130 protein-coding genes, 6 tRNA genes and 2 pseudogenes (1 of these 138 cut by a window edge) are annotated in these 106,690 nt (G+C 60.9%); 88 read left to right on the top strand and 50 right to left on the bottom strand.

Annotation, left to right across the window (positions count from 1 at the left end):
• Together YH62_RS26055 and exoR are read left to right on the top strand one after the other, a co-directional pair.
• Window positions 1–529, top strand: partial view of an OmpP1/FadL family transporter gene (locus YH62_RS26055; protein WP_046797220.1) — the final stretch only. It extends 713 nt beyond the left edge of the window; the window shows 529 of its 1,242 coding nt (coding positions 714–1,242); the start codon falls outside the window, past its left edge; it ends in the stop codon at window positions 527–529.
• Between the two features lie 492 nt (window positions 530–1,021).
• Window positions 1,022–1,816, top strand: coding sequence for an exopolysaccharide production regulator ExoR (exoR, locus tag YH62_RS26050; protein WP_046797219.1), 795 nt, complete (start codon window positions 1,022–1,024; stop codon window positions 1,814–1,816).
• A gap of 102 nt (window positions 1,817–1,918) precedes the next feature.
• On the opposite strand, the gene xth is transcribed toward exoR, so the two are convergent.
• Together xth and erpA are read right to left on the bottom strand one after the other, a co-directional pair.
• Complete coding sequence (xth, locus tag YH62_RS26045; RefSeq protein ID WP_046797218.1) at window positions 1,919–2,725, bottom strand: exodeoxyribonuclease III; 807 nt, start codon at window positions 2,723–2,725, stop codon at window positions 1,919–1,921.
• A gap of 71 nt (window positions 2,726–2,796) precedes the next feature.
• Window positions 2,797–3,126 carry an iron-sulfur cluster insertion protein ErpA gene (gene erpA, locus YH62_RS26040; protein ID WP_046797217.1) on the bottom strand — a complete coding sequence of 110 codons (330 nt, stop codon included), beginning with the start codon at window positions 3,124–3,126 and terminating at the stop codon, window positions 2,797–2,799.
• 130 nt (window positions 3,127–3,256) lie between these two features.
• On the opposite strand from erpA, the gene YH62_RS26035 reads away from it, so the two are divergent.
• The 14 genes from YH62_RS26035 to YH62_RS25970 all read left to right on the top strand — a co-directional run bounded on the left by YH62_RS26035 (window position 3,257) and on the right by YH62_RS25970 (window position 19,533).
• Entirely contained in the window at window positions 3,257–4,474 is a 1,218-nt protein-coding gene (locus tag YH62_RS26035) for a deoxyguanosinetriphosphate triphosphohydrolase (protein WP_046797216.1), read from the top strand.
• 52 nt (window positions 4,475–4,526) lie between these two features.
• Window positions 4,527–6,284, top strand: a complete 1,758-nt coding sequence (gene argS, locus YH62_RS26030; RefSeq protein ID WP_046797255.1) for an arginine--tRNA ligase — start codon at window positions 4,527–4,529, stop codon at window positions 6,282–6,284.
• Window positions 6,285–6,348: 64 nt separating this feature from the next.
• A complete protein-coding gene (locus tag YH62_RS26025; protein ID WP_046797215.1) occupies window positions 6,349–9,453 on the top strand; it encodes an SPOR domain-containing protein in 3,105 nt (1,034 codons plus the stop codon).
• A 106-nt stretch (window positions 9,454–9,559) separates the two neighbouring features.
• A complete protein-coding gene (gene nagZ / locus YH62_RS26020) occupies window positions 9,560–10,576 on the top strand; it encodes a beta-N-acetylhexosaminidase (protein ID WP_046797214.1) in 1,017 nt (338 codons plus the stop codon).
• A gap of 22 nt (window positions 10,577–10,598) precedes the next feature.
• Window positions 10,599–11,438, top strand: coding sequence for a ScpA family protein (locus YH62_RS26015; RefSeq protein ID WP_046797213.1), 840 nt, complete (start codon window positions 10,599–10,601; stop codon window positions 11,436–11,438).
• A 13-nt stretch (window positions 11,439–11,451) separates the two neighbouring features.
• Window positions 11,452–12,144 carry an SMC-Scp complex subunit ScpB gene (gene scpB / locus YH62_RS26010; protein ID WP_046797254.1) on the top strand — a complete coding sequence of 231 codons (693 nt, stop codon included), beginning with the start codon at window positions 11,452–11,454 and terminating at the stop codon, window positions 12,142–12,144.
• 51 nt (window positions 12,145–12,195) lie between these two features.
• Window positions 12,196–13,299 carry an ABC transporter ATP-binding protein gene (locus YH62_RS26005; RefSeq protein ID WP_046797212.1) on the top strand — a complete coding sequence of 368 codons (1,104 nt, stop codon included), beginning with the start codon at window positions 12,196–12,198 and terminating at the stop codon, window positions 13,297–13,299.
• 43 nt (window positions 13,300–13,342) lie between these two features.
• Entirely contained in the window at window positions 13,343–13,549 is a 207-nt protein-coding gene (locus YH62_RS26000) for a twin-arginine translocase TatA/TatE family subunit (RefSeq protein WP_046797211.1), read from the top strand.
• 29 nt (window positions 13,550–13,578) lie between these two features.
• Complete coding sequence (tatB, locus tag YH62_RS25995) at window positions 13,579–14,226, top strand: Sec-independent protein translocase protein TatB (protein WP_046797210.1); 648 nt, start codon at window positions 13,579–13,581, stop codon at window positions 14,224–14,226.
• Window positions 14,223–15,047, top strand: coding sequence for a twin-arginine translocase subunit TatC (gene tatC, locus YH62_RS25990; RefSeq protein ID WP_046797209.1), 825 nt, complete (start codon window positions 14,223–14,225; stop codon window positions 15,045–15,047). The genes tatB and tatC overlap by 4 nt, the downstream gene beginning before the upstream one ends.
• 52 nt (window positions 15,048–15,099) lie before the next feature.
• Entirely contained in the window at window positions 15,100–16,383 is a 1,284-nt protein-coding gene (gene serS, locus YH62_RS25985; protein ID WP_046797208.1) for a serine--tRNA ligase, read from the top strand.
• Entirely contained in the window at window positions 16,383–17,153 is a 771-nt protein-coding gene (gene surE / locus YH62_RS25980) for a 5'/3'-nucleotidase SurE (RefSeq protein ID WP_046797207.1), read from the top strand. Before serS ends, surE begins: the two co-directional genes overlap by 1 nt.
• Window positions 17,150–17,803 carry a protein-L-isoaspartate(D-aspartate) O-methyltransferase gene (locus tag YH62_RS25975; RefSeq protein ID WP_046797206.1) on the top strand — a complete coding sequence of 218 codons (654 nt, stop codon included), beginning with the start codon at window positions 17,150–17,152 and terminating at the stop codon, window positions 17,801–17,803. Before surE ends, YH62_RS25975 begins: the two co-directional genes overlap by 4 nt.
• Window positions 17,804–17,925: 122 nt before the next feature.
• Window positions 17,926–19,533, top strand: a complete 1,608-nt coding sequence (locus tag YH62_RS25970) for a LysM peptidoglycan-binding domain-containing M23 family metallopeptidase (protein WP_082118521.1) — start codon at window positions 17,926–17,928, stop codon at window positions 19,531–19,533.
• Between the two features lie 62 nt (window positions 19,534–19,595).
• Here the strand turns inward: YH62_RS25970 and YH62_RS25965 are convergent, their stop codons facing one another.
• The gene (locus tag YH62_RS25965; protein ID WP_046797204.1) at window positions 19,596–20,468 is read right to left on the bottom strand and encodes an ATP-binding protein; all 873 of its coding nucleotides are present in this window, start codon (window positions 20,466–20,468) and stop codon (window positions 19,596–19,598) included.
• 200 nt (window positions 20,469–20,668) lie between these two features.
• On the opposite strand from YH62_RS25965, the gene yajC reads away from it, so the two are divergent.
• The 4 genes from yajC (at window position 20,669) to YH62_RS25945 (ending at window position 22,915) form a co-directional block, all read left to right on the top strand.
• The gene (yajC, locus tag YH62_RS25960; RefSeq protein ID WP_046797203.1) at window positions 20,669–21,025 is read left to right on the top strand and encodes a preprotein translocase subunit YajC; all 357 of its coding nucleotides are present in this window, start codon (window positions 20,669–20,671) and stop codon (window positions 21,023–21,025) included.
• 93 nt (window positions 21,026–21,118) lie between these two features.
• Window positions 21,119–21,505, top strand: coding sequence for an Mth938-like domain-containing protein (locus YH62_RS25955; protein WP_046797202.1), 387 nt, complete (start codon window positions 21,119–21,121; stop codon window positions 21,503–21,505).
• Window positions 21,506–21,515: 10 nt separating this feature from the next.
• Window positions 21,516–22,370: a phytoene/squalene synthase family protein gene (locus YH62_RS25950; RefSeq protein WP_046797201.1), complete on the top strand. Its 855-nt coding sequence runs from the start codon at window positions 21,516–21,518 to the stop codon at window positions 22,368–22,370.
• Window positions 22,371–22,447: 77 nt separating this feature from the next.
• A complete protein-coding gene (locus YH62_RS25945; protein WP_046797200.1) occupies window positions 22,448–22,915 on the top strand; it encodes a hypothetical protein in 468 nt (155 codons plus the stop codon).
• A gap of 2 nt (window positions 22,916–22,917) precedes the next feature.
• Here the strand turns inward: YH62_RS25945 and trmFO are convergent, their stop codons facing one another.
• From trmFO to YH62_RS29775, 3 genes are all read right to left on the bottom strand, one after another.
• The gene (gene trmFO / locus YH62_RS25940) at window positions 22,918–24,342 is read right to left on the bottom strand and encodes a methylenetetrahydrofolate--tRNA-(uracil(54)-C(5))-methyltransferase (FADH(2)-oxidizing) TrmFO (RefSeq protein ID WP_046797199.1); all 1,425 of its coding nucleotides are present in this window, start codon (window positions 24,340–24,342) and stop codon (window positions 22,918–22,920) included.
• A 148-nt stretch (window positions 24,343–24,490) separates the two neighbouring features.
• On the bottom strand, window positions 24,491–24,634 hold the full coding sequence (locus tag YH62_RS29780; protein ID WP_082118520.1) for a DUF1127 domain-containing protein: 144 nt from the start codon (window positions 24,632–24,634) through the stop codon (window positions 24,491–24,493).
• Between the two features lie 279 nt (window positions 24,635–24,913).
• On the bottom strand, window positions 24,914–25,060 hold the full coding sequence (locus YH62_RS29775) for a DUF1127 domain-containing protein (protein ID WP_082118527.1): 147 nt from the start codon (window positions 25,058–25,060) through the stop codon (window positions 24,914–24,916).
• A 720-nt stretch (window positions 25,061–25,780) separates the two neighbouring features.
• Between YH62_RS29775 and YH62_RS25930 the strand changes: the two genes are divergently transcribed.
• From YH62_RS25930 to cobU, 3 genes are all read left to right on the top strand, one after another.
• Window positions 25,781–25,865, top strand: a tRNA-Leu gene (locus YH62_RS25930).
• A gap of 141 nt (window positions 25,866–26,006) precedes the next feature.
• Entirely contained in the window at window positions 26,007–27,485 is a 1,479-nt protein-coding gene (tig, locus tag YH62_RS25925) for a trigger factor (protein ID WP_046797197.1), read from the top strand.
• Between the two features lie 698 nt (window positions 27,486–28,183).
• Window positions 28,184–28,705 carry a bifunctional adenosylcobinamide kinase/adenosylcobinamide-phosphate guanylyltransferase gene (cobU, locus tag YH62_RS25920; protein ID WP_046797196.1) on the top strand — a complete coding sequence of 174 codons (522 nt, stop codon included), beginning with the start codon at window positions 28,184–28,186 and terminating at the stop codon, window positions 28,703–28,705.
• A gap of 37 nt (window positions 28,706–28,742) precedes the next feature.
• Here the strand turns inward: cobU and YH62_RS25915 are convergent, their stop codons facing one another.
• Complete coding sequence (locus YH62_RS25915) at window positions 28,743–29,528, bottom strand: TSUP family transporter (protein WP_046797253.1); 786 nt, start codon at window positions 29,526–29,528, stop codon at window positions 28,743–28,745.
• Window positions 29,529–29,735: 207 nt separating this feature from the next.
• Here YH62_RS25915 and YH62_RS25910 point away from each other — a divergent pair, with 207 nt between their 5' ends.
• The 8 genes from YH62_RS25910 to YH62_RS25875 all read left to right on the top strand — a co-directional run bounded on the left by YH62_RS25910 (window position 29,736) and on the right by YH62_RS25875 (window position 37,146).
• Window positions 29,736–30,695, top strand: a complete 960-nt coding sequence (locus YH62_RS25910) for a nucleoside hydrolase (RefSeq protein WP_046797195.1) — start codon at window positions 29,736–29,738, stop codon at window positions 30,693–30,695.
• 127 nt (window positions 30,696–30,822) lie between these two features.
• Window positions 30,823–31,107 carry an acyl carrier protein gene (locus YH62_RS25905; RefSeq protein ID WP_105373468.1) on the top strand — a complete coding sequence of 95 codons (285 nt, stop codon included), beginning with the start codon at window positions 30,823–30,825 and terminating at the stop codon, window positions 31,105–31,107.
• Window positions 31,108–31,128: 21 nt separating this feature from the next.
• The gene (locus YH62_RS25900) at window positions 31,129–31,602 is read left to right on the top strand and encodes a 3-hydroxyacyl-ACP dehydratase FabZ family protein (protein ID WP_046797194.1); all 474 of its coding nucleotides are present in this window, start codon (window positions 31,129–31,131) and stop codon (window positions 31,600–31,602) included.
• Between the two features lie 23 nt (window positions 31,603–31,625).
• Complete coding sequence (locus YH62_RS25895; RefSeq protein WP_046797193.1) at window positions 31,626–32,846, top strand: beta-ketoacyl-ACP synthase; 1,221 nt, start codon at window positions 31,626–31,628, stop codon at window positions 32,844–32,846.
• The gene (locus YH62_RS25890) at window positions 32,843–34,129 is read left to right on the top strand and encodes a beta-ketoacyl-ACP synthase (protein ID WP_046797192.1); all 1,287 of its coding nucleotides are present in this window, start codon (window positions 32,843–32,845) and stop codon (window positions 34,127–34,129) included. The genes YH62_RS25895 and YH62_RS25890 overlap by 4 nt, the downstream gene beginning before the upstream one ends.
• Window positions 34,130–34,292: 163 nt before the next feature.
• Window positions 34,293–35,321, top strand: coding sequence for a zinc-binding dehydrogenase (locus YH62_RS25885; RefSeq protein WP_046797191.1), 1,029 nt, complete (start codon window positions 34,293–34,295; stop codon window positions 35,319–35,321).
• A gap of 6 nt (window positions 35,322–35,327) precedes the next feature.
• Window positions 35,328–36,257, top strand: a complete 930-nt coding sequence (locus YH62_RS25880) for a lipid A biosynthesis lauroyl acyltransferase (RefSeq protein ID WP_046797251.1) — start codon at window positions 35,328–35,330, stop codon at window positions 36,255–36,257.
• 172 nt (window positions 36,258–36,429) lie between these two features.
• Entirely contained in the window at window positions 36,430–37,146 is a 717-nt protein-coding gene (locus YH62_RS25875; RefSeq protein WP_046797250.1) for a PAS domain-containing protein, read from the top strand.
• A gap of 41 nt (window positions 37,147–37,187) precedes the next feature.
• Here YH62_RS25875 and YH62_RS25870 read toward each other — a convergent pair whose 3' ends face one another.
• The 4 genes from YH62_RS25870 to YH62_RS25855 all read right to left on the bottom strand — a co-directional run bounded on the left by YH62_RS25870 (window position 37,188) and on the right by YH62_RS25855 (window position 38,709).
• The gene (locus tag YH62_RS25870; RefSeq protein WP_046797190.1) at window positions 37,188–37,601 is read right to left on the bottom strand and encodes a type II toxin-antitoxin system VapC family toxin; all 414 of its coding nucleotides are present in this window, start codon (window positions 37,599–37,601) and stop codon (window positions 37,188–37,190) included.
• The gene (locus YH62_RS25865; RefSeq protein WP_046797189.1) at window positions 37,594–37,872 is read right to left on the bottom strand and encodes a hypothetical protein; all 279 of its coding nucleotides are present in this window, start codon (window positions 37,870–37,872) and stop codon (window positions 37,594–37,596) included. Before YH62_RS25865 ends, YH62_RS25870 begins: the two co-directional genes overlap by 8 nt.
• 62 nt (window positions 37,873–37,934) lie before the next feature.
• Window positions 37,935–38,291: a VOC family protein gene (locus YH62_RS25860; protein ID WP_046797188.1), complete on the bottom strand. Its 357-nt coding sequence runs from the start codon at window positions 38,289–38,291 to the stop codon at window positions 37,935–37,937.
• A 13-nt stretch (window positions 38,292–38,304) separates the two neighbouring features.
• Window positions 38,305–38,709: a polyketide cyclase gene (locus YH62_RS25855; RefSeq protein ID WP_046797187.1), complete on the bottom strand. Its 405-nt coding sequence runs from the start codon at window positions 38,707–38,709 to the stop codon at window positions 38,305–38,307.
• Window positions 38,710–38,946: 237 nt separating this feature from the next.
• Here YH62_RS25855 and gndA point away from each other — a divergent pair, with 237 nt between their 5' ends.
• On the top strand, window positions 38,947–40,380 hold the full coding sequence (gndA, locus tag YH62_RS25850) for an NADP-dependent phosphogluconate dehydrogenase (protein ID WP_046797186.1): 1,434 nt from the start codon (window positions 38,947–38,949) through the stop codon (window positions 40,378–40,380).
• A gap of 64 nt (window positions 40,381–40,444) precedes the next feature.
• Here gndA and sthA read toward each other — a convergent pair whose 3' ends face one another.
• On the bottom strand, window positions 40,445–41,914 hold the full coding sequence (gene sthA / locus YH62_RS25845; protein ID WP_046797185.1) for a Si-specific NAD(P)(+) transhydrogenase: 1,470 nt from the start codon (window positions 41,912–41,914) through the stop codon (window positions 40,445–40,447).
• A gap of 217 nt (window positions 41,915–42,131) precedes the next feature.
• On the opposite strand from sthA, the gene YH62_RS25840 reads away from it, so the two are divergent.
• The 7 genes from YH62_RS25840 (at window position 42,132) to YH62_RS25810 (ending at window position 50,752) form a co-directional block, all read left to right on the top strand.
• Window positions 42,132–42,872, top strand: coding sequence for a FadR/GntR family transcriptional regulator (locus YH62_RS25840; protein WP_137326797.1), 741 nt, complete (start codon window positions 42,132–42,134; stop codon window positions 42,870–42,872).
• Between the two features lie 74 nt (window positions 42,873–42,946).
• Window positions 42,947–44,458 (top strand): ABC transporter substrate-binding protein, encoded by a 1,512-nt coding sequence (locus tag YH62_RS25835; RefSeq protein ID WP_046797183.1) that lies wholly within the window; start codon window positions 42,947–42,949, stop codon window positions 44,456–44,458.
• 65 nt (window positions 44,459–44,523) lie between these two features.
• Window positions 44,524–45,471 (top strand): ABC transporter permease, encoded by a 948-nt coding sequence (locus tag YH62_RS25830; protein WP_046797182.1) that lies wholly within the window; start codon window positions 44,524–44,526, stop codon window positions 45,469–45,471.
• Window positions 45,468–46,337 carry an ABC transporter permease gene (locus YH62_RS25825; protein ID WP_046797181.1) on the top strand — a complete coding sequence of 290 codons (870 nt, stop codon included), beginning with the start codon at window positions 45,468–45,470 and terminating at the stop codon, window positions 46,335–46,337. Before YH62_RS25830 ends, YH62_RS25825 begins: the two co-directional genes overlap by 4 nt.
• A 39-nt stretch (window positions 46,338–46,376) precedes the next feature.
• The gene (locus YH62_RS25820; protein WP_046797180.1) at window positions 46,377–48,161 is read left to right on the top strand and encodes a gamma-glutamyltransferase family protein; all 1,785 of its coding nucleotides are present in this window, start codon (window positions 46,377–46,379) and stop codon (window positions 48,159–48,161) included.
• Between the two features lie 3 nt (window positions 48,162–48,164).
• A complete protein-coding gene (locus YH62_RS25815) occupies window positions 48,165–48,929 on the top strand; it encodes a DUF1028 domain-containing protein (protein WP_046797179.1) in 765 nt (254 codons plus the stop codon).
• 11 nt (window positions 48,930–48,940) lie between these two features.
• Window positions 48,941–50,752, top strand: coding sequence for an ABC transporter ATP-binding protein (locus YH62_RS25810; protein WP_046797249.1), 1,812 nt, complete (start codon window positions 48,941–48,943; stop codon window positions 50,750–50,752).
• Between the two features lie 12 nt (window positions 50,753–50,764).
• On the opposite strand, the gene YH62_RS25805 is transcribed toward YH62_RS25810, so the two are convergent.
• Entirely contained in the window at window positions 50,765–51,604 is an 840-nt protein-coding gene (locus tag YH62_RS25805; protein ID WP_046797178.1) for a helix-turn-helix transcriptional regulator, read from the bottom strand.
• A gap of 103 nt (window positions 51,605–51,707) precedes the next feature.
• Between YH62_RS25805 and YH62_RS25800 the strand changes: the two genes are divergently transcribed.
• A complete protein-coding gene (locus YH62_RS25800; RefSeq protein WP_046797177.1) occupies window positions 51,708–52,625 on the top strand; it encodes an SDR family oxidoreductase in 918 nt (305 codons plus the stop codon).
• Here YH62_RS25800 and radC read toward each other — a convergent pair.
• Genes radC through phaC form a run of 4 tightly spaced genes read right to left on the bottom strand, consistent with a single transcriptional unit; the run spans window position 52,612 to window position 56,872 of the window.
• The gene (gene radC, locus YH62_RS25795; protein ID WP_046797176.1) at window positions 52,612–53,430 is read right to left on the bottom strand and encodes a DNA repair protein RadC; all 819 of its coding nucleotides are present in this window, start codon (window positions 53,428–53,430) and stop codon (window positions 52,612–52,614) included. The genes YH62_RS25800 and radC overlap by 14 nt on opposite strands.
• A 2-nt stretch (window positions 53,431–53,432) precedes the next feature.
• Window positions 53,433–54,269 carry a type I methionyl aminopeptidase gene (gene map / locus YH62_RS25790; protein ID WP_046797175.1) on the bottom strand — a complete coding sequence of 279 codons (837 nt, stop codon included), beginning with the start codon at window positions 54,267–54,269 and terminating at the stop codon, window positions 53,433–53,435.
• A 24-nt stretch (window positions 54,270–54,293) separates the two neighbouring features.
• On the bottom strand, window positions 54,294–55,013 hold the full coding sequence (sfsA, locus tag YH62_RS25785) for a DNA/RNA nuclease SfsA (RefSeq protein WP_046797174.1): 720 nt from the start codon (window positions 55,011–55,013) through the stop codon (window positions 54,294–54,296).
• Window positions 55,014–55,024: 11 nt separating this feature from the next.
• Entirely contained in the window at window positions 55,025–56,872 is a 1,848-nt protein-coding gene (phaC, locus tag YH62_RS25780) for a class I poly(R)-hydroxyalkanoic acid synthase (protein ID WP_046797173.1), read from the bottom strand.
• Between the two features lie 136 nt (window positions 56,873–57,008).
• On the opposite strand from phaC, the gene YH62_RS25775 reads away from it, so the two are divergent.
• From YH62_RS25775 to recJ, 4 genes are all read left to right on the top strand, one after another.
• Window positions 57,009–57,416 carry a hypothetical protein gene (locus YH62_RS25775; protein WP_046797172.1) on the top strand — a complete coding sequence of 136 codons (408 nt, stop codon included), beginning with the start codon at window positions 57,009–57,011 and terminating at the stop codon, window positions 57,414–57,416.
• A gap of 99 nt (window positions 57,417–57,515) precedes the next feature.
• Complete coding sequence (locus YH62_RS25770; RefSeq protein ID WP_046797171.1) at window positions 57,516–58,733, top strand: LL-diaminopimelate aminotransferase; 1,218 nt, start codon at window positions 57,516–57,518, stop codon at window positions 58,731–58,733.
• Between the two features lie 59 nt (window positions 58,734–58,792).
• Complete coding sequence (locus YH62_RS25765) at window positions 58,793–60,115, top strand: homoserine dehydrogenase (RefSeq protein ID WP_046797170.1); 1,323 nt, start codon at window positions 58,793–58,795, stop codon at window positions 60,113–60,115.
• Window positions 60,116–60,218: 103 nt separating this feature from the next.
• Window positions 60,219–62,042 carry a single-stranded-DNA-specific exonuclease RecJ gene (recJ, locus tag YH62_RS25760; RefSeq protein ID WP_046797248.1) on the top strand — a complete coding sequence of 608 codons (1,824 nt, stop codon included), beginning with the start codon at window positions 60,219–60,221 and terminating at the stop codon, window positions 62,040–62,042.
• Window positions 62,043–62,079: 37 nt separating this feature from the next.
• Here the strand turns inward: recJ and YH62_RS25755 are convergent.
• The 6 genes from YH62_RS25755 to gloA all read right to left on the bottom strand — a co-directional run bounded on the left by YH62_RS25755 (window position 62,080) and on the right by gloA (window position 64,379).
• A tRNA-Glu gene (locus YH62_RS25755) sits at window positions 62,080–62,154 on the bottom strand.
• A 187-nt stretch (window positions 62,155–62,341) separates the two neighbouring features.
• Complete coding sequence (locus YH62_RS25750) at window positions 62,342–62,767, bottom strand: PACE efflux transporter (protein ID WP_046797169.1); 426 nt, start codon at window positions 62,765–62,767, stop codon at window positions 62,342–62,344.
• A gap of 165 nt (window positions 62,768–62,932) precedes the next feature.
• A tRNA-Glu gene (locus YH62_RS25745) sits at window positions 62,933–63,007 on the bottom strand.
• A 58-nt stretch (window positions 63,008–63,065) separates the two neighbouring features.
• A tRNA-Glu gene (locus YH62_RS25740) sits at window positions 63,066–63,140 on the bottom strand.
• 124 nt (window positions 63,141–63,264) lie between these two features.
• Window positions 63,265–63,942 carry a hypothetical protein gene (locus YH62_RS25735; RefSeq protein WP_156177006.1) on the bottom strand — a complete coding sequence of 226 codons (678 nt, stop codon included), beginning with the start codon at window positions 63,940–63,942 and terminating at the stop codon, window positions 63,265–63,267.
• Entirely contained in the window at window positions 63,939–64,379 is a 441-nt protein-coding gene (gloA, locus tag YH62_RS25730) for a lactoylglutathione lyase (RefSeq protein ID WP_046797167.1), read from the bottom strand. The genes YH62_RS25735 and gloA overlap by 4 nt, the downstream gene beginning before the upstream one ends.
• A 195-nt stretch (window positions 64,380–64,574) precedes the next feature.
• Here gloA and YH62_RS25725 point away from each other — a divergent pair, with 195 nt between their 5' ends.
• The 5 genes from YH62_RS25725 (at window position 64,575) to YH62_RS25705 (ending at window position 66,257) form a co-directional block, all read left to right on the top strand.
• On the top strand, window positions 64,575–65,153 hold the full coding sequence (locus tag YH62_RS25725) for a cold-shock protein (protein WP_046797166.1): 579 nt from the start codon (window positions 64,575–64,577) through the stop codon (window positions 65,151–65,153).
• Window positions 65,153–65,623, top strand: coding sequence for a DUF192 domain-containing protein (locus YH62_RS25720; RefSeq protein ID WP_046797165.1), 471 nt, complete (start codon window positions 65,153–65,155; stop codon window positions 65,621–65,623). The genes YH62_RS25725 and YH62_RS25720 overlap by 1 nt, the downstream gene beginning before the upstream one ends.
• A gap of 81 nt (window positions 65,624–65,704) precedes the next feature.
• Window positions 65,705–65,781 (top strand) — tRNA-Pro (locus YH62_RS25715).
• Window positions 65,782–65,832: 51 nt separating this feature from the next.
• Window positions 65,833–66,138, top strand: coding sequence for an ETC complex I subunit (locus YH62_RS25710; protein WP_046797164.1), 306 nt, complete (start codon window positions 65,833–65,835; stop codon window positions 66,136–66,138).
• Window positions 66,139–66,180: 42 nt separating this feature from the next.
• Window positions 66,181–66,257 (top strand) — tRNA-Arg (locus YH62_RS25705).
• Window positions 66,258–66,293: 36 nt separating this feature from the next.
• Here the strand turns inward: YH62_RS25705 and YH62_RS25700 are convergent.
• Together YH62_RS25700 and YH62_RS25695 are read right to left on the bottom strand one after the other, a co-directional pair.
• On the bottom strand, window positions 66,294–67,367 hold the full coding sequence (locus tag YH62_RS25700; protein WP_052760517.1) for a tyrosine-type recombinase/integrase: 1,074 nt from the start codon (window positions 67,365–67,367) through the stop codon (window positions 66,294–66,296).
• Window positions 67,367–67,549 (bottom strand): hypothetical protein, encoded by a 183-nt coding sequence (locus tag YH62_RS25695; RefSeq protein WP_046797163.1) that lies wholly within the window; start codon window positions 67,547–67,549, stop codon window positions 67,367–67,369. The genes YH62_RS25700 and YH62_RS25695 overlap by 1 nt, the downstream gene beginning before the upstream one ends.
• 116 nt (window positions 67,550–67,665) lie before the next feature.
• Here YH62_RS25695 and YH62_RS25690 point away from each other — a divergent pair, with 116 nt between their 5' ends.
• Window positions 67,666–67,902, top strand: a complete 237-nt coding sequence (locus YH62_RS25690; RefSeq protein WP_046797162.1) for a hypothetical protein — start codon at window positions 67,666–67,668, stop codon at window positions 67,900–67,902.
• Window positions 67,903–67,913: 11 nt separating this feature from the next.
• Here YH62_RS25690 and YH62_RS29770 read toward each other — a convergent pair whose 3' ends face one another.
• From YH62_RS29770 to YH62_RS25630, 12 genes are read right to left on the bottom strand one after another with little or no spacing between them, the layout of a single operon-like run.
• Window positions 67,914–68,636, bottom strand: a complete 723-nt coding sequence (locus tag YH62_RS29770) for a dATP/dGTP pyrophosphohydrolase domain-containing protein (protein WP_082118518.1) — start codon at window positions 68,634–68,636, stop codon at window positions 67,914–67,916.
• The gene (locus YH62_RS25680; protein ID WP_046797161.1) at window positions 68,633–69,034 is read right to left on the bottom strand and encodes an HNH endonuclease signature motif containing protein; all 402 of its coding nucleotides are present in this window, start codon (window positions 69,032–69,034) and stop codon (window positions 68,633–68,635) included. Before YH62_RS25680 ends, YH62_RS29770 begins: the two co-directional genes overlap by 4 nt.
• Window positions 69,031–69,627, bottom strand: a complete 597-nt coding sequence (locus tag YH62_RS25675; RefSeq protein ID WP_046797160.1) for a hypothetical protein — start codon at window positions 69,625–69,627, stop codon at window positions 69,031–69,033. The genes YH62_RS25680 and YH62_RS25675 overlap by 4 nt, the downstream gene beginning before the upstream one ends.
• Window positions 69,624–69,857, bottom strand: coding sequence for a hypothetical protein (locus YH62_RS25670; protein WP_046797159.1), 234 nt, complete (start codon window positions 69,855–69,857; stop codon window positions 69,624–69,626). Before YH62_RS25670 ends, YH62_RS25675 begins: the two co-directional genes overlap by 4 nt.
• The gene (locus YH62_RS25665) at window positions 69,854–70,072 is read right to left on the bottom strand and encodes a hypothetical protein (RefSeq protein WP_046797158.1); all 219 of its coding nucleotides are present in this window, start codon (window positions 70,070–70,072) and stop codon (window positions 69,854–69,856) included. The genes YH62_RS25670 and YH62_RS25665 overlap by 4 nt, the downstream gene beginning before the upstream one ends.
• The gene (locus YH62_RS29765; protein ID WP_082118517.1) at window positions 70,065–70,862 is read right to left on the bottom strand and encodes a recombination protein NinB; all 798 of its coding nucleotides are present in this window, start codon (window positions 70,860–70,862) and stop codon (window positions 70,065–70,067) included. Before YH62_RS29765 ends, YH62_RS25665 begins: the two co-directional genes overlap by 8 nt.
• The gene (locus YH62_RS25655) at window positions 70,862–71,497 is read right to left on the bottom strand and encodes a lambda exonuclease family protein (RefSeq protein ID WP_046797157.1); all 636 of its coding nucleotides are present in this window, start codon (window positions 71,495–71,497) and stop codon (window positions 70,862–70,864) included. Before YH62_RS25655 ends, YH62_RS29765 begins: the two co-directional genes overlap by 1 nt.
• Window positions 71,490–72,347: an ERF family protein gene (locus YH62_RS25650; RefSeq protein ID WP_082118516.1), complete on the bottom strand. Its 858-nt coding sequence runs from the start codon at window positions 72,345–72,347 to the stop codon at window positions 71,490–71,492. The genes YH62_RS25655 and YH62_RS25650 overlap by 8 nt, the downstream gene beginning before the upstream one ends.
• Window positions 72,335–72,547 (bottom strand): hypothetical protein, encoded by a 213-nt coding sequence (locus YH62_RS25645; protein ID WP_046797156.1) that lies wholly within the window; start codon window positions 72,545–72,547, stop codon window positions 72,335–72,337. Before YH62_RS25645 ends, YH62_RS25650 begins: the two co-directional genes overlap by 13 nt.
• Window positions 72,540–73,055, bottom strand: a complete 516-nt coding sequence (locus tag YH62_RS25640) for a hypothetical protein (RefSeq protein ID WP_046797155.1) — start codon at window positions 73,053–73,055, stop codon at window positions 72,540–72,542. Before YH62_RS25640 ends, YH62_RS25645 begins: the two co-directional genes overlap by 8 nt.
• Window positions 73,048–73,428, bottom strand: coding sequence for a hypothetical protein (locus YH62_RS25635; protein ID WP_046797154.1), 381 nt, complete (start codon window positions 73,426–73,428; stop codon window positions 73,048–73,050). Before YH62_RS25635 ends, YH62_RS25640 begins: the two co-directional genes overlap by 8 nt.
• Window positions 73,425–73,856 carry a hypothetical protein gene (locus YH62_RS25630; protein WP_046797153.1) on the bottom strand — a complete coding sequence of 144 codons (432 nt, stop codon included), beginning with the start codon at window positions 73,854–73,856 and terminating at the stop codon, window positions 73,425–73,427. The genes YH62_RS25635 and YH62_RS25630 overlap by 4 nt, the downstream gene beginning before the upstream one ends.
• Before the next feature lie 1,216 nt (window positions 73,857–75,072).
• Here YH62_RS25630 and YH62_RS25625 point away from each other — a divergent pair.
• Window positions 75,073–75,834, top strand: coding sequence for a DUF5131 family protein (locus tag YH62_RS25625; protein ID WP_046797152.1), 762 nt, complete (start codon window positions 75,073–75,075; stop codon window positions 75,832–75,834).
• Here YH62_RS25625 and tcmP read toward each other — a convergent pair.
• The 3 genes from tcmP to YH62_RS25610 form a co-directional block, all read right to left on the bottom strand.
• Window positions 75,782–76,711: a three-Cys-motif partner protein TcmP gene (gene tcmP, locus YH62_RS25620; RefSeq protein WP_046797151.1), complete on the bottom strand. Its 930-nt coding sequence runs from the start codon at window positions 76,709–76,711 to the stop codon at window positions 75,782–75,784. The genes YH62_RS25625 and tcmP overlap by 53 nt on opposite strands.
• A complete protein-coding gene (locus YH62_RS25615) occupies window positions 76,708–77,034 on the bottom strand; it encodes a hypothetical protein (RefSeq protein ID WP_046797150.1) in 327 nt (108 codons plus the stop codon). Before YH62_RS25615 ends, tcmP begins: the two co-directional genes overlap by 4 nt.
• 354 nt (window positions 77,035–77,388) lie before the next feature.
• The gene (locus tag YH62_RS25610) at window positions 77,389–78,087 is read right to left on the bottom strand and encodes a S24 family peptidase (RefSeq protein ID WP_245282194.1); all 699 of its coding nucleotides are present in this window, start codon (window positions 78,085–78,087) and stop codon (window positions 77,389–77,391) included.
• An 86-nt stretch (window positions 78,088–78,173) separates the two neighbouring features.
• On the opposite strand from YH62_RS25610, the gene YH62_RS30670 reads away from it, so the two are divergent.
• From YH62_RS30670 to YH62_RS25560, 9 genes and pseudogenes are all read left to right on the top strand, one after another.
• A complete protein-coding gene (locus tag YH62_RS30670) occupies window positions 78,174–78,425 on the top strand; it encodes a hypothetical protein (RefSeq protein ID WP_046797149.1) in 252 nt (83 codons plus the stop codon).
• Window positions 78,422–78,736, top strand: coding sequence for a hypothetical protein (locus tag YH62_RS25600; protein ID WP_046797148.1), 315 nt, complete (start codon window positions 78,422–78,424; stop codon window positions 78,734–78,736). Before YH62_RS30670 ends, YH62_RS25600 begins: the two co-directional genes overlap by 4 nt.
• A 53-nt stretch (window positions 78,737–78,789) precedes the next feature.
• A pseudogene (locus YH62_RS25595) lies at window positions 78,790–78,990 on the top strand (repressor LexA); the annotation flags it as partial.
• A gap of 11 nt (window positions 78,991–79,001) precedes the next feature.
• Window positions 79,002–79,328 carry a hypothetical protein gene (locus YH62_RS25590; protein ID WP_046797146.1) on the top strand — a complete coding sequence of 109 codons (327 nt, stop codon included), beginning with the start codon at window positions 79,002–79,004 and terminating at the stop codon, window positions 79,326–79,328.
• Window positions 79,329–79,684: 356 nt separating this feature from the next.
• Window positions 79,685–80,032: a hypothetical protein gene (locus YH62_RS25580; protein WP_137326866.1), complete on the top strand. Its 348-nt coding sequence runs from the start codon at window positions 79,685–79,687 to the stop codon at window positions 80,030–80,032.
• Entirely contained in the window at window positions 80,032–80,613 is a 582-nt protein-coding gene (locus tag YH62_RS25575; RefSeq protein WP_046797143.1) for a hypothetical protein, read from the top strand. Before YH62_RS25580 ends, YH62_RS25575 begins: the two co-directional genes overlap by 1 nt.
• An 85-nt stretch (window positions 80,614–80,698) precedes the next feature.
• On the top strand, window positions 80,699–80,911 hold the full coding sequence (locus YH62_RS25570; protein WP_046797142.1) for a hypothetical protein: 213 nt from the start codon (window positions 80,699–80,701) through the stop codon (window positions 80,909–80,911).
• Window positions 80,908–81,528 (top strand): hypothetical protein, encoded by a 621-nt coding sequence (locus YH62_RS25565; RefSeq protein ID WP_046797141.1) that lies wholly within the window; start codon window positions 80,908–80,910, stop codon window positions 81,526–81,528. Before YH62_RS25570 ends, YH62_RS25565 begins: the two co-directional genes overlap by 4 nt.
• On the top strand, window positions 81,525–81,782 hold the full coding sequence (locus YH62_RS25560; RefSeq protein WP_046797140.1) for a hypothetical protein: 258 nt from the start codon (window positions 81,525–81,527) through the stop codon (window positions 81,780–81,782). Before YH62_RS25565 ends, YH62_RS25560 begins: the two co-directional genes overlap by 4 nt.
• Window positions 81,783–81,841: 59 nt before the next feature.
• Here the strand turns inward: YH62_RS25560 and YH62_RS25555 are convergent, their stop codons facing one another.
• Both YH62_RS25555 and YH62_RS25550 read right to left on the bottom strand, forming a co-directional pair.
• Window positions 81,842–82,144: a DUF982 domain-containing protein gene (locus tag YH62_RS25555; RefSeq protein ID WP_046797139.1), complete on the bottom strand. Its 303-nt coding sequence runs from the start codon at window positions 82,142–82,144 to the stop codon at window positions 81,842–81,844.
• A gap of 135 nt (window positions 82,145–82,279) precedes the next feature.
• Window positions 82,280–82,588, bottom strand: coding sequence for a DUF982 domain-containing protein (locus YH62_RS25550; protein WP_082118514.1), 309 nt, complete (start codon window positions 82,586–82,588; stop codon window positions 82,280–82,282).
• Between the two features lie 65 nt (window positions 82,589–82,653).
• Here YH62_RS25550 and YH62_RS25545 point away from each other — a divergent pair, with 65 nt between their 5' ends.
• Entirely contained in the window at window positions 82,654–84,099 is a 1,446-nt protein-coding gene (locus YH62_RS25545) for a DnaB-like helicase C-terminal domain-containing protein (protein WP_046797138.1), read from the top strand.
• A 5-nt stretch (window positions 84,100–84,104) separates the two neighbouring features.
• Here YH62_RS25545 and YH62_RS25540 read toward each other — a convergent pair whose 3' ends face one another.
• A complete protein-coding gene (locus YH62_RS25540) occupies window positions 84,105–85,346 on the bottom strand; it encodes a hypothetical protein (protein ID WP_137326865.1) in 1,242 nt (413 codons plus the stop codon).
• 125 nt (window positions 85,347–85,471) lie between these two features.
• Here YH62_RS25540 and YH62_RS25535 point away from each other — a divergent pair, with 125 nt between their 5' ends.
• Window positions 85,472–85,726 carry a hypothetical protein gene (locus tag YH62_RS25535; RefSeq protein ID WP_046797136.1) on the top strand — a complete coding sequence of 85 codons (255 nt, stop codon included), beginning with the start codon at window positions 85,472–85,474 and terminating at the stop codon, window positions 85,724–85,726.
• A gap of 2 nt (window positions 85,727–85,728) precedes the next feature.
• Here YH62_RS25535 and YH62_RS25530 read toward each other — a convergent pair whose 3' ends face one another.
• The gene (locus YH62_RS25530; RefSeq protein WP_046797135.1) at window positions 85,729–85,983 is read right to left on the bottom strand and encodes a DUF982 domain-containing protein; all 255 of its coding nucleotides are present in this window, start codon (window positions 85,981–85,983) and stop codon (window positions 85,729–85,731) included.
• Window positions 85,984–86,048: 65 nt separating this feature from the next.
• Between YH62_RS25530 and YH62_RS25525 the strand changes: the two genes are divergently transcribed.
• From YH62_RS25525 to YH62_RS25515, 3 genes are read left to right on the top strand one after another with little or no spacing between them, the layout of a single operon-like run.
• Window positions 86,049–86,621, top strand: coding sequence for a hypothetical protein (locus YH62_RS25525; protein WP_046797134.1), 573 nt, complete (start codon window positions 86,049–86,051; stop codon window positions 86,619–86,621).
• Window positions 86,618–87,070: a hypothetical protein gene (locus tag YH62_RS25520; RefSeq protein WP_052760516.1), complete on the top strand. Its 453-nt coding sequence runs from the start codon at window positions 86,618–86,620 to the stop codon at window positions 87,068–87,070. Before YH62_RS25525 ends, YH62_RS25520 begins: the two co-directional genes overlap by 4 nt.
• Window positions 87,067–87,687: a hypothetical protein gene (locus YH62_RS25515; RefSeq protein WP_046797132.1), complete on the top strand. Its 621-nt coding sequence runs from the start codon at window positions 87,067–87,069 to the stop codon at window positions 87,685–87,687. Before YH62_RS25520 ends, YH62_RS25515 begins: the two co-directional genes overlap by 4 nt.
• A gap of 344 nt (window positions 87,688–88,031) precedes the next feature.
• Here YH62_RS25515 and YH62_RS25510 read toward each other — a convergent pair whose 3' ends face one another.
• From YH62_RS25510 to YH62_RS30920, 3 genes and pseudogenes are all read right to left on the bottom strand, one after another.
• Window positions 88,032–88,517, bottom strand: coding sequence for a hypothetical protein (locus YH62_RS25510; RefSeq protein ID WP_137326864.1), 486 nt, complete (start codon window positions 88,515–88,517; stop codon window positions 88,032–88,034).
• A 139-nt stretch (window positions 88,518–88,656) separates the two neighbouring features.
• Window positions 88,657–88,839 (bottom strand): hypothetical protein, encoded by a 183-nt coding sequence (locus YH62_RS25505; protein WP_046797130.1) that lies wholly within the window; start codon window positions 88,837–88,839, stop codon window positions 88,657–88,659.
• 32 nt (window positions 88,840–88,871) lie between these two features.
• Window positions 88,872–89,024: pseudogene (locus YH62_RS30920) on the bottom strand (BrnA antitoxin family protein); the annotation flags it as partial.
• A gap of 152 nt (window positions 89,025–89,176) precedes the next feature.
• Here YH62_RS30920 and YH62_RS29185 point away from each other — a divergent pair.
• The 10 genes from YH62_RS29185 to YH62_RS29180 all read left to right on the top strand — a co-directional run bounded on the left by YH62_RS29185 (window position 89,177) and on the right by YH62_RS29180 (window position 97,029).
• Window positions 89,177–89,671 (top strand): hypothetical protein, encoded by a 495-nt coding sequence (locus YH62_RS29185; RefSeq protein ID WP_052760515.1) that lies wholly within the window; start codon window positions 89,177–89,179, stop codon window positions 89,669–89,671.
• A 58-nt stretch (window positions 89,672–89,729) separates the two neighbouring features.
• The gene (gene terL, locus YH62_RS30915; protein WP_245282192.1) at window positions 89,730–91,223 is read left to right on the top strand and encodes a phage terminase large subunit; all 1,494 of its coding nucleotides are present in this window, start codon (window positions 89,730–89,732) and stop codon (window positions 91,221–91,223) included.
• Window positions 91,223–92,656: a DUF4055 domain-containing protein gene (locus tag YH62_RS25490; protein WP_046797129.1), complete on the top strand. Its 1,434-nt coding sequence runs from the start codon at window positions 91,223–91,225 to the stop codon at window positions 92,654–92,656. The genes terL and YH62_RS25490 overlap by 1 nt, the downstream gene beginning before the upstream one ends.
• A gap of 40 nt (window positions 92,657–92,696) precedes the next feature.
• Complete coding sequence (locus YH62_RS25485; protein ID WP_046797128.1) at window positions 92,697–93,452, top strand: hypothetical protein; 756 nt, start codon at window positions 92,697–92,699, stop codon at window positions 93,450–93,452.
• Window positions 93,453–93,556: 104 nt separating this feature from the next.
• Window positions 93,557–94,540 carry a major capsid protein gene (locus tag YH62_RS25480; RefSeq protein ID WP_046797127.1) on the top strand — a complete coding sequence of 328 codons (984 nt, stop codon included), beginning with the start codon at window positions 93,557–93,559 and terminating at the stop codon, window positions 94,538–94,540.
• 78 nt (window positions 94,541–94,618) lie between these two features.
• On the top strand, window positions 94,619–95,146 hold the full coding sequence (locus YH62_RS25475) for an HNH endonuclease (RefSeq protein WP_046797126.1): 528 nt from the start codon (window positions 94,619–94,621) through the stop codon (window positions 95,144–95,146).
• An 81-nt stretch (window positions 95,147–95,227) separates the two neighbouring features.
• Window positions 95,228–95,956, top strand: a complete 729-nt coding sequence (locus tag YH62_RS25470) for a hypothetical protein (RefSeq protein WP_046797125.1) — start codon at window positions 95,228–95,230, stop codon at window positions 95,954–95,956.
• Window positions 95,957–95,966: 10 nt separating this feature from the next.
• Window positions 95,967–96,383, top strand: coding sequence for a hypothetical protein (locus tag YH62_RS25465; RefSeq protein WP_046797124.1), 417 nt, complete (start codon window positions 95,967–95,969; stop codon window positions 96,381–96,383).
• Window positions 96,383–96,589, top strand: a complete 207-nt coding sequence (locus YH62_RS25460) for a hypothetical protein (protein WP_046797123.1) — start codon at window positions 96,383–96,385, stop codon at window positions 96,587–96,589. Before YH62_RS25465 ends, YH62_RS25460 begins: the two co-directional genes overlap by 1 nt.
• Entirely contained in the window at window positions 96,589–97,029 is a 441-nt protein-coding gene (locus tag YH62_RS29180; protein WP_052760514.1) for a DnaT-like ssDNA-binding protein, read from the top strand. Before YH62_RS25460 ends, YH62_RS29180 begins: the two co-directional genes overlap by 1 nt.
• A gap of 5 nt (window positions 97,030–97,034) precedes the next feature.
• On the opposite strand, the gene YH62_RS30335 is transcribed toward YH62_RS29180, so the two are convergent.
• Complete coding sequence (locus YH62_RS30335; protein WP_137326869.1) at window positions 97,035–97,196, bottom strand: Thivi_2564 family membrane protein; 162 nt, start codon at window positions 97,194–97,196, stop codon at window positions 97,035–97,037.
• Window positions 97,197–97,284: 88 nt separating this feature from the next.
• On the opposite strand from YH62_RS30335, the gene YH62_RS25450 reads away from it, so the two are divergent.
• A complete protein-coding gene (locus tag YH62_RS25450) occupies window positions 97,285–97,650 on the top strand; it encodes a hypothetical protein (RefSeq protein WP_046797122.1) in 366 nt (121 codons plus the stop codon).
• A gap of 3 nt (window positions 97,651–97,653) precedes the next feature.
• Here YH62_RS25450 and YH62_RS25445 read toward each other — a convergent pair whose 3' ends face one another.
• Window positions 97,654–98,163, bottom strand: a complete 510-nt coding sequence (locus tag YH62_RS25445) for a lipocalin family protein (RefSeq protein ID WP_046797121.1) — start codon at window positions 98,161–98,163, stop codon at window positions 97,654–97,656.
• An 80-nt stretch (window positions 98,164–98,243) separates the two neighbouring features.
• Here YH62_RS25445 and YH62_RS25440 point away from each other — a divergent pair, with 80 nt between their 5' ends.
• From YH62_RS25440 to YH62_RS25405, 8 genes are all read left to right on the top strand, one after another.
• Window positions 98,244–99,278: a phage minor head protein gene (locus YH62_RS25440; protein WP_046797120.1), complete on the top strand. Its 1,035-nt coding sequence runs from the start codon at window positions 98,244–98,246 to the stop codon at window positions 99,276–99,278.
• Window positions 99,278–99,724: a hypothetical protein gene (locus YH62_RS25435; protein WP_046797119.1), complete on the top strand. Its 447-nt coding sequence runs from the start codon at window positions 99,278–99,280 to the stop codon at window positions 99,722–99,724. The genes YH62_RS25440 and YH62_RS25435 overlap by 1 nt, the downstream gene beginning before the upstream one ends.
• A 185-nt stretch (window positions 99,725–99,909) precedes the next feature.
• Window positions 99,910–100,335, top strand: coding sequence for a phage tail terminator-like protein (locus tag YH62_RS25430; protein WP_046797118.1), 426 nt, complete (start codon window positions 99,910–99,912; stop codon window positions 100,333–100,335).
• A gap of 3 nt (window positions 100,336–100,338) precedes the next feature.
• Window positions 100,339–100,830 (top strand): hypothetical protein, encoded by a 492-nt coding sequence (locus YH62_RS25425; protein WP_046797117.1) that lies wholly within the window; start codon window positions 100,339–100,341, stop codon window positions 100,828–100,830.
• Window positions 100,831–100,841: 11 nt separating this feature from the next.
• Window positions 100,842–101,243 carry a hypothetical protein gene (locus tag YH62_RS25420; RefSeq protein WP_046797116.1) on the top strand — a complete coding sequence of 134 codons (402 nt, stop codon included), beginning with the start codon at window positions 100,842–100,844 and terminating at the stop codon, window positions 101,241–101,243.
• 74 nt (window positions 101,244–101,317) lie between these two features.
• Window positions 101,318–101,575 carry a hypothetical protein gene (locus YH62_RS25415; RefSeq protein ID WP_137326863.1) on the top strand — a complete coding sequence of 86 codons (258 nt, stop codon included), beginning with the start codon at window positions 101,318–101,320 and terminating at the stop codon, window positions 101,573–101,575.
• Between the two features lie 53 nt (window positions 101,576–101,628).
• The gene (locus YH62_RS25410) at window positions 101,629–102,165 is read left to right on the top strand and encodes a hypothetical protein (protein ID WP_046797114.1); all 537 of its coding nucleotides are present in this window, start codon (window positions 101,629–101,631) and stop codon (window positions 102,163–102,165) included.
• A gap of 8 nt (window positions 102,166–102,173) precedes the next feature.
• Window positions 102,174–102,446 (top strand): hypothetical protein, encoded by a 273-nt coding sequence (locus tag YH62_RS25405; RefSeq protein WP_046797113.1) that lies wholly within the window; start codon window positions 102,174–102,176, stop codon window positions 102,444–102,446.
• Window positions 102,447–102,469: 23 nt separating this feature from the next.
• Here YH62_RS25405 and YH62_RS25400 read toward each other — a convergent pair whose 3' ends face one another.
• Window positions 102,470–102,784 carry a hypothetical protein gene (locus YH62_RS25400; RefSeq protein WP_046797112.1) on the bottom strand — a complete coding sequence of 105 codons (315 nt, stop codon included), beginning with the start codon at window positions 102,782–102,784 and terminating at the stop codon, window positions 102,470–102,472.
• Window positions 102,785–102,841: 57 nt separating this feature from the next.
• Between YH62_RS25400 and YH62_RS25395 the strand changes: the two genes are divergently transcribed.
• The 4 genes from YH62_RS25395 to YH62_RS25380 are packed head-to-tail and all read left to right on the top strand — an operon-like array spanning window position 102,842 to window position 106,643.
• A complete protein-coding gene (locus YH62_RS25395) occupies window positions 102,842–104,956 on the top strand; it encodes a hypothetical protein (RefSeq protein ID WP_052760513.1) in 2,115 nt (704 codons plus the stop codon).
• Window positions 104,956–105,594: a hypothetical protein gene (locus YH62_RS25390; protein WP_046797111.1), complete on the top strand. Its 639-nt coding sequence runs from the start codon at window positions 104,956–104,958 to the stop codon at window positions 105,592–105,594. The genes YH62_RS25395 and YH62_RS25390 overlap by 1 nt, the downstream gene beginning before the upstream one ends.
• Window positions 105,591–106,226 (top strand): hypothetical protein, encoded by a 636-nt coding sequence (locus YH62_RS25385; RefSeq protein WP_046797110.1) that lies wholly within the window; start codon window positions 105,591–105,593, stop codon window positions 106,224–106,226. Before YH62_RS25390 ends, YH62_RS25385 begins: the two co-directional genes overlap by 4 nt.
• A gap of 12 nt (window positions 106,227–106,238) precedes the next feature.
• Window positions 106,239–106,643 (top strand): hypothetical protein, encoded by a 405-nt coding sequence (locus YH62_RS25380; protein ID WP_046797109.1) that lies wholly within the window; start codon window positions 106,239–106,241, stop codon window positions 106,641–106,643.
• Window positions 106,644–106,690: the final 47 nt, after the last annotated feature.

Raw genomic sequence — 106,690 nt, 5'->3', positions numbered from 1 at the left:
GGTGCCGTCGGCCTTGCATCCGCTCGGTGGCCGGATCATTCCGGTCGAGGGTTCCGCCGCGATGCCGGATGCGCTCGAGTTGAGGGTGCAGTCGGGCATCGCGCCGGATTGGCTCGCCTTCGGTTCGGTGAAGTGGACCGACTGGAGCCAATTGCAGCGCGTGGTTTTCTACAGGGGAGCAACCGAAATCACCTCGCTCGATCTCGGCTATCGTGATGGCTGGACGATCACGGGCGGTATCGGCCACAAGTTCAACGATCAGTGGAGCGGTGCTGTCAGCGTCACCTGGGATCGCGGTACCTCCCAGGAGTTCGGCACGCTGAGCGATACCTGGCTGTTCACCGCGGGCGTGGCCTATTCGCCCAACCAGAATGTCGAAATCCGGCTTGCCGGCGTTCTCGGCATTCTTACCGGCGGCGAGTCCCGTCCGACGACCATCGATGGCGTTGGCGTCGGTCGCGAAGCGACCTACGAATACGACAGCGATCTGGTGGCTGCCCTGTCCACCTCGCTCAAGGTCAAGTTCTGATCCGCTGATGGAATATCTCGAATGATGAAAAGGCCCGGTTCGTCCGGGCCTTTTTCCAGTGAGCGCCGGTCGGGCGTCGAAGGTGGCTAGGGGTCGCTGGATCTGTGTCGATTTGGCAACAGTTTTTTATGACAATTTGTCCATAGTGTGTGCCGCGTCGATCTGTCCATTTCCCGCCACAAACGAGGAGCAGCGATAGACCGGCAAAAGTCGCGGATCGCGGGGGGCGACCGCGGTATTTGGAGTATCATGGGCGGGTTTCTTGAGAAAAAGCCGGGTGTTCGAGAGATTGGAAGGCGATCGTCTTTCAGATCTTCGAGAGTTGCGGCTGCGGGTCGTAGTCTTGCCGAAAACGGCAGCTACAGTTTCCTTCATCTGTCAGTGACGACGGCTGCCGACTCTTTTCGGACGGCCGAGCTGCTGGGAGAAACCGAGACTGGACAGCTGGTCCAATTCCGCTTGGGTCTCGAGTAGAGTGGAAGAAACTGTATCATGCCGAAATCTAACGTCGGATCCATGAAAGTATTGCTTCTGGGCATGTCGCTGGCCTCGGTGCTGGCGAGTTCGGCTGCGGCCTTCGATATCAATGCGGGGGTCTCAAAGGAATCGGGTCCCTTCGACCTCTTCAAGTTCGGTTTCAAAGCCTACAAGAACGGCCAGAAGGAAGATGCCGTCGAAGCCTATCGCTACGCCGCCGAAAAGGGGCATACCGGTTCGCGCTGGGCGCTTGCCAACATGTATGCCTACGGCGATGGCGTCGCCAAGGACGATTTCGAGGCCTTCAAGATCTACAACGAGATCGCGGCACAGGGCGTCGAGCCGGGTTCGGAAGACACCGGCTTCTTCATCAACGCGCTTTTGTCGCTTGCCAACTATTACCGCCGCGGCATTCCCGGCAGCCCGGTCAGGTCCGATCTGGCCCAGGCGCGCCAGCTCTATTTCCAGGCAGCCTCGACTTTCGGCGTGGCGGAAGCGCAGTTCCAGCTCGCCAGGATGATCCTTGCCGGCGAGGGCGGCACCGCGAACATCCAGCAGGCCAAGAAATGGCTGAACCAGGCGCGCAAGAACGGTCATGCAGGCGCCATGGCCGTGTTTGGAAACGTGCTTTTCCAGGAAGGGCAATCCGTGCGCGGGCTTGCCTTCCTTACGGCAGCCCTCGATCACTGCAAGAAGAATGATTGTCCCTGGATGCAGCAGATGCAGGAGCAGGCCTTCTCGCTGGCTTCCGAAGAGGACCGGCGCGTTGCAGTCGTGCTGGCGCAGGAATTCGCCAAGGGCGCCGACTAAATCCACCTATCAGCGGGGATGCTCGCGGATATCGCTCCGCGTGCATGAGTCATTTCGGATAACCCGCTCACAAGGCGCGAGAATTTCTTTTCATGCGGCTGATCAGGCTGCGAAATCGAAGTGCCCGACAACCGGTACATGGTCGGAGGGCTTCTCCCAGGCACGCACATGCTTTTCGATGACGGTCGATTTCAGCCGGTCGGCCGCTTCCGCCGAAAGGAGCAGGTGATCGATGCGGATGCCGTTGTTCTTCTGCCAGGCCCCCGCCTGGTAATCCCAGAAAGAGTAGAGTTTCGTGGCGTCCGTGGTGGCGCGGACGGCGTCCACCAGGCCGAGATTTTCGAGCCGCCGGAATGCCGCGCGGGTTTCGGGCAGGAAGAGCGCATCGCTCGCCCATACGGCAGGATCGAAACAGTCGTGCGGTTCGGGAATGACATTGTAGTCTCCCGCGAGAATCAGCGGTTCTTCAAGCAGGAGCAGGTTTGCGGCATGGGCGCGCAGCCGTTCCATCCAGGAAAGCTTGTAGGGATATTTGACGGGATCATCGGCAGGATTGCCGTTCGGTAGGTAGATCGACGCGACGCGCAATGCGCGGCCCGGAAGCGAGAAGACGGCCTCGATATAGCGGGATTGCTCGTCCACTTGTCCATCCGGGCCATTGCCGCCCGGAAGTCCGCGCATGACCTCATCCGGCTTGATCTTGGAAAGCAGCGCCACGCCGTTGAAGCCTTTCTGGCCATGGGTCTCGACGTGGTAGCCGAGCGCTTCGATCTCCAGGCGAGGAAAGGTCTCGTCGACCGACTTGATCTCCTGTAGGCAGACGATATCCGGCGCCGAATCCGCCAGCCACTGACGCAGGTTATCGATCCTGGCCTTTACGCCATTGATGTTCCAGGTGGCGATCTTCATGAAACCCGCTCTCCTTCGTAGGCCTCCTTTTTAACGAAAGAGAAGGCCTTGGGAAGGTGCGAAGATCGATATCAGATGGAAAAGCTGGTGCCGCAGCCGCAGCTTGCAACCGCGTTGGGATTCTTGATCTGGAAGGACTGGCCGAGCAGGTTGTCGACGAAATCGATTTCGGAGCCTTCCATATAGACGAGGGACAGGCTGTCGATCAGCACCTTGGCATCGCCGTTCGCGATCACCACGTCATCGTCCTGTGGGGATTCGGCGAGGTCGAATTTGTAGGAAAAGCCGGAACAGCCGCCGCCTTCCACCGAAACACGCAGGGCCTGTTTGCCGGCTTCGTTGCCGACGATCTCGGCGATCCGCTTTGCGGCGGCATCCGAGAGGGTTACATTCGCTTCCATTTTTCCGCCTCCTGCCGGGGTCAAGGCCCGGAGAGATTTGATGTCAACTGCTTTGCGCAAGTTTGCTCTATAGGTATGAAGGCGTGAACGGCACGTCAATGGGCATGCAGGCAGGAACCAGGAAAGCAGCATGACGATCGATACCAGAGCACTAGGCTTCGGAAGCGGCGAGAGAGCGGTCTATGCGACCGACCCCTGGTCTTCGCGCGGCCGACTCTTCCCCGAAACAAGCAGCCTGACCCGCTCCGAGTTCCAGCGGGATCGCGATCGCATCGTTCACACCACCGCCTTTCGCCGCCTGAAGCACAAAACGCAGGTCTTCATCAGCCCCGATGGCGATCATTACCGCACCCGGCTCACCCATACCGTCGAAGTGGCGCAGATCGCCCGCGCTCTGGCCCGCGCCCTGAAGCTCGACGAGGATCTCGCCGAAGGGGTGGCCCTGGTGCACGACTTCGGCCACACGCCGTTTGGCCATACGGGCGAGGATGCGCTCGATGAACTGCTGAAACCCTATGGTGGTTTCGATCATAACGCCCAGTCGCTTCGCATCGTCACCAAGCTGGAGCGGCGCTATGCGGATTTCGATGGGCTCAACCTGACCTGGGAAAGCCTTGAGGGGCTGGTGAAGCACAACGGCCCGCTTCTGACGAAGACGGGCGAGGGCACGCGCGGTCCGGTGCCGCAGCCGATCCGGGATTACTGCGAACTTCACGATCTGGAACTCGCAAGCTTCGCGAGCCTGGAAGCGCAGGTGGCGGCGATCGCCGACGATATCGCCTACAACACGCACGACATCGATGACGGATTGCGCGCAGGCCTGCTCACCTTCGAGATGCTGGAGGAGGTTCCGTTTCTGTCGGAACTGATGGCAGAAGTGCGCAGCCGCTATCCGCATCTCGAAGCTAGCCGCTTCACGCACGAGATGATGCGCCGGCAGATCACCCGTATGGTCGAGGATGTGATCGGCGTGGCGCAGGATAGGCTGAAGGAACTCAAACCGAAGAGCGCGCAGGATATCCGTGACGCGGACCGGGTTACCGCCACCTTTTCCGGGCAGATGGCGGAGACCGACCGGCAGATCAAGAAACTGCTCTTCTCGCACATCTACCGCCATCCGGAGATCATGCGCATTCGCGCGGGCGCGGCCCAAATCCTCTCCGACCTCTTCAACGCCTACATGGCCGATCCGACCCTGATGCGAAGCCACTATTGGGTGAACCACATTGCCGGGCTCGGCGAGGCCGCAAGGGCCCGCCATGTGGGCGATTATCTCGCCGGCATGACCGATACCTATGCGGTCAAGGCGCATGGCGAGTTGTTTGACCATACACCCGATTTGCGATAGGCACCGCGACCGATACGGGTGCCTCGCCGCAATCTGAGGCTGGATGGATGAGATGAACCTTTTTGCCGATTTCGAAGTCAGAATTAAGAGCGCGCTGGAAACCCTTGATATCATCAAGGAAAAGCGAAGCGACGTCGATTTCGGCCGTGTCACCGTCGAGCCGCCCCGCGACCAGAGCCATGGCGATGTGGCGACCAATGCCGCCATGGTGCTGGCGAAACCGCTGGGCACAAATCCCCGGGCGCTCGCCGATCTCATCGCCGAGCGGCTGCGGGACGATGCGGATGTCCGCGAGGTTTCGGTCGCCGGCCCCGGCTTCATCAATATCCGGCTGGCGACCGGCTATTGGCAGCGGCTGCTCGCTTCGGTGATCGAGGCAGGCACCGATTACGGCCGCTCGAAGATCGGCGCCGGCAAGAAGGCGAATGTGGAATATGTGTCGGCCAATCCGACCGGCCCCATGCATGTCGGACATTGCCGTGGTGCGGTGGTGGGCGATGCGCTGGCCAATCTCCTGGCCTTCGCCGGCTACGACGTCGCCAAGGAATATTACATCAACGACGCGGGCAGCCAGATCGACGTGCTCGCGCGTTCCGTCTTCCTGCGCTACCGCGAGGCGCTTGGCGAGAACATCGGGGAAATCCCGTCCGGTTTCTATCCGGGTGATTATCTGGTCCCGGTCGGTCAGGCACTGGCGGACGAGTTCGGTCCACGGCTTCACAACATGCCGGAAGAGGAGTGGATGCCGCTCGTCAAGGACAGGGCGATCGACGCGATGATGAAGATGATCCGCGAGGATCTGGATGCCCTCAACGTCCATCACGATATCTTCTTCTCCGAACGGATGCTGCATGCCGACGGCGCTCAGCGCATCCGCACCGCGATCAACGATCTGACCTTCAAGGGCCATGTCTATCGCGGCACGCTGCCGCCGCCGAAGGGGCAGTTGCCGGAGGATTGGGAAGACCGCGAACAGACGCTCTTCCGCTCGACGGAGGTGGGAGACGATATCGACCGGCCGCTCATCAAGTCGGACGGAAGCTATACCTATTTCGCGGCCGACGTCGCCTACTTCAAGGACAAGTACGATCGCGGCTACGACGAGATGATCTATATTCTCGGGGCCGACCACGGCGGCTATGTGAAGCGGCTCGAGGCTTTGGCGCGGGCGGTTTCGGGCGGCAAGGCGAAGCTCACCGTTCTGCTTTGCCAGCTCGTGAAGCTCTACCGCAATGGCGAGCCGGTGAAGATGTCGAAGCGCTCCGGCGATTTCGTCACGCTGCGCGACGTGGTGGACGAAGTCGGCCGCGACCCGGTCCGCTTCATGATGCTCTATCGCAAGAATTCGGAACCGTTGGACTTCGACTTTGCAAAGGTTACAGAGCAGTCGAAGGACAATCCCGTCTTCTACGTGCAGTATGCCCATGCGCGCTGCATGTCGGTTTTCCGGCAGGCGAGGGAGGCTTTTCCGGGCCTTGATACCGATTCGCTCGACCTTGCGGCCGCCGCGAAGGATATTGCCGACGAGAACGAGTTGCAGCTCGTCGCCAAGCTCGCCGAGTATCCACGGCTAATAGAGGCGGCAGCACTGTCCCAGGAGCCGCACAGGCTTGCATTTTACCTCTATGATCTGGCAAGTTTCTTCCACGCTCACTGGAATAAAGGCAAGGATCAGCCTGAATTACGGTTTGTTAACGATAAAAACCGAGAATTGAGTATTGCCAGACTTGGGCTGGTGCGTGCTGTCGCTTCTGTTTTGAAGTCCGGGCTTGCCATAACGGGCACTGCTGCACCGGACGAGATGCGATAGTATTGTCACCGTTTCCCCACAATGCACTGGCAAAGCTTGTTGGTGTAGGTGAGTGGACGGGACAATGGCAGACAACAATCTTGCACGTAACCGGAATGACGTTCCGGATTTTCTTGCCGATGACGATCCGCTGGCGGAACTCGCGCGCATCGTAGGGTATGAGGATCGCCCGGTGGCGCGGACCGCGCCTCCGGTTGATGCTCCGCGTCAGGAGCCGACCTTCAATCTCGAAGACGAGCTTTTACGAGAGTTCGAACGGTACGATACGCCCCGCCTTGATCCCGCTCACGACATCGCGCTTGACGATGCTCCCGGCCTTGTCGAGGAAGAGGCGGTGACGCCTTCGCTCAATTCCTTCGACGCACAGGTCGAGCCCGAAGCCCGCGAGATGAATTCTCCCGAGGTCGAGCCGAGCCTATCCGAGCCTGTGTTTTCTCCGGCCGGTCCGGAGGTCCCCGAGGCGGAAGAGCCGGAGGCCGAGGCGGTTGAAGCGCAGGCCTATGTCGATATTGCCGGGCATGATCGCTACGACAGCGAGCCGGTCACCTTTGATGCGGTCGAGGTGGATGCCGAGCCGGTTTCCGCTTTTTCCGATCCGGAGCCGTTCGAGGTACCAGCCGAAACGCCGCACGCTCCCGATATCGAGGAGCCGTCCTTCGTTCCATCTCGGAATGAACAGGTCATGCCTCGCGAAGAGGCCGTGATCGCCGCCCCCGACTTGGATGCGTTCGATCTCGCCTCCGAACTGGAAACGTCCATCGGGGTCGCGCCGGCGGTCCAGGGCGCGCCCGTCGTCGGGCGTGCGCCGGAGCCGGTTCGCAAGGCGGCCTACGAGCCCGGCTTCCGCATGCCGCTCGCCAATTTCAGCGCCGCCCGTTCTTCCGGTCCGACGGCATCGGTGATGCCGGATACCGCCGTGGCGAGCGCCGCAATCGCGCCCGCCGCGCCCACCGCAGTTTCCGAGCCGCCGGTAGTTCCTTCGGAAGCGCCGGTTGCCGCAGCGCCTGTTGCGCAGGAGATGCCCAAGGCCGAAGCGAAGATTACGGCTTCTTCCGTCGAAACTGTCTCGGTTGCGGCATCCACGGCCACTTTCGGGTCGGTCTCTCCCGCTTCGGCTTCGTCCGAGGATGACTTCTCCGCTCTCGACGCGCTGATCTCGGATGTTGAGCGCTATACGCCGCCCGCCGCCGCCGCCGACGCTGCTGCGCCGGCGCAAGCAATCTCTTCGCCCACACGGGCTCCGGCGGTGGAGCCCGTGGCTCCGGCCGCCGTCAAGGCCCCTGCAGCGGTAACGCCGCCGCTCGTCGCGAACATGGACGACGATCTCTTCGGGGACGATGATTTCGAGCTCGCGCTGGATGAGCTCGATCTCGATCTGGATCTCAGCGAAATCAACCTCGATGAGGAAGACAAGCGCCCGATGAAGCCGGAGGCCGTTCAGGTTCCGCCGGCAAAACCGGTAGCGCCGCTCAAGATGGAGGTGGCTTCGCCGGCGGCGCGCTTCGAGCCCGTCGTCCACTCGCGCGTGTCCTCCGCACCGGCTTCCTTCTCTTCACCACCGATCTCTTCGGCACCCGTTGCGGTCGCGGTCCGGCCCCAACCGGCGCCTGTTGTCGTGCCTCCGCCGGTTGTCGCAAGAGAAACGATACCAGCGGATTCTCCGTCGGCCTTCGATCCTGCGCTGATCGCGGATGCCGACGAGCACCCGGAGGCCATCGCCGACTTCGACGTCCCGGCGCTGCCGGTCGAAGAGCCGGAACAGGCACCGGTTTATCGTCCTGATTACGATCTCGATCTCGATGCGGAACTGGCCTCGCTGCTACGGGAACCGGCGCCCGCAAAGGCTGCTCCTGCCCCCAAGGAAGCGGAACCGGAATTCGTCGATTTCGGCGAGCCTGCGCAGGCGGCAAAGCCCGCCGCGCAGAACGACCTCGACGAATTCGAGCGCGCGCTTGAGGAAGATTTCCGCCGCAGTCTCGCAACGCCCTTACCGGCCGGACGAGATGTGGAGCGTGAAGCCGTCATTCCGGGTGCGGAAGTGGTTTCCAGCCGCTTCTCCCCAAGGATGGTTGTCATGCCGCTCGCCTTCCTGGGTGTGCTGGTGATTGGCGGTGGCGCGATCTATGCCTGGATGGGCAACGGTTCTGCTGGTCTCGGTTCCGGCGAGCCGGTGGTGATCGCCGCCGATAGCGACCCCATTAAGGTGCTGCCGGAAAATCCGGGCGGCAAGACCGTTCCGAACCAGGACAAGGCCGTTTACGATCGTGTCGCCGGTGCGGGACAGGAGGATCCGAAGCAGGAGGCTCTGATTTCCTCGAACGAGGAGCCGGTCGACGTCGTCCAAAAAACCTTGCTGCCGGAAACGCTTCCGCTCGAAGGCGAAAATGAAGGAGAAATCGGATCTACGCCGGTTGGGGAAACGGAAGACCCGCGCCTTCTACCGCAGGACGGAGAGCAGGCCGCGGCCGGTGCTTCCGCCGATCAGCCGATCGCGGTGATGCCGCGCAGGGTCAAGACGATGGTCGTACGGCCCGATGGCACCCTGGTCGAGCAGGAGGTCACTCAGCCGGCTCCTGCAGCCCAGCCCGCCGCACCCGCGCTCGCCGAAGCGACGGATGTGGGCGGCGTGCCGGCCGTTCCGGCAAACGCCACTGAAGTTGCCAGCGCCGCGCCGATTTCCACCTCGGCGCTTCCCGATCCCGCCCTTGCGGAACCGCCGCCTGCCGAAGCCGTCGTCGGCGCCGCTCCGGCGGAAGCTGCACCTGCAGTCCAGGCGCCCGCGATCGCCGCGCCCATTCCGACCGCGCGGCCTGCCGAGCAGCCCGTCAACGTCGTGGCAGCCGTCTCCGATCGCGGCAATGTTCGCGAGCAGGCTGCGACGCAGCCCGCTGCGGCTCCCGCCCAGCAGCAGACCGCGGCAATTCCGGGTGGCTACGTGATCCAGATCGCCTCGCTTCCCTCGGAAGCCGAAGCGCAGCGTTCCTACCAGAGCCTGTCCTCGCGCTTTTCCAGTGTCATCGGTGGCCGCGGCGTGGACATCAAGGCGGCGGCGATCCCCGGCAAGGGAACTTTCTACCGTGTCCGTATCCCGGCCGGCAGCAAGGCCGACGCTGTATCGCTCTGCGAGCGCTATCGCGGGGCCGGCGGAAGTTGCCTCGTCGCACAGTAGGGAACGTCAAGCTTGCTTGATAGACGGGGCGGTTTTCCGCCCCGTTTTCCGTTGGGCAATACTGTGCCCGTTCGTGTTTCCCTGCTGAAATGCGTATGATCCAGGCATGAGCGAATCAAAAGCAATGATCCTGGGGGCCAGCGGCCCCACCCTGACGGCCGACGAGATTGCTCTCTACAAGGCCGAGCGCCCATGGGGTTTCATCCTGTTTGCCCGCAATTGCGTGGAGCCCGCGCAGATCACCGATCTCGCTGCCGCCATGCGCGATGCGGTGGGGCGACCGAACGCCCCGGTGCTGATCGATCAGGAGGGAGGGCGCGTGCAGCGCATTCGCCCGCCGATGATCGAGCGCTATCCGTCAGGCGCCGCTCTCGGTGAGCTTTACCGCCACGATCGGAAGAAGGGGCAGCGCGCGGCCTGGCTGATGTCGCGGCTGCACGCCTTCGATCTGATGAAGCTCGGCATTACAGTCGATTGCCTGCCGGTGCTGGACGTGCCGATCGAAGGCGCGAGCAATGTCATCGGTGACCGCGCCTATGGGTTCGATCCCAAGGCGGTGGCGGAAATGGGCAGGGCCGCGGCCGAGGGCCTGAAGGCCGGCGGCATGCTGCCGGTGATGAAGCATATTCCCGGCCATGGACGGGGCATGGCGGATTCCCATCATGAGCTGCCGGTGGTCACCGCCTCGCGCGCGGAGCTTGAGGCGCATGATTTCCTGCCCTTCGTCGCATTGAAGGACGAATTGATGGCTATGAGCGCGCATATCGTCTTCACGGCCATCGATCCGGACGAGCCGGCGACCACCTCGCGGAAGGTGATCGAGGAGATCATCCGTGGGCACATCGGTTTCAAGGGGCTGCTGATGTCCGACGATACTTCCATGAATGCGCTCAAGGGCACGATCGGCCAGCGCGCGGCGAGAATCATTGGGGGCGGCTGCGATATTGTCTTGCATTGCAATGGCGTAATGGACGAAATGAAAGCGGTGGTGAAAGAGGTGCCGCCGCTCGCCGGCGAGGCCTTGGGACGCGCCGAAGCGGTGGAGGCAGGCTTCGGTGCCGGTGACGGCGCGGATGAAGAGGCGATCCGCGCGGAATTCAGGGGACTTACCGCAGTCGCCTGACGTTCTACGGACAGAGGTGGGAATGGCCATGAACATAGCGCAAGGCGCCATCCCGATGGACAAGCTCTGGCAAGACGCGCCTGAACGGGCGACGGACGAGCCGGGTCTGATGATCGATGTCGGCGGCTTCGAAGGACCGCTCGATCTGCTCCTGCATCTTGCACGTTCCCAGAAGGTGGATCTCGCCCGCATTTCCGTACTGGCGCTTGCCGAGCAATATCTGCAGTTCATCGATAGTGCGCGGAGGGTGCGCATCGAACTGGCCGCCGATTACCTCGTGATGGCCGCCTGGCTTGCCTATCTCAAATCAAAACTCCTGATCCCGCAGCAGGTGAAGGGCGATGACGGCCCGAGCGGCGAGGAGTTGGCCGCCACGCTGGCCTTCCGGCTGAAGCGTCTGGAGGCCATGCGCGAGGCTGCCACGCGGCTCGTCAACCGTAACCGGCTCGGCCGCGATATCTTTGCCCGTGGCGCGCCGGAGCATATTCCGCACCGCGTCGAGTCGGCCTATGACGCCAGCCTCTACGATCTTCTTTCGGCTTACGCCAATCTGAGGCAGCGCCAGGCGGTCACACAGGTGACGATCGAAAAGCGCAAGGTCTGGTCGCTTGCGGATGCGCGCGATCTGCTCAACCGGATGCTCGGCGAGATCACCGACTGGACCATGCTGCAGCACTATCTTCTGACCTATCTGCCGCCGGAGGATCGGATCACCGCAACGGCGAGCGCTTTCGCCGCCTCGCTCGAACTCGTGCGCGAGGGCAAGCTCGAGATTCGCCAGGAAGGCGCCTTTCAGCCGATCTATATGCGCAAGGGGCAGAAAAAGCCGATGGAAGGGGAGGCGTTGATTGACGCCGTCTGAAGACGATTTCGCCATGGAACAGGAGAAGGGGGATACCCTTTCGGAGTTTCCCTCATTGGCGGAGGCCGAGCGCATCGCCGAGGCGCTGGTCTTTGCGTCCGCCGAGCCGGTTTCGGAAAATTTCCTTGCCGAACGCCTGCCGGAAGGTGCCGATGTGCGCGCCATCATGCTGCGGCTTGCGGACATATACGCGCCGCGCGGGGTCAATCTCATCCGCAGCGGCGATCGCTGGGCCTTCAGAACCGCAGCCGATCTTTCCTTCGTCATCCGCAAGGACGATTCCGAGGCGAAGAAGCTTTCCCGTGCAGCACTGGAGGTGCTGGCCATTATCGCCTATCACCAGCCGGTGACGCGTGCCGAGATCGAGGAAATCCGAGGGGTTCAGACATCGAAAGGCACGCTCGACGTGCTGATGGAGGCCGGATGGGTGCGCTTCCGGGGCCGCAGGCGGACCCCCGGCAGGCCTGTGACGCTCGGCACCACGCCCGATTTCCTCGATCATTTCGGGCTGGAAGAGCTGCGCGATCTGCCCGGCCTCGAGGAGCTTAGGGGCGCCGGACTGCTTTCGGGACGCATCCCGCCCGGTTTTCATATTCCCGTCCCATCCGCCGGCGCCGACGATCTGACGGAGGACGAGGACCCGATTACTCAGCTCGATCTGGAAGAGCTCGGCCTCTTGACACCGAGTGGTGAAGCGGAGGAATAGCGTCATGTTTGGCAGGTCTGCTTCTGGGCCTCCGCGCGTGTGAGCGAGGGTATGGGTTTTCAACCGGCACAGTCGGCAGCGGAAAAGACGAGGCGCACGACCGGTGTTACCTTCGCGTCCAGGCTGACATTCGAAGATATCCATCACAGCTATCACGGCAAGGAGACGATCCGCGGCATTTCGCTGACGGCCGAGCCGGGAGAAGTCCTTTGCCTGCTGGGGCCCTCCGGTTCCGGCAAGACGACGCTGCTCAGGATCGCGGCCGGCATAGAGATCCAAAGCCGAGGCAGGATCGTCATCGATGGACAGGAAACGGCAGGGCCGGATAAGTTCCTGCCGCCGGAAAAGCGCGGCATCGGCCTGATGTTCCAGGATTTCGCCCTGTTTCCACATATGACGGTGCTGGAGAATGTCCGCTTCGGCCTGACGGCGCTTCCGGCCAGGGAAGCTGCGGCGGAGGCCGGTGCCGCTCTGGAGCGGGTGGGGCTTGCCCATTATGCGCAAAAATATCCGCACGCGCTTTCGGGTGGAGAGCAGCAACGCGTGGCACTCGCGCGGGCGCTTGCGCCGCGTCCGGGCGTGCTTCTCATGGACGAGCCCTTTTCCGGCCTCGATTCCCGCCTGAAAGATGCCATACGCGCTGATACGCTGGCGATTCTGAGGGAAAGTCGCGCGACGGCGATCGTCGTTACCCATGATGCCGAGGAGGCCATGCGGATGGCCGATCGGATCGCGCTTTTGAAGGACGGCCGCTTGGTGCAGGTCGGCACTTCCGACGATCTCTATCGCCGGCCGTCCGATCTCTTCACCGCCGCGTTCTTCTCCGAGATCAACGAGTTTGACGGCGTGGTTCATAACGGCCTCGTCGTCACGCCGATCGGGCCCGTGCCGGCCAAGGGGATCGGCGAGGGCAGGGAGGTCTCGGTTGCCGTCCGTCTTTCGGGCATCGACGTCCAGCCTCACGGCGGCGCCGTGCCGGCGCGCATCCTTTCCCGGCGCTTTCTCGGCGTGGTCGAACTGCTGAGCCTTGCCGTACCCGGAAGCGAGGAAACGGTGCGCGCCCGCATCCGCGCGGATCAGCTTCCGCCCGGCGTCACTGACGTCGCGATCACAGTCGCGCCAAAGGACATTTTGGTGTTTGAAAAAGCCCGATAAAGGGCTTACATCGGGGAAATGTGAAATCAGGGAGTTTGGCGTTATGGGTTCCTTCAGTGTGTGGCACTGGCTGATCGTTCTGGTCATCGTGCTCGTCCTCTTCGGACGCGGCAAGATTCCGGAACTGATGGGCGACGTTGCCAAGGGCATCAAGAGCTTCAAGAAGGGCATGACCGATGAGGATGCCCCGGAGACGGCGAAAACCGTCGACCACAAGTCGGATGAGGTCAAGGAAAGCACCCGGTCCTGATCGGGATCGGCTTGCGGGAGCCTCATTGAATGCTTGATATCGGCTGGACCGAGCTTCTCGTCATTGCCATCGTGCTCATCGTCGTGGTCGGTCCGAAGGACCTGCCTCCGATGCTGCGCGCATTCGGCAAGATGACTGCCAACCTTCGCAAGATGGCGGGCGAATTCCGTACGCAATTCGACGAAGCGCTGCGGGAGTCGGAACTCGACGAGGTGCGTCAGACCATCTCGGATGCGCAGAAGCTCAATCCGTCGAACGCGCTGCGCGACGCCATCAATCCGCTGAGGCAGATGGGTCAGGAGATCCGCAGCGATCTTCAGAAGGCGACGCAGGTTCCGGCGAAGACCGATGCCGAGCTGCAAGCCCCTGTAGAAGGCGAGGCGGCCAAGCCCGAGCCGGCTCTTGCGGTGCCGGCCTCCGCCATGACGCTGCCTTCAAGCCCGCCGGAGACGCTCGCGCCTGCCGCTGCGGAGAAGCCGAAGCGCGTCAGCAAGGCTCCAGCCAAGGCGAAACCTGCCGAAACCGCTCCGCAGGCCGCCACTGCCGACAAGCCGAAGCGCAGCCGCGTTGCCGCCAAGCCGGCGCCTGTCGCCAAGGCTGTGGAAAAGGATTCCGCGAAGGCTCCGGCGCGGAAACGCGCCTCGAAGAAGACCGATACCCCGAAGGATGATGCATGAGCGGTAATTACGAAGACAAGCCGCAGCCGCTCATCGAACACCTGATGGAGCTGCGCACCCGCCTTATCTGGTCGCTGGCTGCCTTTTTCGTGGCCTTCGTCGGGTGCTTCTTCTTTGCCAAACAGCTCTTCAATCTTCTGGTCGTGCCGTATCGGTGGGCCGTCGTCTGGGCCGGGCTCGATCTTTCGAAATCGGAGCTCATATACACCGCTCCGCAGGAGTTCTTCTTCACCCAGGTGAAGGTCGCGATGTTCGGCGCTCTGGTGATCTCCTTCCCGATCATCGCATCGCAGCTCTACAAGTTCGTGGCGCCGGGCCTTTACAAGAACGAGCGGTCGGCCTTCCTGCCCTTCCTGATCGCTTCGCCGATCCTCTTCTTGCTGGGCGGCGCGCTGGTCTATTTCTTCTTCACGCCCATGGTGATGTGGTTCTTCCTCGCCATGCAGCAGGCGCCGACCGAAGGCGAAGTGGCGATTTCGCTCCTGCCGCGGGTGTCGGAATATCTCAGCCTCATCATGACGCTGGTGCTTTCGTTCGGCCTGGTCTTCCAGTTGCCGGTGGTGACGACGCTGCTTGCCCGCGTCGGTCTGCTCACCAGCGATTGGCTGAGAGAAAAGCGGAAGTTCGCGATCGTCATCGCCTTCGTAGTGGCCGCGGTGCTCACTCCGCCCGATCCCCTGTCCCAGATCGGTCTTGCGCTGCCGACCATCCTTCTCTACGAGATTTCCATCTACGCCGCGCGACTCGTCGAGCGCAAACGCGCCGAGGAAGCCCTCGAACGCGAAGCCTCTTCGGAGATTGCCACGACGGACAAGGCTTGAGTTCTTTAAGCCGCGTCGCGAGTTGGCGGCGTCACGCTTAAAGGCTTGGACAATGCTCGATATCAAATGGATTCGTGAAAATGAGGCGGCTCTGGACGAAGCGCTAAGGAAGCGCGGCGCGGAGCCCATGGCGGCTGTCCTCGTGGCGCTGGACGACAAGCGCCGCTCCGTCATCCAGACGCTCCAGGACATGCAATCCCGCCGCAATGCCGCCTCCAAGGAGATCGGCGCGGCCATGGCGAGCAAGAACGCCGAGCTTGCCGAAAAGCTGAAGGCCGAGGTCGCTCAGATCAAGGGCAGCATGCCTGCCGCCGAGCAGGAGGAGCGCGAGGCGATCGCCGCCCTCGACGATGCGCTCTCACGCATCCCGAACGTTCCGCTGGACGACGTGCCCGTCGGCAAGGACGAAAACGACAACGTGGTGAAGCATGTCGTCGGTGAAAAGCCGCGCTGGAACCATGCGGCACGAGAGCATTACGAGATCGGTGAAGCCCTCGGCTACATGGATTTCGAGCGTGCCGCGAAGCTCTCGGGCGCGCGGTTTACGGTGCTCACCGGCCAGCTCGCGCGTCTCGAACGCGCGCTCGGCCAGTTCATGCTCGATCTGCATACGACCGAGCATGGCTATACGGAGGTTTCCTCGCCGCTGATGGTGCGCGACGAGGCCATGTACGGCACGGGCCAGCTTCCGAAGTTCGCTGAAGACCTGTTCAAGACCACCGACGGCCGCTGGCTGATCCCGACTGCCGAAGTCACGCTCACCAATCTGGTCTCCGGCGAGACGCTGGAACAGGAGAAGCTGCCGCTGCGGTTTACGGCGCTCACGCCTTCCTTCCGTTCGGAAGCCGGCTCTGCCGGCCGCGACACGCGCGGCATGCTGCGCCAGCACCAGTTCTGGAAGTGCGAGCTCGTCTCTATCACCGATCAGGAAAGCTCGATCGCCGAGCACGAGCGCATGACCGAATGCGCCGAAACCGTTTTGAAGCGGCTCGGGCTGCATTTCCGCACCATGACGCTCTGCACCGGTGACATGGGGTTCGGCGCGCGCAAGACCTACGATATCGAGGTCTGGCTGCCGGGTCAGAACACCTATCGTGAAATCTCGTCCTGCTCGGTCTGCGGTGATTTCCAGGGCCGGCGCATGAACGCGCGCTATCGCGGCAAGGACGACAGGGCGCTGAAATTCGTCCATACGCTGAACGGCTCGGGCGTCGCCGTCGGCCGCTGCCTGATCGCCGTCATGGAGAATTACCTCAACGAGGACGGCTCGATCACTGTCCCGGACGCGCTTCTGCCTTATATGGGCGGGATCACGAGGATCGAGAGAGCGTCCTGATGCGTATTCTTCTGACCAATGATGATGGCATTCATGCCGAAGGGTTGGCGGTTCTCGAACGCATCGCCCGCAAACTCTCCGATGACGTCTGGATCGTCGCGCCGGAGACCGACCAGAGCGGGCTTGCCCACTCCTTGACGCTTTCCGAACCGCTCCGGCTGCGCAAGGTGGGCGAGAAGCATTTCGCGCTGCGCGGCACGCCGACCGATTGCGTCATCATGGGCATCCGCGAGATCCTGCCGGAAAAGCCGGACCTCGTGCTTTCGGGCGTCAATGACGGCGCGAACATGGCCGACGACGTCACCTATTCCGGCACGATCGCAGGCGCCATAGAAGGTACGCTCCAGGGAGTGCGCTCCTTTGCGCTGAGCCAGGCCGTGCGCCGCGAGAACGGCCGCGTTGCGCCCTGGGAGGTTGCCGAATCATACGCGCCGGACCTCATCCGCAAGCTGAGCGAACTGGACCTGCCGGACGGCACCTTCCTGAACCTCAATTTCCCGAACTGCGAACCGAAGGACGTTCAGGGCGTTCAGGTCACCTCGCAGGGCAAGCTGGATTTCGGCCTCACCATAGATGCCCGCAACGATGGACGGGGGCTGCCCTATTACTGGCTGCGATTCGGCGAGCGGCAGGGGCATTTCCGCGAAGGCACCGATATCCATGCGCTGAAAGAGGGGAAAATCTCGGTGACGCCGCTTAAGCTGGACCTTACGGACCATTCCGTGCAGGATCGGGTGGCTCAGGCACTTGGATTCGGAGTTGCCGGTTGAAATCGGGAATGGTCGAGAAAGAGGGTTTTGCAGCGCTGGTGCTGCGGCTCCGGGCGGAAGGTATCTCCGACCTCGATCTTCTGACGGCCGTCGAACAGACGCCGCGCTCGCAGTTCGTTCCTCCCACGCTCGCCGAGGAAGCCTATTCCAGCCGCTCCATTCCGATCGATTGCGGAGCCTTCATGGAAGGCGCCGATCTCGCCGTCAGACTGCTCTATCATCTGCAGGTCAAGCCCGGCCATCGCGTACTCGAAATCGGCACCGGCAGCGGCTTCACGGCTGCGGTCATGGGCAGGCGCGCCGAGCGAGTGCTGACGGTCGATCGTTACCGCACGCTCGTCACCGGCGCACAGGCCCGCATGGATGCGCTGGGCTTGCGCAATGTGGTTATTCGCCAGGCGGACGGGGTGAACGGCATGCCGGGCGAGGGGACATTCGACCGCATTCTCGTGACGGGCGCATTTACCGCGATGCCGCGATTCTATGCCGACCAGCTCACGCATGGCGGTTCGATGATCGCGCCGCTGATGGTCGATGAGGAAAACTGCCTCATGGTGCGCCTGACCAAGATGGGCAGCCGCTTCGAGCGGGAAGACCTTTTCCCCGTGCCCTATCTTCCGCTCGTGCCCCACATAGCCGCTGCCATGTAGGGCTTTCGTGCCATGACGGTACGGCTCGTCCGGTGTCATGGTTATCAATTTGCCAAAAATTTCTCTGCAATCCCTTCGCTTTAACCGGCCGGTAAGACTAACGCGCTTTAATCGCCCACAAGATGGTAGCGTCATGTGTAGGTCGAGTCATGCGTATGAAGGGTTCCCAAAGAATCGGAAAATCTACAGCGAAGCTTGCGGTGGCTGCGCTGTTGGCCAGCACGGCGGCCGGATGCAGTTCGGATGCGTCGCGCTTTGCCGGGGTCTTTTCCAATTCGGACCAGATCACCACCGCGTCGATCCAGCGCAACGGCGCAGGAGCCCATGGCGAGGTGCCGGTCCCGCGCGGTGACGTCAACACCGGTGGCGCGATGGCGTCAGCTGCTCCGCAGGGCGGTTATGGTTCGCCTTCTCCGGGTTATGGTCAGGCTTATCCGAACTCCGGCGGCTACAACGCTTCGCCGGCACGTGTGGCATCCGCTCCGGTTGCCGTACAGCGCACGGAACTCGCCGCTCCTTCGCCTGTAGCCTCCGCCCGCGATGCTGCGCCGGCTGAGCGGCGTGAAGCGCTCGGTCAGCCGTTCCCCGGCGGACAGGAGGGTGTCTCCAATGCTGCCGCGCCTCGCCAGCCGCCGGATGCGATCGCCACCGGCGCGACCAGGCCAATGTCCGGCTGGTCGACGGTCAACGCTCCGCAGGTAACCCTGCGTCCCGGCGAAACTTCGGCGACACTCGCCTCGCGCTATGGTGTCCCGGAAAAGGAAATTCTGAAAGCCAACGGCGGCAAGCTGGCGCCCGGCCAGATCGTCACCATTCCGACTTTCGGTCCCGCCCGCAATTCGGCGAAGACGGCTGCCGCCGATATCGACCTGCAGAACAAGGCGCCTGCGCCGGCCCAGCAGCAGGAGCAGAAGGTTGCCGTGCTGCCGAGTGGGGCCGCTCGCGACAAGCTTCAGGGTGAGGCCGCCAAGCTGACGCCGCCTTCCGGCGGCAAGCCGGTTCCGCCGACGGGCGGCTATGTGGTGAAGCCCGGAGATTCGCTCAACAAGATTGCCCGCGAGACCGGCGTGTCGGTTGCCGATCTCAAGGCTGCCAACGGCCTCAGCGCGGAAAGCATCCGCGTGGGTCAGACGCTGCGGATGCCGGGTGCGGGTTCCGCCTCCAATGAACCCGTCAGGACGGCCTCCATTCCGCAGAACGCCGCGGAGAAGCCGGCGGCGATGCCGAAGGCCGCCGAGGCTCCTGTTCAGGCAGCCCAGACCCCCGCCGAGGCAAAAGCGCCGGTCGAGACCGCCTCGATTTCGGACGTCACGACGAAGTCCGACATAACCGCCGCCGCACCGTCATCCACGGGCATCGGCAAGTATCGCTGGCCGGTCAGCGGCGCGGTCGTCGCGGGCTTCGGCCAAAACGTCAACGGCAGCCGCAACGACGGTATCGATATCTCGGTTCCGGAAGGTACGCCGATCAAGGCCGCCGAAAACGGCGTCGTCATCTATGCCGGCAATGGCTTGAAACAGCTCGGCAACACGGTTCTGGTGCGCCATGACGACGGCAAGGTCACGGTTTATGGCCATGCCGGCAATCTCAACGTGAGCCGCGGCCAGAAGGTGACCCGCGGCCAGACGATCGCAGCATCCGGCATGAGCGGCGACGCCAAGCGCCCGCAGGTTCACTTCGAAGTCCGCAAGGACGCGACCCCGGTCAACCCGATCAGCTTCCTTGAATAATGTAGTGCGTTTCAAGGGGACGGAGGAAAAGCCCGGCATTGCCGGGCTTTTTCGCGTTAGGTTCAATCTTTTGGCAGAGGCTTTCTGAGCCGGCCCGCCAGATCCTGGATATATTGCCAAGCGACGCGTCCGGATCGCCCGCCGCGGGTCGTTGCCCATTCGAGCGCTTGCGCGTGCAGCGTTTCGCGGTCGAGACCGAGTTCGAAATGGTCGGCGTAGCCGTCGATCATCGTCAGATAATCATCCTGGCTGCATTTATGGAAACCGAGCCAGAGGCCGAAGCGGTCCGATAGCGATACCTTTTCCTCCACGGCTTCGGAGGGATTGATGGCCGTCGATTGTTCGTTCTCGATCATGTTGCGCGGCAGCAGATGCCGGCGGTTCGAAGTCGCGTAGAAGAGTACATTGTCCGGCCGGCCTTCGATGCCGCCGTCGAGCGCCGCCTTCAGCGACTTATAGGCCGTGTCGTCATGATCGAAGGAAAGGTCGTCGCAAAAGACGATGACCCGGTGGCCGGAGGCTTTCAGGATGTCCAGAAGTTCCGGCAGCGAGGAGATGTCCTCGCGATGCACCTCGACAAGCTTCAGCGACACGCGGGTCGCAGCGCGGACATCCTCATGCACGGCCTTTACCAGGGACGACTTGCCCATGCCGCGGGCGCCCCAGAGGAGCACGTTGTTTGCGGCAAAGCCTTCCGCAAAGCGTAGCGTGTTTTCGTGCAGGATATCGCGCACGTGGTCCACGCCGCGGATGAGCTTCAAGGCCACGCGGTTCGGCCGGGGCACCGGCTGCAGGCGCAGGTTGGCAGGCACCCAGACGAAACAGTCGGCGGCGTTCCAGTCGTTGACGGCGGGAGGAGGGCCGGCGAGACGTTCGAGCGCATCCGCCAGCCGGCGGACTTCGGCAAGCAGCAGCGTATTCATCTCGTCGTTCATCGTCGTATCTCCTGGCATACGGGACCTGTGGCGTGTGGCTGCTGCGGTAACATGCACGTTTTCAACCGGAAAGTCTGAGAGAGGTGGATTTGGTACTGCGGACTACCTGTTTTTGTTGCATTCCGGGCCATGGCAACTATATTCCGGCGGCTTGAAGCGGGGGCTCGAGGAGAGGACCCGGCAACCATATGGAGTTCTCTATGTTCATTACTGAAGCATTCGCCCAGGCCGAAGGCGCAGCCCCGGGTGGCTCGGCGTTTGGCTCCGGCCTCGAAATGCTTTTCCTGTTCGCGCCGCTGATGGTGGTCTGGTACTTCTTCCTGATCCGTCCGCAGCGCGCTCAGATGAAGAAGCGCCAGGAAACGCTCTCCGCCATCCGTCGTGGTGACCAGGTCGTACTCGGCGGCGGTATTTCCGGCAAGGTGACCAAGGTCGTCGACGACAATGAGCTGGAAGTTGAAATCGCCGAAGGCGTCAAGGTCCGCGCCGTGCGCGCCTATATCGCGGAAGTCCGTGTGAAGGGCGAGCCGGTCAAGACCGAAGCGGCTGCTTCCTGATGATGGCGGCGGGCGTGTCGCGGAAGACATGCCCCGCCTTTCCAAGAGCCGCCGCGGCGGCTCTGAGCTGATTTTTCGAGAAGGCTTAAGGGCATGGCGAGAGGCATCGAAATCCGGGACGCCCATTTTCCCGGACGCGCTCCGATCGACGCCTATGGCAATGGCGGGTTTCGCTTCGCCGATATGTCCCATAAGGGCTCGTTGCTCTGCCTGCCTTCCGGCGTTCATGGCTGGGATATCAAGGAGGGCGAGCCGCTGACGGTCGACGCCTTCGGCAAGGTGTTGGCGGATGCCGGCGAGATCGAAGTGCTTCTGGTCGGCACCGGACAGAACCTGAAGCCGCTTCCGGCGGCGCTCAAGGCGGCCCTGAAGGCACGTGGAATAGCATCGGACCCCATGAGCACGGGGGCTGCGGTCAGGACCTACAACATCATGCTGTCGGAATCGCGCGCCGTTGCCGCTGCCCTGATTGCCGTCTGACGAGGTGCCGGTGACCGACACGGCCACGGACAACGCCGATATCTGCCTTGCGACGCTTCGCGAGACCGATCGCGACCGCTATCTTGCCTGCCTTCTGTCTCCAACGGAAAAGCGTGGAGCTCTCGCCGCGCTCTATGCCTTCAATGCGGAGATCGCCCGGGTGCGGGACGTGGCGCGCGAACCCTTGCCGGGGGAAATCCGGCTGCAATGGTGGCGCGATCTTCTCGAAGGCACGTCTCATGGCGAAAGTTCGGCAAATCCAGTAGCCGCAGGGCTGCTTTCGGCGATCGAGACCCACCGCCTGCCGCGCCAGACGCTTATCGACATGATCGACGGTCGGATCTTCGATCTCTACGACGACCCGCTGACAGATCGGAACGCGCTGGAAGGCTATGCCGGCGAGACCGCTTCTGCGTTGATCCAGCTTGCAAGTCTGATCCTGTCACCGGCCGATGCGGCGCGTTCGGCCGAAGCGGCGGGACATGCCGGTGTGGCGCAGGCGATCGCGGGGCTGCTGCTGCTCATGCCGATCCATCGCCGCCGCGGGCAGCTCTACCTGCCGCTCGATATACTCGCTGCGACCGGGCTCGACCGGGACGCCTTTCTTCTTGGCGAGGAGAAGGCGAAGATTTCCGCTGCGATAGAAGCTTTTGCCGGTCTGGGGTTGGAGCATCTTGCCAAGGCTCGGCGCGCCGGCCCGGTTCCTGCCTCCGTCTTCGCCGCCTTCCTGCCGGTCGCGCTGGCGGAGCCGGCGCTTCGGCGGGCCGCCCGAGAGGGTGCCAAGGTGCTCGAAACGAACCTCCAGCAGCCGCAATGGCGGCGCCAGCTTCGTCTCCTGAAGGCGATTGTTGCGAAAAAACTCTGACAGACACCACATTCGCGCAAGCCTCGTGCGATAAATGATGGCGGACGCTAAAGTGCCGTTCTCTAAGGGAGGAGCCCGTGAGTCCCGTCGTCGTATGGTCGATCGTATTCGGATTGGTCGTGCTTTTGGCGCTCTATGCTTCGCGCATGGCACGGCTGGAGAGAACGGAAAGCAGCCAGGACACCGGCCTTGCGATACTGGAATTCGGCCGGGCCTTTCCCAATGAGGCGATACGTGCCCTGCATGTGACGGCTGATGGCGGCGCGGTTTTCGTGCGGCTCTATGACGGCAAGACCGGGATCATGCGTAACCATCGCAAGCACTACGCCTGCCATGTTATCCAGCCCGGCCGCGTGCGGGTGACGCCCTCCGGCAATCCCAAGGGTTTTTCCGTGGATTTCCTGGATGTTCGCAGCCAGAACGGCGAGTACGTCTTCGCCACCGAGCAGGAAGCAGCCGAAGTCTCGCTCTGGCTGCTCGATAATTACGTGAGCCCTGAAGACCGGGAGGCCGAAAAACAGGAACCGGCCGCCGACCGCGCCTGATCTCAGCCCGCCGCGCGGACCTCGTGTCCCAGCCAGGCGGCGCAGTCCCGCAGCGCGCGGGCCGCGAGGAGCTGGCGCTTCATGATCGACTTGTCCTTGCCGCGGAAGCGCTTCACGCCTTCCGGCTTGACGATCGATCCCGGCTGCAGTTCCGGGAAAAGCCCGAAATTGATGTTCATCGGCTGGAAGGACCTCTTGCCCGGCTCGTCGTCGGAAACCAGGTGTCCTCCGGTGATGTGACCCAGCAGGGAACCGAAGGCGGTCGTGACCGGCGGAGAAGCAAGTGTTTCGCCCTTGCGTTCGCTGGCTGCGAAACGCCCGGCCAAAAGGCCGATCGCCGCACTCTCCACATAGCCTTCGCAGCCGGTGATCTGACCGGCAAAGCGCAAGCCGGGCCTGCTCTTCAGCGTCAGTGTCTTGTCGAGCAGGATGGGGGAATGGATGTAGGTGTTGCGGTGCAGGCCGCCGAGCCTTGCAAATTCGGCATTCTGCAGGCCCGGAATCATGCGGAAGATTTCCGCCTGGGTGCCGTATTTCAGCTTCGTCTGAAAGCCGACCATGTTGTAGAGCGTGCCGAGCGCATTGTCCTGGCGGAGCTGCACGACGGCATAGGGCTTGACGGAAGGGTTATGGGCATTCGTCAGACCCATGGGCTTCATCGGGCCGTGCCGCAGCGTCTCGCGTCCGCGCTCGGCCATCACCTCGATCGGCAGGCAGCCGTCGAAATAGGGGGTACCTTCCCATTCCTTGAAGCCGACGGTATCGCCGGCGATCAGCGCGTCGATGAAGGCGTTGTACTGCGCTTCGTCCAGCGGGCAGTTGATGTAATCCTTGCCCGTGCCGCCGGGCCCGACCTTGTCATAGCGCGACTGGTACCAGCAGATGTCCATATCGATGGAATCGCGGTGGACGATCGGCGCGATCGCATCGAAAAAGGCGAGCTGGTCCTCCCCGGTCTCGGCCTGGATCGCCGCCGCCAGGGCAGGCGAGGTGAGCGGGCCGGTGGCGATGACCGCAAGATCCCATTCCTTCGGCGGCAACCCCACGATCTCCTCGCGGACCACGGTGATCAGCGGATGCTTCTCGATCGCCTCCGTCACCGCATCGGAAAAGCCGTCGCGGTCCACGGCCAGCGCGCCGCCGGCCGGCACCTGGTTCCGGTCGGCCGACGCCATGATCAGCGAGCCGGCCAGCCGCATTTCTGCATGGATGACGCCGACGGCGTTCGCGGTCGCATCGTCGGAGCGGAAGGAGTTGGAGCAGACAAGCTCGGCAAGCCCGTCGGTCTTGTGGGCATCGGTGCCGCGCACGCCGCGCATTTCGTGCAGGACGACCGGGACTCCGGCCTCGGCCACCTGCCAGGCAGCTTCCGAGCCGGCAAGGCCTCCGCCGATGATATGGATGGGAGAATAGCTGTTCTTCGTCATGGCGGCTCAATACCATGGGTGCCGCGAGGCGTCCAACCGGAATCAAAACGGCACCCGAAGGTGCCGTCTTACATCATTCATCTGCTGTCTTTGCCAACCACGGCACCTTCCGGTCGCGGTCTTGCTCCGCGCCGTCCGTCAAAACGGATTAGCGGAAGGAGCGGGCTGCGATGTGGCGGATGTCGTAACGGGTCAGACCGATGTCGCTGAGAGCCTGATTGGACAGGTTGCTCAGTTCGTTCACAGTCCGCCTGTAGCTGATCCAGGCCTTTGCCATGCGAAGCGGGTTCATCTTTGTTTCCTCAAGAACTCCAACCGATGCTCGTTATCGACATCGGCGATGGCGTCCTTATACAACCGAATAATAAGAGAGTGCAGTGCAAAAAATATGCGACTGCCATGCAAATGTGCATGGGATTGGTGAAATTTGCGCCTTTGAATAAATTATCGGCAGCGCCTGCCGAAGTATGTCGCACAATGGTTTGCGGTGTTTTTTGCGACAACAGCCGAGCGCGCAAATAAAAAAGCGCCCCGAGAGGAGCGCTTTCTTCAAGCCTGATGGCTGTATCGATCAGAAACCGACGGCGGTGCGAGCAACGCGGCGGATGTCGGCGCGGCCGATGCCGAGATCGTTGAGTTCGCGGTCCGTCATGCGACCGAGTTCGGATACGGTCTCGCGATACTTGCGCCAGTTGTTGAAAGAGCGTGCGATGTTCATGGTCTGCCTCTTCTTTTCCAAGTGGTCGGCAGCCTTTCTGGCGCCGGCTTCAATCTCATGGCGGCTATATATGTTGCGCCGCGAAGGAGTAACAGCGCCCATTCGGTATGCCACCTATGCACGGAATGCATTCCACAGGTCGCAGTTATGACCAATTGGTTAAAGTCTGGGCAGGGGCCAAGCGGAAATGGGAGGATGATGAGAAAAGATAACGCCCACCGGGGGAGGAGGATCCGGTGGGCGTTACGCGTAACGACTGGCGATTTGGGAGGAGGAGGATCGCCAGTCTTGATCGGAATGCGCTGGGAGGAGGAGGGCGCAATCCGAATTCCGAATACTCGGAAAATCCGAGGGCAGTTTCAATGCGGCGGACTGCCACCCCGCCGTTCGGTTTGCCGATGTTTCGGCCCGCCTCATGCAAAAATCAGGGAAGTAGTCGGTGGTTGTGCAGAGCAAGATCCTCCCGGATGACATGCAGCCGCCGCATGGCAATTCCGTGAGCTTGATGTTAAACTTTAGAAATAAATAAAAAGTTAACGCGAGCATTGCGGGCGGCTATGCAAAACAGGGTTGAAATGCGGTTCTCGCAGGTGCTTCTTTCCTGCCTTTCCGCCGGTGCCAAAAAACCGTCATTTTCCCTTTGCGCTCGCCGAAACGGGTGATATAGAGACGCGCGCTCCGGAAGGCCTCGATGCGAGGGTTTTCGATGCGGTTTGGAGCGCGGGTATGGTGAAATTGGTAGACACGCCAGATTTAGGTTCTGGTGCCGCAAGGCGTGGGAGTTCAAGTCTCTCTACCCGCACCAGAGCCGCCGGGAGCGCAGTTGCGAACGATTTTCGGTTGCGACCGGCGTTCCAGAAGACCGCGACCGGTCACTAGTTCCGGCGTCGTGCTCGATGAAACAACGGCTGTCTGAGCACCGCCGCCACGATATGAAGGTATAGACATGCAGGTTACCGAAACGCTCGCTGAAGGGCTGAAGCGCGAAATCAAGGTCGTTATCCCGAAAAAGGATATGGAAGCGGAGCTCAACGTTCGCCTGGCCGACGCCAAGGACAAGGTCCGCATCAACGGCTTCCGTCCGGGCAAGGTGCCGGTCGCGCATCTGAAGAAGATGTACGGCAAGTCGATCATGGCCGACCTCGTCAACGAGATCGTCCGCGAGCGCCCGACCAAGATCCTCTCGGAGCGCGGCGAGAAGTCCGCCACCCAGCCTTCGATCTCCATGACCGAGGACGAGGCCGAAGCCGAAAAGATCCTGAACGCCCAGGCCGATTTCGAATTCACGCTTTCCTATGAAGTCATCCCGCCGATCGAGCTCAAGTCGACCGACGGCCTCAAGGTCGTACGCGAAGTCGTCGAGATCGGCGATGACGAAGTCAACGAGCAGATCGAGAAGATCGCCGAAAGCGCTCGTACCTTTGAGACCAAGAAGGGCAAGGCCGCCGACGGCGACCGCGTCACCATGAACTATCTCGGCAAGGTCGATGGCGTCGCCTTCGACGGTGGTACCGCCGAAGATGCCGAACTGGTTCTCGGCTCGGGCCGCTTCATCCCCGGCTTCGAAGACCAGCTCGTCGGCGTCAAGGCCGGTGACGAGAAGACCATCACGGTCACCTTCCCGGCAGATTATCCGGCCGCCAACCTGGCCGGCAAGGAGGCTACCTTCGACGTCACCGTCAAGGACGTTGCCGCTCCGGGCGCGATCGAGATCAACGACGAACTCGCCTCCAAGCTCGGCATCGAATCGGTCGATCGTCTGAAGGAGATCGTCCGCGGCCAGATCGAAGGCCAGTACGGCAACATCACCCGCCAGAAGGTCAAGCGTCAGATCCTCGACCAGCTCGACGAGATGTACAAGTTCGACACCCCGCAGGGCCTGGTCGACGCCGAGTTCGAGAACATCTGGCGTCAGATCAACACGGATCTCCAGCAGTCCGGCAAGACCTTCGAGGACGAGGAGACGACCGAGGAAGAGGCGCGCGCGGAATACCGCAAGCTCGCCGAGCGCCGCGTCCGTCTCGGCCTGGTTCTTTCCGAGATCGGCGAAAAGGCCGGCGTGGAAGTGACCGAAGAGGAAATGCAGCGCGCGCTTTATGCGCAGCTCCAGCAGTTCCCGGGCCAGCAGAAGGAAATCCTCGATTTCTTCCGCAACACGCCCGGTGCTTCCGCTTCGCTGCGCGCTCCGATCTTCGAAGAGAAGGTCGTCGATAAGCTGCTTTCCGAAATCAACGTGACCGACAAGACGGTAACGAAGGAAGAGCTGCTCGCCGACGAAGAGGGCGAAGAAGGCGACAAGCCGGCCAAGAAGGCCGCGCCGAAGAAGAAGGCTGCCGCCAAGGCCGAAACCGCCGAAGGCGAGGAAGCTGCTCCGAAGAAGAAGGCCGCGCCGAAGAAGAAGGCCGCTGAGGACAGCGCCGAATAACCTTCGGGTCATTCACCGAACAGGAAAGCCGGGCCGGAAACGTCCCGGCTTTTTTCATGGCCGAAGTTCTCGCGGGGCAGGGTCATATTCTCCCGGATTGTGCATCCGGAAGCGTGGCAGGATTCATATCCGCACGGCGGGCGCCGGCCTCCGCCTGCCCGCGAACGTCTCGCGAAACACTCCGGCGACGGAAGCGGGGCGATTGTAGGCATGGTTGGAGAGGGCGGGGATGAGAAAAGTGACAAGGTATTGATGCGATTGAAGTGGGGTGGTGATTTCGTCCCCGTTTGGTGGCGGATTGACCAGGCGCGCGCAAACGCTGGACGCCTCCGCCGATCCACAACCAAAAATCCTTCCGCAAAAATGTTCCCGGTAAACGTTCCGGTAAGAATGTGGCGCTAATGATTTCAACGCGGCCGGTTGGTCGCATGGCGCCGGGTTGGGTAGTGCGTACCGGTCGCCTTTTTTATCGGAAGCGGTGTTTCCCTTCCGCCACCCGGCCGGGTTTCAACCCCGTGCGGCTTTTTTCAAAATCCTCCGGATTGACTTGGCCCGCGCCAGGCCCCACATTTTGGGCATACCGCTGTGAGTCAGCGAAGTTCATCATCCAACAGGGCCGGACGCCTCTTGATCTACGAATCGTCCGGTCCTTTTCTTTCTCCCGGCGGCATGTTTTCCGAATCGGCCGAAAAGCTCCCATGACAGATAAAGGCCATGCGATCCTCGTTCTCGGTGGCGCGCGTTCCGGCAAGTCCGCGTTTTCCGAGAGACTTGCGCGAGACAGTGGCCTCGAACGGCACTATCTCGCCACCGGCCGCGCCTTCGACGACGAGATGCGCGAGCGCATCGCCCGCCACCGGACGGATCGCGGGGAGGGTTGGGCGACGCATGAAGTGCCTCTCGACCTCGTTTCCCATCTCGCTGCGATCGACCGGCCGGGCCGTGTCATCCTCGTCGATTGCCTGACGCTCTGGGTCACCAATCTGATGATGGAAGGGCGCGGTATCGATGCGGCCGGCGCCGAACTGACGGAACTCATCGGACGTCTTTCCTCAAGACTGATCCTGGTGTCCAACGAGGTCGGGCTCGGCATCGTGCCGGAAAACAGGATGGCGCGGGAGTTCCGCGACCATGCCGGGCTTCTGCATCAGCGGATCGCGGCGGTCGCCGACGAGGTGTTCTTCGTGGCGGCCGGACTGCCGCTCAAGATGAAGGGATAGAAGCCATCGGCCTCCAGGGCTTGGCGCGCTGCGCCCTTTAGAAACCCAACCAGTTCCATACGGGATGGGCCGGATCGGCGATCAGCTTGGTCGCGAGCGCCAGGCAGGAAACGACGAGAAGCGGCTTGATGATGCCGGCGCCGTTCTTCATCGCCAGTCTCGATCCCGCTTGAGCGCCGAGGAACTGGCCAAGCCCCATCAGAAGCCCGATCTTCCAAAGGACCGCGCCATTGAGGGCGAAGACGAGAAAGGCCCCGCAATTGGAGCCGAGATTGAGCAGCTTCGTGTGTGCGGTCGCCTTGAGCATTCCGAAGCCGGCGAGCAGGACGAAGCCCAGCATGTAGAAGGAACCCGCGCCGGGTCCGAATACTCCGTCATAGATGCCGATCAGCGGCACGAAGGTGAGCCCGAAGATGAACGGTGTCACCCGGTGGTGACGATCGGCATCGTGGAGATTGGGCTTCAGGGCGAAGAAGAGGGCGATCGCAATCAGCAGGAAGGGAATGGCCGCGGCGAAGAAGTTCGCGGGCAGCATGTTGGCGAGAAAGGCCCCCACCACGCCGCCGGCCAATGCCATGGAGGCCATCGGAAGCTGGCTTTTCAGGTTCACATGGCCGCGCCGGGAATAGGCGATCGTGGAGGAGGCGACGCCGAAGATCGCCTGCAGTTTGTTGGTCGCCACCGCTTCGAGCGGCGGTATGCCCGCGATCAGCATGGTGGGAATGGTGATGAGTCCACCGCCGCCCGCAATGGAATCGACGAAACCGGCCAGGAAGGCGGCAAGGAAGAGAATGAGCGCGAGATAGAGGGCGAGGTCGTCCAAGGCCGGAAACTCGAATGAGAGCGATGAGGAGGGCGCGGCGCTTGTCGCACCGAACGGGCGCGACGGCAAGCCCGATCCTCGGTTCATGTAAGCCTGTTCATGACCTTCGGGCAGCGTAACGTGCGGGATTGCGGTGCGCGCGTTTGGCGCTATGTTGCCGCGGCGCCGTGAAGGTGCGGCCACCCCACGATCAGGACACGGACAATCATGCACAAGGTCATATTCGACACCGATCCCGGCATCGACGACGCAATGGCGTTGCTTTTCCTGCACCGGCACCCGCAGATCGACCTTATCGGCATCACCACGGTTTTCGGCAATGCGCCGATCGGCTTCACGACCCGCAACGCCCAGTTCCTGGCCCAGGAATGGGGAATTTCGGCTCCGGTCGCGAAAGGCGCGGGCGTCACGTTCGACCCCTCGCGTCCCGAAGGCCATTGGCCGACTTTCATCCACGGCGAAAACGGGCTCGGTGATATCGACATTCCCGAGACCGTCGACCGTCCGCTCGATCCGCGGCCTGCATATCAATTCATCATCGACACGGTGCGCGCGCAGCCGGGTGAGGTGACGCTTGTCGCCGTCGGGCGCATGACCAATCTGGCCCTGGCGCTCAAGGCGGACCCGGATTTCGCCGCGCTGGTGAAGGAGGTGATCGTCATGGGCGGCGCCTTCGACGTCAACGGCAATACGAGCCCGGCGGCAGAGGCGAACATCCACGGCGATCCGGAAGCGGCCGACCTCGTCTTCACCGCACCATGGAGGGTGACGGTGGTGGGGCTGGACGTGACGCTGAAAACGGTAATGACGAGCGGGTATCTTGCCGAAATGGCGGTGACCGGCGGCAAGGCGGTGCAGCTGCTTTCCGATATCTCGCAGTTCTATATCGATTTCTACAAGCATCGCGTCGGCGACGGCATGGTGGTGCACGACAGTTGCGCCTGCGTCTATCTGGTGGCGCCGGAGCTCTTCAAGACGCGTAGCGGGCCGATCCGCGTGGTCTGCGGCGGGATAGCCGATGGGCAGACGATCCAGAAGCCGGACGGCAGGCGATTCCCGCCGGGTGACTGGGACGGGCACCCGAGCCAGCTCGTCTGCACCGATATTCAGGCCGACAGCGTGCTCGAGGTCATCCGAGCCGCGATCGTGGAGGGCCGAGCGGCCTGAGGAGCGGCGCATTCGATTGCTGTTTGGGCAACATTGCGCGGCAAATTTTCACCAGATCGCGGGAAGCCATTGGCATTTGGAATTGATTTCCCTATGTGGAACCTGATTTTTCTATCATTCAGAGGACATGGGCGTGACTGCTACATTTGACAAAGTTGCCGACATTATCGCTGAAACCAGCGAAATCGACCGGGAGACGATCACGCCGGAGAGCCACACGATCGACGATCTCGGCATCGACAGCCTGGACTTTCTGGACATCGTCTTCGCGATCGACAAGGAATTCGGGATCAAGATTCCGCTCGAACAATGGACGCAGGAAGTGAACGAAGGCAAGGTTTCCACCGAGGAATATTTCGTTCTCAAGAACCTTTGCGCCAAGATCGACGAGCTGAGGGCGGCCAAGGCCTGACCGGGGCCCGCCGATAACTTCATGCTGCTCGAATATTTCCAGATGATCGACCGTGTGGAAACGGTCGATCTTGGGGCGCGGACCTTGAAGGCGCGATCCGTCGTGCCTTCCAAGAGCCCGGTGTTTGAAGGTCACTTCCCCGGAATGCCGTTGGTGCCGGGCGTGCTTCTGATCGAAACCATGGCCCAGGCCTCCGGTTTCCTCGTGCTCGCCGCCACCGATTTTTCCGCCATGCCCTTCCTGATGTCGGTCGACGGGGCCAAGATGCGCTCCTTCGTGGAACCGGATGCGGTGCTCGACATCGAGGCGTTTCTGGAGCATGAGGGGTCCGGCTATGCCGTCACCAAGGCGAAGATAACCTCGGCCGGCAAGAAGATCTGCGATGCGCAGTTGAAGCTGCGCACCATGCCGTTCAGCGAAGTGCCGCTTGCGGATATCGTGCGCAAGCGTGCCGAAGAAGTCGGGCTCATGAATGCGCTCCGTGCGGGAGCCTGACGCGGTCCGTTCAAGAGGACAAGATGAGCAAGTCAGACAATGATGTCGTGATCACCGGGATCGGGATCGTCACCTGCCAGGGCGTGGGCAAGGAAGCGCATGCAGCGCTTCTTTCCGCTCCGCAGGCCGGCGCACCGAACGTGGATACCGAGCGTTTCGCGCCCTATCCCGTCCATCCGATGCCGGAAATCGACTGGTCGCTGCAGATCGCCAAGCGTGGCGACCAGCGCCAGATGGAGAACTGGCAGCGTCTCGGCGTGTTTTCCGCCGGCCTGGCGCTCGACGATGCCGGCCTGAAGACGGATGCGGACGCCTGCGCCTCCATGGACATGATCGTGGCGGCCGGTGGCGGCGAACGCGACATCAACGTGGATTCGCTGATCGTCGATGAGGCGCTGAAGCGCAACGACCGTGAAATCCTCCTCAACGAGAAGCTGACGACCGAACTTAGGCCGACGCTCTTCCTCGCCCAGCTTTCGAACCTGCTTGCGGGCAATATCTCCATCGTCCACAAGGTGACCGGTTCTTCCCGCACCTTCATGGGCGAGGAGGCGGCCGGCATTTCGGCGGTGGAGACGGCGTTCCACCGGATCAAGGCCGGCCAATCCACCCACAATCTCGTGGGCGGCGCCTTCGTTGCCGAGCGCGCCGATATCATCCTGCTGGTCGAGGGCATCCGCGCACATGCGACCGGCGAATGGCACCCGCTCTGGTCGCGGTCCGACGACAATGGCGGCGGCATGATCATGGGTTCCGTGGGCGCCTTCCTGGTGCTGGAATCGCGTGCGCATGCAAAGGCCCGCGGCGCTCATATCTATGCGGTGATCGATGCGATCGAGGGTGATCGCGGCAATCGCGACGAGGGCAGGCTGGAAAAGCGGCTGGTCCGGCTTGCCGGTCTGGCATCGGACGCTGCGGCATCGGAGACGGTCGTGTTCTCCGGGGCGAGCGGCGTCGTGGACCTGGTCGCCCGCGAGAAGGCGGTTCTCGAAAAGGAATTTCCAGGTGCCACGATCCGCGGCTATGGCGGCGTGATGGGGCATGGCATGGAAGCGCAGTTTCCGCTGGGTCTCGCGCTTGCGGCTCTCAGCCTCAAAGGCGGCGCAAAGGTTCCGGCATTCGACCCGGCAAACGAGCGGCCGATGCCGGCACCGGCGAAACATGCGGTGGTGACGACCGTCGGTTATACGCGCGGCGAAGGCGTTGCAGTGCTTTCGGCCGACGCGCGAAGGAGAGCGTTATGAGCGACAATCGCTTCAAGGATCACCTGGGCCGGCCGATCGTGGCGGTCACCGGCATGGGCGTCATCACCTCGCTCGGCCAGGGGCTTGCGGACAACTGGGCGGCGCTGACTTCCGGCACGTCCGGCATCCACAAGATCAGCCGCTTCCCGACCGACAAGCTTTCCACCCGCATCAGCGGCACGGTGGATTTCATCTCGGTTCCGGCGGAAAACGCTGTCGAGCGCTCCTATGCGTTTGCGCGTGAGACGACGACGGAGGCGCTAGCCCAGGCCGGTCTCTCCGGCGATTTCGAAGGGCCGCTCTTCCTTGCCGCGCCGCCTGTCGAGCCGGAATGGTCCGACCGTTTCGCGCTCGCCGACCGCGCGCCTGCCTCGAAGCAGCCGGGGGATGTCTATGACCGCTTCCTCGCGGCCATGCGCGAGCGGCCGGATCCCGTCTTCCTCGAGGCTGTCCAGTTCGGCTCCATATCGGAGCGTCTTGCAGACAAGTTCGGGACGCGCGGGTTGCCGGTTACGCTTTCCACGGCCTGCGCTTCCGGCGCGACGGCAATCCAGCTCGGCGTCGAGGCGATCCGGCAGGGCCGCACCGAACGCTCGCTGGTGGTCGCGACGGACGGTTCGGTGAGCGCCGAGGCCCTGATCCGCTTCTCGCTTCTTTCGGCCCTTTCCACGCAGAACGACCCGCCGGAAAAGGCATCCAAACCGTTCAGCAAGGATCGCGACGGCTTCGTCATCGCCGAGGGTGCCGCGACGCTGGTGCTGGAATCGCTTGAAGCCGCGATCGCGCGTGGCGCCAAGGTGCTCGGCATCCTCAAAGGCTGCGGCGAGAAGGCCGACCACTTCCACCGCACGCGCTCCTCGCCCGACGGCGGGCCGGCCATCGCCACGATCCATGCAGCGCTCAGCGATGCGGGCATGGATGAGAGCGGCATCGGCTACATCAATGCGCACGGCACTTCGACACCGGAAAACGACAAGATGGAATACAGCTCCATGCTCGCCGTCTTCGGTGACAAGCTGAAGGGCATTCCGGTCTCTTCCAATAAGTCTATGATCGGTCACACGCTCACCGCGGCTGGCGCCGTCGAGGCCGTGTTCTCGATCCAGACCATGCGGACGGGCACGCTGCCGCCTACCATCAACTACACCAATCCCGATCCGACGATCGAGCTCGACGTGGTGCCGGGCAAGAAGCGGGATGCGCAGGTCAATGCCGTGCTTTCCAATTCCTTCGGGTTCGGCGGGCAGAACGCCAGCCTTGTCATGACGCTGGAACCAGTCTAAGGCCACCGCCACGAATAGGACGTCATCCTCGGCCCCGTGCCGAGGATACACGAACGTCGATAAAAGAATGAAGGTCGGTAGATGCTCCGGACATTCCGAGCATGACGTTTGGCGTATGACAGGACCACGCCGACCTGATGAATCCGGAAGGAAACGTGAAACCATGCGCGCTTTGCAATTGATCGACGACCGCAGGCTCGAGGCCGTGGATATTCCGGAACCGGAGGCACCGGGTCCGGGCGAAGTGACCTTGCGCGTCAAGGCCGTTGCGCTCAACCACATCGACGTGTGGGGCTGGCGCGGCATGGCATTCGCCAAGCGGAAGATGCCGCTGACGATCGGGGCGGAAGCTTCCGGCGTCGTCGAGGCGATCGGCCCCGGCGTTTCGAACGTGCTGCCCGGCCAGCTCGTGTCTATCTACGGCGCGCGCACCTGCGGCCTCTGCAAGCCTTGCCGGGAGAAGCGGGACAATCTCTGTGAGAACGTCTCCGGCGTGCATGGCTTCCATCTCGACGGCTTTGCCCAGGAGAAGGCCAACCTGCCGGCGCGTTTGCTGGTGCCGGCACCTCCGGGTGTGGATGCCGTCGGCGCCGCGCTGGCGCCGGTGACCTTCGGTACCGTCGAGCACATGCTGTTCGACAATGCGAGGCTGCAATCGGGCGAAACGATCCTCGTGCATGCCGGCGGTTCCGGCATCGGCTCGGCGGCGATCCAGCTCGCCAAGAAGATCGGCTGCACGGTCATCACCACTGTCGGTTCCGACGACAAGATCGAGCGCGCCAAGGCGCTCGGCGCCGATCACGTCATCAACTATCGCACAGATCGCTTCGAAGGCGTGGTGCGCAAGCTCACCAAGAAGAAGGGCGTCGACGTCGTCTTCGAACATGTCGGCAAGGATACCTGGGCGGGTTCGATGTTTTCGCTCAAGCGGGGAGGGCGGCTCGTTACCTGCGGATCGACCTCCGGCATTTCGACCGAGGTGAACCTCATGATGCTCTTCCAGCAGCAGCTGAAGCTGCTGGGCTCCTTCGGCTGCCGGATGGAGAACATGGCGGATGCGATGCAGAAGATGGCGCGCGGAATCGTCCATCCCGTCATCGATACGGAAGTCACCTTTGGCGAGATCGACAAGGCGCTGGCGCGCATGGAGACCCGCCAGGTCTTCGGCAAGATCATATTGCGGATGGACTGATTGCCCGTGAAGATGTTCGCAATCCGGATCGTTCTGGCGCTTCGCAACTTCCAGCAATGGGCGGTGGCGCAGGCGGCGTTCGGGTTTCTGAACCTGCTGAAAGTGTTTCCGGCCGATCCCGCGATCCGCTTCGCCGATCGGCTCGCGCGCAAGGTCGGCCCGCATCTGCCCCGCCACAAGCTGATGCTCACCAATCTGCGTAACGCCTTTCCCGAGAAGAGCGACAGCGAGCTCGAGGAGATCGCAGTGGCGAGCTGGGGCCATATGGGGCGCTTGGCAACCGAATATGTCTTCCTCGACCGGCTTTTCGATTTCGATCCGGAGCAGGAGAAGCCGGGCAGGGTGGAAGTCTCCGGCATTCCGATCTTCCAGGACTTGCGCGACAATCCGCGGCCCTTCATCGTCTTCACCGCCCATACCGGGAATTTCGAACTGCTGCCGGTCGCGGGCAAGGCCTTCGGGCTGGAAGTAATGGTGCTCTTCCGGCCGCCGAACAATCCCTATATCGCGGAAAAGGTATTTTCCTTCCGCAGCGCCCGCATGGGGCAGCTGGTGCCCTCCCATGCCGGCTCTTCCTTTGCATTGGCGCGGCGACTGGAAGCCGGTGGCGGCGTCGGCGTTCTGGTCGACCAGAAATTCAAGAAGGGCCTCACGACCACTTTCTTCGGCAGGCCGGTACGCACCAATCCGCTGCTCGCCAAGCTTTCCCGCCAGTTCAATTGCGAAGTCTATCCGGCTCGGTGCATCCGGCTTCCGGATAATCGCTACCGGCTGGAGATCGAGCCGCGGATCGAGCTTCCCCGCGACGAACGCGGCAATCTCGACGTCGAGGCCACGGCGCAGATGCTGAACGACAAGGTGGAAAGCTGGGTGCGGGAATATCCCGAACAATGGCTCTGGTATCACGACCGCTGGGCGATCAAGAAAACCCTCTGACAAGCCGACTTGTTTTTCGCGCATGCGATCGGTGGCGGTTGCGTTGCAAGAGCCCCGTCTCCGCCACTGTTTTCAAACAGTTTGCAGGAGGTTAAAGTAAGGAAACTGGCGATTCCTCTGGAGAGTTTTGCCGCAGGGCGACATCTCCTACTGTTTCTTGGAGGATGGTGGCGTGCAAGCGTTGATCGACCTTTTCTGGTCCAAACATGCCGAGCTGCTCAATGCGATCGATCGCGGCGACACGGCATCCATGGCACGGCTGGATCGCGAACTCGATCCCTTGCTGAAGGCGATCTTCGAAAGTCAGGCGAGCGATCCGGCCAGTATCCAGGCACAGTTCCAGTTCGCGCTGGATCTCCTGAACGAGGAAGCGGATGACGGCGGCTGCGTTCGCCGCAACGGCTATCTGCTGCAGACACTAGTCGAGCGCTACGTTTCTCCCGAGATACAGCAGTCCGGTAGGCGTCGCGAACAATCGGAAGCGGATACCGGCTTGGCGATCAGCGATGTGACGGTCGACGGGGTTCTGGACGACGCCCTTCTCAACCGCATTTCCGACCGTGTCATGGTCATCGCCCCCGGCTATCGGGTTTTCTATTCCAACGAGACAAATGCCAGCCGCCACGATCTCCCGCGCGAGGCGCTGATCGGCCGGCATATCGCCGAGCTCGTCGGCATTCACCGGTTCCGTCAGGAATTCAAGGAAAATCTCGACCGCTGTTTTGCCGGCGAAAGCGCGGCGTTTACCTATGCGGATCAGGTCAACGGTCAGACGGTCGTCATTCACTGCCGCATGTCGCCGTGCTTTTCCGGTTCTTCGCAGCTCATCGGTGCACTCGTCGTGATGCAGGAAACCGCCGATCGCAGACGCCGCTCCAGCGCAGCCTGAGTGCCTGGTGTCGATCCGCACCAAATATCGATGCGGTCAGGCTAGCCGGAGTGGGAAAGGTGGTAGATCTCGATCCTATCCGGAACGCGAATGCCCCGGTCATTCGCCAGGAAAACACCGCAATTCAAGGCTTCCGCCGTGGCGACATGCAGAGCATCGACGAGCTTCATGTTCAGCTCGGCGCCGATTTCGGCGGCGCGCCCTATGATCGCCCTGTTCAATCCTGTCAAAGAAATGAAGGCGTCGTCTTCCAGGATGGTCAGAAAGGTTGCCGCAACATCTTTGTCTCGCCACGCGCCTCGAAGACACTCGCCCAGAGTGAGTTCGCTGGAGAAAAGTCTGCGCCCTTTGTCCACATGACTTTTCAAACTCCGCTGTGCCGCTGCCTTCAGGTCTGTCGTTCCATCAACATAGTAGATAAGAATGTTGCTATCGACATAGACCTTGTCAGTCATATTTTCGATCTTCGCGGAACTCTCTTATCTGCTTGTCGATTTCTGCCTGCGAGCGCCCAGGTTCCAGTTTCGACACCAATTTCCAAGCCCTCTGAAGGGCTTCGAGTCGCTCTTCCTTGGTAATCTGTTTGGAACCAACCTCTTCAGGCAGGTGATCCTTGAGGGTCTCGATCACCACTTCCGTTCGCGTGTGGTTGGTCTGCGTCGAGACGCGGTCGATCCTCGACAGAAGCTCATCCGTGAGCTCGATTTCCAGCTTGTGCAGGCCCATGACACGCTCCGTTCAAGCACCCAAGGTAGTATATTTCCCGCCTCGGCGCCAGAATGGCGTGGTCATCTATCCGACCATACTCCCAGTTCGTATCCTTCCGGATCGACGAAATGGAAGCGGCGTCCGCCGGGGAAGGAGAAGACCGGGCGGCTGATGCTGCCACCGGCCTTTTCCACACGCGCGACAGCGTCTTCCAGATCGTCGGCAAAGAGGATGACGAGCGCTCCGCCCTTCGGCGATACCGTATGTGCCTTGGCGAAACCGCCGGTCAGCCGGCCGTCCTGGAACTCGCAATAGTCAGGTCCGTAGTCAGTGAACGTCCAGCCGAAGGCGGAGCCGTAGAAGTCCTTCATCGGCTGGATATCCCTTACGTGGAATTCGACATAATCGATCTTGCGATCGGCACCTTTGCTGGCCATCGGTTCTCTCCCATCATTGCTGTTCCATAAGCCGCTTCAGCGTTTCGAGGTCCTTCCGCACATGAGCGGCGTCGGCTTCGAAACCGGCTTCATCCATATCCGGCCGTTTCAGGAGCGCGAACATGACCTCCGCTCCGTCGCCATTCGGAATGACACGCAAGGCGTTTTCCACCACCAGCCCGTTTTCCATGGTCACGGTATGGTCCATGACGCCGAAATCGTTGGCCGGGGCAAAGCGCACCCTTACCTTGCCGATCGGCCCGCCGTCGCCGATCCAGTCATCACCTTCGCGATCCAATCCCGAAGCGAGGCCCGATGCCCATGCGGGCATGTTTTCCGGCCTGGAGGCAAAGGCATAGATCTCCTTCCAGTTCCGATTGATGCCGATATGGACAATGCGGGCGGACATGGGTGTCATGACGCGTCTCCGTTTTTCCTGTTCCTCGCCGTCAGGACGCATCATGCAACATAGGCGAAGGGGATGAAACGTCCATGGCGCAAGAAGCCGAAAGGGGCAGGATCGTTCCCGGATCTCGGGCGTATATCCCGCACCGGTTTCGCATTGCGTAAATTTAATCGTTTAATCTCCGGCGTGCCTTGCCGTTTGCGGTTTAGAGTGCCAAAAAGCCCCCAATCTCTAACAGGAGGCACATCCGTGGAACAGGCAGAAATCGGCCTTATCGGTCTTGGCGTCATGGGCTCGAACCTTGCGCTCAACATCGCTGAAAAGGGCAACAAAATCGCCGTTTTCAACCGAACTCCCGAAGCGACGCGCAATTTCTACGCCGAGGCCGGGGATCTGCAGGGCAAGATCATTCCCTGCGAGACGCTGGAAGATTTCGTCGCCGCCATCCGCCCGCCGCGTCCGATCATCATCATGATCAAGGCCGGCGATCCGGTCGACCAGCAGATGGAGCTCCTGAAGCCGCATCTTTCGGCCGGCGATATCATGATCGATGCCGGCAACGCGAATTTCCGCGACACGATGCGCCGTTTCGACAATCTCAAGGATTCAGGCCTGACCTTCATCGGCATGGGCGTTTCCGGCGGCGAGGAAGGGGCCCGCCACGGCCCGTCGATCATGGTCGGCGGCACGGAAGAGAGCTGGAAGCGTGTCGAGAGCGTGCTGACCTCGATTTCCGCCAAGTTCAACAACGAGCCTTGCGTCGCCTGGCTCGGCGAAAACGGCGCCGGCCACTTCGTCAAGACCATCCACAACGGCATCGAATATGCCGACATGCAGATGATCGCCGAAATCTACGGCATCCTGCGCGACGGGCTCGGCATGAGCGCGGCCGAGATCGGTGATGTCTTCGGCAAGTGGAATACGGGCAGGCTCAATTCCTACCTGATCGAGATCACTGAGAAGGTCTTGAAGGCTACCGATCCGATTTCAGGCAAGCCGATGGTGGACGTGATCGTCGATGCCGCGGGGCAGAAGGGCACCGGCAAGTGGTCGGTCATCGAGGCTCAGAACATGGGTGTCGCTGCCACCGCCATCGAAGCCGCCGTCACCGGACGCATCCTCTCCTCGCAGAGGACCGAGCGCCTGGCTGCGGAAAAGCTCTTCGGCCTGCCGAAGCCGGTCGAGAGGCCGAAGGATGGAATGGTGTTCCTGGCCGATCTCGAAAATGCGCTGCTCGCCGCCAAGATCGGCGCCTATGCGCAAGGGTTCGCGGTGATGGCCGCGGCATCTGAGGAATATAACTGGAACCTGCCGATGCCGACGATCGCCAAGATCTGGCGCGCCGGCTGCATCATCCGTTCGCAGTTCCTGGACGAGATCACCTCGGCCTTCACCAGGGACCCGGATGTGCCGAACCTCATCGTCACGCCGGCCTTCTCCAAGATGGTCAAGGAGACGGATGGGGCGCTCCGCCGCGTGGTCTCCTATGCAGCGCTCTCCGGCCTGCCGGTGCCGGCGCTTTCCTCGGCGCTTTCCTATTTCGATGCCTATCGCCGGGGCCGGGGTACTGCGAACCTCATCCAGGCGCAGCGCGACTTCTTCGGCGCCCACGGCTTCGACCGCCTCGACGGCGTCGACAAGCATCACGGCCCCTGGGGCAGCGGCCTTAGCACGCTGAGCTGAGCGCGAGCCGCCAGCAAAAAGCCCGCCGAAAGGCGGGCTCATAGGCAATCCGTTGAAAGCCGCTTCACTTCGAGGCGGCTTTTTTCGTATCCGATGTGGCGGGATCGAGCGATTGAGCGGTTGCGACCGGGGCTTCCTTCGGCCGTTCGCCCATGCGGTTCCAGGCATCCAGGCCGGCGATCTTGTAAGCCTCAGCGAGCGTGGGATAGTTGAAGGTATTCTCGACGAAGTATTCGACCGTGCCTTTGAGATTCAGCACGGCCTGGCCGATATGCACCAGTTCGGTCGCGCCTTCGCCGACGATGTGGACGCCGAGCAGGCGGCGCGTCTTCATGGAGAAGATCAGCTTCAGGAGACCGGTATCGAGGCCCATGATGTGGCCGCGCGAGGTTTCGCGGAATCGGGCGATGCCGATTTCGTAGCGGATGCCGCGCTCCTTCACCTCCTCCTCAGTCAGGCCGCAGGTGGAGATTTCAGGTACGGCGTAGATGCCGTAGGGGAAGTATTTCTGCGGCTCCATGGCGATCGTGCCCACGGCGACCCGGGCGGCGATACGGCCCTGTTCCATGGAGGTGGAGGCAAGGCTTGGGAAGCCGACGACGTCGCCGGCCGCGAAGATATGTGGGACGGACGTCTGGAAGGTCTCGGGGTTGACCTTCAGCCGCCCACGGCTGTCTGCCTCGAGGCCCGCAGCCGAGAGATTGAGCGTGTCGGTCGCGCCCATGCGTCCGGCGGCGAAAAGCACCATGTCGGTTACGACCTGACGGCCGTTATCGAGCGTTACCGAGACCTTGCCGCTATCGAGCCGCTCGACCTTGTCGGCCTTCTGGCCGAGCAGCAGCTTCATGTTGCGGTCGCGGAGCTGATAGATGAAATCCTCGACGATTTCCTTGTCGATGAAATCGAGGATCGTCGGTTTCGGATCGATCACCGTCACGGCAATGTCGAGCGCACTGAATATGGTGGCATATTCGATGCCGATGACGCCGGCGCCGATCACCACGATCGAGCGGGGCAGGTTCTCCAGGTCGAGAAGCTCGTCGCTGTCGACCACGGTCTTGCCATCGAAGGGAATGGTGTCGGGCCGGTAGGGCTTGGTGCCCACCGCAAGCAGGATGGATGTGCCCTGCACGTGCAGTTCCTCGCCGTCATCCTTGACGATCAACATGGTATCCGGCGTCACGAAGCTCGCATGGCCGCGGATGCTCTGCACGCGGTTGCGGGCAAACTGGTGTTCCAGAACTTCCACTTCGTGGTCGAGGGTAATCAGCAGACGGCGGCGCAGGTCGTCGGCGCTGATCTCCTGCTTCACCCGATAGGAGCGGCCGTAAAAGCCCCGTTCCCGCCAGCCGGACAGATTGAGTGCCGTCTCGCGAATCGTCTTGGAGGGGATGGTGCCGGTGTGGACGGAAACGCCGCCGACGCGCTTGCCCTGCTCGATGACGAGCACCTTCTTTTCGAGTTTAGCCGCCTGGATGGCGGCACGGCGTCCGGCCGGTCCGCTGCCGACGACGATAAGATCGTAATGGATCATGGAAAGCTCCGCCTTCGAATACGAACGTCTACTGCACTGCAATAGGCGTTTCGCGTCAATCCATAGCAGGTCATCCTAACCAATTGATTGCATGTTTTGCGATCTCTGCGAAAGGAAGTTGCTGCAATTATAGGCATTGCGAAATTTGCTTAAAAATCGGCTTGACGTCGGCGTTGAAATACCATCCAACTGAACCAATCTGAAATTGGTTCAAATGATGGTGCAGGTGGCAGAGGGGAGCGCTTCCAACAACTCGGTTTACGCCCTGGACAAGCTGAGAGAGCTTCTCCAGGCGGGCGAACTCACCAGCGATGGCCGCCTGCCGACCGAGCGAGCCTTGGCCGAAATGCTCGGCATCGGTCGCCGCGCGGTCCGGCGGGCGCTGGAAGTGTTGGAGGCGGAGGGATCGGTCTGGCGCCGGCAGGGGGCCGGCACCTTCGTCGGAGAGCGTCCCAGCGATTGGGACGGCCAGCTCGGCCGGATCGTTGCGGGTACCGATTTCCTGGAGATCATGGAGGTGCGCCTGCGCGTCGAGCCCCAACTCGCGCAGCTCGCCGCACTGCGGGCCAAACCTCGCGATGTGGAGAAAATGCGGGAGATTTGCCGCAAGATCACCGAAAGCGACGATGCGGACGCCAAGGAGCTGTGGGACGGCGCCTTTCACCGGCAGATCGCCCAGAGCGCCGGCAACCAGCTTTTCCTGACGGTCTTCGATGTCATCAACCGTGTCCGCGAGGACGACGCATGGCAGGTGATCCGCGAGCGCGCCCGCAGCAGCCGGCGGGACCAGAACGTTATCCATGTGCAGCACGAGCGCATCGTCGAGGCGATTGCCGCGCGCGATCCGGCGCGGGCTGGCGAGGCCATGCGCGAGCACCTTCTCGGCCTGCAGGAAGTGCTCATCCGCGTCACGTCGATGGAGCATGAGGAACTGAATCCCCTCAGCGAAACCGGCTGAGGGCAGGGGCCAGAGCCCTGCAGCGCCGGAGAGACGGCAAAGAACAAAAACGGGAACAGAACAGAGGATAATCGATGAAACCCATTTTCAAGCTCACAGCCGCGCTGCTGGCCGGCGCTTTCCTGGCCTTTCCGGCCGCTTCCGCCGAACTACGCATCGGCCTCCAGGACGATCCGGACGTCCTCGATCCCGCCCAGTCCCGAACCTTTGTCGGCCGCATCGTCTACACGGCGATGTGCGACAAGCTGGTCGATGTCTCGCCGGACCTGAAGATCGTGCCGCAGCTCGCGACGGAGTGGAACTGGTCCAGCGACGCCAAGGAGCTGACCATGAAGCTCCGCGAAGGCGTGAAGTTCCACGACGGCACGGATTTCGATGCCAAGGCCGTGGTCGCGACCATCGAGCGGAATATGAAGCTGCCGGAATCGCGCCGCAAGAGCGAGCTGGCTTCGGTCGAGAAGGTCGAGGCGGTCGGCGGCTATGAAGTCAAGTTCACGCTGAAGGCGCCCGACGTGACGCTGCTGGCCCAGCTTTCCGACCGTGCCGGCATGATCGTCTCGCCGAAGGCGGCGGAGGAACTCGGCGCCAATTTCGGCAATCATCCGGTCTGCGCCGGACCGTTCAAATTCGTCGAGCGCATCCAGCAGGACCGCATCGTGCTGGAGAAGTTCCAGGACTACTGGAACAAGGACAATGTCTTCATCGACAAGGTGACCTATCTGCCTATCCCGGACACGACCGTGCGTCTTGCCAATCTGCGCGCCGGCGATCTGGACATGATCGAGCGGCTGGCGGCAACCGATGCCGCTTCGGTGAAGGAAGATGCGAAGCTGAACTATCAGGCCGTCGTCAACATCGGCTACATGGCGCTTTACACGAATATCGCCAACGGCGCGCGGGCCGATAACCCGTTCGGCAAGGACAAGCGCCTGCGCCAGGCATTTTCGCTGGCGATCGACCGCGATGCGCTGAACCAGATCGTCTATGAAGGCACGGCGGTTGCCGGCAACCAGCCCTATCCTCCGACAAGCCCATGGTACAACAAGGACCTTCCGGTGCCGGCGCGTGATGTCGAAAAGGCCAAGGCCCTCATCCAGGAAGCCGGTTTCGAGCGGGTGCCGGTCGAGCTGCAGGTTCCGAACAATCCGGTCGCGGCCCAGATGATGCAGATCGTCCAGTCGATGGTGGCCGAAGCCGGCTTCGACGTGAGCCTGAAATCGACGGAATTCGCGACGCTGCTCGACGAGCAGACGCGCGGCAATTATCAGCTCAGCCGCTCGGACTGGTCGGGACGCATCGATCCCGATGGCAACATCCACCAGTTCATTTCCTGCGGTGGCGGCATCAACGACACGAAGTATTGCAACGCGGAAGTCGACAAGCTCCTCAACGAGGCGCGCGCCTCGACCGATGATGCGGTTCGCAAGGAAAAATACGATGCGGCCGGCGTCATCCTCAATGAGGACCTGCCGATCATCTATCTCGGCCACCAGTCCTGGATATGGGCGTCGAAGAAGGGTGTCACGGGCTTCGTTCCCTCGCCGGACGGCATGATCCGCCTCCAGGGTGTGAAGTTCGACGGGTAATCCCTTGTCCGCCGCGTGGACGGTATCGTCCGCGCGGCGCTCCTCTCGAGAAATGAGGGCGCGCCATGCCTGTCTATATCGGAAAGCGATTGCTGGTCGCGATCCCGACCCTGCTGATCATTTCCATCTTCGTCTTCTCGCTGCAGAAGCTTCTGCCCGGCGATCCCATTCTCGCAATGGCGGGAGAGGAGCGCGACCCGGCGACGATCGAGTTCCTGCGTGAGAAATACCACCTGAACGATCCCGTGCCGGTGCAATACGTCCATTGGCTCGGCGGTATCGTGACCGGCGATTTCGGCATATCGCTGCGCACCAACCAGCCCGTGCTGGAACTGGTGATGCAGAAGCTGCCGGTGACCATCCAGCTCGCCGTGATGGCGATGATCATCTCGCTCATGATCGGCATTCCGATGGGCATCCTGGCAGCGGTAAAGAAGAACACCGTGCTGGATTACATCGCCAATATCGTCGCGCTTTCGGGGCTTTCTGTGCCGAATTTCTGGCTCGGCATCATGCTCATCCTGCTGGTCTCGGTGAACCTCGGCTGGCTGCCGGCATCCGGTTACGAATCTATCTTCGTGGATCCGGTGCGCTCCATCCAGACGATGATCATGCCGGCTTTCGTGCTGGCGACCGCGCTTGCCGCGCAGGTGATGCGCCATACCCGCTCCGCCATGCTGGGCGTGCTGAGCGCCGACTATATCCGCACGGCGCGCGCCAAGGGCCTTTCGCCGCGCGAGGTGATCCTCAGCCACAGTTTCCGCAATGCGTTGCTGCCGGTGGTGACGCTCACGGCGCTGCTCTTCGGCGAGCTTCTGGCCGGCGCGGTGCTGACCGAGCAGATCTTCACCATTCCCGGCTTCGGCAAGCTGACGGTCGATGCCGTCTTCAACCGTGATTATGCCGTGGTGCAGGGCGTCGTGCTCTGCACGGCCGTCGGCTTCATCCTCATGAATCTCTTGGCGGACGTGCTTTACGTGCTGCTCAACCCGCGCCTGAGAGCGACCCTATGACTGCGATCCAAGAAACCGCGCCTGTGGCAGCCCGCGAGCCGAGCCGTGCATGGCGCAAGATGAAGGCCAACAGAAGCGCTCTCGTTGGCCTCGTCATCATCTTCTTCTTTACCGCACTCGCCGTGCTTGCTCCCGTCCTGCCGATCCCCGATCCGCTGGCGACGAGCTGGTCCGCCATCCGCAAGGCGCCGTCGGCAACCCACTGGCTGGGCACGGACGATATCGGCCGCGACATCCTCTCGCGGATGATCTGGGGCGCGCAGGCCTCGCTTCTCGCCGGCGTCGTGTCCGTCGTGATCGCGGTCGTGATCGGCGTGCCCTTCGGGCTCGTCTCCGGCTATTTCGGCGGTTGGGTGGACATGGTGATCTCGCGCGTCACCGAGGCGCTGCTTGCCATGCCCTTTCTCATCACCGCAATCGCGCTTGCGGCTTTCCTCGGCCCAAGCCTGATGAACGCGATGATCGCGATCGGCCTCTCGGCCATGCCGATCTTCGTGCGGCTGACGCGTGGCCAGGTGCTGGCAGTCAAGACGGAGGATTATGTGGAAGGTGCCCGCGCCATCGGGCTTGGCCATTTCGATATCATGACCCGCTACATCCTTCCGAACGTCTTTGCACCGATCATCGTTCAGGCGACGCTGACGGTCGCGACCGCCATCATCGCCGAGGCAAGCCTCTCCTTCCTCGGGCTTGGCCAACAGCCGCCCGCGCCGAGCTGGGGCTCAATGCTCAATGTCGCCAAGAATTTCCTGACCCAGGCGCCCTGGATGGCCATGTGGCCGGGTGCTGCGATCTTCCTTGTCGTCATCGGCTTCAACCTGCTCGGCGACGGCCTTCGCGACGCGCTGGATCCCCGCGAAGCATGATGGCCGCGCGAGGCATGAGTTTCATAAAGGACGAATAGAATGACTGAATTCACCACGAGACCCGAAATCCTCGGCACCTTCGGCGTCGTCACCTCCACCCACTGGATCGCCTCGGCTGTCGGCATGGCGATCCTCGAAAAGGGCGGCAATGCCTTCGATGCGGCGGTTGCGACCGGCCTCGTGCTGCAGATCGTCGAGCCGCACCTCGTGGGGCCGGGCGGCGGTATGCCGGCAGTGATCTATTCGAAGAAAAAGGACAAGGTGGAGGTCATCTGTGCGCAGGGACCGGCGCCTGCCGGCGCGACCATCGAGCACTACACCGCCGAGGGGCTGAAGCTCATTCCAGGCGACGGGCTGCTCGCCACGGTGATTCCCGGCGCCTTCGACGGCTGGATGCTGATGCTGCGCGACTACGGCACGATGAGCGTGCGCGAGGTTCTTGAGCCGGCTATCTATTATGCCGAGCACGGGCATCCGATGCTGCCGCGCGTCTCGGCCACCATCAAGGGACTGGCGGAATTCTTCGAGAAGGAGTGGCCGACCTCCTACGAGACCTGGGTGCCGGGTGGCGTGGTGCCGGAGCCGCATTCCAATTTCAGGAACCCGGTGCTCGCCGAAACCTGGAAGCGCATCATCGCGGAAGCCGAAGCCAAGAGCGGCCGCGAAAATCAGGTCGAGGCGGCGCGGGATGCCTTCTATCGCGGCTTCGTGGCCGAGGCGGTCGACACCTATCTGCGCGACGCCGAGGTGATGGATGCGAGCGGCGCCCGCCACAAGGGTGTCCTGACAGCCGAAGACATGGCGAACTGGCGCGCGACGATCGAAGCGCCGCAGACCTTTGATTATCACGACTGGACGATCGCCAAGACGCCGGCTTGGGGGCAGGGGCCTGTACTCCTGCAGTCTCTGGCGCTGCTCAAGGGCTTCGATATCGCCGCCATGGACCCGGCCGGACCGGATTTCGTGCATACCGTCGTGGAAGCGATGAAGCTCGCCTTTGCAGACCGCGAGGTCTATTACGGCGATCCGGAATTCGCGCAGGTGCCGACCGAATACCTGCTCTCCGACGGCTATAACGACGAGCGCCGCAAGCTGATCGGCAAGGAGGCATCGCTCGAACTGCGGCCGGGCAGGGTGCCGGGCTATGACAATCAGTTCGATCTCACCATGTCGATGCTCGCCGAGATGAGCGGCAAGGGCACGGTCTACGAGCCGACCATGGCGCATCTTTCCGAAAAGAAGGGCGACACGGTCCATATTGATGTGATCGACCGCTGGGGCAATATGGTTTCCACCACGCCATCGGGCGGTTGGCTGCAATCCTCGCCCATCGTTCCCGGCCTCGGCTTCGCGCTGAATTCCCGCGCGCAGATGTTCTGGCTGAAGCCGGGCCTGCCCACTTCGCTTGCGCCCGGCAAGCGTCCGCGCACGACGCTGACGCCGTCGCTGGCGCTGCATCAGGGACGCCCGACGCTCGCCTTCGGGACGCCCGGCGGCGATCAGCAGGACCAGTGGCAATTGCCGTTCTTCCTGCGTTACGCGCATCATGGCAAGAACCTGCAGGCGGCGATCGACATGCCGCTCTTCCATACCTCGCATTTCCCCGGTTCCTTCTATCCGCGCACCAGCTCGCCGGGCGAGATCATGGTCGAAAGCAATATCGGCGCCGCGGCACTCGATGAACTGCGGCGGCGCGGTCACAAGGTCACCGTCGCCGATCCCTGGAGCGTCGGCCGCCTGACGGCCGCGCGCCGCGATGCCGATGGCCTCCTGCGCGCCGCGGCCACGCCGCGCCTCATGCAGGCCTATGCGGTGGGGAGGTAGGCCATGACCTGGTCGATCGTCGCGCGCGATCCCGAGAGCGGCCATTTCGGCGTTGCCGTCGCAAGCCGGTTCTTCGCGGTCGGCTGTGCGGTGCCGCACATCAAGGGCAGGGTGGGCGCCATCGCCACGCAGGCCTTCGTGAGCCCGCTCTACGGCACCGACGGCTTGAAGCTTCTGGAAGAGGGCAAATCGCCGGACGAGGTGATCGAGACGCTCACGGCGCGCGACGGCGGCCACCGCCAGCGCCAGCTCCACCTGATCGACGCCGAGGGCCGCAATGCCGCCTTTACCGGCGAGAGCTGCATCGACTGGGCCGGGCACCTGTTGGACGACAACGTTTCGGTTGCCGGCAACATGCTTGCCGGGCCGCAGGTGATTGCCGAAACGTTGCGGGTCTACAAGGAGCGCGCTGCCGCCGGAGCGCCCTTGGCCGAACGCTTGCTCGACGCCATGGACGCCGGCGAGGCTGCCGGAGGAGACAAGCGTGGCAGGCAGTCCGCCGTGCTCGTCATCTGTCGAGACCAGGACTACCCCTGGCTCAGGATCAACGCGGACGACCATGCCGATCCGCTTGCCGAACTGCGCCGCCTCCATGCCGTGGCGCAGGAACGTTACGTGCACGTGGCCGAAACCATGCCGACGCGCGAGAACCCCCACGGGATGATCGACCGTCGCGTCATCGACCAGAAGATCGCCGAACTCGAAGCAGCGCGGGAGGCCGAAGGCCGCCCGTCGGCCTCCTTCGCAACTCCATGGAAACCCCAATGAGGGAAGCCCGTATGAGCGAAGCCCCCGTCCTTTCCGTCGAGAACCTCACCACCTCCTTCCTCGTTGATGGGGCATGGAAAAGCGTGGTGCGCGACATGTCCTTCGACGTTCGTCCCGGCGAGACCGTGGCGATCGTCGGCGAGAGCGGTTCGGGCAAGAGCGTCACCTCGCTTTCGATCATGCGCCTCCTCGCGCCCGGCTCCAGCCGCATCGAGGGCAAGATCCTGCTTGCCGGCAAGGACATCCTCGCGCTTTCCGAAAGGGAGATGCGCGGCGTGCGCGGCAACGACGCCTCGATGATCTTCCAGGAGCCGATGACCTCGCTGAACCCGATCTTCACGATCGGACGGCAGATTTCCGAGGTGCTCATCCGTCACAAGGGGCTCTCCAAGCAGGAAGCGCGCGCTGAGACGGTACGGTTGCTCGAAAAGGTGCGCATCCCGAATGCCGCCTCGCGCTTCGACGACTATCCGCATCAGTTCTCCGGCGGCATGCGCCAACGCGTGATGATCGCCATGGCGCTCGCCTCCCGCCCCAAGCTCCTGATCGCTGACGAGCCGACCACCGCGCTCGATGTCACCATTCAGGGACAGATCCTCGACCTCATCAAGGTACTGCAGGAAGAGGAGGGAATGTCGGTCCTCTTCATCACCCACGATATGGGCGTGGTGGCCGAGATCGCCGACAGGACGATCGTGATGTATCGCGGCGAGCAGGTGGAGACCGGGCCGACCGACGAGGTCTTCCTGCGTGGCAGGCATCCCTATACGCGCGCACTTCTCTCCGCGGTGCCGAAGCTCGGCTCCATGAAGGAGCGCAAGTGGCCGACCCGTTTCCCGGTGGTGGACATCAAGACGGGTGAGGCGGCCGAGCCGGCCGAGGTTGCGGCAACCGTTGAAAGCGGCCGGACGCCGGTTCTCGCGGTGAAGAACCTCGTGACCCGCTTCCCCATCCGCTCCGGCCTCTTTTCGCGCCAGACCGGTGCGGTTCATGCGGTCGAGGATATTTCCTTCGATCTCTTCCAGGGCGAGACCTTGTCGCTGGTCGGTGAATCCGGCTGCGGCAAGTCCACGACCGGCCGTTCCATCATGCGGCTGATCGAACCGACCAGCGGCGATGTCTCCCTCGATGGTTACGATGTGCGGGCTCTCGATCAGATGGGTCTGCGCAATCTGCGCAAGAGCGTGCAGATGATCTTCCAGGATCCGTTCTCGTCTCTCAACCCACGCATGACCGTGGGCGCGGCGATCTCCGAGCCCTTCATCAAGCACAAACTCGGGAGCCCCAAGCAAGCCCGCGACAAGACGGCCGACCTGCTCGAGCGCGTCGGCCTTTCGCCGGCGATGATGAGCCGGTATCCGCATGAATTCTCTGGCGGTCAGCGCCAGCGTATCGCGATCGCCCGCGCGCTCTCGCTCGATCCCAAGGTTATCGTGGCTGACGAAAGCGTTTCGGCGCTCGACGTGTCAATCAAGGCGCAGGTGTGCAACCTGTTGCTCGACTTGCAGCAGAGCCTGAACCTCGCTTTTCTCTTCATCAGCCACGACATGGCGGTAGTGGAGCGGGTGAGCCACCGTGTGGCGGTGATGTATCTCGGAGAGATCGTCGAGATCGGCCCGCGCGCGGCGGTGTTCGAAAATCCGCAGCATCCTTACACGAAGAAGCTGATGGCGGCTGTTCCGGTGCCGGATCCCGCGCGTCGCGGCATCCGCCGGGGTATCTCCAACGAAGAGCTGAAAAGCCCGGTGCGTTCGATGGACTATCAACCGCCGAAGCGGGAATACCGCGAGGTTTCCGAAGGCCACCTTGTGCAGGTGGCCTGACGAAGCGGGGAGTTAACGGACGGCGGCTCTGCGGCTCTCGATCAGCATTCTGATCCGCTCCGCATCTGCGGCTGTCGCCGGGTTGAAGATGACGAGGCCAAGATCCGGCCGGCCATCGACCGTGAAGGATGAATATTCGAGCATGAAATCACCCGCCGTCTCGTGGCGGAAGTGTTTCTTGCCCTCGCCGAAATTCTGAACGGCATAATCTCGCCACATCGCCTCGAATTCCGGACTCAATAGGCAGAGTTCATCGACCAGTTCCTGAATTGCTTGCGGAGCGCTGGCGCGGGTGGCCTCGGTTCGAAATGCCGCGACGGCGGCGCGTGCATCGCGCTTCCAGTTCACCATGTGCGCCCGTACCGTGGGGTTGCCGAAAACCTGTTTCAGGACGTTTCGTTCTTCCGGCGGAAGCGCTGCGTAATCGGTCATCACGGCTGCCGCCGCCTCGTTCCAAGCGACGACATCCCATAGCGGGGTTCGCACAATGGCCGGGCTGTATTCCATCGAATCCAGCACGCGCTGAAGCTGAGGCGTGATCGGTTCGAAGCTCTGGTATCGAACCTCCGGCGGCCGATGCTGTGCGAGCAGAAAGAGATGCTCCCGCTCGGCAGGGTTCAGAGCCAAAGCCCTGGAAAGCCGGTCGAGTACGTCGGCTGAGGGTGCGCCGCCGCGTCCCTGTTCGAGCCAAGTGTACCATGTCGCGCTGACATTGGCGCGCTGAGCCACCTCTTCCCGTCTCAGTCCGGGCGTCCGTCTGCGGGTGGCGGGAAAGCCGAGATCGGCGGGATCGAGCCGGGCGCGGCGGTCCTTGAGATAGGTCCCGAGGGGATTGTCGTCAGGATTTGCCATGTTGAGCCTGTTAGTCCCGATACCGGTATAAGGTCACGGCTTTTAACGCATAAGCCCGGACCGTAGTGGAAGCTCATCATTATCAAGAATGAGGGCTTTTCATATGCGTGTCTTCGTTACCGGTGCAACAGGTTTCGTCGGCTCTGCCGTCGTGCGGGAATTGCTCGATACTGGCCATCAGGTCCTTGGGCTTGCACGTTCCGATGCCTCCGCGGCATCGCTCGCCGCGGCAGGCGCCGAGGTTCATCGGGGCTCGCTGGAGGATGCCGGCAGCCTCCGGAGTGGTGCGGAAGCGGCCGATGGCGTGATCCATACCGGTTTCATCCATGATTTTTCGAAATTCAGGGAGAATTGCGAAATCGATCGCCGTGCCATCGAAGCGCTGGGAGCCGAGCTTGCCGGCTCGGATCGCCCGCTGATCGTGACCTCCGGGGTCGCCCATCTGGCGGTCGGGCGTGCCGCGACCGAGGAGGATCGGGCTCCATCGGTCTCCGACCGATATCCGCGGGCTTCGGAAGCGGCTGCCGCAGCCTTGGCTGAACAGGGTGTGCGTGCCTCGGTCGTCCGCCTTGCGCCCTCGGTGCACGGCGACGGCGATCATGGTTTCGTTCCATATCTGATCGATCTCGCGCGAGAGAAGGGCGTCTCGGCCTATGTCGGAGAAGGGCTCAACCGATGGCCGGCGGTGCATAGGCTCGACGCTGCTCGCCTCTACCGGCTCGTGCTTGAGGGAGGTTCCGCCGACGCCCGGTATCACGCAATCGCGGAAGAAGGCGTGCCGTTCAAGGAGATCGCTACCGTGATCGGCCACCGCCTGAATCTGCCGGTCTTAAGCATGCCGGCCGACGAGGCTACCGGACATTTCGGTTGGTTCACGCTGTTCGCGAGCATGGATGCTCCCACCTCGAGCGCATGGACGCGCGAAAGGCTCGGATGGCGGCCGGCGCAGCCGAAGCTCATCCACGACATCGATCGGGACGCCTATTTCATCGGTTCGTCGGCTCTCGCTAGATCAGCCTGAGGCCCTTGAGGCTCGCATGTCCGTCCTTGCCGATGATGATGTGGTCATGGACGGTGATGCCGAGCGGCTTGGCGGTATCGATGATCGTCTTGGTCATCTCGATATCGGCGCGCGACGGGGTCGGGTCGCCGCTCGGATGGTTGTGGACCAGGATGATGGCGGTGGCGGAAAGCTCCAGAGCGCGACGCACGACTTCCCGCGGATAGACGGGCGTGTGGTCGACCGTGCCCTGGCCCTGCACCTCGTCCGCGATGAGTGCATTGCGCTTGTCGAGGAACCGGATGCGGAACTGCTCGCGCGCCTCGTAGGCCATGGCCGCATGGCAATAGTCGATCACCGCCGACCATGACGAAAGCACCTGCTTGCCGCGCAGCTCGCTTTTCAACATCCGGTGGCCGGCGGTTGCGATAAGCTTCAGGTCCAATGCCACGGTTTCGCCGACGCCGTTGACCTCCTGCAACAGCGTCGTCGGCGCGCCGAATACGCCGGCAAGCGTGCCGAAGCGATCGAGCAGCGCCTTTGCTATCGGTTTCGTGTCGCGCCTCGGTATCAGCCGGAAGAGTAGCAGTTCGAGGATTTCATAGTCGGCGAGCGCGGTATCGCCATGCTCCCGGTACCGGTTGCGCAGGCGTTCGCGGTGGCCGTGGTAATGCGCATGCTTTCCATCGTCCGTCGGGGCCGGCGGGGATTTCTTCAGCGGCCGGGATTTCGAAATACTTTCCGAGAAGAAGCCCCGTTCGTCCGCCATCCCGTCGAAGGCGAACTCATTGTCATCTTCTGGCGGGGTGTCGCGGCGACCTGGCATGGTTATCTCGGAAGCGGCGGCAAGCCGGGGCGGTCCAAGCCGCCAGCCGACAGCGTGAAAATCTCGCAGCCGGTCGCCGTGACGCCGACGGTATGTTCGTATTGCGCCGAAAGGGAGCGGTCGCGGGTGACCGCCGTCCAGCCGTCGGAGAGGACCTTCACATGCGGCTTGCCGAGATTGATCATCGGCTCGATGGTGAAGATCATGCCCTCCTTCAGTTCCGGCCCTTCATCGGCACGGCCGTAATGCAGGATGTTCGGCGAATCGTGAAAGAGCCTGCCGACGCCATGGCCGCAGAAATCGCGCACCACGGAGCAGCGTTCTGCCTCGGCATAGGTCTGGATGGCTTCGCCGATCGCCCCGGTGCGGGCGCCCGGCCTGACGGCCGCGATGCCGCGCAAAAGGCATTCGTAGGTGACTTCCAGCAGACGCTCGGCGGCGCGCTTTACGCCTCCCACGGGGTACATCCGGCTCGAATCCCCATGCCAGCCGTCCAGTACATAGGTGACGTCTATATTGACGATATCACCTTCGCGAAGCGGCTTGTCGTCCGGAATGCCGTGACAGACGACGTGGTTGATGGAGGTGCAGGAGGATTTCGTATAACCGCGATAATTCAGCGTCGCCGGAAGCGCGCCGTGATCCATGCCGAATTCGAAGATGAAACGGTCGATCGTGCTGGTGGCGACGCCCGGCTCGACGATCGCCGCAAGCTCGTCCAGGCAGCGCGCCGTCAGGAGGCAGGCCTTGCGCATGCCCGCGAAATCTTCCGCGCTATAGAGGCGGATCGCACCCGTGTTCTTTGGAGGGGCGGAGACCGCCTCGATGTAACTGACCATGTTTATTTCCCGCAATCTCTTCGTTCATAAAACAGCCGGGGCCGGTTCGTCCATGGCGATCAGCCCGGTCGCGGCAATTTCATGCGGCGTTACCCGGCAGCGCAGCGCATAGGCCTCAACCCCGCGAGCCGTCGCGCGACGGAAGGCAGCGGCGTAAAGCGGATCGAGGTCGGCGCAGATCCTGAAGCGTGTGCAGTCGTGCCGCTGCACGAGATAGAGCATCACCGCCCGGTGACCGGCTTCCGCCATGTCGCCCAGCTCCTCGAGATGCTTGGCGCCGCGCTTCGTTGCGGTGTCCGGAAATTCAGCAAGGCCCGGCTCGCGCATGAAATGCACGTTCTTCACCTCGACATAGGCATTGGGGAGGCCGTCGCCAAGCAGGAGGAAGTCGATGCGCGAATTGCGGCCATATCGCTGCTCCCGCAGGATCGTTTCATAGCCGGCGAGGCCTGGGAGCAGCCCGGCGCGGATCGCCTCCTCGGCAAGCCGGTTCGGAAGCCCGGTATTGATGCCGACGAGCGTGCCGTCCGCTTCGATCATCTCGAACATGTGCCGATATTTGCGGGTGGGGCTGTCGTGCTGCGAAACCCATATCCGGGAGCCGGGAGTGGTGAGCCCGCGCATGGAGCCGGTATTGGGGCATGAGCCGGTGAACGGCGTGCCATCCTCCTGCACGGCATCGAACAGGAAGCGCTTGTAGCGCTGCAGCAGAGTGGCGGGGATGAGCGGCGGATCGAACAGCATTATGGATGGATTCAAGCGCGGGCGAGCACATAGGTGCCGGGTGCATCGGCAATCGCTTTGAGCGCATCGCCGCCAGGTTTGCGCGCCGGCACGCGGTCGGCATCCCTGGCCTCGGCCCAGGCGTGCCAATGGGGCCACCAAGACCCCTTGGTCTCGCTCGCGCCGGCGAGCCAGTCCTCATACCGTTCCCGCGAGGTGCCGCCCGTCCAATACTGATACTTCTGCTTTTCCGGCGGGTTGACGACGCCTGCGATATGGCCGGAACCGGCGAGTACGAATTCCACCGGTCCGCCGAAAAGCGAGGAGCCGGTGAAGACCGACTTCGCAGGCGCGATATGGTCGTCGCGGGTCGCCAGATTGTAGACCGGTATCTTGATGTCCTTCAGTGAAATCGTCCTGCCGGCGAGCTTCATCTCGCCCTTGCTCAGATTATTGCTGAGATAGCAGTTGCGCAGGTAGTAGGCATGATTGGCGGCCGCCATGCGGGTGCTGTCGGAGTTCCAGTAGAGCAGGTCGAAGGGCAGGGGCTCCTGTCCCCTCAGATAGTTGCTGACCACGTAGGGCCATATCAGCTCGGAGGCGCGCAGCATGTTGAAGGCAACCGCCATGCGCGATCCTTCGAGATAGCCGAGCGCATCCATTTGCTTTTCGATGACGGCGAGCTGCTCCTCGTCGAGGAAGACCTTCAGATCGCCCGCATGGGTGAAATCCACCTGCGCGGTGAGGAAGGTGACGGATGCGATGCGGCTGTTCTTCTCCTGCGCGTGCAGGGCGAGCGCGGCGGCGAGCAAGGTGCCGCCGACGCAATAGCCGATCGCGTTGACATTCTTCTCGTCCGTCGCCTTCTCGATCGTTTCGAGAGCGAAATCTATGCCCTCGCGAATGTAGGACTCCCAGTCCTTGCTCGCATGGCGCTCGTCGGGATTGACCCAGGAGATCACGAAAACCGTGTGGCCCTGGTCGACGCACCACTTGATGAAGCTCTTCTGCGGCGTGAGATCGAGGATGTAGAACTTGTTGATCCAGGGCGGGCAAATGAGAAGCGGGCGCTTCAGAACCGTTTGCGTGCTCGGTTCGTATTGCAGGATCTCGCAGACCTCGTTGCGGGCGATCACCTTGCCGGGCGTGACGGCCAGATTGCGCCCAACGGCAAAGCTGGAATGATCCGTTTGACGCAGCCGAAACTCTCCGCCGCCTGTTGCGATGTCCTCCGCCAGCTTACGCATGCCTTCGACGAGATTGGCGCCGCTGGTGGCGATCGTTTCGCGGTAGACTTCCGGATTGGTCAGCACGAAATTGGCCGGCGAGAGCGCCGCGGTGATCTGCTTCACATAGAAGGCCGCCTTGTGCCTGGTATGATCGTCGAGACCTTCCGCTTCGGTGACGAGCCTGTCCGCCCAGTCGGAGGTCACGAGGTAAGCCTGTTTCAGGAAGGAGAAGAAGGGGTTCTTCGTCCAGTCCTCGTCGGCAAAGCGCTTGTCCTTCTGCGGAGGTTCGGGCTCCTCTTCTCCGGGCTGGCCGGAAAGCCGGTCCAGCGTGCGCATCCAGATGCCCATATAGCTGGAGAGCAGCATGGTTTGCGCGTCCAGCGTCCGCTTGGGATCGGACATCCAGTATTCGGCCACGCTGGACATGGTCTTCACGAGGTCGGTGACCGGATCGGCGATGGAATCAGAGACTTCGCCGCTTTCGCGCGGGCGGAGCCATTCGGAAGCGGCCTTGCCGAGATTTTCGAGCGCGCGGGCGAGATTCATGGCCAAGGCGTGCGGGTCCTTGACCATGTAGGCCTCGACCGTTTTAGGGTCGAAGCCCGGGAAATCCTGTCCCGATTGCCCCGTTTCCCCGGTCTTTTGCGCCACTCGCAGCCTCCTCAGGAAATCCTGTCCAGCTTGTTGTTGTTTTCGTTTGTACATTGTGCCCGAAAACGAATACAAGTGCCAGAAATCGACACCTTCGGGCGAAGCGTGCTCGAGGCATGACAACTGGACAACGGAAATGGAAAAACTGAGGCACCGGATCGGGAGATTTTCCTTTTTCATCGGTCTCGGGCTGCTGATGCCTGTCGCGCTGACCGGCTGCAACAGCAAAAGCTTTGCGCTCGATGACGGAATCCCGAATACCGCGCCGACGGCGACGGTCGTGGCACCCGCGAGCGGACCTGCGCCTGGTCCGGTGACTCTGCGCAAGACCGGCGCCTATCCGACCTTCGACAAGCAGCTTACCGCGGCCAACACGCAAATTGCCGACGACGACGCCTCTACCAGCGAAGGCCGTCTTGCCGCGCTCGGCCGAGCGCGACGCTCCGGCGCGATCTCGGAAGGCGAGTATCAGCGCCAGGTGGCCGAGCTCAGAAAGCTCGCCGCCGAACACGGAAGCACCGCCCAGGCCCAGATCGAGAATTAGCGCTTGCGTTTTGGGTGAATTGCTCTCAAAGCAAAACTGCCCAAGATGTGCCAAGATGAGCGACTAATTGGGGTTTTGTCATCCTTCCCGGGGAATAACATGGAAGAGTTTCATAAAGTCCGGCGTCTGCCGCCCTACGTTTTCGAACAGGTCAATCGTTTGAAGGCGAGCGCGCGAGCGGGTGGCGCCGACATTATCGATCTCGGCATGGGCAACCCCGATCTTCCGACGCCCAAGGCTATCGTCGAAAAGCTTTGCGAGGTGGTCCAGGACCCGCGCACGCACCGCTATTCCTCCTCGAAGGGAATTCCGGGCCTGCGTCGTGCCCAGGCTGCCTATTACGCCCGCCGCTTCGGCGTGAAGCTCAATCCCGAGACCCAGGTGGTCGCGACCCTCGGCTCGAAGGAAGGCTTCGCCAACATGGCGCAGGCGATCACTGCGCCGGGCGACGTCATTCTGTGCCCGAACCCTACCTATCCGATCCATGCTTTCGGCTTTCTGATGGCGGGCGGCGTGATCCGTTCGATCTCTGTCGAGCCGGATGACAGCTTCTTTCCGCCGCTGGAGCGGGCGGTGCGTCATTCGATCCCGAAGCCGCTTGCGCTGATCCTCAATTATCCGTCCAACCCGACGGCGCATGTCGCGACGCTGGATTTCTACAAGGAAGTGGTGAGCTTCGCCAGGAAGCATGACATTCTCGTGCTCTCGGACCTTGCCTATTCGGAAATCTACTTCAACGGCGAGCCGCCGCCCTCCGTGCTGCAGGTGCCGGGGGCAATCGATGTCGCTGTGGAATTCACCTCCATGTCGAAGACCTTTTCCATGCCCGGTTGGCGCATGGGCTTTGCGGTCGGCAACGAGCGACTGATCTCGGCATTGACGCGGGTGAAATCCTATCTCGATTACGGCGCCTTCACGCCGATCCAGGTAGCCGCGACCCACGCGCTCAACGGCGACGGCTCCGATATCGCCGAAGTGCGCAATGTCTACAGCCGCCGCCGTGACGTGATGGTGGAAAGCTTTGGCAAGGCCGGTTTCGAGGTTCCGCCGCCGGCCGCCACCATGTTCGCCTGGGCGAAGATCCCGGAGAAGTTCCGCCATCTCGGCTCGCTGGAGTTCTCCAAGCTCCTGGTGGAGAAGGCGAGCGTCGCGGTTGCCCCCGGCATCGGCTTCGGCGAGCAGGGCGACGACTATGTGCGCCTCGCGCTGGTCGAGAACGAGCATCGCATCCGCCAGGCTGCGCGGAACATCAAGAAGTTCCTCTCGACGGCCGACGATACGATGCACAACGTGATTTCGCTCAACGCGCACCGTTGAGGCAATCCATCCAGGCGGCCCGGCCGGGCCGCCGATCTTCCATAGTCAGGAAAAGCAGTATGGCAGACGCCCTCAAAGTCGGCATTGCGGGTCTTGGAACCGTTGGCGCGTCGCTGGTGCGGATCATCCAGAGCCGCGCCAACGAACTCGCCGTCACCTGCGGCAGGGCGATCGAGATCACGGCCGTCAGCGCCCGTGACAAGAGCCGGGATCGCGGCATTGATCTTGCCGGCGTCACATGGTTCGATGCACCCGAAAAGCTGGCCGCCGAAGCCGATATCGACGTCTTCGTGGAACTGATGGGCGGGGCCAGCGGCCCAGCCGATCTTTCGGTTCGCGCCGCACTCGCCCGTGGTCTCCACGTGGTGACGGCCAACAAGGCGCTGCTCGCCCGCTGCGGCGTGGAGCTTGCGGCGATTGCCGAGGAGAAGGGCGCCCTTCTCAATTTCGAAGCGGCGGTCGCAGGCGGCATTCCAGTCATCAAGGCTCTCAGGGAGTCGCTCACCGGCAATACCATCTCGCGCGTCTACGGCATCATGAACGGCACCTGCAACTACATCCTGACGAGGATGGAGAAGGAGGGGCTTTCCTTCAAGGCCTGCCTGGAGGATGCGCAGCGACTGGGCTATGCCGAGGCCGATCCGACCTTCGATATCGAAGGCAACGATACGGCCCACAAGCTTGCGATCCTCACCACGCTCGCCTTCGGCACGCAGATTGCCGCCGACGAAATCTATCTCGAAGGCATCAGCAATATCTCGATCGAGGATATTCATGCGGCCGCCGATCTCGGCTACCGCATCAAGCTGCTTGGCGTGGCTCAGAAGACGGAAGGCGGGATCGAGCAGCGCGTGCATCCGACCATGGTGCCGCATGACAGCGTCATCGCGCAGGTGGACGGCGTCACCAATGCGGTGGCGATCGAATCCGATATTCTCGGCGAGCTTCTGATGGTCGGGCCGGGAGCAGGGGGCAGCGCCACCGCGTCTGCCGTGCTCGGCGATATCGCCGACATCGCCAAGAGCCGTCCGGGCGCACAGCGCGTGCCGGTTCTCGGCACGCCGGCAGCGGCGCTCGCGCCTTACAAGCGCGCACGGATGCGCAGCCACGAGGGCGGCTATTTCATCCGGCTGACCGTGGCAGACCGCACCGGCGTCTTCGCCAGTATCGCCGCCCGCATGGCCGAAAACGCCATTTCGCTGGAATCGATCGTGCAGCGCGCACGGCCGGATGCCGGGACATCGGAGTTCAAGACCATCATCCTCGTGACCCATGCGACGACCGAGGATTCCGTCCGCAAGGCGGTGGCCGCCATCAAGGCGGAAAGCTATCTGATCGGCGAACCGCAGGTAATCCGCATCGAGCGGCCAAAGGCATTCTAGAACCGTCTTCCGAACCGGTTATCAACATCACTATCCACCGCCCGGTGACATGCCGGGCGTTCCGCTTTTGCAGGCGATGCGCTACAAGCGGTGGATGACCAGAATGATTAGCGGACTCCAATCGGCGGCCGAGGCGATCGATCCCGTGCCGCGGGCATTCCTCAACGTCGAGCGCTCCATAAGCGACCAGCGGTGGGTGTCGCGTCTTGACCAGGCGGCGCAGAACCGTGCGCTTGCGATCGCGCAGGTGCATGGCGTTCCCGAACTCGTCGCCCGCGTTCTGGCGGGCCGCGGCGTGGGAATGGACGAGGCGCCGGCCTTTCTCGACCCCACCATACGCTCGCTGATGCCGGAACCCTTTACCCTGACCGATTGCGAGAAGGCAGCCGAACGGCTGGCGGCGGCGGTGAAGGCCGGGGAAAAGGTCGCGATCTTCGGGGATTACGATGTCGACGGTGCGGCTTCCTCGGCGATCCTCTACCGTTTTCTTCGCCATTTCGGCGTTCAGGCCGAGATCTACATTCCCGACCGCATATTCGAGGGTTACGGCCCCAATCCCGCGGCAATTCGCCAGCTGATCGCCAATGGCGCCAGCCTGATCGTCACCGTCGATTGTGGTTCCACGAGCCACGATGCGCTTCATGCGGCCCGGGAGGAAGGCTGCGACCTGGTGGTGCTCGATCATCACCAGCTTGGCCAGGAGCTGCCGCCGTGTCTGGCGCTCGTCAATCCGAACCGGGAGGACGATCTTTCGGGGCAGGGGCATCTGTGCGCAGCGGGTGTCGTGTTCATGGTGCTGGTGGCGACCGCAAGGCTGCTGCGCGAGCGGGGCGACGAACGCGCGCGCACACTGGACCTGCTCGCCTGGCTCGACCTGGTGGCCCTGGCGACCGTTTGCGATGTCGTGCCACTCAAGGGGCTCAATCGCGCCTATGTGGTGAAGGGGCTGATCGCGGCGCGGCATATGGGAAATGCGGGGCTTGCGGCGCTGTTCCGCAAGGCGGGGCTCGGCGGGCCGGTGACGCCCTACCATTTCGGCTTTCTGATAGGGCCGCGCATCAATGCGGGCGGCCGGATCGGCGATGCGGCGCTCGGTAGCCGGCTGCTGACCATGGACGACGCGACCGAGGCGGAAGTAATCGCCGGGCGCCTCGACGAGCTGAACCGGGAACGCCAGGCGATGGAAGCCGCGATGCTGGCGGAAGCGGAAGCCGAGGTGCTGGCGGAATACGGCAAGGGCGAGGGCGCCAGCGTGCTCCTGACGGCGCGCGAGAGCTGGCATCCCGGTATCGTCGGCCTGATCGCCGCGCGGCTGAAGGAAAAATTCAAGCGGCCCGCCTTCGCGATCGCCTTCGATCCTTCGGGCAAGGGCACGGGCTCCGGCCGCTCGATCAACGGGTTCGACATGGGCCGCATGGTTCGTGCGGCCGTGGAGGCGGGGCTTCTCGTCAAGGGCGGTGGCCACGCGATGGCAGCGGGCCTGACGGTGGAACGGAGCAACCTCGGGCGCCTGCGCGCCTTCTTCGAGGAAATGGCGGCGGAAAAGGTGCCGGCGCTGGTGGCCAACCATGTGCTGAAGATAGACGGCGCGCTTTCGGCCTCAGGCGCGACGCTCGACCTCTTCGACCAGATCGAGCAGGCGGGCCCCTTCGGCTCGGGTCATGCCCAACCGGTCTTCGCTATTCCCGCGCATAGGGTGAAGGACGCCCGCATGGTCGGCATCGCGCATGTGAAGGTGACGCTGGAATCGGCCGATGGGACGCGGCTGGACGGCATCGCCTTCCGCGCCGCGGACACGCCGCTCGGCAACCTGCTCCTCAACTCCCGCGGCAACCAGATCCATGTGGCCGGCTGCCTCAGCGCAGACCAGTGGCAGGGCAATCGCCGCATGCAGTTGCGCATTCTCGACGCTTCACCCGCTTTGTGAGCGGAAGACTGGAATTGATTGAATAATCAGGGAAGAGTGGCACGCCCTAGGGGAATCGAACCCCTCTTTCCAGAATGAAAATCTGGCGTCCTAACCGATAGACGAAGGGCGCGTGCAGTGAGCGACCTTATAGAGAGGGCATCGGATTCCCGCAAGCGCAAAAATGCGTTTTTCCCTTCGAGCGTGCAAAAAAATGACGGCGGTAAGCGCCTGCCTTTTCAGAGGTGAAAGGAAAGCGGAAACAGCCGGTTAGGCTTATCACGCCGCCGCTTGAGGTCGGCGGCGTGATCGTACCGCGACTATGATTCCTGTGCGAGCTGCAGCGGAAAGATCCGGTCGTAGGCCCAGTTGAAGACGAAGGCATAGACCACGTAAAAGAGAGCGAAGGACACATCCATCACCAGCGCATGGAGCAGGCTTACGCCGAGATACCAGGCGATGAACGGCATCAGCACGATCAGCAGGCCCACCTCGAAGAGAATCGCATGCAGGATGCGCGTGGCGAGGTTCTTCTCCAGGCTCTTGCCGAGTTTGAGCAGGGCGTGATCGAAGAGAAGGTTGTAAAGATAGTTCCAGCCGGTGGCGAGCGTCGCGCTGACGACGCCGACGATGCCGATATCGTGGGCCGGCATGCTGAATGCCCATGCGCCGAGCGGCACGATGGTCAGAAGGCCAATGATTTCGAAGCTGAGAGCGTGGCGGATGCGATCGCCGGTTGTACGCATTTTTCCCATCCAGTGTACCGGGCCGTCCCGAATGATTTCCCGGATGGGGGAGGTCGTCCTCGCTTGAACCGCCATATAGTGGCTTGCGGCATCCCTCGCAAGACAAGGCAAAAGGCGCCGCGTTCGCTTCAAATGAAGATGCTGCGGAAAGATTACCTTGAGACGTGGTACGCCCAACGGGACTCGAACCCGTGTTACCGCCGTGAGAGGGCGGCGTCCTGACCGCTAGACGATGGGCGCCTGCTGCCGAAAGATCAGCACCATACTACGAAAAACAAGTGATAGGAACGGGGAAGAGTGGCACGCCCTAGGGGAATCGAACCCCTCTTTCCAGAATGAAAATCTGGCGTCCTAACCGATAGACGAAGGGCGCGTGCGCTGCGGTGAGCGCTCTTATAGTGGGGTGATTTCTTTCCCGCAAGCGCCAAAACAGTCTTTTTTGCAAAAAAATGACAGCCTCGAAAAACCGTGGATATCCGGAGGGTAGGCTTGTGAAATCAGCAGCTTAGGGGCTGGCCCTGGGTGTCCGTCCCGCATACCGATGCATTTGTGGCCGGCGAATTCTGCGGCGCGGCGCTGAAGACGCTGCCGGTTGTCGCGCTGATACGCCGAGGCGGCTGGCCAGCCGGCATGGAGGCCGTGTCGGCGGGGTCCGCGTAGGCCGCCGGCGCCTGGCCCGAAAATATGCTGACGCTGCCTGCGCGGATTCCCGTCGGTTGCGTCACGAGCTCGGCAAGCGACGCGGATTGAGAAGCGGCGGCGGGATTTTCAGGCGCCGGCGATGCCGCCGGTTCGTTTGCGACCTGCTGATTCAGCGAGGCGGCGGAGCGAACGTAAGGATCGACATAGCCGTTCGCGGCGGTCTCGCCGCCTTTGGCGAGCATTCCGCGAGCGCCTTGCTGTTTCGTCGCCCCGGCGGAAGAACCGGCGTCGTTTGCGACTTCCGCAGGCCTCTTCGCCGTCATGCAGCCGGAAAGCATGATCGCGGCCAGCCAGAAGGCGCAAATCCTCAGGAGATTGCTGTGAGGAAATGACGGCGTTTTCGACAAGACCTGCCCCACCGAGGTTCTTTCAGCGGCGCTGGTGCCGCGAATCATCTCTTCCAGCATTTCGCGATGGGGCGGGAAGAACAAGGCCGGTGCGGGAGGAAACTCCCGCGCCGGGCGGGATTTCACCAGCTTCCGGTGTTCTGCATGGAAGCCCAGGGTTCAGCGGATGCCAATGCTTCGCCCTTCTGCAGGATTTCGATCGAAATCCCATCGGGCGAGCGGACGAAAGCCATGCGGCCGTCGCGCGGCGGGCGGTTGACGGTGACGCCGTTGTCTATCAGCTTCTGGCAGAAGCCGTAGATGTCGTCGACCTCATAGGCGAGATGGCCGAAATTGCGGCCGCCGGTGTAATCCTCGGTATCCCAGTTATAGGTGAGTTCGACGCAGGGTGCGCCGCCGGCGCGGGCGGCTTCCAGATCTTCGTCCGCCGCCAGGAAGACGAGCGTAAAGCGGCCCTTCTCGTTCTCAGAACGGCGCACTTCCTTGAGGCCGAAAATCGTCGTGTAAAAATGAAGCGACGCATCAAGGTCTTTGACGCGGACCATGGTATGAAGATAGCGCACTGCCGTTCCTCCTTAATACTGAAATACCTCGAGCGATATTGCGCAGCCGCCAGCCTGGAGCAAGCCACCATAGATAGAAGGAGGTGGATAAAGCCAAGACGGGTACTTGCGCTGGATGGTTAGCGAGATGTTAAACTATCCTTCGAGAATCAGCGTACCGTCACATCGTAACGCGTAGTCGAGGGGCCGACAGATATGGCAGACAGGATGTCATCGAAAGGCGTTGCCAATTTCGAGGAGCTCTCCGGCGAGCCGGTCGAACTGCTTGAAATCACCGGCGTGGTAAAGTGGTTCGATGTGGCCAAGGGGTTCGGCTTCATCGTTCCCGACAACGGCATGCAGGATGTCCTGCTGCACGTGACCTGCCTGCGCCGCGACGGTTATCAGACCATACTGGAAGGAACGCGGATTGTCGCGATGATCCAGAAGCGGGAACGGGGCTTTCAGGTCTTCCGTATTCTCTCCATGGATCAATCGACGGCCGTGCACCCCTCGCAGATGCCGCCGGTGCGCACCCATGTTCAGGTCGTGGCCAGCAGCGGGCTGGAACGGGCGCTGGTCAAATGGTTCAATCGGACCAAGGGGTTCGGCTTCCTGACGCGCGGCGAAGGCACCGAGGACATCTTCGTGCACATGGAAACGCTGCGCCGCTTCGGACTGACCGAGCTTAGGCCAGGGCAGGTGGTGCTGGTGCGCTACGGCAATGGCGACAAGGGATTGATGGCGGCGGAAATTCATCCGGACAATCCCAATCCCGCGGGCCGGTCGCACTGATGAACGGATCTCTCATAGTGACGAAAGGCGCCCTCGTGGCGCTTTTTGTGTTTGTGGCCGGCCTTGCCTTCGCGCAACTGAGCTTCGAGCGTGAAGAACTGACGATCGAGACCGCGAGCGGCCGACACGTCTTTTCCGCGGAACTGGCGTTGACGCCGGACCAGCGATCCCAGGGGCTGATGAATCGCGAAAAGATGCCGCTGGATAGTGGCATGCTGTTCGATTTCGGCGTGGCGCGGCCGGTAGCCATGTGGATGAAGAACACGATCCTGCCGCTCGACATGCTCTTCATCCGCAGCGACGGGCGAATCGCGCATATCCATGAGAATGCGGAGCCGTTTTCGGAGAACATCATCGATTCGCATGGGGCGGTGAAATTCGTGCTGGAGCTCAATGCCGGGCGTGTGAAGGCGCTCGGAATCCAGGTTGGTGACCGCGTTACCAGCCGGCGTATCGGCAATCGACACTGAACCTGTTGGCTGCCGGCCGGCAAGTTCATTTTGAAGTTGCGGCACAGAGCCGAACGTTGTATTCGGCAAGCAGCGTCGGAACGGAGTGTAGCGCAGTCTGGTAGCGCATCTGGTTTGGGACCAGAGGGTCGGGAGTTCGAATCTCTCCACTCCGACCACGCTTTAGAGGATGCCGACGGGCTAATCCCTTGATGGAGCGTGTTTAAGGAATGTCTGCCAAGATCTATCGTCCCGCCAAGACCGCCATGCAGTCCGGCAAGGCCAAGACCCATTTATGGGTTCTGGAATTCGATCAGGAGCAGGCACGCCGTATCGATCCCATCCTTGGCTACACCTCTTCCGGCGACATGAAGCAGCAGGTGAGGCTGACATTCGAGACGCGCGAACAGGCGGAAGCCTATGCCAAGCGCGAGGGCATCGAATATCGGGTCATCCTGCCGAAGGAGGCCGCCCGTCAGGTGGTATCCTATACCGACAATTTCCGCTTTAACCGCCTCCAGCCCTGGACGCATTAGCATCCCGCTGCCGGACAGAATGCCAACAGCGGCAGAAGGTTAGGCCCCTTAGCTCAACTGGATAGAGCAGCTGCCTTCTAAGCAGCAGGTCGCAGGTTCGAGTCCTGCAGGGGTCGCCACTTTAGAAATCTCGCGCCATAAACGACTGATACTACTTATCTTTTTTCAAGGTGAGGGGTTTTAGGTTTAGGGTGAGGGGATAGGCTGTTCGCCTTTAGTTTCTCTGCCGCCGCCTGGGCAAGCTTCCGCTTGTCGGCGTTTCTCGTGTAGAGTGCAGCCATCGCATCGGAGTTCCAGCCAAATAGGGCCTTTAGCTCGGCATTGCTTCCCCCGGCTTCTGCAAGCCTTTGCGCAACCTGTTTTCTGATGCCGTGCGCTCGGCCGCTCACTCCTGCATCTGCACACGCTTTCCCGAACCAATTCCCGAACGACGCTTCACTCTTGAATGGTCGACCGTGTTTCGGCGTCACGAGATAGGCGAGATGGCCCGTTTGAACTTTTTCCAAAGACGATGCCAAAATGGGGTCGAGTGGGATGAATAGCTCTTCTCCGTTCTTTTGGGCACGGATCTCGATTATCCCATTTTTGATATGCTGCGGGCCGACCCTATAAGCATCGCTTCGCCTGAGACCGGTGAATAGCATGATCTCCAGCGCCAGACGTTCTTGCGTCCCGGCGCCGTGCTTTTTGTAGAAGGCGATGACATCTTCTGCTGTCCATGGCTTGAAGCCGCTGGACTTCACCTTCGGGCGCTTGACCTCGCGAACTGGATTGATCTTCGCATAGCCTGCATCCACCGCCCATTCGAAAAGATAGCCCATTACCTTCATGAAATTGATGGCGGCGTAGGGTGTTTCAGCACGCCTGTCACGGCCGGCAGCGATTGTTGTTCGAGTGATCTGCGATACAAGAAGCTTTCCGCCGGTCTCGCATACCTTTTTCAGGATATTGCGGCGATTAGCCTGGGTCGACTTTTTCAGGCCCTTGAAGGCGGCGCTTTGCTGGTACTTGTCCACCAGCCATTGGAGGGTGTGCTTGCCAGCGGGCTGCTTTTCGATCGATTGCCCTGACATGAGAGCCTTCCAGGCCTCGACAAACTCCGTTGAGCCATATTCGTCTGGAAGGCGCGTCCGCGGTCCATCCCCCACGCGGAAATACCAGACAACCGAACCGTGTCTGGTAACTTGGCGCTGAACATATTGGTAGCGGCGGCGTGGCATGTCCTCCATCAGAGATAGCCACCCGCGCTTTCTTCAATCTGCTTTTCTGTGATTTCCCCGTTATCCCCGTTGATCACAACGGAACCATTCGGCTCGATGCGAATAGTCTTGACCTCGACGCCGGCCTTCTTTACGGCGCGGATCGCGCGGGACACTGAATCTTCGGTAAAGGCCACGGCGCGGCGTCCCATCAGTCCCCGCTTTCCCCGTAATTCACAGGCTGGTTGTCCACAGGTCGAGCAAAGCTCGAGATATGGAACGAAGAGTGTCCGGTTGGGTTCGGGCCTGTAAAAACTGCGGTTCCCGAATGCCAAAGTTCTACTTCCACGTCCGAAAAGGCGGTGTCCTGGAAAGAGACAGGATTGGCGCCGAACTCCCCTCGGTAACGATTGCCTATGAGGAAGCGGTCGGTGCCGCGCGAGAAATTCTGGCGGAGAAGGTCCGATTGGGCGAAGTGATCGACGGAGAAAGCTTCGTCATCAGCAACGAACAGGGGAGCGTGGTGGGCGAACTGCCTTTCAGGTCCGTTTTGCGGTTCGATTGAGGTCAGGCAAATCATTGGCCTTCCTCCCTCGGCGAGGGTGATGGGTTGGCCGTCGTCAGCCGCTCGCGGACAAAATCAGCCTCTTCCTTGATCAAGAGCAAGGAACCACGGTGGCCGCCTTCCCATCCGGTGAAGGTATAGAGCGCCTTATCCTTAGCGAGCGGACCTTTTGGATAGGCATTCCGATCCTCTCGAATGTCCCATTGCAGGAGACGGCGATCTCCACCCACATGATCCTTCGGCGCGGGGGAGCCAGCAAGTGCTGCCTCAAGAGCGGCGTCCTTCGACCGGTCATGCTCGATCGCGCTGTCTTCGGACATGCCGCGCCAGTCCGGCCAGGTGCGGGACATATTCTTCCGCTGCTTCGCAAGGAGCGCCGGCAGGAGGTCAAATGCCTTGCCGCCGTGACGCCAGAAGCCATCCATAGCTAGGATTACAACATCCACCCACTCGGACAGGTCGTGCGGGTCCTGCTCGATCTCCTTCAGTTCCTTGCGGATGTGGTCGATAACGCCATTGGTGCGCAACGCAGGGCCGAATGTCTCCCGTGACCAGTCGATCTGCCGCTCGAAATACTCGACCAGTTCGCCCCGCACATGTGCCTCGGGTGGTGGGGAGGCATAGAGCGGCTTGGCTTCGGCCGGCACATCTGGCTTGCGATCGTCGCCAGTGATGAAAAGGCAGCCGGTGGCATCGTACCAGTACCAGGCGAAGGGTTTCGTTTCGGTGCTCATGGCTTTGCCTCGAAGAGTGAACGCGGGGGAAGCTGAGGCTTCGCCTGCCGGCGTTCTGATTTTTCGAATTTGGGGAAACCAGCGCTTTTGATCTTGCCGGCCGGCCGGACCACGCCGCGAGCTTTGTCCCGCTGGCGATCAGACTTCCTGATCTGGCGAACATCGTTCCGGGTTTTGTGACGATGGCATTGGATGCAGACCGCCATGCAATTCTCGAGGCTATTATCGCCTCCGAGCTGGTCGGGAACGTTGTGGTCGAACTGGACACCGAGCGAGAGGTCGCAATTGCAGCGCTGGCCTTCGCTGAAGCCATACCGAGGGCCGGAGGCTTCGCAGCGGTAGCCGGAGCGCTTCAACGCCTCTTGCTTGGTTTTGCGGGAGAACTCGCGGCGGCTCATCCCTTGATCTCCTTCAAGGCCTCGGCGCGCGCGGCATTGAGTTCAGCCATGAGTTCGTGGCTGCCTCCGGCGTCCGGGTGGCGCTTGCCGGCGAGATTACGCCATGTCCGGTTGAGTTCGGCGGCCGTAGGCATTTGGGTGCCGTGGTAGCCGAAGACCTCCCGCCAGCTTTTCTTGGCCCCCGGCGAGGGAAGGGCGGTGAAGCCTGCGAACATCTCCTTGAGGTTTGCCACTCCGTAACGCTCAATTGCTCGGGTAGCCTCAATGTGCTTGGCAATCGCCGCAACATTATCAGCCACCCGATCGTATCGGTCACAAGGAAGGCAATGAGGTTCGCCACCGATGTTGAAGTATAGAGCGACGCCGCGGTCCAGAGGTTCGGCCTGCCCGGATCGTGGTAAGCCATCAAGGCGAAGCTGCAGGTTTGACGACAAAACGTAACCAGACGCTCCCAAGCGGTCGAGCTCTCCTTGAAGCCGGCCGATCGCGTCAGCGACGGTCAACGGTCTGCCTCTTGTGTTGAAGGCTGCTTTAATCGGTAACTTGGTCCGCAAGCGATGTTGAGGCCATGCGAGTGGGAATGCTTCGATCATGCCCCGATCTCCCGCGCGAGTTCCTTCCCCTTCGGGGTCAGGCGGAGCAATGGGCCGTCCTTGCGGTATACGAGCCCTTCCGCGAGCATGTGCCGCTCCAGGTCGGCATTGGCCGTGCCGAGAGGCTGGCGCGACTGGTAGAGCCGACGGACGAACTTATCCGTATCCCGCATCATGTTGACGGCTGCCATGGAACGGCTCTGGGCCATGGTGTCTTCGAAGCGGCTCATGACATCACCTGCCTTGCCGCTTCGCTGCGCGACCGCCAAGCAATCTCAAGATTAGCCTTCACGTCGTCCAGGCTGACGCCAGTTTCAACGGCAGTTTCAACCAGCACGAAGGTGAGGGCGGCCATAGCGTCAGCGTTAACATCGGGAAGAACATCGTTGATGCGCTCCATGCCTTGCACGACGTTTTTGATGTTTACGGTCGTGAGTTCAGCCATTGGACACCTCCAGTTCCTTCTCTTCCATGCCGGCCATGTTCGCGATGAACTTGAGCGCGATCGCCCGATCGACCTCGGACATGACCACGGCCTTGCACTGGCGATAGATCGAGCCGGCCTTGTCCTTGGCGGGCTGTGATGGAGTAGCCTCCATATCGCCTACGGCGAGCCGCTGATTGTTGAGGAGATGCAGGTCGGCGTCAGTGTCGCCGGTGACATGCGTGGCGCTCCACAGCATGCGGGCGGCGGTTTTCAGCCATTCGGCATCGGAAGGGGTGGCAGCGGGCGAAGACGGGGATGGGGAAGCGATATCTTCGCCCGCTGCGGCTGATGACTGCAGGGGAGCGTCATCAGCGGGTCCCGACGAGGGAGGGGAAAGCTCGTCGGAATTAGGTTGTTCAGATTGGCGGTGGTCCTTGAAGACTACGCCGCGCTCGCCTGCCTCCTTCATGATGAACTCGATGAAGTCGGTCATCTCATCCTTTGACAGGTCGGACGATGAAAGCTCCAGCGGTAGGAATGTTTTGCGGTCGAGGCTCGGCAGGAAGCTGACCTCCCGACCGAAGGCGTGAAGGAATATCGCTTTCCATTGCGCCGGTTCATATTTGGTCCCGCCGTGCTCGAGCTGCTGAGATACCTCGGTCAGAAGTGCCCAGAGCATGTCGTTCTGCGGCAGGGTACGCCTTGACGCCTTGAACTCGACGCGCGTTCCCGCAGGTGCCTTGCCGATCCAGTCGATTGCTTTGCGGCGCTCATTGGGGCCGTCCAAAACGAGAAGAGCCCTACCCATTATGCGGCCTCCTGCTCGTAGATGCTCCGAAGAGCGTCCACCTTCGAAACGACCTCCGTATCGAGGAACAACCGGACGGCATCCTCAAGATCGGTGATCATGTCGTCGTTCCGCTCAATGCGCTTGACGAACAACTGCATGCTCTCCGGCAGGCGAGGGTCGTAGGAGACGAAATCGCACCATTGCCGGCCGGTGCAGGCCATCTGCCACATCATCTGCGTGACGTACTTGGCCGGTATCTCCTGCTTGATCAGCGTGTCGATGTGGGTTGCGGTATTCGGGCACTTGATCTCCACCAGCCCGCTTTCGCCCACAAGGCCGTCAGGAGACGCGCCGGCATCCGGGATGGACGGATGAATCACGAAAGCGATCTGCTCGACTGTGACGTCGTGCATGAACTCGTAAGCCATGCGCGCGTTCGGCTCCTGATCGGTGCCCCACTGCATCGCGGCGTTGGTGAAGCCTTCGGCCGCAACACCCGTCAGGCGCTCCGCGATCAGCTCGGCGGCATAGTTGGCCCGGGATGCGCCCCATCCTGTCTTGGTGCGGGTGATAACGTCCGCCACGCGAGAGGCCGTGACCTTCCCGCAGCGGAGAGCATGCCATTCCGCGCTTCCCTGAATGATCTCATCCATTTGCGGCCACCTTCTTTTTCTTGGCTTCGAGCATGCCGACAGCTCGGCGGAACTTGGCGGCCGGCATCGTGGCAACGCTCTCGATTTGCAGAGCCGCGCAGAATTTCTCGATGTCGGATTCCGTCTCATCGATCATGCTGAGGATGATTTCGCGCTCGGCTTCGGTGATCGTGCCGGTATCGTCGGCCTTCGAGCCATCATCGTCAGCAGCTGCCGCCAGACCGAGCGCGGCCTTGAGCGTGTAGCGCTGGAGGTACGTGACAGTGGAACCGATCTGCTGAATGCTGTTCTTGTTGCCGCTGTCGTCGCGGCCGGCCATCAGGGTGTTCTCCTCGTGGTGGCCGTCGGAATGCTCGATGATGCAGGTGACAGATATCGGCTGGTTCGGCTCGGCAACCGTGCGATATCGGACAGAAAGACCATGGCGGGACAGCACCGGGCCCACTTGATCCATGATCCCTGCGAGGTCTTCGTACTGGTAGTTGGTCCGGCCCTTGGCGCTGGTGAAGTCTACCTTGCGGGTTTTGACGATCCGCGGCAGTTCAGCCTTGACTGCTGACATTGCCGCAGCAAACGCCTTGCGTGCCTGGTTCTTTTCCCAGCGCTCCTGCAGGTCCATCAGTTTGGACAGCGTTTCGACCGAGGCGCCTTGCGAAACAGCGCGGTCGAGCATTTCCATAGGCGTCATAGCTGCCGCCGGCGCCACTGCCGTCTGCTCGCCCGGACGCTGGATTTCAACTGCGTTTGCCATCTGTCTTGCCTCCATGGCTTGTTTTGCTTTTGCGAGGACGCCGGTTGCGGCTGTCCCGATTGAGATTTCCGGTCCCGCCGGGTCGATCACTTCGCCCATGTCGCCACCTGTTCCTGATTTTCGCGGTCGAGCCGCTGCTGTTCGGGCAGGCCGAACACGAGGAATGAAAAGGCGACGGTGCAGAGCGCGAGGATCAGCGTCACCGCCTGGTTGATTGCGTGGATTGCCTCGGCCCGCTTGGCTTCAATGCGGGCGTTGATCTCGCGGGCGCGGTTGAGGGCGGAGAGGGCGTCACGCATCGGCCTGCTCCCTGGCGAGAGCGGCGCGGGCGGAATGAGCGGAAAGCTCTGTTGCTTTCTGCGCTCTGCTGTTCCCGTATTCGTGATGCTGACGCGCGGACCAAAATAAAGCGTCTTCCGCCGATTTCAGCGCCGCCTCAAGCTCGGCAATACGCGCATCCCTTTCCGCCAGCGCAGACGTGTGGGAGGCGATCTGCGAATGAAGCTTGCCGACCTCCTGACGCCAGTGTTCAAGCGTTTTCGCATTCTTCTCAATGGAAGCTCGCAGCTTAGTCGCTTCGGTGCTGAGACCGTCTTCGGCCATGTCGGAATGCCACTTGACGGCCTCGGCCAAAAGGGCGCCCTGACCGAACTCATTCGGCTTGGACTGTTGCCATTGCCACTCGATCCCGAATTCGCGGGGCTCATCGTAGCCGTTGCCGTAGCTGTACGAGCGGTTGTAGAGATATTCCCCGATCTCAGCTAGGCGGATGGATTCCTCAAGATCGTTGTGCTTGATCTCACCCATTGCCTTCCTCCTGTCCTTTGGAGAGGGGGAGGGATTCGGAGCGGCCTTCTGCTTTTGCTATGGCTAAGCGAGCGTAATGCTCGGCCTGTTGGTGAACTGTAGAGCCCATGCAGCCACAGTCCCGGCCGTCGCAGCACAGACGACGGTCTGGCTCCGAATAAGCGTGGAGCAGATCTTCTAGCGCCTGCAGCAGATCAGGAGCGGCGGCGATCAGGCGGGCGTTGGCCAAAGCTTCATCCCGTGCGTTTTCGCCGCTGTGACGGATTTCCGCGAAGGCCTCGACGAACACACCTGTTCCATCGGCCATGATGCCGTTGTCGCCGGTGCGCGCGTCGGTGCGGAAGGACCAAGGGCCGGGAGTGTGCTTGCTCATAGCGAAGCCCCCTCTACCCACCCCATAGCCTGATGGTCGCGGCGCTCGTCGTGACGGCGGTCGGGATCGGGCTGGACCGGCGCGGCAGCTTCCAGATCATCCTTCCAGAGCGCCCACTCCTTGCTGTTGCGAACGAAGGCCGGAAAGCCGTCCTCATCATCGAGTTCGACACCAAGGCCGCGCCCATCGCGGTCGTAGAGATACTGGCGGGCGCAATACTCGGTGATGTCTTCCGCCGCCCAGGTCTCGGTATTCACCCGAAGGACGGTGACGATCTCGTCGTCGGAAAGCTCATCGAGCACGTCGGCGATCTTCATGGCCTTGCCGAAGAAGGCGCTCTCGGTGAGGTACTTGCGCTGGATGCGCGCGCTGCAAACGACCGCCACCAGGGTCTCGTTTGCTTCAATCGGATGCTTGCGGTTTTCCATGTTCCCCATCCTCAACTCTGCGCGGGTACTCGAACTCGGCCCGCTGGCGCCGTCCCGTTTCTTCGTGCCGAGGCAGATCATTCGGGGCGGCTGATGAGATGGTTATAGTAGGAAACTTCCCACTGATCAAGAGGAAAGTGGGATGCATCCTACTTTTTGTTTGACGAAGTAGGATTTGTGAGTTTATCCCTATGCCCATCGACGGGCGACCGGGTGCAACTCCCGAGCTGGTGAAGCCCGAGGCGCGGGGAGCGTAAGTCCTACTGTGCTGCCAGAAAATGAGGACGGATTAGCCGAGAGGCGTCCTGACACGTGTCCCATCCCGGCTCCGGCCTTCAGGATGCGTCAAACGCTCTCCCTGCCTTTCGGGACATTCGTGTTCTGAGGGGTAGGGGGAGCTTTGACCGGAACCCTCCCTCACCATCCTTCAGGAACGAAATCACCTCTGACAGAGAAGGTTGAGACAGAAGATGGGGAGCGAATACATGCGTTGGCTCAAACGGCCCTTAGCCGGCAACATCTAAAACGATTCGACAGTCAGACGGATTGGTGCCAATCTGGTCTTCAGCACCTAGCCGGATCAATTCCCATGCCGTCAGTTGAAGTGCTCCGTAACGGAGACAAATGGCTCGTTCGAGTTAACGACGGCCTGGTCGATGAGCGCGAATTTCTAATCCGAGAAAACGCTCTTGCCTGGGCGAGTGGCCATCGCAAGCGCCTTGGCATAACGCTAGATCCCACCGCGTTTGATCAATTGGAACAACAGGCTGAGCCTCAATCTCACCTCGCTTCCTCCTGACGTCTCGTGTCGATCACCCTTCCTAAGCAGGGTCAGCGGACCCCAGGCAATGCTGTTGCCAAAAAAAACACCCCACCGAACGCCGGCGGGGTAGGTCAGGAGGGGATCTGCGCATGAAGCAGATCACAGACATCGCACGCTATGGGCTTCGTAACGAGGTCAGGTGCCGCGATTTCGGTACGGTGGCGAGTGATTTTCATCCTAGAACGCGCTTATAGAAGGATTCCGAACAACGTGCAGGTACCTGTTGCGAGTCGCGGGGACCCGCTGCCGACATTCGGCACATTGCCGCAAGTATTGTAAACTATGCATAGCTAAGAGATTGATATGAAAATATATTTCAGCGAAGCCTTGTAAAAATTCTCGGAAAATTTACCGATTCTGATACAATGGCGAACATCAAAGAAAGGGTCCGCCATGGCAGAAACTTCAATCGAATGGACCGATGCGACGTGGAACCCAGTCGCGGGCTGCACGATACTCACCGCCGGCTGCACGAACTGCTATGCAATGCGGATGGCAGCACGGCTGGAAGCCATGGGCTCCGAAAAGTATGTAGGTCTTACGCGCAAAAGCGGCGGTCGCGCTAAGTGGACCGGCAAGATAAACCTCGACTGGAAATCCCTGGATGTGCCGGCAAAGTGGTCTAAACCGCGGCTTGTGTTCGTCAACTCGATGTCTGATCTATTTCACTCTGATGTTCCGGTCGATTTCATCGCTGCCGTCTGGAAGACGATGGAAACCACGCCGCAGCACACGTACCAGATCCTCACGAAGCGGCCGGATCGGATGGCGGAAATCCTTCCGGGGAAGGAATTCAAAATTCTTCCGAATGTATGGCTAGGTACGAGCGTAGAGGACGGCCGAGTTCTTCATCGTCTCGATGAACTGAGAGCAGTTCCCGCCGCTGTGCGATTTGCTTCCTTCGAGCCGTTGATAGGTTCAGTCGCTGGTGCAAGCTTGAAGGACGTTCATTGGGCGATAGTCGGCGGCGAGTCCGGCCCACAGGCACGGCATATGGATCCAGCATGGGTTCACGAGATCGAACGCATGTGCCGTGATCACGGCACCGCCTTTTTTTTCAAGCAGTGGGGCGGAAAGAACAAGAAGGCCGCGGGCCGCGAGCTTAACGGTCGGACGTACGACGAAATGCCCCACTTGGCAGCACCGACCTTGTGATATCGTCTCCAAACTGCCGAGCCAGTGCGACGGCCTTCTCGGAAGGGTTAGATATAGCGCAGAAGAGAGAAAACTTCTGCGGGCGCTCAACCGGCGGCAGTGCATACGGCTCTAGGACCTCTGGAAAGATGGTCAGTAGCCGCTCCCGGACGTCCCTCTCTAGGCCCGCCACATCAGCATTTCGTTGGAGCACTTCTTGAGGCTCGAGAAATGCCAGAAGATCCCCGGCGGGTGGTGCTTCAGAGTAAAGCTCCTCCCTCCAGGCTTCTGTGCCTAGCATTCTCGTTATCGCTCTTGCCTTGGTCTCATCGATTTTTGACATGTTGCGAGCTGCCTGGCGGTACAAGCCAGACAACGGGAACAGGTACCAGACGTCGATCGCCTTCGTAGCTGCGATCATTTTCAGCGTCTCCCATTCTACCTCCATCCCATATGGATCAAGGAACATAACGGCACGCCTTGATTTCCAGCCGTTTATGTCAATCTCCCTACGGATCAGCTCGTTTGCGTCCCCCTGCAGGACATCGATTGTTCTATGAGGATTTGCGTCTTTGATGAGGTTTAGAGCTGCAACATGCCTCGGTTTCAAATCCATGAACACGAGGCGTTCGAACTGAGGTTGGATGTCTAGCGCAATTGTCGCCGACCCTCTGCGCTGTTCGACATACTCTGGAGCAGGTTCTTCGAAGAGGTCGCCATCGCGAGCTTTGATACGAACGGTACGACTGCCGGTTCCAGCAAACGCGTCGATATACCAGACATCGTTGCACCATGTGTGCAGTGCGGCCGAGTATCGCTTTAGATATCTTTCGACAATCTCGAGTTTGATGTCGGTGTGTTGGCCGCCGAATTCATGTTTGTTGATATCCTCCGTCACCTTCCCCCTCCATCCCCGATCTGAATTTCCGTCCCCGTATCCCGCACGATATGCAGGTCTCTGATCATGCCGGCGGCGTCGAGTAGGGCTGTGCGAACTTCGTGAGCGTCAGCCGTGCCGTCCTTGATCCGTGCATATGCTTCCAGCAACTCTATCGCGGCATCCTTGATGGAAACGTTCGTCGGAATGCCGACCTCGATACGGAGATCGCGGATGGTCCTCACAGCTCGGGCAAGGAGCCGACCCTTCTCATCTTCGCGGAGTTTCTCGACCACGTTTGCCGCTCGCACCAGCTCGGAAACAAAATCGTTAACGCTGCTCATGGGTTAGATGCTCAGCCCCGAAAACGAATCACTTTCGACTCGACTCTTGGAATGACTCCTGCTTTTTTGCCGTGAACGAAATGGGAACAAACAGGAGAGATGAATGCCGCGCCCGTCAATTGAATACCCCGACGCGATGAGGTTAGTTGTTGAGTTATCAAGCCTTTACGTCGCATGTGACGATTGCGGACATTCACGAACGCTAAAGCTTCAGAACCTTCGCCAAGCCGCGACACTCGGCGTTCATAACTACATGCAGCTCTGCCGGAAAATTCGCTGCAGCGAATGCCCGAAGCGCCCTCCGTCCTTCCGGAATCTGACGATCCGGCCGACATGGATTTCTGATGGCGCGCTTCAGACCGTCGCATGAAAGACGATCTTATGAATTGAGAAGACCTGTTCTGTGTCGAAGGTGAGTTCGTTCTGCTCACCTTCGTCGGGGTTGTGCTGCCAGAGCCTGGTCGCCTTTGATGACTGAGAAACGAAACGCTTGATGTAGCTCTCGCGTCCATTTTCTTCGTCTGTAAGAAGCTGAACAACGACATCATCCCCTTGTCTTACCGGCTCGTGTGGATTCAGCCAAACGGTCTCTCCAGCATAGTACCTGGGCTCCATTGAGGTGCCGTAAACTCGGACTGCATAGGCGCCTTCAACGCCCTCGAGCATGGGAGGAGTGAAGACGCGGGAGACCTCTGATCCATTCAGTATGAACCGGCCATTCGGGCCACCTATGGTCTGGCCGAGCAGCGGAAGTGAGCTGTCTGTAAACTTCTGGTATTGGGGCGGAAAGCTCGCGTTAGAGCGAGGACGGCCGGCACCTGTATCAGCTTCAATAAGCTCTGCCGGTATCGCCTCATTCCGGGCCAACGCCTCCGCATCTAGGCGGAGCACGTGCGCCAGCTTGGCTATCTTATCCGCCTTCACTGACTGCTTCTTACCGGTGACGATGTCGCGGATATAGGTCCGCTCTAAGCCGCCTTGTACCGCGGCTTCTACCGGCCCAAGGCCGAGTTCTTTAAGTCGCTTGGCGACGATCTCTTGGAGTTTGTTCATTCGCGGAGAATAGGAAATTTCCCCCTCAGTGTGCGAATGGGAAGTTTCCTATTGCAAAGTGGGATGCATCCTACTATAAGTGGGATATGGAAACGGAACTCGCAAATCATCTCTTGACCCTCTCCGAGCGGTTCTGCGCCGCGCGCGAGCTAGGCGAAGCCACTGTCGGGCGCCTTTGCGCTGCCGATGGGCGTTTCTTTTCCCGGATACGGGAAGGGAAGACCTTCACCGCGAAGAAGTACGACGAAGTGGTTGCTTGGTTCTCGTCCAATTGGCCGGAAAAGGCGGACTGGCCGGAGAGCGTAATGCGTCCGGTCCCGACGGAGAGCGCAGCATGAGCGCGGCCTCTGTCCTTTCCGACGCCCTGGCGATCATCAGCCCACCGCATAGGTGGGCAAAGCAGGCGATCGCCCTGGATGCCCGAGGCAACGAGGTCCGTCCGCTTGACGAACGCGCCAAGCGGTTCTGCATGGTCGGTGCGATCCAGAGGGTTCAGGCGAGCGCCGTCGATTATAGCGCAGCGATCCTCGCCCTGCGGGCGCAGTGCGGCAAGCAATCCATTTTCGAGTTCAACGACGGGCACGGTCATAAGGCGGTGCTCTCTTGCATGAGACGCGCGATAGCAGCGGCTGAGGCAGGTGCGGCATGAATACCTGCCCATGCTGTGGACATCGTTTTGAAAGCGCCCGGCCGTCGGCGGCGATGACCCCGAAGCAGAAAGAGCTTCTGGATTTCATCAAACTGTACGGCACCGAGCAGGGCGGGATTTCACCCTCATACGACGAGATGAAGGACTTCATGGGCCTGGCGTCCAAGTCTGGCATCCACCGGATTGTTGCGGCTCTCGAAGAGCGCGGACTTATCCGCCGCCTTGAAAATCGAGCTCGATCCATCGTCATCATCGGAGAAGCGGCATGAAGTGCAATTTCCATGTCGGGCAGAAGGTCGTGTGCGTCGAGTTGGAGAAGCTTTACCCAGATGGAGTGGAGCCTCTCGAAGAGCCGTGCCAGCCGATTGTCGGGAAAGTCTACACGATCCGGGAAGGCCTTGTTGGCCAGGTCCCATGCGTGAAGCTGGTTGAGATACCGGATCAGCGGATCAATGTCCTCGTCCATGGCGAACTTCTGCACGGCGATGTGGTGTTTGACGCTGTCGGTTTTCGTCCGCTCGTCACCCGCAAGACCGATATCTCCATCTTCAAGGCCATGCTGAACCCCTCGCGGGTGGAGGAGCGCGCATGAGTAGCTCCATCGCTATCGGCCTGACTGCATGGGGTCTCATCAGCATCCCGCTTGGTGTCCTCCTTGGTCGCATGTTCCGGGAAGCAACCCGCGATCATTCAATTTCCTCGGCTCATTCCGAGCCGGTCATTTCCAAAAAGCAGAGCAGGGCGCGTTCATCTTGGCGGGTGTCCCGCGCCGCTCTCCGTCAGCATCAGTCTTCGGTTCCGGCCGGCGACTAACTCCTTTCCTTGCCAGGGCCGCTTCCTCCGACACCAGGAAGCTAACCCAACGCGGCATGGAGCGCATTCACGGTGTCAAAGGATTTGGTTCAAGCGGCAACCTCGAAAACACAGGAAACACAGGGACAAAAGGCCATGAGTACGGCAGTCGCGGCAGAGTACGTGAGGAAGATGGTGGAGCGTGAGACGTCCGGGAACGGTGACGTCGAGAACGCCGTCCGCCGCCTTGCACGCCGGCACAATCTCTCTTTCTGGCAGATCATGCACCTGCGGGCGGGCAGGGCGAAATCCATCACGATCGACGCCTTCGCGACGATCCGCCGAGCTTACATCGACCACTGCGAGGCCGAGGTCCGGGCCCTGCAGCAGGAAATCGAACAGGACCGGAAACGCTACGAGGAAAACCATGATCTTCGCGATCTGGAAAACGAGGTTCAAGCGCTGGCTGAAAAGGTTCGGCTGGCGAGAGAAAGGATCGGGTAATGACGGCAGCCGACGGCCATAACTCCCTCACAGAGCAGGAACGGCAAGCCCTCTGGGGCCATCATGTCCAGAAGCGGGTGAAGATCATCCGCCGCCTGGAGGAGATCAAGGCCGAGGAGAAGAAGCTCAAAGCCGACGCCAAAAACGACGGCATCTCCGAAAAGGAACTGAAAGACTTCCTCGACTGCATGCTGACCGATGATCCGCAGAAGAAGGTTGACCAGTTCAACATGCTCAAGCGGAACCGCATCCGTCTCGGCCTGATCATCGACGATCGCAAGGCGGACCTCCTGGCCGATCGGGTGACAAACGAGCAGATGATCTTTGCCGCCGGCGTCGAGGCTGGCCTTGCTGCCCTCGATCGGGTCTCGAGATATTCGGGCGGTTCCAGCGAAGACAAAACGTGGCTCGCTGGATGGGACGACGGACAGCGCATTGCTCGCGAGAACTTGCAGAGCGCGATGGAAAAGAAGCTCCGCGAGCGCTCGAAAGAGGAGCCTCCGGCTACGGAAGATCCATTCGAAGCATCCGGCGAATTCGACCCGTTCGCCGTCGCGCCGTCCTCCTCGAAATTCAACTGATCCACCGCGGCGGCTCGCACCTCCCAGGAGCCGCCCACCTGCCGAGCGCGAATGCTCGGATCTTTCTTTTCCATCCGGTGAAGCAATGAGCCTCAAGATTGTTGTCCAAGCCAAGGCTGAACAAAACCTCAAGCACGATGCCGAGTTCTTCGGCGTCACGCCGACGGCTGTTGCAAAGGCCATCATCGACAAGGTTTCCGGCGGTGGCCTGACGCGCGAAGTCCTCCAGGGCGTCGATGTCGAAAGCTATCAGGATCGGAAGCGCGGCCGGCCGGCAAAGCGGAGGGCAGGGCAGTGAAGGTTCTTGCCTTTGACACCAGTAAGTCGGCCGGATGGGCCTTCTTCGACACATCCAGGCATGTCTCTTCCATCAAATGTGACGTGCTGGAGTTCCCTGCCAAAGCCTCGATTGAATATTGTGCCGACCAAATGGGCCTCAAGGTCACGAAGCTGATCAAGGAGTTCAGGCCAGACTTCGTCGTCATGGAAACAGCGCTTAAGATGAGCCCCGGCGGCACGATGGCGACGGTCGTTTCTTGCATGCTTCACGGTGCGGTCCTCTCCACCGTTGCAAACTTCGGCATCCCATGGGGCACGATCTCATCTGCAACCTGGCGCAAGATGTTCTACGGGCAGGGCTTCAAGCCGCCCTTCAAGGTTCATCAGCTCAAAAGGCCTGATCCGAAAACCGGCAAGACAGAACGGCTCGAATACCTCTGGAAGGAGGCGATCGTCACGCAGTGCGAGCGTGAGGGCATTGTTCTCCCGGCGAAGAAGACGGTTGCACACAATGCCGGCGAGGCGGCTGCCATTGCGGTCTGCTGGCGCGGTGCTGAAATCCATGCCGGAAGATACCGTCCAGCTTTCCAAGGCTTCTTACAGCAGCGCAACGAGCGGCAGGGAGCGGCGGCATGAACCGCGTCGTCATCAACATGGATGCCCAGGGTGGGTTCACGATCTACAGCGATGAGCCGATCGAGCTCTTCTGCGTCAGCGATCACACGCCGGCGGATCGCGTCTACCAAATGGAGGTTGAGGTAGGCGTCGAGAAGGTGCGCCAGCAGCTCGGCAATGATCCGATCGGTCACAGGCACGATAGCCAAACCTTCGGAACCGGACATGGACCGCGCAGGCCGCCGTCAAAGCGAAAGCTGGAGGTGGTAAAGTGAACGCGGTCGAACTTCGACAGAGAGGCCGCGGTTGCAGCCTCTCCATCTCGCCTGATCGCTTAGAAGATTACGTGACCACCGCCGGACTGGCGGTTGATCATCCACGGCCGGACAGCCGGAGCCTTCATGAGGATACCCTTCTTGGCTCCGAAGCTCCGGATCGCGTCACGAGCAACGCGCAGCGGCTTCAGGTCGTCTTGGGCCATGTAGCAGGTTCGAAGCGCGGCCTCATGGTCGAGGTCTTTGTCTGGCTCCGGCCAATCCTCCAGAAAGTCGATGGCATCTTCGACGCAGTTTATCTCTCGAACCAGATCTCGTCTTTCTTTCAAGTAGACGGGTCTGTCGAACATCTTCGCGATCATTTCTACCTCACTGAAAACGTTGGTGATCAACAAGGAAAGCGCTGTGGCTCAGCGCCGATATTCGATTTGTGGTGCCGCGTTTTCGGGTTCAAGGGGTGGAGGTGCCGGTTCAGGAGGTCTCGGCATAAGCGCCCATCATCGAGACCCACTTCCGCCCAATATCGAGCCCGAGCAGCCTTTGCTTCCCGTGGCGACGATACTGGCTTCAACCAGCACGCCTGCTTCTCTGGCAGCCTCCATGAAGGCTTCGCGCGCTTCGTCAGGTTTGTTGATTTGTTCCAATACGCCAGCGCACATCAAAAGAGCTCGCCTCAGTGCGGGGCCATCTTTGAGCGGCCAGTCCTCAATAAGGACCAACGCGGCGCCCTGCGTGGTAGCGATGATTGTCTCGGTGGGAGGATCGCCAATCAGGATCACTACCGGGTTCTTCCAAGGCGTCTGCATGAAAATTTTCCTTCCTTATCAGCCTCCTATTCAGGTCGACCCCAACCATCAGCCGAGGTGAGCGAATGAACGCCATGTCAAACCGCGACAACTTCGACCGCATAACCGAGGACGATGCGTTCGAAGGCGCCGAGGCTTTTCTCGCCTGCATGCTGGTTGACAACGCCGTCCTGACCGACTGTGGCCTTGAGCCGGAGGATTTTGCCGAACCAATCCACCAAATTATTTTCAAGGAGGCGGTGGTACTCTGGCGCGGCGGTCAGAATGTTAACGCAGTATCACTGAAACCGTTCATTCCAAAACAAATTGAGAAGCTCGACGTCTCGCCGGCGGAGTACCTGTCACGCCTGATGATCATGGGTACCAATCCGGCCATTCAGCGCGGGCTCGAGGGTTCAATCCAGATCATCAAGAGCGTCTCACTCGGGCGCCAGCTTGCCAAAGAGGCTCAGATCGCCGCCGAGATAGCCCAGGAGGGGCATACGCTCCTGACGCTGGCCGACGAGATCGAGCATATGGAATCGCGCCTGAAGGAGCTGAAAAGCCGGTTCCGCGAGACCACGTCGATCGCTTCGCCTGGCGCTTCCTATCTTTCCATGTTCGAGGCATCGGCTCGGCGCCAGGGCGTCATTGGCGTGCCGATCGCATTGCCGGAGATCGCCAAGGTGCTTTCGGAGCCGGTATTCGAGGCAGGGAACCTCTATGGCCTGCTGTCATCCTCTGGCGAGGGCAAGTCCAGCCTCACGATGCAGCTCATCTACCACGCTGTGGAAGAGGGGCATCCGGTTCTCTTCCTCTCCTATGACCAATCGGCGGCTCAGTGCGTCCGGCAGATGATCGCCCAGGTGCACGAGATAAGCGTGCGGCAGCAGAGAGAGCCCATGCGGCTCATGAGCGACAGCGAGCGCGACCGGTGCGTGATGTTCGCGCACTGGATCGGCCAACAGCCGTTCGACATCATCCGGTGCCAGCGGGAAGGGGTGTCGCAGCTCGTCGCCTATGCCCGACGATTTATCAAGAAGCGGGCCAACGGCAAGACGCCGTTCATTGTCATCGATCACATCGGCAAGGTGAAGCCGCGCGACCCGAAGCTTTCGGCCGACCGCATCTCCGGCGAGGTGACCGTCGAGCTCAAGGCGCTCGCCGACGAGACACAGTCGTCGATCCTCATCCTGAACCAGCGCAACAGCTTCGGCACACGCCGCGACAATCCCCGGCCGATTGCCGCCGACCTGTACGGCGGGGAGGGCGCAAAGGCCGACTATGACGCCATTCTGTGGCTCTACCGGCCCGAGAAATACAAGGCAGAGCGCGTAGCTACCGCCGCCACCGATTCCGACTGGAAGAAGATCAACAAGGTCTTTGTCGGCGACATCGAGGGGATAGCCGAGATCGGCTCGGCCAAGGTCCGCTTTGGCGATCCCACCATCCGCGAGACGCTTCAATTCGAGGCTGAATACACCCGATACCGATCCATGAAGCCCAAGAGGGCGCAAGAGGAGATGTTCTGATGGAGCTATCTCCCGGTGGCCTTATCGAGCAGCTCAGTGAAGTTCGGCGGCTCAACGTTGTCGGGCCCGTGTCCCGGAGTTGGTCTGAAAAGGGCGGCCAATACGAGTGCTCGATCTTCTTTCAATGCGGCTTGCTGCTCGAGCAAATGGAAATACGTATCCATCATCGTATGGCGCTGCTTTGCATCGTCGAGGAGCAAAAGAGACTGAAGGTTGAAGCGAACAACCAGCCGAACCACCCAAAGATAGAGTACGATGGGCAGTGTGATCACAACCAGCCGATTGATGGCGGAGACAGCAAGTTGCGTATCGGTGGGTTGTGGTGGAAGCCCTTGCATTGTGGCTTCACCAATGTGTCTCAGTGTTTCCAGCGTCCAATCGAGATAGTAAATCGCCGTCCCTGGGATGATGAGCAACAGGAAAGCGATGAGGCCGGCGGAAAGCCAGAACGACCATCTGCTGGACGCCGCTCTTTGGTCCCACAATTTCTTTGCGGACAAGCTTCCGATACTTTCTTGCACGGCTGCGAGTTTTGCCTCAGCCTCATCTATCTTGGCGTGGACTTCAGCTGCAGCAGTCCTTTGCTCGTGAATGTACCCAGCACTTTCCCTCGCGGTGCCGTCGATCAATTTCTTCGTTTCGTCCAAAGATTGAAGCGCCTCGTTGTTGGACTTTTGAAGACCGATTACAGTTTCGCTCGCGGATTGCACCTGATCCCGAGCCGCGTTCAGTATTTGCGTGGAGTTAGCGCGGAGTTCATCCTGCAGTCGGCCAACCTGTTCTTCAAAGCTGCTGGCAGCCATACTAACATTTTTCCAGGATGCGTAGCTTGCAAGTTCACTACCAATTACGGCCGGCATCAAATCTTGCGATCTTGTGTTGGGCTCATATTGAAGGCGACGTGTCTCAAACACGTATGCTGCGATGATAGCGGCAAGGACGTCCGGATTAGTCTCTTGGGCAGCCTGCCAATCCATGAATTTTCGGGTTCTCTCCCTGGCAACTCGCTGCAGCTGCTGGATCGCTGTTATTGGGGACTGGTTCAGGCTGCGAATTACATTTTCTGCTGCAATCCTAGCAGCCCCAGAAAGTGGTCTGAACCTATTATCCGACGGCATCTGCACAGCCTGGCCGTTCAGCCACTGTGCCAGTTCCTGATGAGTATTAATCATTTCATTAGGTGCGTCTGGCTCAACTCCGTCACTGCTGAACGCATAGCTGATTTGTTTGAACGTCTCGTAGTTCATAAATCCCCCGAATCTCACAACCCCTGTCGCAACGTTTGCTTGCCGCTCCGTTTCGCGCAAGAGGAGGTTTTCTCGTGAACGAGTTCTCTGGATATGCACATCCAATCCGCGGCGGATGGTGGGCAATGACCCGTTTTGCCCGCGATGCGAAGCCAAAGCCGATCCTGGGCGATGGCGGTGCGCCTATCGTGTTCGAGGACGAGCTATCGGCCACCAAGGCGGTGCTGCGGCATACCCTCGCGTATTTCAACGGTCACCTTGTCGCCTCGCGTGAGATCGCCGGCAGCAGCGTCAGGGACGTGAAGCGCGCAGCGGCGGAGAAGCTGTTTCTCGGAGGCGGGAAGACGGTAGAGGTCGAGCGGGTGAGGGTGGAAGCATGATGCTACTGGATCACCATCACGTTCGCCTCAAAGGCTGCTCGAATAAGAGCGCGTCGAACGTCTTCCGGCGTGGCCCGATCATGCCTGCCGTCAAAGCACACCTTGACGGCCTCGAAGTATGCTTCACCATCATCGGTCGGCCAGCCGGTCAAAAGCGCCTCGGCGGCTTCCTCCACAGAGTGCACGACGATGTATCGGCCTATGCTGTGCATTGCCAAGCCAACCGGCCTAAAGTGGCGCAAGTTGTCCGATTTCATGCCATTTCAAGTCCGTCATCACTCGATCTTGGAAACGGAGCAATAACCATGCCGGGAGGCGGGAAATGAGCCTCCACGTCTTCCCATCCTCATACGAGCAGCAGCTCATCGCCGGATATAGGGGCGCAGGTGAACGCCTCGGGATGGTTCCCGCGCCCAAGCCTCTCCATCGGTCGGTCCTCATCCATGTACGCCCGGATGCAAATCACCATGTGGTGGCATGGCGCCGCTGGCAGAAGATGTATGCCCAAGGAACCATGCCGGCGGAGTTCATCCGGCTCGCCTGCGAGATTCGCGGATATGACCGCTCGGTCATCATGGGCCGCCGCCGCAGCCGTAGCATCGTCATGGCGCGGTACGAACTCATCCGCATGACGGCAGAGCGATATCCGAAGCTCTCAAGCCCGAAGCTCGGCACGCTGTTCAACCGGGATCACACTGTGGTGCTCTACGCCCTTCATCAAGACGGCAGGGCGCGGAAGAACACGGCCAAGCTCACCCCGGACCAAGTGCGCCAGATCAAAGCCCGCATCAGCTCCGGCAAGGAAATGTTGAAAGACATCGCGGCCGAGTTCGGCGTGGTGCCGTCAACCATCAGCAACATAGCCCATGGGCGGGTATGGAGGGGTGTGGATTGACCAGTCATCCCGAGGCCGAGGCAATCTTTGCGGAATTCGACATTCGTGTCGTGCCGGCGAATGTTGTTCCGGCCGTGGGAGAGACGCGGGCGGTTGCTACCCTCCATCGTATCATCCGGAAGTACGGATCCGATCATGCGAGGTTTGTTGTCATGGCCTTGGCCGACTGCGCCAACAATCGCGCGGCTCTCGATGAAACGGGCTTATGGGCAACCAGCGATATCGTCCTGGCGTTCCGCAAGAACTACCCTGAGATGATGGAAAACGACGTATCCCGGTTCCTGAGCTTCTTTGACGCGATCCCGGTGGGGAAGCTACAATACTGGTGCTTCGGGCTCGACGGCATCACAAATAAGCGTGCAGCCCTCGTAGGGCTTATCTGGGAAAGAGCTTGCCGCGTCTTTGGCGAGCCGCAAGGCGAACTCTTCGACGGAAGGAATGCAGCATGACTGTGGATCAAATCAAAGAGCTATTCATCCGTGCGGCCGAGGTCGATCGGAAGCTTCCCGATACCGCACGGCCGGCGGCACTCCGCGCCATTAATCACGGATATGTCCACGACACGGCAGACATGAACGGCTGGTTCGCCGAGGATAAGCACGACGCCAACTGGGCATGGCTAGATCCGAACAAGCTCCGCAACTCCCGCAACGACATGGGCATCTGGCAGGCGGCTATGGAGATCATCAAGCTCGTGCCGAATGAACAGCATCGCCGCGCGCTGTGGGCATGGGCTCGATCGGAAGCCGGTGGACAGGCCTTCGCCAAGTGGTGCAAGAATGTTGAAGGGGTGAGCCGGCAGGTCGGGAACTACCGGAAAAATGCCGCTCTTTTACAAATCGCGCGAGCTTTCGACCGCAAGCCATTGCAGCATAACGATTTGCCTGCTGATGAGCCTTTGACAAATCAGCCCGAAATCGGGGATAAAAACACCAACATCAGAGTTTGGCGCCCAGACGAAAGCAAGCCGGTCTGCGGGTTCGATGAAGACCTTCGCGACTTCTCTTGGGCCGAGGCTCAAGCCGAACGACGCCGGCAGCGCGAGAAGCGCAAGCAAGCAGCATAAAAGCCGCAACCTCGGTCCTGCTGCATAAACGAGAGTGGATGTTGCGAATCGGCTTACGCTGATCGAATGTGCTCCAAAATGGAGAGCACGATGATCACTTTCAGCAGATCCCGACATCCTGGTTCATATGGCGTCGTGAGCAGTGGTTCGGTAAGCCTTCCTTCTGACGCCGCGACTGTTTCGCTTCCGTTGGAAGATCTGAGAGTTACCTTTGAGTTTTCGCAAGGGCCAGGTGGCTCACAGAATGTTCAAGTGCTTGGGCATGACGACAAGTCTGTAAGGATTGGGCTTGTCAACTTCGACAACCCTTTAGGAGTCGCCTGGGAAAGCCCTATAGGCCAGCATCAGGGTATTGAACTCTTTATCTCGATCCTGGTGAATACAGTGTCGTCGTCAGACGACAGTCGAAAACCAAGAATATTGTCGTACACCTTCTTCAAGAGGGTGGCGTGATGGCGAACAAGATTGAGCTGCCAGAAGATAAAGATCTTGCCGCCGCGATGCTTCAGAATCAAGCCAAAGAACCCGGTGCGGTAGGCGGCATTTTTGGCACCAAGGATCATGCCCCGACTAATACAGTATCTATAGCTGTTATTCTCTTGATCTGCTTGCTGGGAGCTGTTTTCTTTGCCCCGCTTCAGGAAGGGGTGGACCGTTCTGCGGTCATCCCAGCGCTGTTCAGCGCGATCACCTTTAGCCTCGGTCTCATGTTCGGGAAAAGCCGAGGCTAGCGCACTGTCGAAGAGCCCCACAGCCCCGTCAGCAATGGCGGGGTTTTCTCGTTTCTGCATGGAGCGGACATTTCGACTTCTCACCGGCGAGAAGACCATGGCATTCCATCTTGGCTGTAGAAGCCGCGCCGCCGCTCCGGGTTAGGCATACCCTCATATACGGCGTGAATGGTGCAAGCCGGTAGAAAATTCACATCGCGAAATGCGAAGTCTCACCCGTCGGTAGAAATGATTTGCGTCACTGGCCGTTCTCTGCGTGAACCAATGGATACTGCGACAAGAGATAAACGTCGGCCTCAGCTTCGCTCCGGAAGAACATCTCTCTTTTCGGAACACCGCCAACGTTGAGGGTCAGGACGAGCCATCCGTCCCCCAACTTCTTTTTGCCCGTTGATGCCATCGGCTTTTCGGCAAATCCCATCTGATCCTCCCAACGTTAACCCATGCCAGTCCTTACAGGTCGGCAGCTTCTCGTAGCGCATCGTTCATTCGAGATTGCCATCCTTCCCCGGTGGACTTGAACCAGGCCACCACATCAGGATCGACGCGGAGGGACAGTAATTGCTTTGGGCTTCCGTTCGGAGAGCGTTTCCGCTTCTTCTCGGCCTGATGGTCCATGACCTGCTGAACCAGATCGGTCGGCTTCGGCTCCGGTGCCGGTACAATTCTGATCGCCATGCTGCCCCCACTTATGTAGCTACATAACCTGTAGCACGGGCGGCAATATGTAGCTACGCAATAAAAGGTCGCGATTTGACATGCCAGTCCTGAAAAACGCCCGGCATGAGAAGTTCGCCCAGGCACTCGCCAAGGGCAAGACGGCGATCGATGCTTATCGAGAGGCTGGCTACAAACCGGACCGCGGCGCCGCCACTAGATTATCAGCAAATGTCAGCATCCGTGATCGGATAGCTGAGTTGCAGTCCAAGACCGTGAAGAAGGTCGAGATCACCGTAGACAGCCTCGCCCAGGAGCTTGAGGAAGCGCGGGCGATAGCACTGAAGGAAAAGCAATCGTCGGCCGCTGTGAGCGCCACGATGGGCAAGGCGAAGCTCTTCGGCCTTGGGGTGGAGCACCGCCGGCTGTCGGGTACCGTGCAGATCGTCACCATCACCGCGAAACAGTTGGAAGCGCTAACAGACGATGAACTTACATCTCTCGAAGCGGCATACCCAGTTTTGCAGAAGCTCGGGCTTATCGCTGCAGGCGATCCAGGCGCAGAGGCAGGCGAGGGAGGCGAACAAGAGGATTGAGGAGGAGGCGGCAGCGGCCGGCGTTTCTCTCGCTTCCTTTATCCGCGGGGGATGGCATGTGCTGGAACCGGGCAGGGCGTTCGTCCACGGCTGGCATATCGACGCGATCTCGGATCACCTCAAGGCCATAACCGACGGCGGCCTCACCCGGTTGATCATCAACGTTCCGCCGGGGACCATGAAGTCCCTTACCGTTGGTGTGTTCTGGCCGGCATGGGAATGGGGGCCTCTCAATAAGCCCTGGCTGCGCACCATCGCCACGGCCTACAAGGAGGGGCTGGCGAAGCGGGATAACATCAAGGCTCGTCGCCTGGTGCAATCCCAGTGGTTCAGGGATAGGTGGGGCTCACAATTCAACCTGATGCCCGACCAGAACTCCACGCTCAAGTTTGAGAACGATCTGGCCGGCTTCCGCGCCGCGATGTCCTTCCAGTCACTGACTGGTGAGCGCGGCGATCGAGTGATCATTGACGATCCGCTATCGGTCGATATGGCAAAGTCAGACGCCGACCGGCTGAATGCGAAGGAGACATTCCTTGAGGCTGTTCCTTCCCGTCTGAGCGATCCTGAAACATCTGCCATCGTGGTCGTGATGCAGCGACTGCACGAGGAAGACACGACTGGCGTGGCGTTGTCTCGGAACCTTGGGTACGAGCATCTGATGCTCCCCATGGAATTCGAGCCGGAGCGCCGTTGCTACACGGTGGTCAAGCCATCCTTCCATGACGAGAAGGTCAGGCTTGGCCGGTACGATGCCGCCAAGCAAGTCTGGTACTTCGAAGGTGGCGCTATCCCTGAGAGCCGCAGGGAATATGTCGAGAAATCCGAGTGGAAAGAGGTCTACCCTCAAGATATTCGGACGGAAGAGGGCGAACTCCTTTTCACTAAGCGCTTCTCACGTGAAGTGGTGGAGAGAGACAAGATCTCGCTCGGATCACTAGGCCACGCTGGTCAGAACCAGCAGCGCCCTGCCCCACGTGGCGGAGGTATGTTCAAGCGGTCTTATTTCGGGATCGTCAGAGCTATCCCGGCCGGGACGGTGTTTGTTCGTGGTTGGGACTTGGCCGCCACCAAGGACGGCGAGGGAGCCCGCACTGCAGGCGTCAAGATCGGCCGAACCCCGCAAGGGCGTTTCATCGTAGCCGATTGCAAGGCGGAGAGGGAAAGCCCCGCCGGTGTGCGAAGGCTTATCAAGACGACCGCAGAGCAAGATGATGCCGGAGGCGTGCGGGTGAAGGTCTCGATGCCGAAGGACCCAGGACAAGCAGGCAAGGACCAGGCGCAGCAGCTCGTTGCGATGCTGGCCGGGCATATCGCGGTCGCAACTCCGGAGAGCGGGGACAAGGAAACCAGAGCTGAACCGTTCGCTGCCCAATGCGAGGCAGGCAACGTCGATCTCTTGTCTGGGCCTTGGAACGACATGTTCCTCGACGAGGTCGAGGTTTTCCCGGCTGGGAAGCTGAAAGACATCGTGGACGCCTCATCGCGTGCGTTCAACGAACTGGCCGTGCCCGTCGCCCGCGCCGCTGTAGTAGACACAGGATTCTATTGATGGCCTTTGACCCGACCTTGAAGCATCCGCTGTACGAGGCGTTCTGCCCGTCCTGGCGGCTGATGCGCGATTGCATGGACGGCGAAGATGCTATCAAGCAGCGCGGTGAGGCCTACCTGCCGATGAAGTCGGGCACCAGGGCGATCGATGATCCCGCAAAGCGCCAGGCCGCCTATGACGCCTACAAGCTGCGAGCGGAGTTCCCGGAGCTCGTAGCGCCGACCGTGCGGGGCTCGACGGGAACCATCCTCGACAAGCCGGCCGTGATCGAGCTTCCGGCCGGCATGGAGCCCTTGAGGGAGAAGGCTACACGCGATGGGCTGACGCTCGATGCACTCCACCGTCGGATTGCCCTCGAACTGCTCGTGACGGGCCGCTATGGCATCCTGCCGGGCATTTCGAGCGGCGGCGCTCCTTATCTCGCGGGATACATTGCCGAGAGCATCGTCAACTGGGACAGCTCGACCAATGGCGAGCCGGACTATGTGGTGCTCGATGAAAGCGGTCTCGTCCTGAACCGTGACAAGAACGCGTGGGAAGAGAAGTGCCAGTTCCGTCAGTGCCTCATGGAAGGTGGGCGCTTCGTCTCCCGCGTCTGGACGGAGACGAGTGCAAAGTGGGAACCCTCGGAAGATGTGGTGGCGCTCGATCGCAAGCAGCGGCCATTGGCGGCGTTCCCGTTTGTCTTCATCAATGCCAACGACCTTTCACCCACGCCGGATGACGTGCCGCTGTACGGGCTTGGAAAGCTGGCTGTGCGCATCTACCGGCTGGATGCGGACTATGTCTTCGCCCTCCACATGACGAGTGAACCGACGCCTGTCGCCATCGGCTTCGATGATCCTGCCTCGGCGGTGAAGGAGGGAAGGGCGCCGACGACGCTCGGCTCCTCCAAGCTCTGGCTTCTCCCGGTCGGCGGGGATGCAAAATATCTCGAGTTCTCCGGGCCCGGTCTTGATGCCCAGAAGCAGGCCATACAGGATGCCCTCGCACGGGCTGTCGTGTTCGGTGCCCAGATCCTCATCGACACTGCCAAGACGGCAGAGAGCGGCGAGGCGAGGCGTCTCCGTCTCGGCAATCAGACATCCACGCTCAAAACGATCGCGATGAACAGCGCATCCGGACTTGAGCGAGCATTGAAGAACCTCGCCCGCTGGATCGGCGAAGATCCGGAAAAGGTGAAGGTCACTCCGAACCTCGATTTCTTCGATCGTTCGCTCACCGGACAGGAGCTCACCGCGATCGTCTCGGGCTGGCAATCCGGCGCCTATTCCTGGCGCTCTGCATTCGATCGCCTACAGAAGGGCGGCATCATCCCCGACGGCCGCACGCCTGAGGAAGAGCTGGAGATGATGGATCAAGACGAATTCGACCGCGACGGCTCGGAGGAGCGCGCGGCGATGAACCTGCCGTCGAACAGCGCGGCGGAATAACCGGCCCGCGAGGCGGGCATCTAACCCGAAAGGAAAGCCGATGGCTCTCAAGAGCGTTTACACCTCCGCGGATGATATTCCGGAGGAACACAAAGCTTTTTACCGCGAAGACGGCGATAAATTCGTCCTCGATATCGAAGGGATCGATGATCACCCGAAGGTGCGCGGCGTCATCACCGCCAATCGCGAGAACATCCGCAAGCGCGACGAATACAAGGCGAAGGTCACCGAGCTTGAAAGCAAGGTAGGCACGCTGCCGGAAGACTTCGACGCCGACGAATGGGCCCGCCTGAAGGCAGGCGAGGGCGGCAAGCCTGACGAGGCTATCCAGGCCCTCAAGGATCAGCACGCCCGCGCCATCGAAGCACTGAAGCAGAAGCACGCCGCGGATATCGCCACCAAGGATCAGCAGATCGGGGAGCGCGACGGTTATATCGACCGCACCCTTGCGGACGGTGGCCTGAAGGATGCCCTGCTCGATGTCGGCGTCGATCCGGATTTGCTCGACGGTGCGCTTGCCAGCCTCCGCCCTAACGTGAAGGTTCAGCGCGCCGACAACGGCGATCGCAAGGCTATCGTCGAAACCGACCTGGGCGAGATCGGTGTGCCCGAGTTCGTCAAGGAATGGGCAGCCGGGAAGGGCAAGGCCTATCTCGGCAAGGCGTCCGGACCCGAGGCCCAGGGAAACAACGGCAACGGCCGTGGCAAGAATCTTCCCGCCGGCAACTTCGGCGGAGACAAGAGCGAACGCACCAAGGCGATCGCTGCGAAGTTCCCGGAGCTGGCCCAAGGCTAAGCTCTGGTCTGGCTGCCCTCGATGGGGTGCAGCACTCGGCGCGATGCGCCACTCCCGCCGACTACCGGCACCCCACATCATCAACATCACTATGAGGTAAAGCCATGTCTCTCTCGCAGATGCAGGTGTTCAACAAGTATTTCATGCCTGCAACCATCGAAACGCTCGCCCAGATGGTCGAGAAGTTCAATGCAGCGTCCGGCGGCGCGATCCGCCTGACCACGGAAGGCTTCGAAGGCGACTTCCTCCAGGAGTCCTTCTATGCCGCTATCCACTCCGCACGCCGCCGCGTGGACCGCTATTCGGCGAACGGTGATGCCGCTCCGACTGATCTGACGCAGCTCAAACACTCCTCGGTCAAGGTCGCCGGCGGCTTCGGCCCGGTTCGGTTCGAGCCGTCGCAGATGACCTGGCTCAACAAGCCGACCGCCGAGGGTATCGAGGTTGCATCCCGCAACTTCGCCGAGGCCCTGCTGCAGGACCAGCTCAACACGGCAATCGCCGCTCTCGTCGCGGCTATCAGCAACCAGGGCACCGCTACCACCGTCGATGTCTCCGCGACGAAGAAAGTGGATTACGTGTCGGTCAACGACAGCCATGCACTGTTCGGTGACCACTCGCCCCTTCTGGTGGCCCAGATCATGGATGGCGTGACCTATCACGGCTTTATCGGTCAGAACCTCACCAACAACGAAACCTTGTTCCAGGCGGGTAACGTCCGGGTTGTCGATATCCTCGGCCGGACGGCTGTGGTGACCGATGCTCCGGCCCTCTACAGCGCCGCTGAGGTCGGGCCTCCGGCAGTCCCGGCAAAGCGCCGTGTCCTGTCGCTCGCGGCCAATGCGGCCATCGTCCACGATAGCCGGGACATCATCTCGAACATCGAGACGAGCAACGGCAAGGAGCGCATCGAGACCACCCTGCAGATCGATTACACCTTCGGTCTGGGTCTCAAGGGCTTTTCGTGGGACGAGGCGAACGGCGGCAAGTCTCCGACCGATGCCGAACTGGCGACCGGTTCCAATTGGGACAAGGTGGCCACTTCCATCAAGCACACGGCCGGTGTGCTTGCTATCGGGCAGGCTTAAAGTCTAAAATGATCGAGCCGCCAACGGTCTGCAAACCGATGGCGGCTCTCACCAAGCCCCACCTGTAAGGAGGTAGAGATGGCTGAATGCGAGATTATCGCCCCGCGCGATCTTACGCAATCGAAGCTCAAAGAAGCCTTGGAATATGATCCAGCCACAGGTGAATTCCGGTGGTTGCAGACGAACTCGCATCGGCGAATAGCGGGAATGGATGCTGGCGGTTTAGGAGTTCATGGATACTGGCGCGTCAGCGTCTACGGTCACCGATACTACGCTCATAGGCTGGCATGGTTTTACATGACCGGTGAGTGGCCGAAGCAGCATATAGATCATGTAAATTTGGACAAACGCGACAATCGATTTGCGAACCTTCGCTTGGCGACGCCACCGCAGAACAATGTCAACACTGGGCTTAAGGTCAGTAATTCAAGTGGCTTCGTTGGCGTGAATTTTGACCGCCGATCTGGAAAGTGGTTGGCACGGGTGCGAGCGAACGGAAAGAGGGTCAACCTTGGCTTGTTCGAGACAGCGGAAGCTGCTGCACGGGCCAGAGATGCATATGCAATGCGGAACCACGGAGAGTTCTTCAGGGCAGCAATTCAATAGAAAGAGCCTCGCACTTTTGTTGGCGCGGCATCCTTGACACATCAACCCCGCTTCGGCGGGGTTTTTCTATGGAGAAACTCCATGACCCAGAAGATCATCTATTTCACTGCGAGTGCGGTAGCCTCCGAGCAAGAGTTGGCAGACATCGCCGCTCTCAACACCATGGCGGAGCCTCCCTACCTCGTCCAGGTCAGCAACGCATCCATACCTGCCGGTCTCGGCAAGGATGGCAGCGGCGCCGATATCACTGAGGCTTGCGATTTCGTCGCTGGCACCATCCCGGCTGCATATAGCGGCGTTGCCGAGTTCGATATCGACAATCCGCCGGCGCCCGAACTCCCGGCAGATCAGGCGGTCGTCTCCAATGGCGGTACGGTCCCGGTTACCAACAGCGCCGGAGCTGCAATCGGGAATGCCACTGCAACGGTTGCCGCCAATGCAGTATCGCGGGTGGCACTGCCTGCGACCATCGCGGCGATTTCGAACGGCGGGACGGTGACCGTCCAGAATAGCGCGGGTGCTGCAGTTGCAGGCTCCCATGCCGCTACCGTGGCGAACGGCGCGCTCTCCTACATCAGGTTGGCCGCAACGATTGCCCCAGTGGCGGCGGGTAACCAGACGATCGTTGACGCTGCGGGCAAGAGCTCGACGGCGACCCGGACGGTATCCGCGGGGGCGATCGGCACCACCACACTCGCCGGCACTGATTGCATCGTGAAAAATGGAAACACGTTCCCCGCTGCAGGTGGCGGAAACATTTCCGTCACGGTGGCGGCCGGTGTCCCAACCTTCACTTACACCGCACCCTGAGGAGCTTCCAATGAAAGAACGCAAAGTGGTCTATGAGCCGCATCCGGTCACGCCGGAGCGGAAGAAGGAACTGATGTCGCAGGGCTTCAAGATCATCGACGCTGTGTTCGCACCGCCGGGCAACAAGGCTTCTTCTGGTCAGCCCGCAGCAGTCGAACCCGCTGATGGTCTTTCCGATGATGAGCTCCGCGCGGCAATCGAGGCTGCAACCGGCAAGAAGCCGCACCATGCGGCAAAGCGTGAGACGCTGATCGCTCGGCTGGCTGAGATCACCGAGGCTCGGCAGAACGAAACCGCATCCAATGGTCTCACCCGCCGCGAGATCGAGGCCGATCTGATCGCGATGGAAGTCGAGTTCGACCAGAACGACGCCCTGGATGATCTCGGCGCGCTGCGAGACCTCGAACGCGAGAAGCGAAACGGCTGATGCCTCGCGATATCGCCGCCGTGAACCGCAGCCACATGATGGCCGTCACCGATGATGGATTGGTCTGTGAGATCACCAACATGTTCGACGCTGACGGCGAAGAAACCGACGACTTCAATGCAGCGGTCGTGGGTATCGTTCGGGTCGGCGACGATGAGTGGTTCACGGTGGTATTCGAAGACTACGAGACGGTGAGGGTTCACTGATGCTTTCGTACACCACGCTCGCCGTCACCGTGCCTGAAGCCGACGCCTATGCTCAAGCCCGCGCTTGGACGGCATGGACTGGCGATGAGGCGGTGAAGATGGCTGCCCTCCGCCGCGGGCAGGATTACATCGCGAGCACCTATAACACCCGCTGGAGCGTCGAGTTCGATGATACGGACGCGCCGGCCGAGGTGAAGTACGCGATCATCGAGGCCGCCTACCGCGAGATCGTCACCCCTGGCTCGCTCGCCCCGGATTACGTGGCAGCCAAGACCGTGACACGGGAGCGGGTCAAGGTCGGCGCGATTGAAGAGGAATTCGAATACGCCGGTGGGGTCTCTGCGGCCTCCATCAGGCCGCAGATCGCTATCATCGACAATCTGTTGGCTTCATACCTCAAGCAGTCTTTCGGCGCTTCTGTAGACCTGCTGAGGGTCTAGGTCGTCTAGAAGACTGCCAAGTATCTGAGCAGGGAAATGATGCCGATGATGACGACGATGACCTGGACGATCTGTCGAATGCGGGCACCGAGCGGCAGGCGGTTGACGAGATACAGAACCAGCACGATTACCAGGAAGGTGATCAAGATGCTGACGAGAACGGACACACCCATAGGCGATTAGCTCCTTGTGATGCGCGGGAATGCGCATGCCTGGATTACCTATGCGCGAATTTGAAGAAGGAAAGGGGCGCTGATGCCTAACGCCCTCTACACCCACCTGCAGTCGGTAGCGCATCGTCTAATCGGGAAGTATGGCCAACAGGGCACGGTGACGCGCTTCAGCGCTCCTGACCCTGTAGAGGGCGGCGAGCCGGTGCCGATCGACTATCCGGCCACGCTCGTGCCGATGGCCTACCAAGCGCACGAGATAAACGGGACGGTCATCCTCGCCGGGGATGTGCAGATTTACATCTCCTCGGTCGGCCTCGCGATCGTGCCCAGTCCAGGCGACACCGTCACCGCCAACGGCAAGACATTCCGCATCATCAATGGTGATCCGAACCGATATGACGGGGTCACGGATGTGGTTCACATCGTGCAGGGAAGGCTTGCTGGATAAACGTCATCCGGTCTCAAGCATAGCGTCGCTGACTTCCAGTCCGGTGTGCTGCGGCCTGATGAGGTTCGTTAGGTCAAACCCCTGCCGTCGAGCTTCGGCAAGGTAGTCTTCCAGGGTGCTTTCGGGGATTGTGCTATCCCTCGCGAGCACCCAGAGAAATTTGCGATCTGGGGTGCCGACCAGTGCGACCTTGTACTCAGGATCGATCTTGAGCACCCAATAATCGCCGTCGGTAAAGGGTAACCAGCGAAGGGCGGCCGGGAGAAAGTTGACCTTCAGCTTTGCGTTCGAGGTATCGACAGGCTCCGCTTCGCCAACCGCTTGCTTGGGTCGGTCGTTGTTGTCCAAGCATCGATTGTCTACCCGAATCTTCCCATTGCTGTTGAGGGAGTAGGTTGCCGTGATGTCCGTTGCGGCATCGTCTTCATATTTGAGCGGAAGGCGGACGATCTCATACCAGCGCCCCAGGTAACGGTTGAGGTCCAGGCTTTCGATTGCTGTGACTTCGCTCATGGCTTCGGTTCTCCCTTAGATGAGCACCGGCAACGTCCAGGAAATTGTTCAGTTCCCCGGTGACGAGGTGGGATGTCCCTATGACGTTTGACGAACTGCTCGACACTTACGAGCCACGACTTGCCGCTGCCTTCCGCGAGAGCATCGAAGCCATCAAGTCGAGCATCGTTCTCGCCCGAGTGATCGACCGCCTGGAGCGCGGCGACATCCTGGGCGCCGTCGAAGCGATGGAGCTTGATCGGGAGGCCTTCTCCACCTTGGAGATTGCCTTGCAGGAGGCGTTCAACGCCGGCGGCATCAACATGCTGGAAGAGCTGCCGACGAAGGGGCCGGACGGTGCCCGCGTCGTCTGGCGCTTCGGCGTCCGCAATCCGGAAGCGGAGCGTATCCTTCGGGAACTGTCCTCGACCATGGTGACGCACATCACCGAGGACCAGCGGCAGGGAGTGCGCCAGGCGCTTGAATATGGGCTCGCCCGAGGCCTGAACCCTCGCGTCACGGCTCTCGATGTCATCGGCCGGCAGAACCGTGTCACCGGTCGCCGAGAAGGCGGTGTCATTGGGCTTACGGCTCACCAGATCGATTTCATCGAGCGGGCGAGGGCGAACCTCGCATCCGGCGATGCAAAGCTCATGAGGCAGTATCTGGAGCTGAAGACGCGGGACCGGCGCTTTGACCGGACGGTGTTGGCCGCCCTACGAGACGAGCGGCCCGTCGCTCCGGACATGCTGCAGACGATGATTTCGCGGCTGAACGACCGGAACCTGATGCTCCGCGGCGAAATGCTCGCCCGCACGGAAACCATGATGGCGCTTAGCTCGGCGCGGGACAATGCCATTCGCCAGCAGATCGCCGCCGGCAAGATCGAGGCACAGGACGTCACCAAGATCTGGCGCACGGCCGGTGACAATCGGGTGCGCCATACCCATAGAGCGCTGAACGGCAAGAGCGTCGGCGTGGATGAGGCATTCCAGAGCCCATCGGGCGCGCTGCTGCGCTACCCAGGCGACCCGCAAGCGCCGGTGAGCGAGATATCCGGCTGCAGGTGCCGGCTGCAGTATAAGATCGACTACATTGGCTCTGTCGTCCGTAGGTACCGCGCCGAGGCCGTCTGATGGCAAAATTGACATTCACCGCACAGGTGGCGGCTTTCGCCGAGAAGGTTCCCGGAGCCGTCGAAGCCGTCTTCAAAGAGAGCGTGCAGGAAGTCTCGGAGGAGATGCTGAAGCCGACGCGCGAAGGTGGCCGTCTCAGGGTGGTCACCGGCTTTCTGAGAGCCTCGGCGCTTGCATCAACCACCGCCATGCCGCGCATCATCGCTGGCTCAGGTCCGGTTGAAGGGCAGACATATCCGTTCGACTTCGCCCAAATCGAGGCAGTGATAGCGGGGGCGGATATCACGGATACGATCTATGTTGGGTTCACCGCTGGCTATGCGGCACATCGCGAGTACGGGGCTAATGGTCAGCCAGCAGACGCATTCGTCCGCATGGCGGCCCAGAACTGGCCCATCATTGTTGATCGGAAGGCTGCGGAGATAAGGGCCCGTCTCGGTCTGTAGCAGCATCCATCTTTTTAACCAGCGCGGCCTCAAGCGTGACGAGCATGTGCCGAGCTACGCGTAGGGCTGCATCGCCGTGCTTTGTCTCGCCCCTCGTGTTGGCGAGCACCGCCCACGCCTCATGCAGGCGCTCGTAAACCTCGCTGTCACTGAGTGGCGGCTTTCCAGACATAGGTAACCGGTACATGGCGACGGGCACGGACGCAATCATCTTCAGTGCGCTGGCTACGCATTTGCGCACCATGCTGGACATCCTGCCGATTGCGGGGCCGAACGTCACGTTCCCGGCCTCAGGCCAGACGAAGCCGGGCAAGTTCATCGAACTCACCTTCCTGCCGAACCAAACCCGTCAGATCACGATGGGTGACGATCCGCAGCAGAAGCGGGGAATCATGCAGGCATCGGTGATGTGGCCGCTTGGTATCGGGCTGACCGAGGCCCTCGATGTCGCCGGCGAGATCATCGACCGCTTCAAGAACCAAACCCTATTCGCCTCTGGCGTGAAGATCACGATCAGCAGCGAGCCCTGGGCAGCAAGCCCACTCAAAGACGTGGACCGGATGAGGGTTCCCGTCAGCATCCCGTACATCGCCTTCGAACCGGAGACATGACCCATGGTGAACAAATCGACCAAGAAGGGTAGCAAGGTCTATGTATGCGCGACCGCGCAGAATGAGGACCTCACCCAGACCGAATATGAAGCTCTGACCTGGGTGCAGGTCGGCAAGGTGGGGAACGTCGGTGATTTTGGCGCCGATTCCACGACGAACAGCTACAACACGCTGGACGCGCCGGTGACCCAGAAACAGAAGGGCACCGCGAATGCCGGCGATCCCCAGATTGAGGTAGCCTCCATATTCGATGATCCGGGCCAGATCATCCTCCGAAGCTTCGGCGACCCGCTCAACCAGAACAACATGGCCATCAAGATCGAGCGCAACGACAAGCCGAGCGCCGATTTCAGCAACACCACCTTCTATAGCCGCGGCGTCGTATCTGGCCCGCTGTATCCCGGCGGCGGTTCGGATGATTTCGAGCTGGAGCGCTTCACGATCGGCCTCAACCAGCTCCCGATCCGCGTCAATCCTGCCGATACCACTCCGTAAGAGGACCTCACATGGACATTTCGAAGCTCGTCAACTCGGAAGACCTCTTCGAGCTTAAGCTCGTCGATCCGGCGACCGAAGAACCCCTCGGCATCTCCTTCATGATCCGCTCTTCCGAGAGCAGCGAGGTCAAGAAGATTGTCCGGCAGCATTCTGACAAGTTCCTCGCCAGCCGGAAGAAGAAGCTGACTTCGGCAAAGGTCGAAGAGGAATACCTCGATCGAGCCGCCGCCTCGGTCGCCTCCTGGGATTGGGGCGGGCACACCTGGAAGGGCGAAAAACCGGAACTCACCTTTGAGAAGGCGCGCGAGGTCGTCGAGGAGGCCGGCTGGATCTACGATCAGGTCGCCGCGGCCAGCGAGGACCGCGCAAATTTTACGAAGAGCTCGGCGAAAGGCTCTGCGAAGCCGTAGCGATCGTCGCCCGGTACGACAGCATCAAAGACAAGGAAGGTGAGACCCGGCGCGAGCGGAACGAAGCTTTCGAGGTGGAAAGCCCGGAAGCAGATGTTCCTGATGCCGGCGCCTTCCTCTGGGACTGGTTCTGGGAGATCAGGGCAGGGCAGGCGTCAGGATTCAACGGCGCAAACCCTGTCTCGAATTCCGAGCTTCTGGCCTGGCTGCAGATCACCGGCAATATCCTCCGGCGCGAGGAGGTAGCGATCATTCGCGCCATGGATACCCGGTATGTGGCCGAGATCGATAAGGAAGCCGAAGCGATCAGAGAGCGAGAAACAACCAAATGAGGCCTTCATTCAGTCATCGAAGCGTACTACGTTATGGAGGACTGGAGAAGTTCATGAGCCTGGCCCTCAGAAAAGAAGATTTTGATCTGTTGCCTGCGGAGCCTGCCGTCGATTGGCAGAAAGCGTTCGACGTCGTCAGTGACCTGAAGGATTTCGAAAGAACCATCGATCGTGTAGACGCTCAAATGGCCCGCTGGCGGGCATCGATGAAGCAAAAGCTTCAGGATGGCTTTGCAAAGATGGAAGCCGCATTCGAAAGTACGTCAGCGGCCGAGGTTCGTGAGTTCCTTTCCCCGACGATTGAGGAGGCGCTTGAGGCGCTGGAAGATGCTAAGCGCGCCTATTCCGTTCCCTTTCATCAGCAGCATGAAGCAGCGCTTTCCAAGTTAGGTCAGATCGGCGGCGCGCCAGGTCGTTTCCTCCGCAAGCAGATCAATCGCATGGAAGATATCCGAGTGAAGCAGTTCAATGCGTACACCGATGTTTATTACGCGTTGATCGCATTCCGTTCGAAGTATGAAGAGGATGCTAACGAGGATAGCTTCGAGAGCCCGGATGATCTTGAGGCCTTTCTGAAAGCGCAGGTTTAATTGCCTGCATGAAGCTCACTCCGACGAAGCCATTTCTGCGCGATCTTAAGGGCCTGTCTAAAACAGATGCCTATGCCGTTGCCGAAGCCATGGCTCTCTTCATGCGCGAACCGCATACAAGAGGGCTTAACTTCGAGAAGGTCACGAGCCGCTCAGGGTATTTCACGATCCGCGGGACGTATTCGATACGCGTCCTTCTCTTCCAGGATGGACGAGAGGATTACAGCGCTGTCGCCGTTGGGAACCACGACTACATCTACGCATCATACTTCAAGAAATGACTGGCCCGCTTCGGCGGGCCTTTTCATTCCGTCTGCTTGAGGCGCTTTAACATGTCTCGGCAGAGCCCCTCGGTCAGCTTGCCGTCTGGGTCTGGTTTTTGACCCAACTTCGAGGTGACCGAAGCAATCATGTCGCCGGCCTCTTTCTCTGAATACCCCGCCTTCATCAAATTCGCTTGGCCGGCAACTAAGGCCTGCTGATAATCAGCTCCAGACGAGACTACTCTTTGGCAGTGGAACGCTGTCGAAATGTAAAAGGCGGAAGTTTGTAGGGCTTTTACCTTTTCGTCAGCCAAAGCGGCACCTGCGGTCATCAACAAAATCAATAGCGCTCTCATCGAATCGTCCTTCGTGGGGAGGCGACGATAGCGCTCGTTTCCTGAAAAGGACAACCTATGGCAGACGTCGCCCAGCTCGGCATTCAGGTCCGCACCGATGGCGCAACCCGTGCGACGGGGGAGTTGAACAATCTCTCCGGTGCCGCCGCGAGGGCAGAAGCATCGACTGAGGGATTGGCCGCCGCCAACAGAGGCGCTGCCGGTGCGGCCTCGTCGGCCGCCCAGGCATACGCACGCGAGGGTGCCGCCGCGGCTACCGCTTCCAAGCAGATCGAAATGATGAACCGCGCGGCCAACCAGAATATCGGTGGAGTGGTCAAAGTGGCCAACACAGCGAACCTCGCTGCTCAAGGCTTTGACATCGTAACTACGGCGGCTAGCGGGATGAATGCGGGCATCATAGGTCTGCAACAGGGCTTACAGATTGCTCAGGTTGCGATGATGAGCACAGACGGTTTTGCGAAGACCCTTGCGGCATCCTTCGCTGCTATGCTTGCGCCGATTACCTTTCTCTCCATCGGTTTGACGGCACTCGTGGCCCTTCTGATCCAGTTGGTGCCGTGGACGAAACTCGCCGCCTCCGCCCTTACTGGACTGGCCGACATTCTTGATGAGGTTGCGCCCTATGCTGTCGCTGCTGCGGCAGCACTGGCTTTGTTGTATGCGCCGACGATCATTGGCGGGATCATCAGCCTGATCGCCTGGCTCGGCCGATTGGTCACGCAGCTTGGAATGCTGGCTGCCGCCTTCGCGCTTGCTAATCCGGCGCTCGCGTTCATAGCGGGTCTGACTGCTGCTGTCGCTGCCGCAGTCATCTTCAGGGATGAACTGGCCACTATCTTTGGGCGAGACATCGTTGCCGACGCTAAGCGAGGCGCGAACCTCGTGATCGGATCGTTCGTTGCCGCTTATGAAGACATCAAATTTGTCTGGAACAACTTTGGGAACATCATCGGTAAAGCCATTGAAGGCGCAGTGAATGCGGTGATCCGCGGCGTGAACGAGATGGTCAAGCAGGCGGCCACCGGCATTGATGCCCTGATCGGCTACGCTAACAGCGCTCTCCCCGAATCTCTTCAGATGAAAACCATCGGCGATGTTGGCGACGTGATAGCCCCTTGGGATGGCGGCTTCGGTGACCTCGGTGGCGCAATCGACGCTCGCAGTAGGGCGGTGCAGGACGCACTGAGCCGGGACTACCTTGGCGATTTTGCGTCCGGTGTGACGGAATACGCAAGCAAGGGCGCGGCCGCTCTGAAGGACCTCGCCGGCTGGATGGAGAAGGTTGACGAGAAGGGCAAGAAATCCCGCGGGAAGTCCGAAGCCGAGAGGTACGAGGATATCGTAAACGGCGCAAACCGCCGTATCTCTTCATTGCAGGCGGAGAGGGATGCCCTTGGGCTGACCGAGCAAGCCGCAGCGAAGCTCCGTTTCGAAACGGACCTGCTCAATCAGGCCCAGCAGCGTGGCATAACCCTTACAGCTTCCCAACGGGCGGAGCTTTCCGGCCTCGCTGAGCGGATGGCCTCGCTCGAGGTGGGCACGAAAGCCATCAAGGATCAGATGGAGTTCGCGAAGGACACCACGCGAGGGTTCCTAGACGACTTCCGATCCGGATTGGAGCGCGGAGAAGGTCTTTGGCGATCGTTCGGTGATGCCGCCCTCGGCGTGCTCGATCGCATCACCGACAAGTTGCTCAACGAAGTGCTCGACGCAGTCTTCAAGGTTAACGGGGCTGGCGGTAGTAGTGGAGGCGGGTTCTTCGGCTTCCTAGGTAGCCTTTTCGGTATGGGCGTTGGTGGCTCGTCCGCGCCGTCGTGGCTCAACAACGGCTTCGACACATCTCCGATGGCCGGTTATGCCGCCGGCACTCCGTCGGCGCGCCCCGGTGTTGCCTGGGTTGGGGAGAAAGGGCCGGAACTCGTTCGCTTCAAGGGCGGCGAGGAGGTCATCCCCAATCATCGGATCATAAGCGCTGCAAACCAGAATGGCAGCGCCCAGCAAACCGGTTCCGGCGACGTGACAGTTTCCGTCCCGATCAATATCGACGCGACCGGTGCAGATGCTGCCGAACTTGCGCGTGTGCGTAGAGAGGTGGAGACACTTAGGAAGGAACTGCCCGGCAGGATCGTAGACGGCGTCCGTGATGCTCAGAAGCGGAGGGTCATCTGATGGCCGTCTTCGACCTACCATCTTCCAAGTTTGTCGAATGCACCTTCACTCTGTTGGATGGCGTGACATCCTCGCCGTTCGACAGGGGAATGTCGTTCAACCTTACCCAGGTCACAGATCCGGTATGGAGAGCTCACGTCGAGACGTGGGGTCTCGATCGGCCGGAAAAGCAGGTATGGAGCGCATGGAAGCATTCGCTGCGAGGTGGACTAAATCGCATCCGAGCCTACGATATCGCACGTTCCGCGCCGCTCGCCTACCGGAACGCTAAATCTCCGGCTGAAATCTCGTCGGGCTGGAATGGCGCCGGCACCGTCAATTCACTCGGTGCAGCCGGTGCTCTGACGGTTTCCGGGCTTCCGACAGGATATCAGGCTCTGCCAGACGATCGAGTTGGCATCGAACAGAACGGCCGATATGGCTACTACGCTGTGCTTCAGCCGGCGACGGCGAACGGCTCCGGGGTCATAAGCCTTACGGTCGCTCCGTTCCTCCACACTAGCTATTTCTCATCTGGTGCGGTCGCTCGCCTTTGGCGTCCAATGGCGCTCTTCGTCATCGATTGGAAAACTTGGAGCCTATCGGAAACACGTGATCTCGAGCCTGCTAGCTTTGATGCTTATCAGGTGCTGCGATGAGCCTGTCTCCGGAAGTAAGAGCCCTCTACGACGAGGGGCGCATCAGCACGCGCCAGATGATCCGGTTCCAGTTCGGCTCCGGGATCTACGGCTTCATCGCTCGCAGCGAACCCCTGACTTGGAGCGGCGTCGAATACAAGCCGTTTGGCCTGATCGAGGTTTCGGACCTCGGGAGCGGCTCCGGTACGACGGCCGACGGCAGTTTCACGCTGACGCTAGCCGAGAGCCCCGACGATGGCCTTACGCCGGCTGTGCTCGTCCAGATCGAGAATGAGGACTATCGGGATAGGCCGGTGCGAGTGATGGACGCCCATTTCCACCCGCAAACCGGGGAGCTTCTGCAGGTGGAGACCGTCGCGCGCGGTTATTTGGACGTCATTGAGCACGCGATCGATCCGGACCTGGGCTATGTGCTAACCGCTCGATGCGAAGGGCGCCAGCTCGATTACAGCCGCAAGAATGGCCGGGTGCGATCCACGGCCGATCAGCAGCGCCGCGCGCCGGGTGACAAGTTCTTTGAACACGCCGGCAAGGCAGGGCGCGTCGAAATCTTCTGGGGCCGCAAAGACAGCAGCGCCAGCACTTCGCGGCGCGGCCTTCTCGGCGAGCCGTTCAAATCGCTGGTGCGGTAGCAGGCACGATCAATGAGACATCCAGATTGGGAAAATCGCCTCAACGCGGTTGTGGCGAAGCATCAGGCTATGCCCGGTGAGTGGGGTAAGTCCGACTGCTACATGATCCCCGACGATGCGGTCGAGGGGGTCATAGGCGAGCGGATGTACCCGGCTGCACTCGGCTACAAGACCGAGGCCGGAGCGGGCAAGAAGCTGCGCAGGCACGGCTTTGAGAACGTAGCCCAGGCATTTGCCGCGAGGTTCCCGGAAATCGGCGTCCTGATGGCCCAGCGTGGCGATATCGGCGTGATCGAGCGGGACGGCCAGTTTTCCGGCGGCGTGTTCACGGCGATCGGCTTCATGACGCGGGCCCACGGCGGCCCCGTTCAGTTCCTCCCGGCTTCTGCTGTCACTCGTGCATTCAAGGTAGACTGATGGGCTTTCTGGCACCTGTGATCGGCGCGATCGGTTCCGCGATCGGC

Origin of the sequence: Rhizobium sp. LC145, from assembly GCF_001005825.1 — a bacterium.
In the GTDB taxonomy this organism is placed as follows: Bacteria; Pseudomonadota; Alphaproteobacteria; order Rhizobiales; family Rhizobiaceae; genus Neorhizobium.
Note: the sequence above shows the minus strand (reverse complement) of the source record. Positions and strands in the feature narration are given on the sequence as shown.

Excerpts from the sequence above, each read along its gene's own strand:
- YH62_RS25725 (WP_046797166.1), top strand. The coding sequence starts at position 64,575 with ATGGCAGACAGGATGTCATCGAAAGGCGTTGCCAATTTCGAGGAGCTC.
- YH62_RS25390 (WP_046797111.1), top strand. The coding sequence starts at position 104,956 with ATGGCCGTCTTCGACCTACCATCTTCCAAGTTTGTCGAATGCACCTTC.
- trmFO (WP_046797199.1), bottom strand. The coding sequence starts at position 24,342 with ATGACGAAGAACAGCTATTCTCCCATCCATATCATCGGCGGAGGCCTT.
- YH62_RS25860 (WP_046797188.1), bottom strand. The coding sequence starts at position 38,291 with ATGGCCAGCAAAGGTGCCGATCGCAAGATCGATTATGTCGAATTCCAC.
- YH62_RS25645 (WP_046797156.1), bottom strand. The coding sequence starts at position 72,547 with ATGCGTGACGCCCTCTCCGCCCTCAACCGCGCCCGCGAGATCAACGCC.
- YH62_RS29180 (WP_052760514.1), top strand. The coding sequence starts at position 96,589 with ATGCTTTCGTACACCACGCTCGCCGTCACCGTGCCTGAAGCCGACGCC.
- YH62_RS25465 (WP_046797124.1), top strand. The coding sequence starts at position 95,967 with ATGAAAGAACGCAAAGTGGTCTATGAGCCGCATCCGGTCACGCCGGAG.
- YH62_RS25870 (WP_046797190.1), bottom strand. The coding sequence starts at position 37,601 with ATGACTGACAAGGTCTATGTCGATAGCAACATTCTTATCTACTATGTT.
- YH62_RS25815 (WP_046797179.1), top strand. The coding sequence starts at position 48,165 with ATGACCTGGTCGATCGTCGCGCGCGATCCCGAGAGCGGCCATTTCGGC.
- YH62_RS25955 (WP_046797202.1), top strand. The coding sequence starts at position 21,119 with ATGGCGAGAGGCATCGAAATCCGGGACGCCCATTTTCCCGGACGCGCT.
- YH62_RS25680 (WP_046797161.1), bottom strand. The coding sequence starts at position 69,034 with ATGAGCCGCCGCGAGTTCTCCCGCAAAACCAAGCAAGAGGCGTTGAAG.
- YH62_RS25505 (WP_046797130.1), bottom strand. The coding sequence starts at position 88,839 with ATGGGATTTGCCGAAAAGCCGATGGCATCAACGGGCAAAAAGAAGTTG.
- YH62_RS25720 (WP_046797165.1), top strand. The coding sequence starts at position 65,153 with ATGAACGGATCTCTCATAGTGACGAAAGGCGCCCTCGTGGCGCTTTTT.
- YH62_RS25570 (WP_046797142.1), top strand. The coding sequence starts at position 80,699 with ATGAGCCTCAAGATTGTTGTCCAAGCCAAGGCTGAACAAAACCTCAAG.
- sfsA (WP_046797174.1), bottom strand. The coding sequence starts at position 55,013 with ATGCTGTTCGATCCGCCGCTCATCCCCGCCACTCTGCTGCAGCGCTAC.
- YH62_RS26005 (WP_046797212.1), top strand. The coding sequence starts at position 12,196 with ATGGGTTTTCAACCGGCACAGTCGGCAGCGGAAAAGACGAGGCGCACG.
- YH62_RS30670 (WP_046797149.1), top strand. The coding sequence starts at position 78,174 with ATGGAAACGGAACTCGCAAATCATCTCTTGACCCTCTCCGAGCGGTTC.
- cobU (WP_046797196.1), top strand. The coding sequence starts at position 28,184 with ATGACAGATAAAGGCCATGCGATCCTCGTTCTCGGTGGCGCGCGTTCC.
- YH62_RS25530 (WP_046797135.1), bottom strand. The coding sequence starts at position 85,983 with ATGAAATCGGACAACTTGCGCCACTTTAGGCCGGTTGGCTTGGCAATG.
- YH62_RS25545 (WP_046797138.1), top strand. The coding sequence starts at position 82,654 with ATGAACGCCATGTCAAACCGCGACAACTTCGACCGCATAACCGAGGAC.
- YH62_RS25460 (WP_046797123.1), top strand. The coding sequence starts at position 96,383 with ATGCCTCGCGATATCGCCGCCGTGAACCGCAGCCACATGATGGCCGTC.
- YH62_RS29775 (WP_082118527.1), bottom strand. The coding sequence starts at position 25,060 with ATGAACATCGCACGCTCTTTCAACAACTGGCGCAAGTATCGCGAGACC.
- YH62_RS25635 (WP_046797154.1), bottom strand. The coding sequence starts at position 73,428 with ATGAGCAAGCACACTCCCGGCCCTTGGTCCTTCCGCACCGACGCGCGC.
- YH62_RS25625 (WP_046797152.1), top strand. The coding sequence starts at position 75,073 with ATGGCAGAAACTTCAATCGAATGGACCGATGCGACGTGGAACCCAGTC.
- YH62_RS25420 (WP_046797116.1), top strand. The coding sequence starts at position 100,842 with ATGGACATTTCGAAGCTCGTCAACTCGGAAGACCTCTTCGAGCTTAAG.
- YH62_RS25765 (WP_046797170.1), top strand. The coding sequence starts at position 58,793 with ATGGCAGACGCCCTCAAAGTCGGCATTGCGGGTCTTGGAACCGTTGGC.
- YH62_RS25865 (WP_046797189.1), bottom strand. The coding sequence starts at position 37,872 with ATGGGCCTGCACAAGCTGGAAATCGAGCTCACGGATGAGCTTCTGTCG.
- YH62_RS25690 (WP_046797162.1), top strand. The coding sequence starts at position 67,666 with ATGCCAAAGTTCTACTTCCACGTCCGAAAAGGCGGTGTCCTGGAAAGA.
- YH62_RS25885 (WP_046797191.1), top strand. The coding sequence starts at position 34,293 with ATGCGCGCTTTGCAATTGATCGACGACCGCAGGCTCGAGGCCGTGGAT.
- YH62_RS25555 (WP_046797139.1), bottom strand. The coding sequence starts at position 82,144 with ATGATCGCGAAGATGTTCGACAGACCCGTCTACTTGAAAGAAAGACGA.
- xth (WP_046797218.1), bottom strand. The coding sequence starts at position 2,725 with ATGAAGATCGCCACCTGGAACATCAATGGCGTAAAGGCCAGGATCGAT.
- recJ (WP_046797248.1), top strand. The coding sequence starts at position 60,219 with ATGATTAGCGGACTCCAATCGGCGGCCGAGGCGATCGATCCCGTGCCG.
- YH62_RS25890 (WP_046797192.1), top strand. The coding sequence starts at position 32,843 with ATGAGCGACAATCGCTTCAAGGATCACCTGGGCCGGCCGATCGTGGCG.
- YH62_RS25670 (WP_046797159.1), bottom strand. The coding sequence starts at position 69,857 with ATGAGCCGCTTCGAAGACACCATGGCCCAGAGCCGTTCCATGGCAGCC.
- YH62_RS25425 (WP_046797117.1), top strand. The coding sequence starts at position 100,339 with ATGGTGAACAAATCGACCAAGAAGGGTAGCAAGGTCTATGTATGCGCG.
- YH62_RS25575 (WP_046797143.1), top strand. The coding sequence starts at position 80,032 with ATGACGGCAGCCGACGGCCATAACTCCCTCACAGAGCAGGAACGGCAA.
- argS (WP_046797255.1), top strand. The coding sequence starts at position 4,527 with ATGAACCTTTTTGCCGATTTCGAAGTCAGAATTAAGAGCGCGCTGGAA.
- YH62_RS25840 (WP_137326797.1), top strand. The coding sequence starts at position 42,132 with ATGGTGCAGGTGGCAGAGGGGAGCGCTTCCAACAACTCGGTTTACGCC.
- YH62_RS25895 (WP_046797193.1), top strand. The coding sequence starts at position 31,626 with ATGAGCAAGTCAGACAATGATGTCGTGATCACCGGGATCGGGATCGTC.
- sthA (WP_046797185.1), bottom strand. The coding sequence starts at position 41,914 with ATGATCCATTACGATCTTATCGTCGTCGGCAGCGGACCGGCCGGACGC.
- YH62_RS25490 (WP_046797129.1), top strand. The coding sequence starts at position 91,223 with ATGGCCTTTGACCCGACCTTGAAGCATCCGCTGTACGAGGCGTTCTGC.
- yajC (WP_046797203.1), top strand. The coding sequence starts at position 20,669 with ATGTTCATTACTGAAGCATTCGCCCAGGCCGAAGGCGCAGCCCCGGGT.
- YH62_RS29765 (WP_082118517.1), bottom strand. The coding sequence starts at position 70,862 with ATGGGTAGGGCTCTTCTCGTTTTGGACGGCCCCAATGAGCGCCGCAAA.
- YH62_RS25510 (WP_137326864.1), bottom strand. The coding sequence starts at position 88,517 with ATGGTCTTCTCGCCGGTGAGAAGTCGAAATGTCCGCTCCATGCAGAAA.
- YH62_RS25435 (WP_046797119.1), top strand. The coding sequence starts at position 99,278 with ATGGCAAAATTGACATTCACCGCACAGGTGGCGGCTTTCGCCGAGAAG.
- YH62_RS25540 (WP_137326865.1), bottom strand. The coding sequence starts at position 85,346 with ATGAACTACGAGACGTTCAAACAAATCAGCTATGCGTTCAGCAGTGAC.
- YH62_RS25440 (WP_046797120.1), top strand. The coding sequence starts at position 98,244 with ATGACGTTTGACGAACTGCTCGACACTTACGAGCCACGACTTGCCGCT.
- radC (WP_046797176.1), bottom strand. The coding sequence starts at position 53,430 with ATGCCAGGTCGCCGCGACACCCCGCCAGAAGATGACAATGAGTTCGCC.
- YH62_RS25675 (WP_046797160.1), bottom strand. The coding sequence starts at position 69,627 with ATGATCGAAGCATTCCCACTCGCATGGCCTCAACATCGCTTGCGGACC.
- tig (WP_046797197.1), top strand. The coding sequence starts at position 26,007 with ATGCAGGTTACCGAAACGCTCGCTGAAGGGCTGAAGCGCGAAATCAAG.
- YH62_RS25380 (WP_046797109.1), top strand. The coding sequence starts at position 106,239 with ATGAGACATCCAGATTGGGAAAATCGCCTCAACGCGGTTGTGGCGAAG.
- YH62_RS25535 (WP_046797136.1), top strand. The coding sequence starts at position 85,472 with ATGACCCGTTTTGCCCGCGATGCGAAGCCAAAGCCGATCCTGGGCGAT.
- map (WP_046797175.1), bottom strand. The coding sequence starts at position 54,269 with ATGGTCAGTTACATCGAGGCGGTCTCCGCCCCTCCAAAGAACACGGGT.
- YH62_RS25830 (WP_046797182.1), top strand. The coding sequence starts at position 44,524 with ATGCCTGTCTATATCGGAAAGCGATTGCTGGTCGCGATCCCGACCCTG.
- scpB (WP_046797254.1), top strand. The coding sequence starts at position 11,452 with ATGGAACAGGAGAAGGGGGATACCCTTTCGGAGTTTCCCTCATTGGCG.
- YH62_RS25480 (WP_046797127.1), top strand. The coding sequence starts at position 93,557 with ATGTCTCTCTCGCAGATGCAGGTGTTCAACAAGTATTTCATGCCTGCA.
- YH62_RS25550 (WP_082118514.1), bottom strand. The coding sequence starts at position 82,588 with ATGCAGACGCCTTGGAAGAACCCGGTAGTGATCCTGATTGGCGATCCT.
- YH62_RS25525 (WP_046797134.1), top strand. The coding sequence starts at position 86,049 with ATGAGCCTCCACGTCTTCCCATCCTCATACGAGCAGCAGCTCATCGCC.
- tatB (WP_046797210.1), top strand. The coding sequence starts at position 13,579 with ATGCTTGATATCGGCTGGACCGAGCTTCTCGTCATTGCCATCGTGCTC.
- YH62_RS25655 (WP_046797157.1), bottom strand. The coding sequence starts at position 71,497 with ATGGATGAGATCATTCAGGGAAGCGCGGAATGGCATGCTCTCCGCTGC.
- YH62_RS25560 (WP_046797140.1), top strand. The coding sequence starts at position 81,525 with ATGAACCGCGTCGTCATCAACATGGATGCCCAGGGTGGGTTCACGATC.
- YH62_RS29770 (WP_082118518.1), bottom strand. The coding sequence starts at position 68,636 with ATGAGCACCGAAACGAAACCCTTCGCCTGGTACTGGTACGATGCCACC.
- YH62_RS25695 (WP_046797163.1), bottom strand. The coding sequence starts at position 67,549 with ATGGGACGCCGCGCCGTGGCCTTTACCGAAGATTCAGTGTCCCGCGCG.
- YH62_RS25400 (WP_046797112.1), bottom strand. The coding sequence starts at position 102,784 with ATGAGAGCGCTATTGATTTTGTTGATGACCGCAGGTGCCGCTTTGGCT.
- YH62_RS25590 (WP_046797146.1), top strand. The coding sequence starts at position 79,002 with ATGAAGTGCAATTTCCATGTCGGGCAGAAGGTCGTGTGCGTCGAGTTG.
- YH62_RS25820 (WP_046797180.1), top strand. The coding sequence starts at position 46,377 with ATGACTGAATTCACCACGAGACCCGAAATCCTCGGCACCTTCGGCGTC.
- YH62_RS25410 (WP_046797114.1), top strand. The coding sequence starts at position 101,629 with ATGAGCCTGGCCCTCAGAAAAGAAGATTTTGATCTGTTGCCTGCGGAG.
- YH62_RS26035 (WP_046797216.1), top strand. The coding sequence starts at position 3,257 with ATGACGATCGATACCAGAGCACTAGGCTTCGGAAGCGGCGAGAGAGCG.
- YH62_RS25970 (WP_082118521.1), top strand. The coding sequence starts at position 17,926 with ATGGTAGCGTCATGTGTAGGTCGAGTCATGCGTATGAAGGGTTCCCAA.
- exoR (WP_046797219.1), top strand. The coding sequence starts at position 1,022 with ATGCCGAAATCTAACGTCGGATCCATGAAAGTATTGCTTCTGGGCATG.
- tatC (WP_046797209.1), top strand. The coding sequence starts at position 14,223 with ATGAGCGGTAATTACGAAGACAAGCCGCAGCCGCTCATCGAACACCTG.
- YH62_RS25445 (WP_046797121.1), bottom strand. The coding sequence starts at position 98,163 with ATGAGCGAAGTCACAGCAATCGAAAGCCTGGACCTCAACCGTTACCTG.
- YH62_RS25855 (WP_046797187.1), bottom strand. The coding sequence starts at position 38,709 with ATGACACCCATGTCCGCCCGCATTGTCCATATCGGCATCAATCGGAAC.
- YH62_RS25775 (WP_046797172.1), top strand. The coding sequence starts at position 57,009 with ATGGAAAAACTGAGGCACCGGATCGGGAGATTTTCCTTTTTCATCGGT.
- YH62_RS25810 (WP_046797249.1), top strand. The coding sequence starts at position 48,941 with ATGAGCGAAGCCCCCGTCCTTTCCGTCGAGAACCTCACCACCTCCTTC.
- YH62_RS25710 (WP_046797164.1), top strand. The coding sequence starts at position 65,833 with ATGTCTGCCAAGATCTATCGTCCCGCCAAGACCGCCATGCAGTCCGGC.
- YH62_RS25580 (WP_137326866.1), top strand. The coding sequence starts at position 79,685 with ATGAGTACGGCAGTCGCGGCAGAGTACGTGAGGAAGATGGTGGAGCGT.
- YH62_RS25835 (WP_046797183.1), top strand. The coding sequence starts at position 42,947 with ATGAAACCCATTTTCAAGCTCACAGCCGCGCTGCTGGCCGGCGCTTTC.
- YH62_RS25805 (WP_046797178.1), bottom strand. The coding sequence starts at position 51,604 with ATGGCAAATCCTGACGACAATCCCCTCGGGACCTATCTCAAGGACCGC.
- YH62_RS25615 (WP_046797150.1), bottom strand. The coding sequence starts at position 77,034 with ATGAGCAGCGTTAACGATTTTGTTTCCGAGCTGGTGCGAGCGGCAAAC.
- YH62_RS26000 (WP_046797211.1), top strand. The coding sequence starts at position 13,343 with ATGGGTTCCTTCAGTGTGTGGCACTGGCTGATCGTTCTGGTCATCGTG.
- YH62_RS25430 (WP_046797118.1), top strand. The coding sequence starts at position 99,910 with ATGGCGACGGGCACGGACGCAATCATCTTCAGTGCGCTGGCTACGCAT.
- YH62_RS25475 (WP_046797126.1), top strand. The coding sequence starts at position 94,619 with ATGGCTGAATGCGAGATTATCGCCCCGCGCGATCTTACGCAATCGAAG.
- YH62_RS25650 (WP_082118516.1), bottom strand. The coding sequence starts at position 72,347 with ATGGGCGAAGTGATCGACCCGGCGGGACCGGAAATCTCAATCGGGACA.
- YH62_RS29185 (WP_052760515.1), top strand. The coding sequence starts at position 89,177 with ATGCCAGTCCTGAAAAACGCCCGGCATGAGAAGTTCGCCCAGGCACTC.
- YH62_RS25800 (WP_046797177.1), top strand. The coding sequence starts at position 51,708 with ATGCGTGTCTTCGTTACCGGTGCAACAGGTTTCGTCGGCTCTGCCGTC.
- YH62_RS25385 (WP_046797110.1), top strand. The coding sequence starts at position 105,591 with ATGAGCCTGTCTCCGGAAGTAAGAGCCCTCTACGACGAGGGGCGCATC.
- YH62_RS25470 (WP_046797125.1), top strand. The coding sequence starts at position 95,228 with ATGACCCAGAAGATCATCTATTTCACTGCGAGTGCGGTAGCCTCCGAG.
- YH62_RS25600 (WP_046797148.1), top strand. The coding sequence starts at position 78,422 with ATGAGCGCGGCCTCTGTCCTTTCCGACGCCCTGGCGATCATCAGCCCA.
- erpA (WP_046797217.1), bottom strand. The coding sequence starts at position 3,126 with ATGGAAGCGAATGTAACCCTCTCGGATGCCGCCGCAAAGCGGATCGCC.
- YH62_RS25770 (WP_046797171.1), top strand. The coding sequence starts at position 57,516 with ATGGAAGAGTTTCATAAAGTCCGGCGTCTGCCGCCCTACGTTTTCGAA.
- YH62_RS29780 (WP_082118520.1), bottom strand. The coding sequence starts at position 24,634 with ATGAACCCGCTTCGCATGGCAAAGGCCTGGATCAGCTACAGGCGGACT.
- YH62_RS25825 (WP_046797181.1), top strand. The coding sequence starts at position 45,468 with ATGACTGCGATCCAAGAAACCGCGCCTGTGGCAGCCCGCGAGCCGAGC.
- YH62_RS25610 (WP_245282194.1), bottom strand. The coding sequence starts at position 78,087 with ATGAACAAACTCCAAGAGATCGTCGCCAAGCGACTTAAAGAACTCGGC.
- YH62_RS25515 (WP_046797132.1), top strand. The coding sequence starts at position 87,067 with ATGACTGTGGATCAAATCAAAGAGCTATTCATCCGTGCGGCCGAGGTC.
- YH62_RS25665 (WP_046797158.1), bottom strand. The coding sequence starts at position 70,072 with ATGGCTGAACTCACGACCGTAAACATCAAAAACGTCGTGCAAGGCATG.
- YH62_RS25640 (WP_046797155.1), bottom strand. The coding sequence starts at position 73,055 with ATGGGTGAGATCAAGCACAACGATCTTGAGGAATCCATCCGCCTAGCT.
- YH62_RS25900 (WP_046797194.1), top strand. The coding sequence starts at position 31,129 with ATGCTGCTCGAATATTTCCAGATGATCGACCGTGTGGAAACGGTCGAT.
- YH62_RS26025 (WP_046797215.1), top strand. The coding sequence starts at position 6,349 with ATGGCAGACAACAATCTTGCACGTAACCGGAATGACGTTCCGGATTTT.
- YH62_RS26015 (WP_046797213.1), top strand. The coding sequence starts at position 10,599 with ATGGCCATGAACATAGCGCAAGGCGCCATCCCGATGGACAAGCTCTGG.
- YH62_RS25450 (WP_046797122.1), top strand. The coding sequence starts at position 97,285 with ATGCCTAACGCCCTCTACACCCACCTGCAGTCGGTAGCGCATCGTCTA.
- surE (WP_046797207.1), top strand. The coding sequence starts at position 16,383 with ATGCGTATTCTTCTGACCAATGATGATGGCATTCATGCCGAAGGGTTG.
- YH62_RS25750 (WP_046797169.1), bottom strand. The coding sequence starts at position 62,767 with ATGCGTACAACCGGCGATCGCATCCGCCACGCTCTCAGCTTCGAAATC.
- YH62_RS25905 (WP_105373468.1), top strand. The coding sequence starts at position 30,823 with ATGGGCGTGACTGCTACATTTGACAAAGTTGCCGACATTATCGCTGAA.
- YH62_RS25630 (WP_046797153.1), bottom strand. The coding sequence starts at position 73,856 with ATGGAAAACCGCAAGCATCCGATTGAAGCAAACGAGACCCTGGTGGCG.
- YH62_RS25965 (WP_046797204.1), bottom strand. The coding sequence starts at position 20,468 with ATGAACGACGAGATGAATACGCTGCTGCTTGCCGAAGTCCGCCGGCTG.
- YH62_RS25405 (WP_046797113.1), top strand. The coding sequence starts at position 102,174 with ATGAAGCTCACTCCGACGAAGCCATTTCTGCGCGATCTTAAGGGCCTG.
- YH62_RS25395 (WP_052760513.1), top strand. The coding sequence starts at position 102,842 with ATGGCAGACGTCGCCCAGCTCGGCATTCAGGTCCGCACCGATGGCGCA.
- serS (WP_046797208.1), top strand. The coding sequence starts at position 15,100 with ATGCTCGATATCAAATGGATTCGTGAAAATGAGGCGGCTCTGGACGAA.
- YH62_RS25485 (WP_046797128.1), top strand. The coding sequence starts at position 92,697 with ATGGCTCTCAAGAGCGTTTACACCTCCGCGGATGATATTCCGGAGGAA.
- YH62_RS25910 (WP_046797195.1), top strand. The coding sequence starts at position 29,736 with ATGCACAAGGTCATATTCGACACCGATCCCGGCATCGACGACGCAATG.
- nagZ (WP_046797214.1), top strand. The coding sequence starts at position 9,560 with ATGAGCGAATCAAAAGCAATGATCCTGGGGGCCAGCGGCCCCACCCTG.
- YH62_RS25700 (WP_052760517.1), bottom strand. The coding sequence starts at position 67,367 with ATGGAGGACATGCCACGCCGCCGCTACCAATATGTTCAGCGCCAAGTT.